The 115343-nt window shown below is 73.3% G+C and carries 95 protein-coding genes, 3 tRNA genes, 1 other RNA gene and 2 pseudogenes (2 of these 101 only partly in view); 65 read left to right on the top strand and 36 right to left on the bottom strand.

Annotated features, from left to right (window positions below; all coding sequences use genetic code 11):
* Together OOK41_RS28740 and OOK41_RS28735 are read right to left on the bottom strand one after the other, a co-directional pair.
* Positions 1 to 1284, bottom strand: partial view of an aspartate aminotransferase family protein gene (locus OOK41_RS28740; RefSeq protein ID WP_117665714.1) — the 5' portion only. 63 nt of this gene lie to the left of the window's left edge; the window shows 1284 of its 1347 coding nt (coding positions 1–1284); its start codon is at positions 1282 to 1284; its stop codon lies beyond the left edge, outside the window.
* Between the two features lie 524 nt (positions 1285 to 1808).
* Positions 1809 to 2321: an Lrp/AsnC family transcriptional regulator gene (locus OOK41_RS28735; RefSeq protein WP_117665716.1), complete on the bottom strand. Its 513-nt coding sequence runs from the start codon at positions 2319 to 2321 to the stop codon at positions 1809 to 1811.
* A 212-nt stretch (positions 2322 to 2533) separates the two neighbouring features.
* On the opposite strand from OOK41_RS28735, the gene OOK41_RS28730 reads away from it, so the two are divergent.
* The 7 genes from OOK41_RS28730 (at position 2534) to OOK41_RS28700 (ending at position 10359) form a co-directional block, all read left to right on the top strand.
* On the top strand, positions 2534 to 3718 hold the full coding sequence (locus OOK41_RS28730) for a spermidine/putrescine ABC transporter substrate-binding protein (protein ID WP_117665718.1): 1185 nt from the start codon (positions 2534 to 2536) through the stop codon (positions 3716 to 3718).
* A 5-nt stretch (positions 3719 to 3723) separates the two neighbouring features.
* Positions 3724 to 4890: an ABC transporter ATP-binding protein gene (locus tag OOK41_RS28725; protein WP_266267380.1), complete on the top strand. Its 1167-nt coding sequence runs from the start codon at positions 3724 to 3726 to the stop codon at positions 4888 to 4890.
* A complete protein-coding gene (locus tag OOK41_RS28720) occupies positions 4887 to 5801 on the top strand; it encodes an ABC transporter permease (protein ID WP_266267379.1) in 915 nt (304 codons plus the stop codon). The genes OOK41_RS28725 and OOK41_RS28720 overlap by 4 nt, the downstream gene beginning before the upstream one ends.
* Positions 5798 to 6640, top strand: a complete 843-nt coding sequence (locus tag OOK41_RS28715; RefSeq protein WP_266267378.1) for an ABC transporter permease — start codon at positions 5798 to 5800, stop codon at positions 6638 to 6640. The genes OOK41_RS28720 and OOK41_RS28715 overlap by 4 nt, the downstream gene beginning before the upstream one ends.
* Positions 6637 to 8058 carry an FAD-binding oxidoreductase gene (locus OOK41_RS28710; RefSeq protein WP_266267377.1) on the top strand — a complete coding sequence of 474 codons (1422 nt, stop codon included), beginning with the start codon at positions 6637 to 6639 and terminating at the stop codon, positions 8056 to 8058. Before OOK41_RS28715 ends, OOK41_RS28710 begins: the two co-directional genes overlap by 4 nt.
* Complete coding sequence (locus OOK41_RS28705; protein WP_117665725.1) at positions 8058 to 9260, top strand: saccharopine dehydrogenase family protein; 1203 nt, start codon at positions 8058 to 8060, stop codon at positions 9258 to 9260. Before OOK41_RS28710 ends, OOK41_RS28705 begins: the two co-directional genes overlap by 1 nt.
* A 247-nt stretch (positions 9261 to 9507) precedes the next feature.
* On the top strand, positions 9508 to 10359 hold the full coding sequence (locus OOK41_RS28700; protein ID WP_266267376.1) for a type IV toxin-antitoxin system AbiEi family antitoxin domain-containing protein: 852 nt from the start codon (positions 9508 to 9510) through the stop codon (positions 10357 to 10359).
* Between the two features lie 99 nt (positions 10360 to 10458).
* Here OOK41_RS28700 and OOK41_RS28695 read toward each other — a convergent pair whose 3' ends face one another.
* The 5 genes from OOK41_RS28695 to OOK41_RS28675 all read right to left on the bottom strand — a co-directional run bounded on the left by OOK41_RS28695 (position 10459) and on the right by OOK41_RS28675 (position 16520).
* Complete coding sequence (locus OOK41_RS28695) at positions 10459 to 10830, bottom strand: DUF779 domain-containing protein (RefSeq protein ID WP_266267375.1); 372 nt, start codon at positions 10828 to 10830, stop codon at positions 10459 to 10461.
* Positions 10830 to 12335 (bottom strand): aldehyde dehydrogenase, encoded by a 1506-nt coding sequence (gene adh, locus OOK41_RS28690; protein WP_266267374.1) that lies wholly within the window; start codon positions 12333 to 12335, stop codon positions 10830 to 10832. Before adh ends, OOK41_RS28695 begins: the two co-directional genes overlap by 1 nt.
* Positions 12336 to 12375: 40 nt before the next feature.
* Positions 12376 to 13659: a GAF domain-containing protein gene (locus OOK41_RS28685; RefSeq protein WP_266267373.1), complete on the bottom strand. Its 1284-nt coding sequence runs from the start codon at positions 13657 to 13659 to the stop codon at positions 12376 to 12378.
* Between the two features lie 89 nt (positions 13660 to 13748).
* Complete coding sequence (gabT, locus tag OOK41_RS28680; protein WP_117665735.1) at positions 13749 to 15020, bottom strand: 4-aminobutyrate--2-oxoglutarate transaminase; 1272 nt, start codon at positions 15018 to 15020, stop codon at positions 13749 to 13751.
* Positions 15021 to 15083: 63 nt separating this feature from the next.
* Positions 15084 to 16520 (bottom strand): gamma-aminobutyraldehyde dehydrogenase, encoded by a 1437-nt coding sequence (locus tag OOK41_RS28675; RefSeq protein WP_266267372.1) that lies wholly within the window; start codon positions 16518 to 16520, stop codon positions 15084 to 15086.
* 144 nt (positions 16521 to 16664) lie between these two features.
* On the opposite strand from OOK41_RS28675, the gene OOK41_RS28670 reads away from it, so the two are divergent.
* Positions 16665 to 18104 (top strand): aldehyde dehydrogenase family protein, encoded by a 1440-nt coding sequence (locus OOK41_RS28670; protein ID WP_266267371.1) that lies wholly within the window; start codon positions 16665 to 16667, stop codon positions 18102 to 18104.
* Between the two features lie 12 nt (positions 18105 to 18116).
* On the opposite strand, the gene OOK41_RS28665 is transcribed toward OOK41_RS28670, so the two are convergent.
* The gene (locus OOK41_RS28665; RefSeq protein ID WP_266267370.1) at positions 18117 to 19349 is read right to left on the bottom strand and encodes an SUKH-3 domain-containing protein; all 1233 of its coding nucleotides are present in this window, start codon (positions 19347 to 19349) and stop codon (positions 18117 to 18119) included.
* A 75-nt stretch (positions 19350 to 19424) separates the two neighbouring features.
* On the opposite strand from OOK41_RS28665, the gene OOK41_RS28660 reads away from it, so the two are divergent.
* From OOK41_RS28660 to OOK41_RS28640, 5 genes are all read left to right on the top strand, one after another.
* The gene (locus tag OOK41_RS28660; protein ID WP_266267369.1) at positions 19425 to 19844 is read left to right on the top strand and encodes a YbaB/EbfC family nucleoid-associated protein; all 420 of its coding nucleotides are present in this window, start codon (positions 19425 to 19427) and stop codon (positions 19842 to 19844) included.
* 5 nt (positions 19845 to 19849) lie between these two features.
* Positions 19850 to 20194, top strand: a complete 345-nt coding sequence (locus OOK41_RS28655; RefSeq protein ID WP_266267368.1) for a hypothetical protein — start codon at positions 19850 to 19852, stop codon at positions 20192 to 20194.
* Positions 20195 to 20210: 16 nt separating this feature from the next.
* Positions 20211 to 24452, top strand: a complete 4242-nt coding sequence (locus OOK41_RS28650; RefSeq protein ID WP_266267367.1) for a toxin glutamine deamidase domain-containing protein — start codon at positions 20211 to 20213, stop codon at positions 24450 to 24452.
* A 10-nt stretch (positions 24453 to 24462) separates the two neighbouring features.
* Positions 24463 to 24900, top strand: a complete 438-nt coding sequence (locus tag OOK41_RS28645; RefSeq protein WP_266267366.1) for a hypothetical protein — start codon at positions 24463 to 24465, stop codon at positions 24898 to 24900.
* Positions 24901 to 25097: 197 nt separating this feature from the next.
* A tRNA-His gene (locus tag OOK41_RS28640) sits at positions 25098 to 25170 on the top strand.
* Positions 25171 to 25228: 58 nt separating this feature from the next.
* On the opposite strand, the gene OOK41_RS28635 is transcribed toward OOK41_RS28640, so the two are convergent.
* Together OOK41_RS28635 and OOK41_RS28630 are read right to left on the bottom strand one after the other, a co-directional pair.
* Positions 25229 to 26527: an Ig-like domain-containing protein gene (locus OOK41_RS28635; protein WP_266267365.1), complete on the bottom strand. Its 1299-nt coding sequence runs from the start codon at positions 26525 to 26527 to the stop codon at positions 25229 to 25231.
* Between the two features lie 210 nt (positions 26528 to 26737).
* The gene (locus OOK41_RS28630; protein ID WP_117665751.1) at positions 26738 to 28009 is read right to left on the bottom strand and encodes an Ig-like domain-containing protein; all 1272 of its coding nucleotides are present in this window, start codon (positions 28007 to 28009) and stop codon (positions 26738 to 26740) included.
* Positions 28010 to 28195: 186 nt separating this feature from the next.
* On the opposite strand from OOK41_RS28630, the gene OOK41_RS28625 reads away from it, so the two are divergent.
* Positions 28196 to 28271: transfer RNA gene (locus OOK41_RS28625), tRNA-Lys, on the top strand.
* Positions 28272 to 28494: 223 nt separating this feature from the next.
* On the opposite strand, the gene OOK41_RS28620 is transcribed toward OOK41_RS28625, so the two are convergent.
* The gene (locus tag OOK41_RS28620) at positions 28495 to 29322 is read right to left on the bottom strand and encodes a DUF72 domain-containing protein (RefSeq protein WP_266268028.1); all 828 of its coding nucleotides are present in this window, start codon (positions 29320 to 29322) and stop codon (positions 28495 to 28497) included.
* Between the two features lie 274 nt (positions 29323 to 29596).
* On the opposite strand from OOK41_RS28620, the gene OOK41_RS28615 reads away from it, so the two are divergent.
* A complete protein-coding gene (locus OOK41_RS28615) occupies positions 29597 to 30109 on the top strand; it encodes a hypothetical protein (RefSeq protein WP_266267364.1) in 513 nt (170 codons plus the stop codon).
* Entirely contained in the window at positions 30085 to 34437 is a 4353-nt protein-coding gene (eccCb, locus tag OOK41_RS28610) for a type VII secretion protein EccCb (protein WP_266267363.1), read from the top strand. Before OOK41_RS28615 ends, eccCb begins: the two co-directional genes overlap by 25 nt.
* Positions 34438 to 34482: 45 nt before the next feature.
* Here eccCb and OOK41_RS28605 read toward each other — a convergent pair whose 3' ends face one another.
* Positions 34483 to 35016 carry a hypothetical protein gene (locus OOK41_RS28605; RefSeq protein WP_117665799.1) on the bottom strand — a complete coding sequence of 178 codons (534 nt, stop codon included), beginning with the start codon at positions 35014 to 35016 and terminating at the stop codon, positions 34483 to 34485.
* On the bottom strand, positions 35006 to 35341 hold the full coding sequence (locus OOK41_RS28600) for a hypothetical protein (RefSeq protein ID WP_266267362.1): 336 nt from the start codon (positions 35339 to 35341) through the stop codon (positions 35006 to 35008). Before OOK41_RS28600 ends, OOK41_RS28605 begins: the two co-directional genes overlap by 11 nt.
* Before the next feature lie 111 nt (positions 35342 to 35452).
* Between OOK41_RS28600 and OOK41_RS28595 the strand changes: the two genes are divergently transcribed.
* Entirely contained in the window at positions 35453 to 36178 is a 726-nt protein-coding gene (locus tag OOK41_RS28595; protein ID WP_266267361.1) for a Clp protease N-terminal domain-containing protein, read from the top strand.
* Between the two features lie 90 nt (positions 36179 to 36268).
* On the opposite strand, the gene OOK41_RS28590 is transcribed toward OOK41_RS28595, so the two are convergent.
* Positions 36269 to 36808, bottom strand: a complete 540-nt coding sequence (locus OOK41_RS28590; RefSeq protein WP_266267360.1) for a hypothetical protein — start codon at positions 36806 to 36808, stop codon at positions 36269 to 36271.
* Positions 36809 to 37023: 215 nt separating this feature from the next.
* On the opposite strand from OOK41_RS28590, the gene OOK41_RS28585 reads away from it, so the two are divergent.
* From OOK41_RS28585 to efeB, 11 genes are all read left to right on the top strand, one after another.
* Positions 37024 to 37692, top strand: a complete 669-nt coding sequence (locus OOK41_RS28585; RefSeq protein WP_117665807.1) for an endonuclease V — start codon at positions 37024 to 37026, stop codon at positions 37690 to 37692.
* A 227-nt stretch (positions 37693 to 37919) separates the two neighbouring features.
* Entirely contained in the window at positions 37920 to 39062 is a 1143-nt protein-coding gene (locus tag OOK41_RS28580) for a hypothetical protein (RefSeq protein ID WP_266267359.1), read from the top strand.
* A gap of 69 nt (positions 39063 to 39131) precedes the next feature.
* The gene (locus tag OOK41_RS28575; RefSeq protein WP_266267358.1) at positions 39132 to 40517 is read left to right on the top strand and encodes a phosphomannomutase/phosphoglucomutase; all 1386 of its coding nucleotides are present in this window, start codon (positions 39132 to 39134) and stop codon (positions 40515 to 40517) included.
* A 61-nt stretch (positions 40518 to 40578) separates the two neighbouring features.
* Positions 40579 to 40764, top strand: a complete 186-nt coding sequence (locus tag OOK41_RS28570) for a Trm112 family protein (protein ID WP_117665810.1) — start codon at positions 40579 to 40581, stop codon at positions 40762 to 40764.
* Positions 40761 to 41957, top strand: a complete 1197-nt coding sequence (locus tag OOK41_RS28565; RefSeq protein ID WP_117665812.1) for an SIS domain-containing protein — start codon at positions 40761 to 40763, stop codon at positions 41955 to 41957. Before OOK41_RS28570 ends, OOK41_RS28565 begins: the two co-directional genes overlap by 4 nt.
* Positions 41958 to 41982: 25 nt before the next feature.
* Positions 41983 to 43011 (top strand): cation diffusion facilitator family transporter, encoded by a 1029-nt coding sequence (locus OOK41_RS28560; protein WP_266267357.1) that lies wholly within the window; start codon positions 41983 to 41985, stop codon positions 43009 to 43011.
* 2 nt (positions 43012 to 43013) lie between these two features.
* Entirely contained in the window at positions 43014 to 44177 is a 1164-nt protein-coding gene (gene manA, locus OOK41_RS28555) for a mannose-6-phosphate isomerase, class I (protein ID WP_266267356.1), read from the top strand.
* Between the two features lie 279 nt (positions 44178 to 44456).
* Positions 44457 to 45956: an adenosylhomocysteinase gene (gene ahcY / locus OOK41_RS28550; RefSeq protein WP_266267355.1), complete on the top strand. Its 1500-nt coding sequence runs from the start codon at positions 44457 to 44459 to the stop codon at positions 45954 to 45956.
* Between the two features lie 179 nt (positions 45957 to 46135).
* Positions 46136 to 47080, top strand: a complete 945-nt coding sequence (gene efeU, locus OOK41_RS28545) for an iron uptake transporter permease EfeU (protein WP_266267354.1) — start codon at positions 46136 to 46138, stop codon at positions 47078 to 47080.
* 20 nt (positions 47081 to 47100) lie between these two features.
* Positions 47101 to 48234, top strand: a complete 1134-nt coding sequence (gene efeO / locus OOK41_RS28540; RefSeq protein WP_266267353.1) for an iron uptake system protein EfeO — start codon at positions 47101 to 47103, stop codon at positions 48232 to 48234.
* A 45-nt stretch (positions 48235 to 48279) separates the two neighbouring features.
* Entirely contained in the window at positions 48280 to 49560 is a 1281-nt protein-coding gene (efeB, locus tag OOK41_RS28535) for an iron uptake transporter deferrochelatase/peroxidase subunit (RefSeq protein ID WP_266267352.1), read from the top strand.
* Positions 49561 to 49653: 93 nt separating this feature from the next.
* On the opposite strand, the gene OOK41_RS28530 is transcribed toward efeB, so the two are convergent.
* Positions 49654 to 50604, bottom strand: coding sequence for an RDD family protein (locus OOK41_RS28530; protein ID WP_266267351.1), 951 nt, complete (start codon positions 50602 to 50604; stop codon positions 49654 to 49656).
* Positions 50605 to 50645: 41 nt separating this feature from the next.
* Here OOK41_RS28530 and OOK41_RS28525 point away from each other — a divergent pair, with 41 nt between their 5' ends.
* Positions 50646 to 51656 (top strand): stage II sporulation protein M, encoded by a 1011-nt coding sequence (locus tag OOK41_RS28525; protein WP_117665827.1) that lies wholly within the window; start codon positions 50646 to 50648, stop codon positions 51654 to 51656.
* On the opposite strand, the gene OOK41_RS28520 is transcribed toward OOK41_RS28525, so the two are convergent.
* Genes OOK41_RS28520 through OOK41_RS28500 form a run of 5 tightly spaced genes read right to left on the bottom strand, consistent with a single transcriptional unit; the run spans position 51634 to position 56882 of the window.
* On the bottom strand, positions 51634 to 52944 hold the full coding sequence (locus OOK41_RS28520; RefSeq protein ID WP_266267350.1) for a DUF58 domain-containing protein: 1311 nt from the start codon (positions 52942 to 52944) through the stop codon (positions 51634 to 51636). The two genes, OOK41_RS28525 and OOK41_RS28520, sit on opposite strands and share 23 nt — an antisense overlap.
* Complete coding sequence (locus OOK41_RS28515; protein ID WP_117665831.1) at positions 52941 to 53933, bottom strand: MoxR family ATPase; 993 nt, start codon at positions 53931 to 53933, stop codon at positions 52941 to 52943. The genes OOK41_RS28520 and OOK41_RS28515 overlap by 4 nt, the downstream gene beginning before the upstream one ends.
* On the bottom strand, positions 53930 to 55438 hold the full coding sequence (locus tag OOK41_RS28510) for a DUF4350 domain-containing protein (RefSeq protein WP_266267349.1): 1509 nt from the start codon (positions 55436 to 55438) through the stop codon (positions 53930 to 53932). The genes OOK41_RS28515 and OOK41_RS28510 overlap by 4 nt, the downstream gene beginning before the upstream one ends.
* Positions 55435 to 56034: a DUF4129 domain-containing protein gene (locus tag OOK41_RS28505; RefSeq protein WP_266267348.1), complete on the bottom strand. Its 600-nt coding sequence runs from the start codon at positions 56032 to 56034 to the stop codon at positions 55435 to 55437. Before OOK41_RS28505 ends, OOK41_RS28510 begins: the two co-directional genes overlap by 4 nt.
* Positions 56031 to 56882: a hypothetical protein gene (locus OOK41_RS28500; protein ID WP_117665833.1), complete on the bottom strand. Its 852-nt coding sequence runs from the start codon at positions 56880 to 56882 to the stop codon at positions 56031 to 56033. The genes OOK41_RS28505 and OOK41_RS28500 overlap by 4 nt, the downstream gene beginning before the upstream one ends.
* A 203-nt stretch (positions 56883 to 57085) precedes the next feature.
* On the opposite strand from OOK41_RS28500, the gene mtrA reads away from it, so the two are divergent.
* From mtrA to raiA, 5 genes are all read left to right on the top strand, one after another.
* Positions 57086 to 57775 carry an MtrAB system response regulator MtrA gene (gene mtrA, locus OOK41_RS28495; protein WP_117665835.1) on the top strand — a complete coding sequence of 230 codons (690 nt, stop codon included), beginning with the start codon at positions 57086 to 57088 and terminating at the stop codon, positions 57773 to 57775.
* Between the two features lie 13 nt (positions 57776 to 57788).
* On the top strand, positions 57789 to 59543 hold the full coding sequence (gene mtrB / locus OOK41_RS28490) for an MtrAB system histidine kinase MtrB (RefSeq protein WP_266267347.1): 1755 nt from the start codon (positions 57789 to 57791) through the stop codon (positions 59541 to 59543).
* Entirely contained in the window at positions 59540 to 61351 is a 1812-nt protein-coding gene (locus OOK41_RS28485) for an LpqB family beta-propeller domain-containing protein (protein ID WP_266267346.1), read from the top strand. The genes mtrB and OOK41_RS28485 overlap by 4 nt, the downstream gene beginning before the upstream one ends.
* A gap of 54 nt (positions 61352 to 61405) precedes the next feature.
* Positions 61406 to 62083, top strand: coding sequence for a ComF family protein (locus OOK41_RS28480; protein ID WP_266268027.1), 678 nt, complete (start codon positions 61406 to 61408; stop codon positions 62081 to 62083).
* 250 nt (positions 62084 to 62333) lie between these two features.
* Positions 62334 to 62963: a ribosome-associated translation inhibitor RaiA gene (gene raiA, locus OOK41_RS28475; RefSeq protein ID WP_117665841.1), complete on the top strand. Its 630-nt coding sequence runs from the start codon at positions 62334 to 62336 to the stop codon at positions 62961 to 62963.
* Between the two features lie 34 nt (positions 62964 to 62997).
* Here the strand turns inward: raiA and OOK41_RS28470 are convergent, their stop codons facing one another.
* Both OOK41_RS28470 and OOK41_RS28465 read right to left on the bottom strand, forming a co-directional pair.
* Positions 62998 to 64116 (bottom strand): GNAT family N-acetyltransferase, encoded by a 1119-nt coding sequence (locus OOK41_RS28470; protein ID WP_243639169.1) that lies wholly within the window; start codon positions 64114 to 64116, stop codon positions 62998 to 63000.
* Entirely contained in the window at positions 64113 to 65282 is a 1170-nt protein-coding gene (locus OOK41_RS28465) for a GNAT family N-acetyltransferase (RefSeq protein ID WP_266267345.1), read from the bottom strand. The genes OOK41_RS28470 and OOK41_RS28465 overlap by 4 nt, the downstream gene beginning before the upstream one ends.
* Before the next feature lie 160 nt (positions 65283 to 65442).
* Here OOK41_RS28465 and secA point away from each other — a divergent pair, with 160 nt between their 5' ends.
* A complete protein-coding gene (gene secA, locus OOK41_RS28460) occupies positions 65443 to 68364 on the top strand; it encodes a preprotein translocase subunit SecA (RefSeq protein ID WP_266267344.1) in 2922 nt (973 codons plus the stop codon).
* Positions 68365 to 68500: 136 nt separating this feature from the next.
* Here secA and OOK41_RS28455 read toward each other — a convergent pair whose 3' ends face one another.
* Together OOK41_RS28455 and OOK41_RS28450 are read right to left on the bottom strand one after the other, a co-directional pair.
* Positions 68501 to 69103 carry an Rv3235 family protein gene (locus OOK41_RS28455; protein ID WP_117665845.1) on the bottom strand — a complete coding sequence of 201 codons (603 nt, stop codon included), beginning with the start codon at positions 69101 to 69103 and terminating at the stop codon, positions 68501 to 68503.
* A gap of 99 nt (positions 69104 to 69202) precedes the next feature.
* Positions 69203 to 69430, bottom strand: a complete 228-nt coding sequence (locus tag OOK41_RS28450; protein WP_117665847.1) for a helix-turn-helix domain-containing protein — start codon at positions 69428 to 69430, stop codon at positions 69203 to 69205.
* 187 nt (positions 69431 to 69617) lie between these two features.
* On the opposite strand from OOK41_RS28450, the gene OOK41_RS28445 reads away from it, so the two are divergent.
* A complete protein-coding gene (locus OOK41_RS28445) occupies positions 69618 to 70127 on the top strand; it encodes a hypothetical protein (RefSeq protein ID WP_266267343.1) in 510 nt (169 codons plus the stop codon).
* Between the two features lie 36 nt (positions 70128 to 70163).
* On the opposite strand, the gene OOK41_RS28440 is transcribed toward OOK41_RS28445, so the two are convergent.
* Positions 70164 to 71255 (bottom strand): hypothetical protein, encoded by a 1092-nt coding sequence (locus OOK41_RS28440; RefSeq protein WP_266267342.1) that lies wholly within the window; start codon positions 71253 to 71255, stop codon positions 70164 to 70166.
* 429 nt (positions 71256 to 71684) lie between these two features.
* Here OOK41_RS28440 and pruA point away from each other — a divergent pair, with 429 nt between their 5' ends.
* The 8 genes from pruA (at position 71685) to OOK41_RS28400 (ending at position 79303) form a co-directional block, all read left to right on the top strand.
* The gene (gene pruA, locus OOK41_RS28435) at positions 71685 to 73313 is read left to right on the top strand and encodes an L-glutamate gamma-semialdehyde dehydrogenase (protein ID WP_266267341.1); all 1629 of its coding nucleotides are present in this window, start codon (positions 71685 to 71687) and stop codon (positions 73311 to 73313) included.
* Between the two features lie 166 nt (positions 73314 to 73479).
* Positions 73480 to 73995, top strand: a complete 516-nt coding sequence (locus OOK41_RS28430) for a PadR family transcriptional regulator (protein ID WP_117666883.1) — start codon at positions 73480 to 73482, stop codon at positions 73993 to 73995.
* Positions 73996 to 74174: 179 nt separating this feature from the next.
* Positions 74175 to 75296, top strand: coding sequence for a peptide chain release factor 2 (prfB, locus tag OOK41_RS28425; protein WP_266267340.1), 1122 nt, complete (start codon positions 74175 to 74177; stop codon positions 75294 to 75296).
* 118 nt (positions 75297 to 75414) lie between these two features.
* Positions 75415 to 76023, top strand: a complete 609-nt coding sequence (locus OOK41_RS28420; RefSeq protein ID WP_266267339.1) for a cell division ATP-binding protein FtsE — start codon at positions 75415 to 75417, stop codon at positions 76021 to 76023.
* 67 nt (positions 76024 to 76090) lie between these two features.
* Positions 76091 to 76966: a permease-like cell division protein FtsX gene (gene ftsX / locus OOK41_RS28415; protein ID WP_266267338.1), complete on the top strand. Its 876-nt coding sequence runs from the start codon at positions 76091 to 76093 to the stop codon at positions 76964 to 76966.
* 133 nt (positions 76967 to 77099) lie between these two features.
* Positions 77100 to 77579, top strand: coding sequence for an SsrA-binding protein SmpB (gene smpB, locus OOK41_RS28410; protein ID WP_091083942.1), 480 nt, complete (start codon positions 77100 to 77102; stop codon positions 77577 to 77579).
* A 106-nt stretch (positions 77580 to 77685) separates the two neighbouring features.
* Positions 77686 to 78062: a transfer-messenger RNA gene (gene ssrA, locus OOK41_RS28405) on the top strand.
* A 218-nt stretch (positions 78063 to 78280) separates the two neighbouring features.
* Complete coding sequence (locus tag OOK41_RS28400; protein ID WP_266267337.1) at positions 78281 to 79303, top strand: hypothetical protein; 1023 nt, start codon at positions 78281 to 78283, stop codon at positions 79301 to 79303.
* A gap of 13 nt (positions 79304 to 79316) precedes the next feature.
* Here OOK41_RS28400 and mdlC read toward each other — a convergent pair whose 3' ends face one another.
* The gene (gene mdlC, locus OOK41_RS28395; RefSeq protein WP_266267336.1) at positions 79317 to 80912 is read right to left on the bottom strand and encodes a benzoylformate decarboxylase; all 1596 of its coding nucleotides are present in this window, start codon (positions 80910 to 80912) and stop codon (positions 79317 to 79319) included.
* A gap of 149 nt (positions 80913 to 81061) precedes the next feature.
* On the bottom strand, positions 81062 to 81865 hold the full coding sequence (locus OOK41_RS28390) for an S-methyl-5'-thioadenosine phosphorylase (RefSeq protein ID WP_266268025.1): 804 nt from the start codon (positions 81863 to 81865) through the stop codon (positions 81062 to 81064).
* Between the two features lie 242 nt (positions 81866 to 82107).
* Between OOK41_RS28390 and OOK41_RS28385 the strand changes: the two genes are divergently transcribed.
* Both OOK41_RS28385 and OOK41_RS28380 read left to right on the top strand, forming a co-directional pair.
* Positions 82108 to 82698: a YqgE/AlgH family protein gene (locus OOK41_RS28385; protein ID WP_117666887.1), complete on the top strand. Its 591-nt coding sequence runs from the start codon at positions 82108 to 82110 to the stop codon at positions 82696 to 82698.
* Positions 82699 to 82783: 85 nt separating this feature from the next.
* A tRNA-Ala gene (locus OOK41_RS28380) sits at positions 82784 to 82856 on the top strand.
* A gap of 598 nt (positions 82857 to 83454) precedes the next feature.
* Here OOK41_RS28380 and OOK41_RS28375 read toward each other — a convergent pair.
* From OOK41_RS28375 to mgrA, 3 genes are all read right to left on the bottom strand, one after another.
* Complete coding sequence (locus OOK41_RS28375) at positions 83455 to 84576, bottom strand: hypothetical protein (RefSeq protein ID WP_266267335.1); 1122 nt, start codon at positions 84574 to 84576, stop codon at positions 83455 to 83457.
* Positions 84573 to 85061, bottom strand: coding sequence for a SigE family RNA polymerase sigma factor (locus tag OOK41_RS28370; protein ID WP_266267334.1), 489 nt, complete (start codon positions 85059 to 85061; stop codon positions 84573 to 84575). Before OOK41_RS28370 ends, OOK41_RS28375 begins: the two co-directional genes overlap by 4 nt.
* A 232-nt stretch (positions 85062 to 85293) precedes the next feature.
* Positions 85294 to 86283 (bottom strand): L-glyceraldehyde 3-phosphate reductase, encoded by a 990-nt coding sequence (gene mgrA, locus OOK41_RS28365; RefSeq protein WP_266267333.1) that lies wholly within the window; start codon positions 86281 to 86283, stop codon positions 85294 to 85296.
* 149 nt (positions 86284 to 86432) lie between these two features.
* On the opposite strand from mgrA, the gene OOK41_RS28360 reads away from it, so the two are divergent.
* From OOK41_RS28360 to OOK41_RS28340, 5 genes are all read left to right on the top strand, one after another.
* Positions 86433 to 87401 (top strand): aldo/keto reductase, encoded by a 969-nt coding sequence (locus tag OOK41_RS28360; RefSeq protein ID WP_266267332.1) that lies wholly within the window; start codon positions 86433 to 86435, stop codon positions 87399 to 87401.
* Positions 87402 to 87408: 7 nt separating this feature from the next.
* Positions 87409 to 87906, top strand: a complete 498-nt coding sequence (locus OOK41_RS28355) for a hemerythrin domain-containing protein (protein WP_266267331.1) — start codon at positions 87409 to 87411, stop codon at positions 87904 to 87906.
* 78 nt (positions 87907 to 87984) lie between these two features.
* Positions 87985 to 89430 (top strand): magnesium chelatase, encoded by a 1446-nt coding sequence (locus OOK41_RS28350; RefSeq protein WP_266267330.1) that lies wholly within the window; start codon positions 87985 to 87987, stop codon positions 89428 to 89430.
* Positions 89431 to 89433: 3 nt separating this feature from the next.
* Positions 89434 to 91386 (top strand): VWA domain-containing protein, encoded by a 1953-nt coding sequence (locus OOK41_RS28345; protein WP_266267329.1) that lies wholly within the window; start codon positions 89434 to 89436, stop codon positions 91384 to 91386.
* 639 nt (positions 91387 to 92025) lie between these two features.
* Entirely contained in the window at positions 92026 to 92511 is a 486-nt protein-coding gene (locus OOK41_RS28340; RefSeq protein ID WP_117665902.1) for a hypothetical protein, read from the top strand.
* A 44-nt stretch (positions 92512 to 92555) separates the two neighbouring features.
* Here OOK41_RS28340 and OOK41_RS28335 read toward each other — a convergent pair.
* The 3 genes and pseudogenes from OOK41_RS28335 to OOK41_RS28325 form a co-directional block, all read right to left on the bottom strand.
* Positions 92556 to 93236: pseudogene (locus tag OOK41_RS28335) on the bottom strand (GlxA family transcriptional regulator); the annotation flags it as partial.
* A gap of 146 nt (positions 93237 to 93382) precedes the next feature.
* Entirely contained in the window at positions 93383 to 94276 is an 894-nt protein-coding gene (locus OOK41_RS28330; protein WP_117673546.1) for an IS5 family transposase, read from the bottom strand.
* 115 nt (positions 94277 to 94391) lie between these two features.
* On the bottom strand, positions 94392 to 94676 hold the full coding sequence (locus OOK41_RS28325; protein ID WP_117665904.1) for a DUF427 domain-containing protein: 285 nt from the start codon (positions 94674 to 94676) through the stop codon (positions 94392 to 94394).
* A gap of 83 nt (positions 94677 to 94759) precedes the next feature.
* On the opposite strand from OOK41_RS28325, the gene OOK41_RS28320 reads away from it, so the two are divergent.
* The 11 genes and pseudogenes from OOK41_RS28320 (at position 94760) to yidD (ending at position 108294) form a co-directional block, all read left to right on the top strand.
* Positions 94760 to 96157, top strand: coding sequence for an FAD-binding oxidoreductase (locus OOK41_RS28320; protein ID WP_266267328.1), 1398 nt, complete (start codon positions 94760 to 94762; stop codon positions 96155 to 96157).
* Positions 96154 to 97497 carry a class I SAM-dependent methyltransferase gene (locus OOK41_RS28315; RefSeq protein ID WP_266267327.1) on the top strand — a complete coding sequence of 448 codons (1344 nt, stop codon included), beginning with the start codon at positions 96154 to 96156 and terminating at the stop codon, positions 97495 to 97497. The genes OOK41_RS28320 and OOK41_RS28315 overlap by 4 nt, the downstream gene beginning before the upstream one ends.
* Before the next feature lie 94 nt (positions 97498 to 97591).
* Positions 97592 to 98152: a helix-turn-helix domain-containing protein gene (locus tag OOK41_RS28310; protein ID WP_117665909.1), complete on the top strand. Its 561-nt coding sequence runs from the start codon at positions 97592 to 97594 to the stop codon at positions 98150 to 98152.
* Complete coding sequence (locus OOK41_RS28305) at positions 98145 to 98993, top strand: SRPBCC domain-containing protein (RefSeq protein ID WP_117665911.1); 849 nt, start codon at positions 98145 to 98147, stop codon at positions 98991 to 98993. The genes OOK41_RS28310 and OOK41_RS28305 overlap by 8 nt, the downstream gene beginning before the upstream one ends.
* A gap of 97 nt (positions 98994 to 99090) precedes the next feature.
* Complete coding sequence (locus tag OOK41_RS28300; RefSeq protein WP_266267326.1) at positions 99091 to 100494, top strand: MFS transporter; 1404 nt, start codon at positions 99091 to 99093, stop codon at positions 100492 to 100494.
* Positions 100491 to 101621: a hypothetical protein gene (locus OOK41_RS28295; protein ID WP_266267325.1), complete on the top strand. Its 1131-nt coding sequence runs from the start codon at positions 100491 to 100493 to the stop codon at positions 101619 to 101621. Before OOK41_RS28300 ends, OOK41_RS28295 begins: the two co-directional genes overlap by 4 nt.
* Complete coding sequence (locus OOK41_RS28290) at positions 101618 to 103165, top strand: hypothetical protein (RefSeq protein WP_243639181.1); 1548 nt, start codon at positions 101618 to 101620, stop codon at positions 103163 to 103165. The genes OOK41_RS28295 and OOK41_RS28290 overlap by 4 nt, the downstream gene beginning before the upstream one ends.
* Positions 103166 to 103383: 218 nt before the next feature.
* Complete coding sequence (locus OOK41_RS28285; RefSeq protein WP_266267324.1) at positions 103384 to 105603, top strand: bifunctional diguanylate cyclase/phosphodiesterase; 2220 nt, start codon at positions 103384 to 103386, stop codon at positions 105601 to 105603.
* Between the two features lie 17 nt (positions 105604 to 105620).
* A pseudogene (locus tag OOK41_RS28280) lies at positions 105621 to 105822 on the top strand (MerR family transcriptional regulator); the annotation flags it as partial.
* 862 nt (positions 105823 to 106684) lie between these two features.
* Positions 106685 to 107854, top strand: coding sequence for a hypothetical protein (locus OOK41_RS28275; RefSeq protein WP_266267323.1), 1170 nt, complete (start codon positions 106685 to 106687; stop codon positions 107852 to 107854).
* Positions 107855 to 107913: 59 nt separating this feature from the next.
* Positions 107914 to 108294, top strand: coding sequence for a membrane protein insertion efficiency factor YidD (gene yidD / locus OOK41_RS28270; protein ID WP_266267322.1), 381 nt, complete (start codon positions 107914 to 107916; stop codon positions 108292 to 108294).
* Positions 108295 to 108426: 132 nt separating this feature from the next.
* On the opposite strand, the gene OOK41_RS28265 is transcribed toward yidD, so the two are convergent.
* The gene (locus tag OOK41_RS28265) at positions 108427 to 109863 is read right to left on the bottom strand and encodes a radical SAM protein (protein WP_266267321.1); all 1437 of its coding nucleotides are present in this window, start codon (positions 109861 to 109863) and stop codon (positions 108427 to 108429) included.
* Positions 109864 to 110277: 414 nt separating this feature from the next.
* On the opposite strand from OOK41_RS28265, the gene OOK41_RS28260 reads away from it, so the two are divergent.
* Positions 110278 to 110763 carry a helix-turn-helix domain-containing protein gene (locus tag OOK41_RS28260; RefSeq protein WP_266267320.1) on the top strand — a complete coding sequence of 162 codons (486 nt, stop codon included), beginning with the start codon at positions 110278 to 110280 and terminating at the stop codon, positions 110761 to 110763.
* Positions 110760 to 111227 carry a PIN domain-containing protein gene (locus OOK41_RS28255; protein WP_117665926.1) on the top strand — a complete coding sequence of 156 codons (468 nt, stop codon included), beginning with the start codon at positions 110760 to 110762 and terminating at the stop codon, positions 111225 to 111227. The genes OOK41_RS28260 and OOK41_RS28255 overlap by 4 nt, the downstream gene beginning before the upstream one ends.
* Before the next feature lie 163 nt (positions 111228 to 111390).
* Here OOK41_RS28255 and OOK41_RS28250 read toward each other — a convergent pair whose 3' ends face one another.
* Positions 111391 to 113505 carry a choice-of-anchor J domain-containing protein gene (locus tag OOK41_RS28250; protein ID WP_266267319.1) on the bottom strand — a complete coding sequence of 705 codons (2115 nt, stop codon included), beginning with the start codon at positions 113503 to 113505 and terminating at the stop codon, positions 111391 to 111393.
* Between the two features lie 340 nt (positions 113506 to 113845).
* Here OOK41_RS28250 and OOK41_RS28245 point away from each other — a divergent pair, with 340 nt between their 5' ends.
* Positions 113846 to 115168, top strand: coding sequence for an AAA domain-containing protein (locus OOK41_RS28245; protein WP_266267318.1), 1323 nt, complete (start codon positions 113846 to 113848; stop codon positions 115166 to 115168).
* A 168-nt stretch (positions 115169 to 115336) separates the two neighbouring features.
* On the opposite strand, the gene OOK41_RS28240 is transcribed toward OOK41_RS28245, so the two are convergent.
* Positions 115337 to 115343, bottom strand: partial view of an aminoglycoside phosphotransferase family protein gene (locus OOK41_RS28240; protein WP_266267317.1) — the 3' end only. 902 nt of this gene lie beyond the right edge of the window; the window shows 7 of its 909 coding nt (coding positions 903–909); the start codon falls outside the window, past its right edge; its stop codon occupies positions 115337 to 115339.

The raw sequence follows: 115343 nt of genomic DNA, 5'->3' as shown, positions 1-115343 counted from the left end.
CTGCTGCTCGGCGATCAGGGGCGGGGCGAGCTGCACCACGGGGTCGCCCCGGTCGTCGGCCCGGCAGTACAGCCCGGCCTGGAACAGCGCGGTGGACAGGAAGCCGCGCAGCAGCCGCTCCGACTCCGCCTCGTCGAACGTCTCCCGGGTCGCCTTGTCCTTCACCAGTTCGATGCCGTAGAAGTATCCGTCGCCCCGCACGTCGCCGACGATCGGCAGGTCGTGCAGCTTCTCCAGGGTGGCCCGGAAGGCGTCCTCGTTGGCCCGGACGTGCCCGATCAGGTCTTCCCGGGCGAACACCTCCAGGTTGGCCAGGGCCACCGCGCAGGAGACCGGGTGGCCACCGAAGGTCACCCCGTGGGCGAACATGCCGGTCTCGGTGAGGAACGGCTCCATCAGCCGGTCGCTGGCGATCATCGCGCCGAGCGGGGCGTACCCGGAGGTGATGCCCTTGGCGGTGGTGATGATGTCCGGCTGGAATCCGTAGCGGACGGCACCGAAGTACTCGCCGAGCCGGCCCCACGAGCAGATCACCTCGTCGGAGACGAGCAGCACGTCGTACTCGTCGCAGATCTGGCGGACCCGCTCGAAGTACCCGGGCGGCGGTGGGAAGCAGCCGCCGGAGTTCTGCACCGGCTCCAGGAAGACCGCCGCGACCGTGTCCGGCCCCTCCCGCTCGATGGCCCGGCGGATCTCCTCGGCCGCCCACCGGCCGAACGCCTCGGGCGAGTCGCCGTGCTCCGGCGCCCGGTAGAAGTTGGTGTTCGGCACCTTGATGCCGCCGGGCACCAGCGGCTCGAAGTCGCTCTTGATGCCGGGCAGGCCGGTGATCGACAGCGCCCCCATCGACGTGCCGTGGTACGCGATGTACCGGCTGACCACCTTGTGCTTGTTCGGCTTCCCGGTGCGCTTGAAGTACGCCCGGGCCAGCTTCCAGGCCGCCTCGACGGCCTCCGACCCGCCGGTGGTGAAGAAGACCCGGTTCAGGTCGCCGGGGGTCAGCGAGGCGATCTTCTCGGCCAGCTCCACGGCCTTCGGGTGGGCGTACGACCAGAGCGGGAAGTAGGCCAGCTCGCCGGCCTGCTTGGCGGCGGCCTCAGCCAGCTCGGTGCGCCCGTGCCCGGCGTTGACGACGAACAGCCCGGCGAGCCCGTCCAGGTAGCGGCGGCCCTGCGAGTCCCACACGTACGCGCCCTCGCCGCGCACGATCGTCGGCACCTCGCCGGCGGAGTAGCTGGCCATCCGGGTGAAGTGCATCCAGAGGTGGTCGGTGGCGTTGGCCATGTCAGCCCCATCGGGTCTCGGGCCGGTCTGGGGTGACACCGGCCGCTCTGCCCACGGTTATCCCACAGCCCTCACGGGTAAAGCAAGTGGGATCGGTGGTGCTTGACGCCTGAGGCAACGGAATCAGCGAGGGCTGACGACAAGAACAACGGAATCCGCATCTCCGGTGGCTTCCTTGGAACTCCCGCCCGCCCATGGCTCGCCGTGTCGCTTGGGGGCGTGCCGCTCGCCGCCCCGTCGCCGGTTCCGGCCCGAGGTACTGGGGGGCTTTCGCGGGCCCTTTGGAGCTGAGCCGTCTGCGACATCACGCCCCGGCCAGGGATGCGTTGCTCTCGGCCGTCCAGCTCGGCCGCCGTCTGCACTCGTTGCCCTCGGGTTTCTTGGTCGGGGCGGGCCGATGAGGTGAGTCGTCTGCGACATCAGCTCCAAAGGCTCCCGAGTGCACATCCTCGCCAGGAATCGGGCGTGCGCAGGAAGCGGGCAGGCCACAACGCCTGACCGCCGACCGGCCGGGCAAGGGTGGCTCAGGCCGTACCCCAGCTGTAGGTCTGCTTGCGGAGCTTCAGGTACACGAAGGCCTCGGTGGCGAGCACGCCCTCGACGGCGCGCAGCCGTTGCAGGATCTCCAACAGGTGGGCGTCGTTGCGGCAGACCACCTCGGCGAGCAGGTCGAACGACCCGGCGGTGATCACCACGTAGTCGACCTCCTCGAACTCGGCGAGCCGGTCGGCCACCGCCTCCAGGTCGCCGTCGGTGCGCAGGCCGATCATGGCCTGGCGGGGGAAGCCGAGTTGGAGCGGGTCGGTGACCGCGACGATCTGCATCACCCCGGCGTCGAGCAGTCGCTGCACGCGCTGGCGTACCGCCGCCTCGGACAGGCCGACCGCCTTGCCGATCGTCGCGTACGGCCGGCGGCCGTCCTCCTGGAGCTGCTCGATGATCTGCTTGGCGACGTCGTCCAACAGAGCGTGACTGGCGCCCTCACGGACGGCGACACGTCGCCCCCCGCTGCCGCTCTCCTGCTGCCGGATGGCCATCGTCCGCTCCCCATGTCCGCTTCTCCCACGGAATCGTAGTGCCCCCGGTGCGATCTGGCGTAATTCGTGGCGCAGGGCTATCGCGGCAACGGAATCCCTTGTGAGGCAGGTCGGCTCATGTCAGGATCAGTCGTCCATCGCCTGAAGACCCTCCCGCCGCCGGGCCACCCCCTGTCCCGCCCGCCGGCGATGACCCCCCTAGGAGTCGTCACATGCGAACTCCCCTCCGGCCCCTCACCCGGCGTGGTCTGCTCACCGGCACCCTCGGATCTGCCGCGATGCTCGCCACGGCGGGTGCGCTCGCCGGCTGCGGCACCAAGGGCGCCCAGCAGACCGAGGCCGGCTGCGTCAGCGAAGACCTCTCCGGCACGGAGAAGAAGCTGGCGTTCTCGAACTGGCCGCAGTACATGGACGTCGACGACAAGGACGAGTCGAAGCGGCCCAGCCTGGACGCGTTCGTCGCCTCCAGCGGTGTCCAGGTGACGTACACCGAGGACATCAACGACAACAACGAGTTCTTCGGCAAGGTGCAGAACCAGCTCGCCGCCTGCCAGGGCACCGATCGGGACCTCATCGTGCTGACCGACTGGATGGCCGCCCGGATGATCCGGCTCGGCTGGATCCAGAAGCTCGACCCGGCCAAGATCCCCAACGTGGCGGCCAACCTGCTGCCGTCGCTGCTCAACCGCCCGCTCGACCCGGAGAACCGGATCTCCATCCCGTGGCAGTCCGGCCTCGCCGGCCTCGCCTACAACGGCGGCGTCACCAAGGAGATCCGCACGGTCGACGAACTGCTGACCCGCCCCGACCTCAAGGGCAAGGTGACCGCGCTGTCCGAGATGCGCGACACGATGGGCCTGCTGCTCCAGTCCAACGGCCACGACCCGGCGAACTTCACCACCGCCCAGTTCGACGACGCGCTGAACACGCTCAAGAAGGCCGTCGCCTCCGGGCAGATCCGCAAGTTCACCGGCAACGACTACGCGCCCGACCTGGCCAAGGGCGACATCGCCGCGTGCGTCGGCTGGTCCGGCGACATCATCCAGCTCTCCGCCGAGAACAAGAAGATCAAATTCGTGGCGCCGGACTCCGGCGTGATGCTGTTCAGCGACAACATGATGGTGCCGAACAAGGCCACCCACAAGGCAAACGCCGAAGCGCTGATCAACCACTACTACCAGCCGGCAATCGCCGCGAAGCTGGCCGCGTACGTCAACTACATCTGCCCGGTCAAGGGCGCGCAGGCCGAGATGGAGAAGATCGACCCGGAACTGGCCGCCAACCCGCTGATCTTCCCGGACGAAACACTGCTGTCGAGGTCCAAGGTGTTCATGGTCCTGGACGAGAAGCAGGAGAAGGAGTACGAGGGCAAGTACCAGCAGGTCATCGGGGCGTGACGGGGATGAGCGCGAAGACGACGGGACGCGCCGCGCCGGCCGGCGACCTGCGGCTGGTCAACCTGACCAAGAGGTTCGGCATCTTCACCGCAGTCGACGACCTCAGCCTCACCATCCCGCAGGGCTCGTTCTTCGCCCTGCTCGGGGCGTCCGGCTGCGGCAAGACCACCACCCTGCGCATGATCGCCGGCCTGGAGCAGCCGACGAGCGGGCAGGTGCTGCTCGGTGACCGGGACATCGCCCGGCTGCGCCCGTACAAGCGGCCGGTCAACACCGTGTTCCAGAGCTACGCGCTCTTCCCGCACCTCAACATCTTCGAGAACGTGGCGTTCGGGCTGCGCCGGCGCGGCATCCGCTCCGTCGACGACGAGGTCCTGCGGATGCTCGCGCTGGTGCAGCTCGACGACTTCGGGCACCGCCGCCCGGCCCAGCTCTCCGGCGGGCAGCAGCAGCGGGTCGCGCTGGCCCGGGCGCTGATCAACCAGCCGCAGGTGCTGCTGCTCGACGAGCCGCTCGGCGCGCTCGACCTGAAGCTGCGCCGGCAGATGCAGATCGAGCTGAAGCGCATCCAGACCGAGGTCGGGATCACCTTCGTGCACGTCACCCACGACCAGGAAGAGGCCATGACCATGGCCGACACGGTCGCGGTGATGAACGCCGGGAGGATCGAGCAGCTCGGCGCCCCGGCCGACATGTACGAGTACCCGGCCACCGCGTTCGTGGCGAACTTCCTCGGCCAGTCCAACCTGCTCGCCGCCGAGGCCGCGGGCGGGAGCGGGTCCGAGGTGCCGGTCACCGCGCACGGCGCCCGGTTCTCCGTGCCCGCCGACCGCGCCCGCGCCGACCGGGGCGAGGTCTACCTGGGGGTACGCCCCGAGAAGCTGCACCTGGCCGACTCCGCCGACCAGGTGCCCGCCGGCCACCAGCACGTCACCGGCGTGGTCAGCGACGCCTCCTACGTCGGAGTCAGCACCCAGTACCTGGTGCGCACCGGCTGGGGCAGCGAGCTGTCCGCGTTCGCGGCGAACAGCGGGCTCGGCGGCCGGCTGCCGGTCGGGGCGGCCGTGGTGGCGCACTGGGACCCCCGGCACGCGTTCCTGCTGCCCCGGGAGCCGGGCCAGGACGACCGCACCGCACCGCTGCTCGACGAGCCGGTGGGTGCGTCCTCGTGACGGCGCTGGCCCACGTACCCACGTCGACGGGGCAGCCGGCGGGGCCCCCGCCGCCGCCCCGGCACGGCCGGCACCGGCTGCTGCCGTACCTGCTGTTGCTTCCCGGCGCGGCCTGGCTGCTGCTGTTCTTCGCCGTGCCGCTGTTCCAGCTCGCCGCCGCGAGCCTGTACGACCCCACCGGCTCGCTCTCCACCGGGTACGCGCTGACCTGGGCTTTCGGCAACTACCCGGACGTGTTGCAGGCGTACTGGCCGCAGTTCGCCCGCTCCTTCGGCTACGCCGGGATCGCCCTGCTGCTGGCCCTGCTGATGGGCTACCCGCTGGCGTACGCGATCGCGCAGAAGGCCGGCCGGTGGAAGAACCTGCTGTTGGTCTGCGTGGTTGCCCCGATGTTCACCAGCTTCCTGGTGCGCACCCTGGCCTGGAAGACGATCCTGTCCGACAACGGCTGGCTGGTGGGGCTGCTGCGCGACGTGCACCTGCTCGGCCCCGACGGCCGGCTGCTGGCCACGCCGGTCGCGGTGGTCCTCGGGCTGACGTACAACTTCCTGCCCTTCCTGGTGCTGCCGCTGTACGCGAGCCTGGAGCGGCTCGACTACCGGCTGCTGGAGGCGGCGAGCGATTTGTACGCGAGCCCGGTGCAGATCTTCCGCAAGGTGACCCTGCCGCAATCGATGCCCGGCCTGATCGCCGGCACGCTGCTGTTCTTCATCCCGGCCACCGGCGACTACATCAACGCGGAACTGCTCGGCACCCCCAACGAGTACATGATCGGCAACGTCATCGACTCGGCGTTCCTGGTCCGGCTGGACTACCCGCAGGGCGCGGCGCTGTCGTTCGTGCTGATGGCGGCGATCCTCGCGGTGGTCTTCGGGTACCTGCGCCGGGCCGGCACGGAGGAGGTGCTGTGAAGTTCTCCCGCTGGCTGGCCGACCACTGGGTGATGGGCGCCGCCCTGCTGGTGCTCGGCTACCTGTCGCTGCCGATCCTGGTGGTCGCCGCCCTGTCCTTCAACCGCCCGTCCAGCCGCCTGTCGTACGACTTCAACGAGTTCACCCTGGAAAACTGGCGGCAGCCCTGCGCCACCTCCGACATGTGCGACGCGGTGCTGCGCAGCGTGCAGATCGGCTTCATCGCCACCGTCGTCGCCACCGTGCTCGGCACGCTGATGGCGTTCGCGCTGGTTCGGCACCGGTTCACCGGACGGTCCGGGATCAACCTGCTGATCTTCCTGCCGATGGCGACCCCCGAGCTGGTGATGGGCACCTCGCTGCTGGCCCTGTTCGTCTCCGCCGGCGTGCCGCAGGGCTTCTGGACCGTCGTCATCGCGCACGTCATGTTCTGCGTGTCGTTCGTGGTGGTGACCGTGAAGGCGCGGCTCGCCGGGATGGACCGGCGGCTGGAGGAGGCCGCGGCGGACCTGTACGCCAGCCCGTGGCAGACGTTCCGCCTGGTCACCCTGCCGCTGGTGCTCCCCGGCATCGTGGCCGCCGCGCTGCTCGCGTTCTCGCTCAGCTTCGACGACTTCATCATCACGAACTTCAACGCCGGCACCACCGTCACGTTCCCGATGTACGTCTGGGGTGCCGCCCAGCGGGGCATCCCGCCGCAGGTCAACGTCATCGGCACGGCGATGTTCGTGATCGCGCTGCTGCTCGTCGGGCTCACCTCGCTGCGCGGGCGGCGGTCCCGCCGCACCGGCCTCCCGGTCGCCCCGGCGGCCGGTCGACGGGCGAAGATCCCGACATGATCCTCCCGCATACCGACCGGGCGCTCGCCGACGCGGCGCCCGTGCCGTACTGGCTCGACCGGCCGGAACGCCCCGACCCGGTGCCCCCGCTGACCGGGCCGCATGCCGCCGACCTGCTGGTGATCGGCGGCGGGTACAGCGGGCTGTGGGCGGCCCTGCTGGCCAAGCAGGCCGAACCCGACGTCAACGTGCTGCTCGTCGAGGCCGGCACCTGCGGCTGGGCGGCGTCCGGGCGCAACGGCGGGTTCTGCGCCGCCTCGCTCACCCACGGGCTGGCCAACGGGACGGACCGGTTCCCCGGCGAGATCGCCGAGCTGGAACGCCTCGGCCGGGAGAACCTGGCCGACATCGCCGCCACCGTCGACGCGTACGGCATCGACTGCGACTTCGAGCGCACCGGCGAGCTGGCGGTGGCCGTCGAGCCGTACCAGCTCGCCGGGCTCGCCGAGGACGCGGAACTGGCCCGCCGGTACGGCCACGACGCGCGGCTGCTCGACCGCGCCGAGGTACGCGCCGAGGTCGACTCGCCGACGTACCTCGGCGGGTTGTGGGACCGCGACCGGGTGGCGATGCTCGACCCGGCGAAGCTGGCCTGGGGACTGCGCCGCGCCTGCCTCGACCTCGGCGTGCGGATCCACGAGCACACCCGGGTCACCGGCCTGCGCCGCGACGGCGCCGTCCTGCGCGCCGCCACCCTCGGCGGAGCCGGGCGGGCCCCCGGCGTGGTCCGCGCCCGGCGGGTGGTCCTCGCCACCAACGCGTTCCCGCCGCTGCTGCGCCGGCTGCGCACCTGGCTCGTCCCCGTCTACGACTACGCGCTGATGACCGAGCCGCTGACCCCGGCCCAGCGGGACGCGATCGGCTGGCGCAACCGGCAGGGGCTCGCCGACACCGGCAACCAGTTCCACTACTACCGGATCACCGGCGACGGGCGGATCCTGTTCGGCGGCTACGACGCGGTCTACCACCACGGCAACCGGGTCGCCCCCGAACTGGAGCAGCGGCCGGCCACCTTCACCGCCCTCGCCGAGCACTTCTTCACCACGTTCCCGCAGCTCGCCGACGTGCGCTTCAGCCACCGTTGGGGCGGCGTCATCGACACCTGCACCCGGTTCTGCCCGTTCTTCGGCACCGCGTACGACGGGCGGCTGGCATACGCCGCCGGCTACACCGGCCTCGGCGTCGGGGCCACCCGGTTCGGCGCGCGGGTGATGCTCGACCTGCTGGCCGGCGGGGACACCCCGCTGACCCGGCTCGACCTGGTCCGGGGCAAGCCGCTGCCGTTCCCGCCGGAGCCCGTCCGGGCCGCCGGCATCCACCTCACCCGCTGGTCGCTGGCCCGCGCCGACGCGCGCGACGGCCGGCGCAACCTCTGGCTCCGTACACTCGATCGTCTTGGTTTGGGGTTCGATACCTGATGCGCATCCTGCTCGTCGGCGCCGGCGGCGTCGGCTCCGCCGCCGTCGCCATCGCCGCCCGCCGAACATTCTTCGAGACCATGGTCGTCGCCGACGCCGACCCCGCCCGCGCCGCCCGTGCGGTCGAGGGCCACGGCCACCGCTTCGTCGCCGCGACCGTCGACGCGTCCCGCGCCGACGCCGTCGCCGCGCTGTGCCGCGAGCACCGGATCACCCACGTGCTCAACGCCGTCGACCCGCGCTTCGTAATGCCGATCTTCGACGGCGCGTACGCGGCCGGCGCCGACTACCTCGACATGGCGATGTCCCTGTCCCACCCGCACCCGAAGCGCCCGCACGCCGAGACCGGAGTGAAGCTCGGCGACGACCAGTTCGCCGCCGCCGACCGGTGGTCGGCGGCCGGCCGGCTCGCGCTGTGCGGAATCGGCGTCGAGCCCGGCCTGTCCGACGTCTTCGCCCGGTACGCCGCCGACGAACTGTTCGGCGAGATCGACGAGATCGGGGTACGCGACGGGGCGAACCTGACCGTCGACGGCTACGACTTCGCCCCGTCCTTCTCCATCTGGACGACGATCGAGGAGTGCCTGAACCCGCCGGTCATCTGGGAGCGGGACCGGGGCTGGTTCACCACCGAGCCGTTCAGCGAGCCCGAGGTGTTCCACTTCCCCGAGGGGATCGGCCCGGTCGAGTGCGTCAACGTCGAGCACGAGGAGGTGCTGCTCATCCCGCGCTGGGTCGACGCGCGGCGGGTCACCTTCAAGTACGGCCTCGGCGAGGAGTTCATCGAGGTCCTGCGCACCCTGCACAAGCTCGGCCTGGACTCCACCGAGCCGGTCACCGTGCGGGGCGTGCCGATGTCCCCGCGCGACGTGGTGGCCGCCTGCCTGCCCGACCCGGCCAGCCTGGGCGGGAAGATGCGCGGCAAGACCTGCGCCGGCACCTGGGTCCGGGGTCGTTCCCCGTCGGGCGAGCCCCGCGAGGTCTACCTCTACCACGTCGTCGACAACGAGTGGTCGATGCGCGAGTACGGCCACCAGGCCGTCGTCTGGCAGACCGCCGTCAACCCGGTCGTCGCCCTGGAACTGCTCGCCACCGGCGCGTGGTCCGGCACCGGCGTGCTCGGCCCGGAGGCGCTGCCCCCGCGCCCGTTCCTCGACCTGCTCACCGGCTACGGCTCGCCCTGGGCGATACAGGAACGATGACCCGCCACGGCCGCTCGTACCGGGGGCTGGCGGAGCGGTGACCCGCCGCCCCTCCGCGTCGATCATGGACTAGCGGTGCCCGAATGGTGATGTTTCACCGCTTATATCGGGCACCACGACTTCATGATCGGCGGGGTGGGTAGCAGGTTGGGGAGGTGGAGTGGGGGTTGTGCACAAGGGGCGGTGTTGTCCACAGGTGGGGCGGGCGGGGTGGAAGTGGGGCCGGGGCGAGCGTCACCGTGCCAGGGTGGCGGATGAACTGTTCTCGTATCGGGAGTTGTTGGGGGCGGGGCTCAGCCGGGAGGCGGTGCGCAGCCGGGTTCAGGCGGGACGGCTGCGTCGGCTAGCACGTGGCGTCTACGGGTGGGAGGGAGCGGCTGGCGAGCCGCTAGCCGCGCTGTTCCGGCGGCTCCCGTCGGATGCTGTGGTCGGGTTCCAGACGGGGGCTCAGCTACACGGTTTCGAGGCGTTGCCCACCAAATACGTGCACGTGATCGTGCCAGCCGGTTCGGTCGTACCGCAGATCCGGGGGGTGTTGGCGCACGAGGCTGTCCTTCCCGTACGCGACGTGCGCCAGGTCTGCGGGGTGCCCTGCGCGTCCGCCGCCCGGTGCGCCGTCGACCTGGCCCGCACGACCCGCCGGATGGACGCGCTTCCGCTGCTCGACCTCTGTCTGCGCGTCGGCGCCTGCCTGCCCGATGAGTTGCGCACCGAGGTGTCCAGGCACGCGCGGCTTCGCGGCGTCCGGCAGGCCCGTCAACTGGTGGATCTCGCGGATCCGCGGGCGGAGTGCCGGCAGGAAAGCCAGCTGCGACTGGTGCTCATCGACGCGGGGCTGCCGGTGCCGGAGCCGCAGCTGTGGGTGCCGGACGAGTGGGGCGTGCCGCTGTATCGGCTGGACCTCGGCTACCGGACGCGCCGGATCGGCATCGAGTACGACGGTGTCTCGCACCTGGACCGCGACCGGCTCCGCCACGATCGCTCCCGCATGAACTGGCTCTCTGCTCACGGCTGGCACATGCGCTACTTCACCGACCGAGACCTCTACCGCCGCCCCCGCCACATCGCGACGACGATCTCGGCCCTCCTCCGCCCCTGACCCCCTGCCCCCTGAGCCCCGTCGATCATGGAGTCGTGCTGCCCCGCATAACGGACATTGTTGCCATGCTGCCCACCATGACTCCATGATCGACGGGGTTCAGGGAAGGTGGGAGCGGATCAGGAATCTCACGCCGTCGGGGGCCTCCAGGCTGAAGCCGCTGCCCCGGCCCGGGACCACGTCGACCGTGAGCCTGGTGTGCCGCCACAGTTTCCACTGGGCCGCGGAGATCCAGAACTCGACCGTCTCGGGGACGCCGTCGACCACCAGCGAGGCGAGCAGCACGTCGGAGCCGCCGGTGCGGAACTCGCCCGCCGGGTAGCACATCGGGGCGCTGCCGTCGCAGCAGTCGCCGGACTGGTGGAACATCAGCGGCCCGTACCGCCCCCGCAGCGACCGGATCAGCTCGGCCGCCGCGGGGGTGAGCGAGACGGGCGACGACGTGGCGTCACCGGGGGAGCCGATCGGCATCAGAAGAAGCCGAGCTTCTTGGGGGAGTAGCTGACCAGCATGTTCTTGGTCTGCTGGTAGTGCTCCAGCATCATCTTGTGGTTCTCCCGGCCGATGCCGGACTGCTTGTACCCGCCGAACGCGGCGTGGGCAGGGTACGCGTGGTAGCAGTTCGTCCAGACCCGACCGGCCTGGATCGCGCGCCCGGCCCGGTACGCGGTGTTCATGTCCCGGGTCCAGACGCCGGCGCCGAGCCCGTACAGGGTGTCGTTGGCGATCTTCACGGCGTCGTCGAGGTCGGCGAAGGAGGTCACCGAGACCACCGGGCCGAAGATCTCCTCCTGGAAGATCCGCATCGAGTTGTCGCCCTCGAAGATGGTCGGTTCGACGTAGTAGCCGCCGGACAGCTCGCCGCCGAGGTCGGCGCGTTCCCCGCCGGTCAGCACCTTCGCGCCCTCCTGGCGGCCGATGTCCAGATAGGACAGGATCTTTTCGAGCTGGTCGTTGGACGCCTGCGCGCCGATCATCGTGTCGGTGTCGAGCGGGTGGCCCTGGCGCACCGCCCGGGTCCGGTCGACCGCCGCCGCCAGGAAGTCGGCGTAGTGGCCCTGCTGGATCAGCGCCCTCGACGGGCAGGTGCACACCTCGCCGGAGTTGAGGGCGAACATGGTGAACCCCTCAAGGGCCTTGTCCAGGAAGTCGTCGGACGTCGCGCTCACGTCGTCGAAGAAGATGTTCGGGCTCTTGCCGCCCAGCTCCAGGGTGACCGGCCTGATGTTCTCGCTGGCGTACTGCATGATCAGCCGCCCGGTGGTGGTCTCGCCGGTGAACGCCACCTTCGCCACCCGGGGCGAGGAGGCCAGCGGCTTGCCCGCCTCGACGCCGAAGCCGTTGACGACGTTGACCACGCCGGGCGGGAGCAGGTCGGCGACCAGCGAGAGCAGGTAATGGATCGACGCCGGAGTCTGCTCGGCGGGCTTGAGCACCACGGCGTTGCCGGCCGCGAGGGCCGGGGCGAGCTTCCAGACGGCCATCAGGATCGGGAAGTTCCACGGGATGATCTGTCCGACCACGCCGAGCGGTTCGTGGAAGTGATACGCGACGGTGTCGTCGTCCAGCTCACCGAGGCTGCCCTCCTGGGCCCGGATCGCCCCGGCGAAGTACCGGAAGTGGTCGATCGCGAGCGGGATGTCGGCGGCCAGGCTCTCGCGTACCGGCTTGCCGTTCTCCCAGGTCTCGGCGACCGCGAGGGACTCCAGGTTCTCCTGCATCCGGTCGGCGATCCGGTTGAGGATCAGCGCCCGCTCGGCGACCGGGGTGCGACCCCAGGCGTCGGCCGCGCCGTGGGCGGCGTCGAGGGCGCGTTCGACGTCCTCGGCGGTGCCGCGGGCGACCTCGCAGAACGGCTGGCCGGTGACCGGGGTGGGATTCTCGAAGTACTGGCCGCCGTGCGGCTTGACGTACTCGCCGCCGATGAAGTGGTCGTAGCGGGACTGCCAGTGGGTGGGCGCGTCGTAGCGCGTCATCGGTACCTCCGCCGTCGGTGGTCGGGGTGATGACGCGACGCTAGTTACGCGGACGTTGCAGCGACGTTGCGCGGCCGAGTCCGTACTCGATGCCGAGCTGGCGGGCGCGGGCCAGCGCGAGGGGCCGGCGGGGCGCGCCCGGCGGCAGCGCCCGCGCCAGGGCCTGCCAGGCGGCCAGGTCGTCGGTGCCGGCGGGCGTCGCGGTCCAGGCCGCGAGCGTCGCCGGGTCGCCGCCGGCCAGCACGGCGGCGCGCAGTTGCCCGTCGACCAGCCGGCGCAGCCGCGCGACCCCCGGCGCGTCGGAGCCGGGCAGCAACGACCCGGGGTACGCGTCGAGCGCCCCCGCCACCTCACCCCGCTCCAGCAGCTCGGTGACGGTCCGGAAGTCCGCCCGCACCCGGGTGCGCAGCCGGTACGGGCGGGAGTCGAGCAGCTCCGCCCCCAGCGCCCGGCGCAGCCGGGACAGCTCGGCGCGTAGGGTGACCGGGTGCAGCCGGTCGTCGCCGTACAGGTCGAGGCCGAGCTGCTCGCCGGTGCGTCCCTCGGGGTGGTCGAGCAGCAGCACCAGCAGCTCGCTGTGCCGGCGGCCGAGCCGGACGGTCCGCCCGCCGACGCGCAGCTCCGCCTCGTCGCGGCCCAGCGCGCGCACGGTGACGGCGTCCGGCTCGGCCGGGTGCGCGGCGGCGAGCTGTGCCTCGGCGGCCCGGGCGGTGGCCCGGACCAGGGCGAGGCTCTGCGGGTGGGCGAGGTGGTCGCCGCCGGTGATGTCGACCGCGCCGAGCAGCCGCCCCGTGGTCGGGTCGTGGATCGGGGCGGCGGCGCAGGTCCACCGCTGCACGGGCCGGCTGAAGTGCTCGGTGGCGAAGATCTGCACGCTGTGGTCGCAGGCCAGGGCGGTGCCGGGGGCGTTGGTGCCGGCGTGCGCCTCGTCCCAGCGGGCGCCGGGCACGAAGTTCATCCGCTCGGCGTGCCGGAGCACCCCGGGATGCCCCTCCACCCAGAGCAGCCGCCCGTGCGCGTCGCAGACCGCCATCAGGTGTGCGCCATCCAGGGCGATGCCACCGAGCAGGTCCCGGAACAGCGGCAGCACCCCGGCCAGCGGGTGGGCGGCCCGGTAGCTCTCCAGTGCGTCGTCGGTCAGCTCGACCGGCGGGGCGACCTCGGGGTCGACCAGCGCCGAGCGCTGCCAGGACCGGCGGACCACCTCCCGTACCCGGCGCGGCTCGGTGCCGGCGGCGAGGAACGCCTCATGGGCGGCGCCGACCTGCGCGATCCGTTCCGCCGGATCGGCGCCGAATTCCAGGGCGAGCCACGGGTCAGCCATCGGCGACCTCCTCGCGACCATCGTGACGCAGCTCACCGCCGATCGCCAACACCGGGTGCCGGCCGGGTCGCGGGCCCGTTCGGGGCCCGTCAGCCGAAGGCGGCGTCGAGGAGGTCCAGGCCCCGGGCCAGCTCCGCCTCGGAGATGACCAGCGGGGGCAGGAGGCGCAGCACGTTGCCGTACGTGCCGCAGGTCAGGGTCAGCAGGCCGGTGGCGTGGCAGGCCGCCGAGACCGCCGCCGCGGCGACCGGATCCGGGACCAGGGTGCCGGGCCGGACCAGCTCCACGGCGAGCATCGCGCCCCGGCCGCGCACCTCGGCGATCCGCGGATCGCCGGCGGCGATGGTGCACAGCCGCTCGTCCATGGTCGCCCCGATCCGGCGGGCGGTGGCGGCCAGGTCCAGCTCGTGCATGGTCTCGATCGCCGCCAGCGCCGCCGCGCAGGCGATCGGGTTGCCGCCGTACGTGCCGCCGAGGCCGCCCACGTGCACCGCGTCCATCAGGTCGGCCCGGCCGGTCACCGCCGCCAGCGGCAGGCCGCCGGCGATGCCCTTGGCCAGGGTGACCAGGTCCGGGACGACGTCCTCGTGGTCGCAGGCGAACCAGTCCCCGGTGCGGCAGAACCCGGTCTGGATCTCGTCCGCCACGAAGACCACCCCGGCCGCCGTCGCCCACTCGCGCAGTGCCGGCAGGAACCCCGGCGCCGGTACGACGAAGCCACCCTCGCCCTGGATCGGCTCGATCAGCAGCGCGGCGACGTTCTCCGCGCCGACCTGCTTCTCCACCGTCTCGATCGCCCGGGCGGCGGCCTCCGCCCCGGACAGCCCCCCGTCCCGCAGCGGGTACGACATCGGCACCCGGTAGACCTCGCCGGCGAACGGACCGAACCGGTGCTTGTACGGCATGTTCTTCGCGGTCAGCGCCATGGTCAGGTTGGTCCGGCCGTGGTACGCGTGGTCGAACACCACCACCGCCGGCCGCCCGGTGGCGTGCCGGGCGATCTTCACCGCGTTCTCCACCGCCTCGGCGCCCGAGTTGAACAGCGCCGAGCGCTTCTCGAACGTGCCGGGGGTGAGCGCGTTGAGCCGCTCGCAGACGGCCACGTACGACTCGTACGGCGCGACCATGAAGCAGGTGTGGGTGAACCGCTCGACCTGCGCCCGCACCGCCTCGACCACCCGCGGGGCGGAGTTGCCGACGTTGGTGACCGCGATGCCGGCGGCGAAGTCGATCCACTCCCGCCCGTCGACGTCGGTGATCGTGCCGCCGCTCGCCCGGTCCACGTACGCGCCGACGACGCTTCCGACGCCCCGGGCCACCGCCGCGCCGCGCCGCTTGTGCAGCTCCTCGCTCGACGCCACCGGGTCCCTCTCCGTTCGCGACTGCGGGGCTCGCAGAACCGGCTCACTCCTCGCGCTCACCGGTCAGCCCTCGATGTTGTGCATGACGTGCTTGATCCGGGTGTAGTCCTCCAGGCTGTAGACCGAGAGGTCCTTGCCGTGGCCGGAGTGCTTGAAGCCGCCGTGCGGCATCTCCGAGACGAACGGGATGTGGGTGTTCACCCAGACGCAGCCGAAGTCGAGCCGGCGGGTCATCCGCATCGCCCGGCCGTGGTCGCGCGTCCAGACCGAGGCCGCCAGGCCGTAGTCGACGCCGTTGGCCCAGCGCACCGCCTCGTCCTCGTCGGAGAAGCGCTGCACGGTGATGACCGGCCCGAACACCTCCTGCTGGATGATCTCGTCGGCCTGCCGCACGCCGGAGACCACGGTGGGGGAGTAGAAGTACCCGCGCTCGCCGACCCGGGAGCCGCCGGTCCGCACGCTGGCGTGGTCGGGGAGCCGGTCGACGAAGCCGCTGACCCGGGCGAGCTGGTTGGCGTTGTTCAGCGGGCCGTACAGCACGTCCTCGTCGTCCGGGGCGCCGGTCCTCGTGTTGCGGGCCTGCTCGGCGAGCGCGGCCACGAAGTCGTCGTGGATGCCGGGGCCGGCGAGCACCCGGGTCGCGGCCGTACAGTCCTGGCCGGCGTTGAAGTAGCCGCCCATCGCGATCGCCTCGGCCGCCGCCGCCACGTCCGCGTCGTCGAAGAGCACCACCGGGGCCTTGCCGCCCAGCTCCAGGTGGGTCCGCTTCAGGTCCGGCGCGGCAGCGGAGGCCACCTCCATGCCCGCGCGGGTAGAGCCCGTGATCGACACGAGCTGCGGGGTCGGGTGCGACACGAGGGTACGACCGGTGTCCCGGTCACCGCAGACCACGTTGAACACCCCCGGCGGGAAGAACTCGGCGGCGATCTCGGCCAGCAGCAGCGTCGACACCGGCGTGGTGTCGGACGGCTTCAGCACCACCGTGTTGCCCGCCGCGAGTGCCGGGGCGATCTTCCAGACCGCCATCATCAGCGGGTAGTTCCACGGGGTCACCTGGGCACACACGCCGATCGGCTCGCGCCGCACGTAGGAGGTGTGTCCGGGCAGGTACTCCCCGGCGGAGCGGCCCTCCAGCAGCCGGGCCGCGCCGGCGAAGAAGCGGAACTGGTCCACCGCCGGCGGCAACTCCTCCTCAGCGGTGAGCTGGCGGGGCTTGCCGGTGTTGCGCACCTCCGCGTCGACCAGGTCGGCCGCCCGCGCCTCCACCGCGTCGGCGAGCTTGAGCAGCGCCTTCTGCCGCTCGCCCGGGGTGGTGTCGCGCCACGTCTCGAACGCGGCGGAGGCCGCCCGCATGGCCGCGTCCACGTCCGCCGCGCCGGAGACCGGAGCCTGGGCGAAGACCTCACCGGTGCACGGGTCGACCAGGTCGGCATACCCGCCGTCCACCGGGTCGACGTACGCGCCGTTGACGAAGTTGCGCAGCTTCTGCTGGTCGCTCATCAGGTGTCTCCGAGGTATGGCCGGGGGTGCGGACAGCGGAGGTTATCGGAATCTGACTGCCATCTTCGCTACTGAATTCGCGGCAGACAAGGGTTTGAGCGACTGTTTCCGATGCGAGGTACCCGTGGTCTACGCTGCCGAGGTGTGGAGCCGAGAGCCTTCTTCGTCGCCGGTCGCCCCGCACACGGCGAGGGCGAGCTGACCGTCACCCACCCGTACGACGGGCGCGCGGTGGGACGTACCACCCTTGCCACGCCCGACCAGGTCGAGGCCGCCGTCGCGGCGGCGGCCGGGGTGGCGGCGGCGGCTGCCGCCCTGCCCGCGCACGCGCGCGCGGCGGCCCTGGACCACGTGTCGCGCCGGCTCGCCGAGCGGGCCGAGGAGGTCGCGGCGCTGATCACCGCCGAGAACGGCAAGCCGGTCAAGTGGGCGCGGGCCGAGGTGGGACGCGCGGTGTCGACGTTCCGCTGGGCGGCCGAGGAGGCCCGGCGGTTCTCCGGCGAACTGCAACGCCTCGACACCGACCCGACGGCCACCGGTCGGATCGCCCTGGTCCGGCGGGTGCCGAAGGGGCCGATGCTCGGCATCGCGCCATTCAACTTCCCGCTGAACCTGGTCGCGCACAAGGTCGCCCCGGCCATCGCGGTCGGCGCGCCCATCGTGGTGAAACCCGCCCCGGCCACCCCGCTGTCGGCGCTGCTGCTCGGCGAGATCCTCGCCGAGACGGAGCTGCCCGCCGGGATGTTCTCGGTGCTGCCGCTGCCCAACGAGCGCGCCGCCGAGCTGGTCGCCGACCCGAGGCTGCCGGTGGTGTCGTTCACCGGCTCCGGGCCGGTCGGCGCGGCGATCCGCCGGTCCGTGCCCGACAAGCACGTCACCCTGGAGTTGGGCGGCAACGCGGCGGCCGTGATCTGCGAGGACTGGAACACCGACGAGGACCTGACCTTCGCCGCGCACCGGATCGCCACGTTCTCCAACTACCAGGCCGGGCAGTCGTGCATCGCCGTGCAGCGGGTGTACGTGCACGAGTGGCTCTACGACGCCTTCCTGCCGAGGTTGGTCGCCTCCGTGGCGGCGCTGCGCACGGGCGACCCGTCCGACGAACTGACCGACGTCGGGCCGCTGGTGTCGGTCGAGGCCGCCGAGCGGGTCGAGGCGTGGGTCGACGAGGCGGTGGTCGCCGGGGCGACCATCGAGGTGGGCGGCCGGCGGGAGGGCGCGACCTACCCGCCGACCGTGCTGTCCGGGGTGCCGGCCGACGCGAAGGTGTGCGCCGAGGAGGTGTTCGGGCCGGTGCTCGTGGTCGCCCGGGTCGAGAACGACGCCGCCGCGTTCGCCGCCGTCAACGACTCGGCGTACGGGTTGCAGGCGGGCGTGTTCACCCACCGCCTCGACGTCGCCTTCGCCGCGCACCGCGCCCTGGAGGTGGGCGGGGTGATCGTCGGGGACGTGCCGTCGTACCGGGCCGACCAGATGCCGTACGGGGGCGTGAAGGGCAGCGGCGTCGGCCGGGAGGGCCTGCGCAGCGCGATGGACGACTACACCGATCCCCGAGTCATGGTGCTCACCGGCGTGCAGTTGTAGGGGCGCCGGCGGCTACCAGGAGCCGTCGTCGCGTACCCGGGCCGGGGCCCGGCCGAGCAGCAGGGTGGTCAGCGCGGCGTCGATGTCCTCGCCGAGGAACCACTCGCCGGCCTGGTCCAGCACGAAGACCCGCCCCCGCTCGTCGACCGCGATGATGCTCTCCTGGCCCTCCGTGCCGAGCGGGAACAGCCGGTGGCCGAGTACCGCGCTGAAGTCCGCGAGGGTGTCCGCGTTGTGAGCGACGGTGTGTGGGGTGAGGTCGAAGCGGGAGATCCATACCTGTTCGCCGGGGCCGCAGCGGGCTCCGATCAGCCCCGGATACCGGGTGATGGCCTGCACCGCAGCGGGGAATGCCACATGAACGTGGTCGGCGCCGCTGACCGCGGTGACATCTCGGACGGCGGCGGCGGCCATGAGCTCGTCGCCGATGTGCGCTGGTTCCCACCCTGCCGAGACGAGGGCGTACGCCACCTCGTCCGGGAAGCGGCCCGGGTCGGGCACCGGCGCGGCTTTCGGGTGCCAGGGTTGGCTGAAGCCCAGGTCGGACCAGGGGAGCACGTTCAGGTGCACCAGGAGTCTGGTGCACGAGTCGCACGGCCGTTCCGCAGGTCCGCCCTTGGGGTCGCCTGCCTCGCGCACCCAGAACAGCTCGAATCGGCTCCCGGCCAGCAGGTTCCGCGCCTCGTCGAGGGTGAGCGGCGCCCGGTCCTCGGCGGCGCGGCGGTGGTCGTGCTCGAGGAGGACGTCCGACACGACGATCGCCTCGGCGTGACGGTCGGCCCCCCGGACCAAGTGCCCGGGCGGCTGAGCGCCCAGGTAGTCGCCGACGAGCCGGTGGTGCCGCAGCGTCACCTCCCCCTTGGCGCCCCATGCCCGATGCATCCTGTGCTTCACGGTCAGGTGAGCGGCCGTGCCAGGGGCCGGCAGGCGGCGGATCTCGCGCAGGAGTTGGCTGGCCGGGTCGACCGTGCGCGGCGCGGGCCGCTCCGGCCGGCTGCGCCGGTACATCTCCCGCACGGCGGGGAAGGGCAGCCGGGGCCAAGTGGAGACCTCGCCGGTCTCCTTGTCCACGACGGTGGTCGGCAGGTCGCCGGGGAGGACGGTGGCAGCCAGGGTCACCGTGGACGTGATCAGGTAACCGAGGTCGAACTCCTCGACCAGGGGCGCGCACTCGTGCCCGAGGCGTTGGGAGTCCCGGTGCGCCCAGACGGTGGCGAGCTGTTCGGCCTGCTGACGGTCGATCACCCATCCGAAGTTACCGGACCCCACGGATTCCGTGGCGCCCGGTATGGTCTGCCCTACCGACGGTGACGGGGGAGGGTGACGTTGGCCGAGAGCGTGGACCGGGACGCCAACCGGGCGCTGCGGGCCCGGTTCGACGAGGTGCACAGCCAGTACCGGCAACTCCGCTCCGGACTGGACGAACTCCAGACCCGACTCGCGGAGCTCAAGGTCACCGAACGCTCCGCCGACGGGCAGGTGACCGTTGTCGCCGGCGCCCGGGGCGAACTCGTCTCGGTGGATGTCCACCCCTCCGTGTTCCAGGACCGGGACGCCAAGGCGCTGAGCCGGAAGATCAGCACGACTGTGCACCGGGCCACCGCCGCCGCGGTCGCTGCCACACAGGAGTTGGTCGCCGGCTACCTGCCGGCCGGATCGGGGTCGGTGGAGTTCCTCCGCAGCGGCGATTTCGGGGCCCTGCTGGGCCGGGTCGACTCCGTCATGCGGCGCAAGGACTGAGTGGCATGGCCGACGGGCAGCTCTGGCTGGACCCGCGCCGCGCGCGGCTCGGCGGCGCCGGCCTCACCTCGGCTGGCGAGGCGGTGACCACCCGGCGCGCGCAGGTGGGCGGCCGGATCGCGGCGGCCAGCGCGGGCCGCCCCTGGGGCCGCGACGACATCGGCGCGGCGTTCGAGAAGCAGTACCGCGGATTCGAGGAGACCCTGCTGCGGGCCTGGGCGGGCGTCGGGCGTGCCCTGGAGAACCTGGGCGAGGACGTCGTGCGGTCCGTGGACAACGAGGTGACGACGGACGCCCGGAGCGCCGGACGGCTCGACCGGATCTCCGACCAGCGGCTCGCCGGACGCTGACGACCCCGAGGACGCCGTGAGCCTGCTGCCGAGCCCGATCCCGCACCCGCTCGACTACTCGCCGTGGGAGCTGCCCGGCTGGGTCTACGAGGCCCTCGACTGGGTGATCGGCGTGGAGTGGCCGGAGGGCGACGAGCGGGCGGTCTGGGACCTCGCCGACCAGTGGTACGGCGTGGCCGAGGCCCTGGCCGGGCCGCACAGGGACGCGATCGCCGCCGCCGGCGAGGTGCGCAGCGGGTACGGCGGCCTCGGGGCGGTGGCCGAGGCGTTCGACGCCGCGTGGCGGCGGGTGGCCGACGGCGACGAGGCACCGCTGCCGGTCCTGCTGGCCGTCAGCGGCGACCTCGGCCGGCTGGTCGAGGAGTGCGGCTGCGACATCGAGGGGGCGAAGCTCGAGGTCTGGATCGAGCTGGGCATCCTCGTCATCGAGCTGCTTTCGTTGGCCGTGGCGACGGTGCTCACCGCGGGCGCCGCCTCACCCGCCGCCGGAGCCGCGATCACCGCGAGCCGGTTCGTCGTGCAGCAGATATTCAAGCGGCTGATGGCCCAGCTGGCCCGCAAGACTCTTAAGCGGGGCCTCAAGGAGGCCGGTGAGCGCGCCGCCAAGCAGGTGGCCGAGGGCGGCGTGCGGGGGCTGGCCCGCAAGGCGGCGCTCGGTGGGCTGGCGGAGGCGGCCGAGGAGTCCGGGGTCACGCTCGCCACGCAGGCGTACCAGAACACGACCGGCCGCCGGCACGGCCTGGACCTGGCGGACGCGGGAATGTCCGCCCTCGGCGGCCTGGCGGGCGGGGCGGTGGCGCCGCTGGCCGGTCTCGGGCGGCACACGACCGGGCGGGCGGCGCGGGTCGGCGAGCACTTCGGCCGGGAGATGACCGGTGAGGTGATCGCCGAACAGGCGGCCAGCCTGGCCACCGGCCAGGGCCCGGTGTCTCTGGAGGAAGCCGCGCGGGCGGCGGCGTCGGGCGCCACCGGATCGGCCACCGGACAGACCGACGCGGCGCTGCGCCACCGGCTCGACGGTCGGATGGCGGCCCTCGCCGGGGCGTCCTTCGCCCCGGTCGACCTCGGGGACCCGCTTCCCCTGGTCCAAGCCGTTGACGGTGGTCTGTTGTCCCATTCCGGCTCGGACGGTCCCCCCGTCCCGGCCGTGGTCCCGTCCGGCGATCTCCGGGTGCAGCTCGCTGGTGACGTCGCGGGGAACGGGGCAGGTACATCCTCCGCCGGTGCCACGGCGGTCGAGGCCAGGGTGGCGGGAGCCGCCCAGGATCCCGCTTCGGCCCGTCACGGGGCGGACGCCGGGCAGCCGCTGTTCCCGCCGTCATCCGTCGCGTCTACGGACGTGCAGGCCGCGTCGGCGCCAGCGGTGCTGGCGGAGGGGAACGCTGGGGGCGTGGCGCCGTCGCAGCCCGCCGGGAGCGCGACGGACGGGCCGCCAGCGGTCCGCGCGGCGGCCGACCCGACGCTGTCGTCCGTGACCCCCGTCGATGTCGCTTCCTCCGAGACGCGGGGAGCGACCCCAGGCCTGCCAACCACCAGCGGGGGCACCGCCGCCGACGGGGCCGGTCCTCACGCCGGGCCGCCGCCGAGCACATCACCGGCCGTGCACACGCCGCCCGTCGCCGGCGGGAGCGGCGGCACCCCGGCCAGGCCGGTGGACGTCGCGCACCCGCTGGCAGGGTCGGTCACCGCAGGCCCGGGCCGGGCCAGCGGACCGCAACCGAGGTCCCCCGAGTGGTACGCCGCCAAGCGGGAAGCCGACCGTGGGGCCGCCGACCGGCGCCGCTACAGCGAGCGTTTCCAGCAGCATCGGGCCCTGCACGAGGACAACCGCCGGAACGAGGAGGCCCGTCAACTGCGGGACCGGGCCGCCTTCCTGGAGCGCCGTGCCAGCGAATACGCCTCCTATGCGGTGCGGCTGGAACGCCAGGGCAAGGGCTACCTCGCGACGTCGTGGCAGAACCTGGCGACGGTGGACGTGCGGGCGAGCTACGGGGCGCGGGACCTGGGCGAGGCGGTGCTGGCTGGAACGGTGGTCCCGGAGTACGTCGAGGTCACCAATCCCCTCGACTTCTACTCGATCAACACCGACGACCCCTCGCTCGTCCTGCCCACCGTGGAGGCCGGCGGTCCCTCGGCGTTGACCGGTGACGACGACCCGCCGCCGATCGACCGGTCCCGCCGCTACGGGCAGTGGGGCGGGCTGCGCCCGCCATTGGCGCTGCATCATTCAGACCTCGAACAGGCTGTGCCCCGGGACGCAGGTGGGCAGGTCCTACGGACCGCCGACCCCCGGCAGGGCAGCTGGTTCCGGCTGGCCAACGATGGTGGCCCGGCCGCCGACCCCACCCGGGGCATCAACTGCCTGGACTGCACCCTCTCCCTCTACGAGACGTGGATGCATGGTCGTCCTCGGGTCTCGGCACCCCGCACCTTCGACGGGTACGCCGCCGGGGACGTCAACCGGCCCCTCGGTGGTGAGATCGACGGCCCTGGGCGGGTGGAAGACGCCACCGGGGGACGCTTCCAGCAACTTGCCGAGCCCGCCGATGACGCATCGCCGGACGACGCCTGGAGCACAGTCAACCGGGGGTTCGGCACCCTGGAGGGCCAGTTGCGGGCGGGCGGCCACGGCAGCTACGCGTTCCTCATCACCTCGTACGAGGGGGGTGGGTCGCACGCCTGGGTGGCGCTCAACCAGCACGGGAGCGTGCTCTACCTGGACCCGCAGAGCGGTGCCGTCTCGGACCTGCCCCTGTACACGCACAGCGGATTGCCGGCCCCGTTCAACGTGAGGGGGATCGACGCCCTGGTCCTCGGCCCGGACGGTCGAGCGATGCCGCTGGCGGGGGCCGGGCCGGGGAGGTTCAGCCAGCGGCCCGATGAGCAGCCCTCGCCGGTGGACAGGGCGCGGGAGCGGCAGCCCGGTTCCGATGACCCGTCGGACGACGATCTGTACGTCAACCGGATGCATTTGCTTGAAGGCCCGGGGTCGGGCGACCCGGGGTCTCCGGAGCCCGTGGGCCCCGGGCTCCAAGGGGATCAACCTGCTGCGGGACCAGAGGAGGAGCATTCCGCCGCAGAGAGGGTCGTCCGGCAGTCCCGTGTGGCGGCTCGTGTGCAGATGGAGTCGGACAGGATCACACCGACGGACATCGTCGCGGCCAGCTCCGACCTCGACCAGATCCTTGCTGCTGGTGTCACACCGGCCGAGCTCGCCGACCAACTGGACGGGCCGACGCTGTGTCGACTCGTTCCACACCTTGACGAGGTTGCCGCGCAGGACGTGGCAAGGCTCTTCGGGGACCATCGGGTCCGGCAGATGCTTGAGGACACCTGGAAGTCACCGCCGGGTGGGCCGCTGTTCGCCGAGACATTGGTGAAGCAGTTGGCGGCCAAGCCCAGCCTGGCGCGGATGATCCAGGCAACGCCGGAACTGGCCGACTCGTTGACTGCGCGTCCGATGACGCTGCACCACCTCGCAAGCCATGACAGTGCGATTGCGGTGCTGGAATCCGTTGCGGATGCGATCGATGAGGATGCTTCGATTTCAAAGGCTCCACAAATCACTCCGGAGCCACAACCGACACCCCTGACTCCTCGTCAGCGGGAAATTAGTGCGAGCGTCAATCTCGAATATGGCGATATTGCTCAGCCGGGTTTCGATCAAGGGCGACGCGCAGATGCGGCATACCGATCCTCGTACCTTGATGGCCTCTATGAGGCTGCGGCAGTTGCGCAGAAAGAATTGGTGGCGCTGGCAACGGGTCTTGCATATGACGGCGGCCGAGAGGTCGGTCATGCCGGTTGGCGGGCTGAGCCCAAGAGGAGGCAGCGTGCGGAGGACAAGATAAAGAAGTATGAGGGAGACGCCTCCCAGTTGCTCGACCTAGCTGGAGCGAAGGTCGAGTTCGACTCACTCGATCACGTGTACGCGGCTCTCGAGCGATTGCGTGATCACCCGGCGGTTCGGATCGTCAGGTACGATGACCGCTTCCAGGTCCCGCAGAAGAGTGGGTACCGCGACGTCCAGCTGATTCTCAGGATGTCAAACGGGCACCTGGCCGAGCTTCGGCTGCATCTGGCGGCCCTGGACAAGGTGGCGGTTTGGGAACATTCTCTCTATGAGGTGAAGCGAGACCTGGAGTCTCTGGCACGCCGAGACGGCCGGGAGTTGACAATCCGAGAGCGGGCGATGGTTGACGGTATTCTGGCGCGCCAGCGGCAACTGTTCTGGAACGCGCTGAAGTCGGCCCTGTAGGGAATGTCAAATGAATGCCAAGTCTGATCTGGTTCTACCATCCTATTATCGTTACTATGCTTCGCCCGTCAAGATCGTGACTTCAGTTGACGGCGGCGCCCAAGTGTGGCGTGTGTCTATAGACACTGGCGGTTGGCTCCAGGAAAACGATCTTTTCGAGGAGATAGTCTTCGCCGTTGGCGGCGAGGTGTTCACGATTTCACCCGATCGGTTCGTGCAGGAGGTCGAAGCGTACCGGGGCCGCTATCTGTCGGGGCAGGGACCGATCTTCGCTCTGTACGAGACCGTCAAGGCGATCGTCGATGCAGGGGCGCGGCAGGGCCGCCGGCTTACGGAGCGGGAGGCGGCGCTGGTGCGGGGCATCAGGCGGAAGACCTTCGTCATGTTCGAAGAGCAGTTGCAACGGGAGGGCGATCCCGGCGCGGACCCGACCATCGCTGCCCTCTAGTGCGGCAGGCACTCGCCCTTCTGGCATCCCGGCGGGACCGAACCTATCTCGTGGTCCCCGATGCGGCCGTTCACGCCAAGATCTACTGGCGTCCGGGGTCGTGCGCCCGCGGGATGTGAACCCGGTGGACGTGGGTGGCGGGGGTGTGGCTATTATTAGTCCGCACGCCGCCCGGCTCAGCCGGCGCGGGGAGCATGGTGGCTGTAGCTCAGTTGGCAGAGCACCGGGTTGTGGTCCCGGTTGTCGTGGGTTCAATTCCCATCAGTCACCCGTCACACGAAGGCCCCCTCCGCTCGGAGGGGGCCTTCGTCGTGTCCGGGGCTGTCGGTCAGGTGGTCGGCTCGGCGCTGGGGGTCTCGGTGGTGTCGTCGGGGGTGGCCTCGGCGCTCGGGGAGGCGGCGGCGTCTGGGTCGTACGGCAGGGCACTGCCCTTGACGTACTCGGCCCAACTCATGTTCCAGTCGGTCCAGCCGTTGCCGTTGGCGAGCTTGCGCTCGGTGCCCTTGACGGTGATCGGGTCGCCGACCCGGGTGTTGGCGAACAGCCAGGCGCCGTCCTTCATCGAGACGTTCACGCAGCCGTGTGAGACGTTGACGCTGCCCTGCTGCCCCTCCGACCAGGGGGCGGCGTGGATGAACTCACCGCCCCAGGTGAGCCGCTGGGCGTAGTCGATCTTCGTGCGGTAGCCCTCCTCGGGGCCCAACTCCTCGAAGGTGTCGAAGACCGTCTTGCGTAGCTTCTCGATGACGACCATGGTGCCGCTGGAGGACGGGGTGCTCTTCTTGCCCAGACTGACCAGTACCGTCTTGGTCACCTTTCCGTCCTTGGTGACCGTCATCCGCTTGGTCTTGTTGTCGACCGTCATGATCACTGCCGGGCCGGTCTTGATGTCGACCGCCAGGTCGGCCCGGCCGTACCAGCCGTCGCCGAGGGGGAGGCCGCCGGCCTGGATCCGGTACGAGATGGCAGTGCCGGCCTTCCAGAACTCCTTTGGCCGGTACCGGATCTCGGTGGGGCTGACCCAGTGCCAGATCCCCTCCTGGGCGGGCGTGGAGGTCACCGTCATCCGGCGTTGGACGTCGTCGCGGTAGTCCTGCGGGACGGCCCGGCTGAACTTCACGATGAGCGGCATGCCGACGCCGACGACCTGGCCGTCGCCGAGGAAGCTGCTGATCCGGACCTGCTTGCTCGGCTTCGCCATCGTGGTGAAGGTGCTGGTCGTCTGCGCCGGCTTGCCGTCGTCCCCGGTGGCGGTGACGGTCGCGGTGTAGGTCTCGCCGTACTTCAGGGCGCCCTTCGGCAGCCAGTTCCCGCCGTCGGCGGCGAGGTTGCCCTCGACGGCCCCGCCGGCGGAGTCCTTCAGCTCGACGGTGGTGTCCTTCGCGTCCTTGGCGGTGAAGGCGATGCCGGTGGACGCCGGCACGTTCTTGGCGTCGGCCGCGGGCTCGGTGATGGTGGCGGACGCCTTCGGTGCGCTCTCCCCACCGCCCTGCCAGGCCGGCGACTTGCCCTCGCCGCTGTCGTTCGTGCAGGCGGAGGTGAGTGCCAGTACGGCGGCGAGCAGCCCCGCCGCGAACATCCGGCGGCGGCCGTCCCGCCGGGTCAGCTGGTCCTGGGTCGCGCGCATGATTCCCTCACTGTCGTGGTGCCCCGGTTGCCCATCGTCTCTCACTGACGCACGGGAACACGTACCCGTTGCGGGGGGTGAAGAGAAACACGCGGACCATCATGTCCGAATGCTGATAAAACACCGGTTTTTGCGAGCACTGTTCCTAAACGGCGGGAGGGCGGGGGTACCCGAAGTCGGGTGCCCCGCCCTCCCGCGGCGGTCGTCGTGTCAGGCCAGGGCCGGGCCGGCGCCGCCCTCCGGCACGGGCAGCGCGCTGCCCTTGACGAACTCGGCCCAGCTCATGCTCCAGGCCGTCCAGCCGTTGCCGGGGGTGAGCTTGCGCTCGGTGCCCTTGATGGTGATCGGGTCACCGACCTTGGTCTGCGAGAAGAGCCACTTCGCCTGCGCCATCGAGACGTTCACGCAGCCGTGCGACACGTTCTGCCGCCCCTGCACGTGCTCGGACCACGGCGCGGCGTGGATGTACTCGCCGCCCCAGGTCAGCCGCTGGGCGAAGTCGATCTCCGTGACGTAGCGGTTGGCCGGGTTGGGATCGTCCCGGGTGTCGAAGACCGTCGACTCCTTCTTCTCCATGACGACCATGGTGCCGCTGGAGGACGGGGTGCTCTTCTTGCCCAGGCTGACCGGGATCGTGCGGACGACCTGGCCGTCCTCGTAGACGGTCATCTTCTTGGTGGCGTTGTCGACCTTCATGACGAACGACCGGCCGATCTTGGCGGTGGCGCTCCGGTCGACGTTGCCGTACTTGCCGTTGCTCAGCGGGATGCCGGCCAGCGCGATCCGTACCGTGATCGTGGTGCCGGGCTTCCAGTACTCCGGAGCCCGGTAGTACGCCTGCGTGCCGTTGGAGACCCAGTGCCACGCACCCGGCTGCGGCGGGTCGGTGCGCACGAACATCCGTTTCTGCACCGCCTTCCGGTCCTTGGCCGGGATGCCCGGGTGGAACTCGGCGACCACCGGCATTCCGACGCCGTACGTCTTGTCGCTGAACAGGTAGAGCCCGGAGGTGATCGTCGACTTCGGCTTGGCCATCGTGGTGAAGGTGCTGGTGCCCTGTCGGGTCTGGCCCCCCTCGCCGGCGGCCGTGACCACGGCCGTGTAGCGGGTGCCGTACTTCAGGGCGCTGTTCGGCACCCACGACGAGCCGTCGACGCGCCAGCGGCCCGCGACCTTGTCGCCGTTGGCGGCGGTCAGGGCGACATCGGTGACCTTGCCGCCCTCGGGGATATCCGCGGAGATCTCGGCGCTGACCGGCCTGTTCTTGGCCCCGTCCGCCGGGCTGACCGTGAGCGGCGGGCCGGAGCTGGTGCCCGGCTCCGCCGGGGCGGTCCCCGATTCCGCAGCGACGCTGCTGCCGACGGAGGGGGCACCGTCGACGAACTCCGCCTTCTTCTGGTCGTCCCCGCACCCGGTCAGTGCCAGCGACGCCATCAGGCTCAGGGCGCCCACCTTCGCCCCGGCCCGCGCGAACCTGCCCATTCCCACCCCTGTCTCGCGTACCTGGCGGACATCGTGCCGCATGGGGGCCAGGATGTGCCGCCTGTACGTCATTGGAGCGCGAGATTTAGCGGGTTATGTCCGGTAAGCGTGCCCGAAGGGGGGAGCCGGGTATCGGATTGGAACGCGCTTCGGACGTCGTGCTAATGTTCTCCCCGTTGCCAACGAGCGCCGCTAGCTCAACTGGCAGAGCAGCGGACTCTTAATCCGCGGGTTCGGGGTTCGAGTCCCTGGCGGCGCACCAGCAATAACCTGCGCGTTCTCTCTACCAGAGAGGGCGCGCAGCTTCTTTTCGGCCCGCCGGTCCCGGTTGCCCGTGGAGTGCCCCGTTCCTCCTGCGCCACCTTGACGGCTGCGGCTCTGTCCTTTTCTCTACCGTGCCACCGCCGCTGGGAGACATGTGAAGCGCCTGCTCTGCCACCGTCGACAGCGCCCCGCGCGGGGCGGTCGGCGGCGACCGGCAGCGATCAGAAGAGAGTCAGGGGCTCGACCGGTATCGGCTGGGGCAGCGGATCCAGTTCGGGCACGCGCGCCCGGACGTCGTCGTGGAAGCGGCGGGCGAGCACGGGCGCGTCGGCGTTGTCCGGCGTGTGGATGAACATGGTGGGTGAGCGACCCTCGCGCAGCCACTCGACGGCGACGTCGATCCAGTGCTGCCAGCCCTCGATCGTCTGCGCGGCGGCGTCGCGGCCCAGGTACCGGACGATCGGCCGGTCGGTGAGCGCGAGCGACCGGAGCGGCATGCGCGGCTTCCTGGTCCACGCTTCCCGCTCCGCGTCGCTGGTCGGCGGGCTGCGGAAGAACGCGGTGGTGTCGAACGGGATCCACTCGGCACCTGCGGTCGTGAGCGCGTCCTCCAGAAGCCGCGTCGAGCGGGGGTCGTCGAAGAACGCGGGGTGACGAACCTCCACGGCGTACCGGTGGGACTCGGGGAGCCGGCGCAGGAAGCGGGCGAGCGCGGGGACGTCGGTGGGGGCGAACGATCCCGGCAGTTGGATCCAGAGGGCGTGGGCCCGCGGTCCGAGTGGCTCGATCGCGTCCAGGAAGCCCCGGACCGCCTCGTCGACGTCGGTGAGCCGGCGTTCGTGCGTGATGAGCTTGGGCAGCTTGAGTACGAACCGGAAGTCGGGGTCGGTCTGCTGCCCCCACGACGTCACGGTCTCCCTGGCCGGGGTCGCGTAGAACGTCGTGTTCCCCTCGACCGCGCTGCACCAACCGGCGTAGTGACGCAGGCGCTCGTGCGGTGCAAGGGGATGCGCCAGGAGCCGGCCCTGCCATGACTTGTGGGTCCACATCGCGCAGCCCACGTGAAGACGCATGATGCCGAACCCTCCCACAGCTGGACCGCACCCCGGGGCGGTCTGCCCGAGTTCACCCGCCCGCTCGCCGGCCGCACCGGACACCGTATACGGCCGTGCGGTGGTGGCGACCGCATCGCCCGCGCAGCGGCACTGAGCCGCCGGAGCCGGCACCGGGTCGTGTGGTGGCCGCGTGGGCGCCGCGCCGGTGGGGCGGCTGCGTTGGCCCGGGTGGTGTTGAATGTAGACACTCGTCGTCCGGGAGGTGCGCGTGTCCGAGCTTTCCCTGCTGGTGGAGCCTGCGGCGGCCGTTTCCGCCGAACGGGTCGACGAGTTGGCCCACGGGCTCGCGGAGGATCTACGGACCGTGCGGGGGCTGCGGGTCGCGCACGCCCAGTCCCCGGTCACCACCCACGGCAAGTCCCAGCAGGCCTGGGAGCTGGGCATGTTGGTGGTCGGCGGCGTCTTCTCCGCGACCACGATGCGGACGATCGCGCTGATCGCGGTGGCCTACGCCGACCGGGCGAAGGCGCGTTCCATCCGGCTGCGCCGGGGCGACGGCGAGCTGGTGATCAGCGGGTCGACGAAGGTCGACGAGGCACTGGTGACGCAACTGGCCGCGTTGCTGGGCGCGGACCCCGGCGCCGGGGCGTCCGCCGCCGTGCTGCCCCCGGGGCCCACGGACGGCGCCGCCGCGCTGCCCCCGGGTCCGCCGACGGCGCCGGTGCCGCCCGGGGCGGGTCACCCCGGGGCTGACCGGTGGGACAGCGACGGGCCCTGCTGATCGCCAACGACCGCTACATCGACGAGTCGCTGAGCAACCTGTTCTCGCCCCGCCAGGAGGCGCGGGACCTGCTGAGCCTGCTGGCCGACCCCGACGTGGGCGCCTTCGACCACACCGAACTGCTGGAGAACGAGTCGAAGAGCACCATCGAGCGGGCCCTCGAGGCGATGCTGCGGGCCGCCGGCCCGGAGGATCTCGTCCTGCTCTACTTCTCCGGCCACGGTCTGCGCAGCGGCAAGAAGGGCCGGCTCTACCTGGCCGTGGCCAACACCGAACGGGACCGCCTGCTGTCGACGTCCGTGTCCGCGTCCCTCATCCGGGAACTGCTGGACGAGTCCGACGCGGCCAGCTCCGTGCTCCTGCTCGACTGCTGCTACAGCGGGGCGTTCGAGGGGCACGGCCTGAAGACCGTCGACGACCTGGCCATCGACGGCGAGCTGCACGCGGGCAACGGCCGGTACGTCATCACCGCCACCAACTCGGTGGAGCGGGCCGACGACGGCCGGCCGGCGTCCGAGACGTCGCCGGGGCGCCGCTCGGCCTTCACCGAGACGGTCATCCAGGGGCTGAGCACCGGCGCCGCCGACCTGACCGGCCAGGGCCGGATCACCCCCGACGACCTGGCCCGGTACGTGCGGATGGAGCTGCCCCGGCGGACCACCACCCAGTCGCCGTGCCAGTTCGGGCAGGTCAGCGACGATATCCACATCGCGCTGTCCCGGGACGGGCAGCACCGCCAGTGGCCGCGACGCGACCAGCGGGCCCTCCGGCTCGGTGACCTGCTCGGTGCGCTGGAACCCACCGACGACGTGAAGCTCTGCGCGGTCGACTGGCGGCGGCGCGGGCTGCTGCGGGTGCCGGTCGGCCAGGCCCACCGGGTCGACCAGCCCGCCGGGGAGCCGGTCTGGCTCGACCTCGCCTCCGCCGAGGGGCACCTCCTCGTGGTCGGGCGCACCGGTACCGGCAAGACGTCCCTGCTGCGGACCGTCATCGGCGGGCTCGCGCTCACCCACACCCACGACGAGGTGGCGTTCTACTGCCTGGAGTCCGGGGGGAACCTGCTCGGGGCGATGAGCAGGCTGCCGCACGTCCGCGAGGTCCTCGGTGACGACCAGGTCGCCGAGGTCGCCAAGCTGCTGGACGACCTGGAACAGGAGGTGCTGGGCCGCAAGCAGTTGTTCCGCCGGCACGGGCTGGAGTCGCCGTCGAGCCTGCGGGCCAGCCGGGCCACCCTCGGCGCCGGCCCGCACCCGGACGTCTTCCTGGTGGTGGATCGCTGGCAGGACTTCGCCACCCTGCTGCCCGACTTCACCGCGCGGGTGGTCGACCTGGCCAACAAGGGCCTGGGGTACGGCGTGCACGTCGCCGTGGTCGAGCGGAGCTGGCGGGTGATCCCCGAGGAACTGCTCGAACTTCCCCAGGCCCGGATCGAGACCCGGCTGTCCCAGCCGCAGGAGTCGCGGATCAACCCCGACCAGGCGGCCCGGCTGCCGATGAACCTGCCGGGCTGGGCCCTGCACGGCCGGCGTACCTTCCGCATCGCCCTGCCCGACCTGGCCCCCGGCGGCGCCGAACCCGCCGCCGCGCTCGGCGGCGCGGGCCCGGAGGGCGTGGCCGCGATGGTGGCGCTGATCGCCGAGGCGTGGGCCGGTGCGGAGCCGGGTGTCCGGTCGGGCGGGTCCACCCCGGACGGCCGGCGGCAGCCCGGGGAACGGCCGGACGACCTGCTGACCACCCTCGGCCTCCCGGACTACCGCGCGCTGTCCGCCTACGCCGGGGGCGACGCGCCGTTGGGCGCGGAGCACCTGCGGGTGCCGATCGGCGTCGACCCGGCCGGCGCGCCGGTGCTGCTCGACCTCAAGGAGGCGGCCCGGGGCGGGATGGGGCCGCACGGGCTGCTGATCGGGGCCACCGGCTCCGGCAAGAGCGAGTTGCTGCGGACCATCGTGGTGGCGCTCGCGGCCCGGCACTCCTCGGCCCGGCTCAACCTCGTCCTGATCGACTTCAAGGGCGGGGCGACCTTCGCGGCGCTGAGCGAGCTGCCGCACGTCAGCGCCGTGATCACCAATCTCGCCGACGACCTCTCGCTGGTCGACCGGATGGCCGACGCGCTCTCCGGGGAGGTGCAGCGCCGGCAGGAGTTGCTGCGCGCCGCCGGCTGCGGTAGCTGGTGGGACTACGAGCAGGCCCGGGCGGCCGGGCGGCCGTTGCGGGAGTTGCCGGTGCTGCTGGTCGTCTGCGACGAGTTCTCCGAGCTGCTGACCGCCCGGCCCGACTTCATCGACGTCTTCGTGCAGATCGGGCGGCTCGGCCGGTCGCTGGGCATCCACCTGCTGCTGGCCAGCCAGCGGCTGGAGGAGGGCCGGCTGCGCGGGCTCGACATCCACCTGTCGTACCGGATCGGGCTGCGGACGTTCTCCGCGATGGAGAGCCGGGCGGTGCTGGGCAACTCCGACGCGTACGAGCTGCCGAACGCGCCGGGGCACGGCTACCTGAAGTCGGACAGCACCACCATGACCCGGTTCCGGGCCACGTACGTCTCGGGCCCGCTCGGTGCCCGCGACCGCGACGGCGAGCCGCTGCCCATGGAGCTCGCCGGGCGGGACGTCACGAGCATCCTGGTGGCCCGGCTCCGGGAGGTCGGGCCGCCCGCGCACCAGGTCTGGCTGCCGCCGCTGGCCGAGTCGCCGGGCGTCGGCGAGCTGCTGGGGCCGCTGGCTGTCGACCCGGAGCACGGCCTGCGGCCCGTCGAACGGGATCACCGGGCCCCGCTCACCGTCCCCGTCGGTGTCGTCGACAACCCCCGGGAGCAGCGCCGCGACCCGCTGGTGGTCGAGCTCTCCGCCGCCGGCGGCAACGTCGTGGTGGTCGGCGCGCCGCTGTCCGGCAAGAGCACCCTGCTGCGGACGCTGGTCGCCGCCCTGGCGCTCACCCACACCCCGCGCGAGGTGCAGTTCTTCTGCCTCGACCTGGGCGGCGCCCTGGGTGGCCTCACGGGGCTGCCGCACCTGTCCGGGATCGCCGGCCGGCGGGACGCCGAGACGGTCCGCCGGACGGTGGCCGAGGTGGAGGGCGTCCTGGAGGCGCGGGAGACGCTGTTCCGGTCGCACGGGCTCGCCATGGCCGGCTACCGGCGGCGGCGCGCGGGCGGCGAGTTCGCCGACGACCCGTACGGCGACGTGTTCCTCGTGGTCGACGACTGGCACACCCTGCGCCAGGAGTACGAGGAACTGGAGGCCGTGGTGACCCGGATGGCGGAGCGCGGGCTGGGGTTCGGGGTGCACGTGGTGCTCAGCGCCGGCCGGTGGATGGACCTCCGGCCCGTGTTGCGGGACCTGCTCGGGACCCGGCTGGAACTGCGGCTCGGCGACCCGACCGACTCCTACCTCGACCGCCGGGCGGCGGCCCAGGTGCCCGTCAACTCGCCCGGCCGGGGCTTGTCCCCGGACCGGCTCCAGTCGCTCGCCGCGCTGCCCCGCGTCGACGGCCGGCGGGACGTCGAGGACCTCGCCGACGCCACGGCCGAGCTGGTGGAACGGGTCGCCGGGGCGTGGCCCGGCCCGCCGGCGCCGCAGGTGCGGTTGCTGCCACGTGAGCTGCCGGTGGCCGAGTTGGAGCGGGTGGTCGGCCCGGTGGCGGCCGGGTTGCCGATCGGGCTGGACGAAGCGACCCTCGCCCCGGTCCTGCTCGACCTGGAGACCGAGCCGCACCTGGTCGTCTTCGGCGACCCGGAGTGCGGCAAGACCAACCTGCTCCGGCTCATCGTCCGGCAGCTCGTCGCGCGGCAGACCCCGGAACAGGCCCGGGTGGTCGTCGCCGACTACCGGCGCGGGCTGCTCGACGCCGTCGAGAGCGAGCACCTGCTCGAGTTCGCCCCGTCCAACCAGGTGTTCGCCCAGTCGCTGGAATCGATCTCCACCGCCCTGCGCAACCGGCTGCCGGGCGGTGACGTCACCCCCGCCCAGCTACGCGACCGGAGCTGGTGGCGGGGGCCGGACCTCTACCTCGTGGTCGACGACTACGACCTGGTCGCCTCGGCCGGCAACAACCCGCTCACCGCCCTGGTCGAGCTGCTGCCCCAGGCCAGGGACATCGGCCTGCACCTGATCGTCGCCCGGCGGATGGGTGGCGCCGCCCGGGCGCTCTACGACCCGGTGCTGCAACGCCTGCGGGAACTGAGCTCGCCCGGCCTGATGATGTCGGGCAGCCCGGAGGAGGGGCAGATCCTGGGTACCCTGCGACCCCGCCCGCTGCCACCCGGGCGGGGGATCCTGGTCCGGCGCAAGCAGGGCCGCCAGCTGGTCCAGACTGCGCTCGCCCGGCCCTGAATCCCGGCCCGCGCCCACCGGCGCGCGGGTCGAGGGGAGCCGGGGTCAGCGCGGCGGCGAGACGGTGGCGATCAGGTCGGCGGCCCGCGACTCCACCGCGTCGAGGCGGGCCAGCGCCGTCACGACGGTGGCCGAGAGGCGACGGGCGAGCGCCCGTACCGCCATGGTCGGCACGGCGGTGGTCGGCGAGGTGACCGTGCCGTCCGGCGCGACGACCAGCCCGGCGCGGTGCGCCTGCGCGACGGCCTCCCGCACCGTCCGGCGGGCCAGCGTCCAGCCGTCGGCGCGGGCGGCCAACGCCTCCGCGACGATCCGGTACGTCTCGTGGGCCTCCTCCAGGCGGTGGACCAGCCGGCGCAGCCGCTCGTCGCACTCGTCCCGGCCCTCGCCCGCGCGCCAGTGCTCGGGCAGGGCTCGCTGCACCTGGCTGAGCTCCTCCGCCGCGGCCCGCGCCGTGCGGGCAGCCTCCCACCACCGCGCGTCCCCGCCGGCCTCCGCCGGGGGCCGGTCGCCGGTCAGCCACTGCCAGCGGCGGTCGGCATCGGTGCTGGCCGGTGCCGCCGGCCCGCTACCGGTCATCGGGTCGGTCCCGGGCCAGCGCGGCGAACTGCTCCGCCACGATCTCGTCGATGGCGGTCACCGAGCCCGCCACGACCCGCATCAGGTCGGCGACCTGTCGCGTCTCGGCGGCGAGCTGGCGCAGCCCGGCGGCGACTGCTTCCCCGGGCTCGGCCGGTGACCCGCCGGCCGCCGGGGGGCGCCCGGCCGCGCGGCCGGGGGTGGTGGGCCCGTCCCCGGTGGCCGGTGGCGCGGCGGCGGCGAGATCGTCGGCCACCAGCCCGACGATCTCCGCCAGCCGGGCGAGGCCAGCCTCGTCCACGTCGAGCGAGGTGTACCTGCGCACGGCGTCCTCCCGTCACGGCCCGCGGCCAGTCTAGCGGTGGAGGACCGGCCCGGCACTGCCTGCGTCAACTTGAGGTTGACGATGGGGGCGCCGTCAACCTAGAGTTGACGCATGACGAATCCTGTCCAGATGACCACTTCGATCCGGCTCGACGACCTCATCGCGGCGATCAAGAAGGCCCACACCGACGCCCTCGACCAGCTCTCCGGGGCGGTCGTGGTGGCCGACCACCTCGGCGACGTCGCCGACCACCTGATCGGCCACTTCGTCGACCAGGCCCGCCGTTCGGGCGCGTCCTGGACCGAGATCGGCCGCAGCATGGGGGTGAGCAAGCAGGCGGCACAGAAGAGGTTCGTGCCGAGGGCGTCCACCGAGCCGTCGACCCTCGACCCCAACCGCGGGTTCGGCAACTTCACGCCGCGGGCCCGCAACGTGGTGATGGCCGGCCAGGAGGCCGCCCGCGCCGCCGGCAACGCCGAGATCCGCCCCGAGCACCTGGTGCTCGGGCTGCTCAGCGAGCCCGACGGCCTGGGCGCGCGGGCAATCGTCGCCCAGGGCGTACCGCTGGAGCGGGTGCGGGAGGCCGCGACCGTGACCCTGCCGGCTCCGGCCAGGGCGGTGCCCGACCTGATCCCGTACGACAGCGGTGCCAAAAAGGCACTCGAACTCACCATGCGGGAGGCGCTGCGGCTCGGCCACCAGCACGTCGGCACCGAGCACGTCCTGCTGGGCCTGCTGGAACTGGAGAACGGCGCCGGCGTGCTCACCGGCCTCGGCGTGGACGGGGCCGCCGTCGAGGCCACCGTCGCCGAGGCTCTCGCCGCCGCGCAGGAGTAGGAAGGGCCCCTCCCGCGCCCTCGGGGCGGGGGAGGGGCCCTGCGCGCCGCCGCCCGCCGTCCTGACGACCGGCGGGCGGGGGCAGGTGCCTCAGGAGGCCGTAGGCGCCGTGGTGGTCGCGGCGGGGAAGTCGTAGCGGAGCGCGTGCTCGGGGTCGGCCGGGTCGACCTGCCGGATACCGGCGTCGGCGAGCCGCTTGTTGACCTCGTCGAGCTGCTCGCGGACCAGCCGGGCCTCCTCCTCGGTGACCCGGCCCCGGTGCGGCCTGCCGGCGTACTCGATGGTGCCGTAGTCCGGCTTGTCGGCGGCCTTGCGGGCCTTGGGCGGGCGGACCCGCTCGGCGGTCTTCAGCAGTTGGGCCATCGGCACGTCGGTGGCCATCGCGTCGAACTCGCTGGCGGTCAGCACCACCCGGCGGGGCTCGCCGCCGCCGTGGCGGTCGTGGATCTCCACCACCGCGACGTCCAGCGCGGCGTCGTCGATGCTCTCCACCTCGGCCGTGGTGGCGTCGAGCTGCACGGGGCCGGCGACCAGGTCGGGGTGCTCCAGCACCACGACGCGGACCACCTCGTCGTCCGGCCGCAGAACGGTGCCGCTGAAGTCGGAGACGTGGATCGTCTTCTTGCCCATGCGCTGAGCTTCTCCTGTCGATGACCGGAATTTCGGACCAGAAGAAGTTACCCGACAGGTGTGCGAAAACCCGGGCTGGGCCGGGCCGGGTGTGTCGCCGCCCGGCGTTGGCCGTTGCGCCCTCGGGAACGGTGGGCCAGGCTCGCCCCATGACCGACACGTCGACCGGTTGTGGCCTCGACCGGCCCCAACCCGGTGAGGACCGAAGGGGAGCGGTGACCGGTTCCCGGCCGCGCACCGAGGCCGAGGCGCTCGCCGTACAGGACCGGTTGCGCCCCCTCGCCGACCTGGTCGGGCCGGGTCCCACCGCGCCCGCGACGGTGGCCGGCCTGGACGTCGCGTACGCCGAGAGCGGCGACCGGCTCGCGGCGGCCGTCACCGTGCTGGATGCCCGGACGCTGGCCGTGGTGGACCGGGCGGTCGGCGTGGGGCGGCCCGCCTTTGCCTACGTCCCGGGGCTGTTCGCCTTCCGGGAACTGCCCGCGCTGCTGGACGCGCTGGAGAAGCTGACCGTCCGCCCGGAGCTGCTGGTCTGCGACGGGCACGGGCTGGCCCACCCGCGCCGGTTCGGGCTCGCCTGCCACCTGGGCGTGGTCACCGGGCTGCCGGCGATCGGGGTGGGCAAGACGCCGCTGGTCGGCGAGTGGGAGCCGCCGGCCGTCGGGCGGGGCGCCTGGTCGCCCCTGCGTGACGGCGGGGAGGTGGTGGGCCGGGTGCTGCGCACCCGGGACGGGGTGAAACCGGTCTTCGTCAGCGTCGGGCACCGGATGGGCCTGGACAACGCCTGCGCCCGGGTGCTCGCGCTCACGCCGAGGTACCGGCTGCCGGAGACCACCCGCACCGCCGACCGGCTCTGCCGCGAGGCGCTGGCCGCCGCCCGCTGACGGCCCGCCGCCTGCCCGGCCCGGTCCGGGGCGCCCCGCCCGCCGCCGTCCGGCGCGCCCCGACCTCCGCCGGCCCGCCGCCAGCCCCTACGGCGTCGCTCGGGCGGCTGTCGGCGCCGGGTTCCGTAACGCGGAGCACATGCGGAGCGCTCGACGAACGACCGGGTCCCGCACCCGGTAGTAACCTGACCCGCGGACCCCACCCGGGGAGGAACGGCGAGGTGATCATGGCGGTACGTCGGCAGGCGACGCGGCTCGCGACGGTCTGCGTGATGCTGGGCGGCCTCGTGGCCGTCGGAGCGACGCCGGCGCTGGCCGACGGCGACTCGGTGCGGGTGCGCTCGACCGACAGCTTCCGGCCGGGCGGCTCACCGGGGGCGGTCAACGTCGAGGTGCGCAAGCGCACCGAGGGCTGCGTGCTCGTCCGCACCGGGCTGGGGCTGCGGCTCGACGGCCTCGCCGGGGACCATGCCGCCGTCCAGGTGGCCATGGCCGGCCGGTGGTGGCCGGTGTCGGTCTCCGGCGGCGGGGGCGCGGTGACCGCGAGCCAGGTGACGCCGGCGAACCCCACGCTGTGCAAGGGCAAGAGCCTCACGGTGCGCTACCGCGTGGCGTTCCGGGCGGGCACGCCGGGCGGCCGGCTGGAACTGGCCGGTGCGGCGACCAACGCGGTCGGCCGCGCCCTCGGCCGGGACGCCACCACGGCCCGGGTGGTCGGGGAGAAGAAGAGCCCGAGCCCGTCACCCACCCCGACGCGTAAGCCGTCGCCGCGCCCGACCGTCGCGCCGGCCGAGGCGGTGGACGCCGACGGCCCGACCCTGGCCGCGGTCGCCGGCCGGGCCGGCTCGGCCACCCCGGTCGCCGCCGAGGAGAACTCCGGCGGCCTGTCGGTGTTCATGCTCTTCGGCGTCGGCCTGGTCGTGGTGGGCATCGGCCTGATCGTGCTGCTGGTGCGCCGGTCCCGAGCCGACAAGGAGCCGGCCGACCCCCCGGGCGCGTACCCGCCGGTGCCGGTGCCGCGCAACCCGGGCGGCACCACGTACCGCTCCGGAGGCGGGGCGGCGGCCCCGCCCGCGCCACCCGCCGGCGGGGTGTACGGGCGGCCGGCCGCGCCCCCGTCCGGCGGGGTGTACGGCGCCCGCCCCGGCCCGCCCGCCGCCGGACCGGTCAGCGGCGGCGGGGTCTACGGCGGCGGTACGACGTACCCGGCCGCTGGCGTTCCGCCCCGGCAGCCCGGCCAGCCCGAGGCGCCGGGGCAGGGTGGGGCACCCGGTCCGGGTGGGGCGCCGGCGCCGCGCGGACCGGGCGAGCCGCCCGCGCCCGCCGGTGGGGGCGACGCGACGACGATCATGCCCCGCCTCCCCGGCTGAGGCGGGGGAACAGGGGCCGCTCCGATACGCTCGGGTTCGTTGAGGACCTGCGGCCAAGGAGCGGAACCCGTGTCTGATCTGTCCCGGATCGTGAAGGCGTACGACGTCCGGGGGACGGTGCCGGACGAGTGGGACGAGCGGGCGGCCGAGGCGCTCGGCGTCGCCTTCGGTCAGGTGCTCGCCGCCGCCGAGGAGCCCGGCGACGCGGTGGTGATCGCGCACGACATGCGGGCCACCGGCCCGGCCCTGGCCGAGGCGTTCGCCACCGGCGTCCGGGCGCAGGGGCGGTCGGTGATCGAGCTGGGGCTCGCCTCCACCGACATGCTCTACTACGCCTCCGGCATCCTCGGCCTGCCCGGGGCCATGTTCACGGCCAGTCACAACCCGGCCAAGTACAACGGCATCAAGATGTGCCGCTCGGGTGCCCGCCCCATCGGGCAGGACAGCGGCCTGGCCGAGATCCGGGACCGGGCGCAGGCGCTGCTCGACTCCGGCGCCGCGCGTCCGGCCGAGGCGCCGCCGCGGGCGACCGAGCGGCGCGACCTGCGCCCGGAGTACGCGGCCCACCTGCGTGGGCTGGTCGACCTCTCCGGCATCCGGCCGCTGAGGGTCGTGGTCGACGCCGGCAACGGGATGGGCGGTTGGACGGTGCCCAGCGTGCTCGGCGACGCCGTGCTGCCGGCGCTGCCGCTGGAGATCGTGCCGCTCTACTTCGAGCTGGACGGCACGTTCCCCAACCACGAGGCCAACCCGCTGGACCCGGCGAACCTGGTCGACCTCCAGCGGGCCGTCCGCGAGCACCGCGCCGACCTGGGACTGGCCTTCGACGGCGACGCCGACCGGTGCTTCGTCATCGACGAGCGTGGCGAGCCGGTCTCCCCGTCGGCGATCACCGCCCTGGTGGCGGTCCGCGAGCTGGCCCGGCACCCCGGGTCCACGGTGATCCACAACCCGATCACCTCCCGGGCGGTGCCGGAGATCATCGCCGAGCACGGCGGCAAGCCGGTGGTGACCCGGGTCGGGCACTCCTTCATCAAGGCCGAGATGGCCCGCACCAACGCCGTCTTCGGCGGCGAGCACTCCGCCCACTACTACTTCCGGGACTTCTGGTTCGCCGACACCGGCATGCTGGCCGCCATGCACGCCCTCGCCGCGCTCGGCGAGCAGGACCTGCCGCTGTCCGAGCTGGCCCGGGAGTACGAGCGGTACGTCGCCTCCGGCGAGATCAACTCCACGGTGGCCGACCAGGCGGCGAGAGTGGCCGAGGTGCGCGCCGCGTACCCGGAGGCGACCGCCGACGAGCTGGACGGGCTCACCCTGAGCTTTCCCGACGGCGCCTGGTTCAACCTGCGCGCCAGCAACACCGAGCCGCTGCTGCGGCTGAACGTCGAGGCACCGACCGAGGAACGGATGATCTCGCTCCGCGACGAGGTGCTCGACCGGGTTCGCCGATAAGATCGCCTGCGCCGGTCGGCACCGCCGACCGCCGCCCCGCACCCGTGGAAGGAGCCGCACCGTGGCCCTGGACCCGCAGTTGCTCGAGATCCTCGCCTGTCCGGACACACACCACGCCCCGCTTGACTACGACGCCGGAGCGCAGACGCTGACCTGCACCGAGTGCGGCCGGATCTTCGAGGTGCGCGACGACGTGCCGGTGCTGCTGCTCGACGAGGCGCGCGGCGGACCCGCGCAGCAGCCGTGATGGAGGGAACGGCCGGAGTCAGCGGCCGACGCGACGCCGACGAGTCCCTCCTGGACGACGCGGACGGCCTCGCCGAGCACGACCCGGGCGGCATGCTCCGGTTCACCGCCTCCGCCGGGGCGCAGGTCCGGGAGTCCGCCGCCCTGGCGGCCGAGGCGAACCTGACCGCGCTCGCCGACGACGGACGCCCCCGGGCGGTCGTCATCGCCGGCATCGGCACGGCCGGGCGCACCGGGGACGTGCTGGCCACGGTCGCCGGGCCGCGCTGCCCGGTCCCGGTCATCCCGCACCGCAGCGCCGGCGTGCCCGGTTGGGTGGGCGCCGCCGACGTGGTGATCGCGGTCAGCGCCTCCGGCCGCAGCCCCGAGGCGCTCGGCGCCGCCGAGGCCGCGCACCGCCGGGGTGCCCGGCTGGTCGCCGTCGGCGCCCCCGACTCGCGGTTGCAGTCGGTGGCCGAGCGGGCCCGCGCGCCGTTCATCCCGGTGCCCCGCCGCGCACCGGCCCGGGCCAGCCTCTGGGCGCTCACCGTGCCGGTCCTGCTCGCCGCCCGTACGCTCGGGCTCGTGAAGGTCAACGAGGCGGATCTGGCCGAGACGGCGGCGCGGCTCGACGCGGACGCCGACCGGTGCCGTCCCACGGCCGAGTCGTTCGTCAACCCCGCGAAGTCGCTGGCCCTCGGCCTGGCCGGGTCGATCCCCATCGTCTGGGGCTCGTCGCCGCTGGCCACCGTGGCGGCCCGCCGGTTCGGCGACACCCTGTCGGCCAACGCCCGCTACCCCGTGGTCAGCGGGGCGCTCGGCGAGGCCGGCCGGGGCCGGGTCGGTCTGCTCGACGGCGTGTTCGGCGGCCTTGCCGAGGGGGAGCGGGACATCTTCGCCGACCGGGAGGAGGCCGAGGTCGAGGGCACCCGGCTGCGGCTGGTGCTGCTGCGCGACGGCGGCCTCAACGCCGAGGACGACACCGACGAGCCGTTGGCGGTCGAGGAGCGCCGGGCCGACGCCGTGCAGACCCTCGCCGAGCGGCGTGGGGTGCGCTGCGACGTGGTGACCGCCGAGGGCGGCTCCGCGCTGGAGCGGCTCGCCTCGCTGGTGGCGGTGCCGGACTTCGCCTCCGTCTACCTGGCCCTGGCACACGGACTGGACCCGATGGCGGTTCCGGCCATCACAGAAATGAAGGAGCTGGCGAACCAGTGAGTACGTGCGGCATCGAGGCGGAGAGATGAGCGCCAACGGCGGTACCAAGGCGATCGTCGCGGCCCTGCTGGCCAACGTCGGCATCGCGATCACGAAGTTCATCGCGTTCCTGTTGACCAACTCCTCGTCGATGCTGGCCGAGTCGATCCACTCGGTGGCCGACTCCGGCAACCAGGGCCTGCTGCTGCTCGGCGGCCGGCGGGCCAAGCGCGCCGCCACCCCCGAGCACCCCTTCGGGTACGGCCGGGAGCGCTACATCTACGCGTTCATCGTGTCGATCGTGCTGTTCAGCCTCGGCGGTCTGTTCGCGTTGTACGAGGCGTGGCACAAGGCGGCCGACCCGCACCCGATCAAGAGCTGGCACTGGGTGCCGGTCGTCGTGCTGGTCTCGGCCATCGTGATGGAGAGCTTCTCCTTCCGGACCGCGATCAAGGAGTCCAACCACATCCGGGGCAGCCAGTCCTGGGTGCACTTCATCCGCCGGGCCAAGGCCCCGGAGCTGCCGGTGGTGCTGCTGGAGGATCTCGGCGCGCTGGTCGGTCTGGTGTTCGCGCTGTTCGGCGTGGGGATGACCCTGATCACCGGCGACGGCAGGTGGGACGCGGCCGGCACCGCCATGATCGGCATCCTGCTGGTGGCCATCGCGATCGTCCTGGCGATCGAGACCAAGAGCCTGCTGCTCGGCGAGGGCGCCGAGCCGAAGGACCTGGCCGCGATCGAGCAGGCCGTCACCGGCGGCCCCGAGGTCGAGCGGATCATCCACATGAAGACGCTGTACCTGGGCCCGGAGGAGCTGCTGGTGGCCGCGAAGATCGCGGTCCCGGCGTGCGAGAGCGCCGAGGACCTGGCCCGGGGGATCAACGCCGTCGAGGCGCGGATCCGCGGGGCCGTCCCGATCGCCCGGGTGATCTATCTGGAGCCGGACATCTGGTCGGCCGCCGCCGAGCGGGCGGGCACCGGCGCCGCGGCGCCGACGGCCGTTCCGGACCAGGGGCCCGCCCCCGTACCGTACGCGGCGGAGCCCGCAGCCGGCGAGTCCCGCGCTGGGAGCTGAGCATGGAGCCGTTGTACGGGTCGATTCGGGACTACGCCTGGGGTTCCCGCTCGGCGATCGCCGAGTTGCAGGGCCGCCCGGTGCCCAGCGCCGGGCCGGAGGCCGAGCTGTGGCTGGGCGCCCACCCGGGCGCACCGGCCACGGTGCGGCGCGACGGCGCGGCGGCGAGCCTGGTCGACCTGCTGGCCGCCGAGCCGGGGCGCTGGCTCGGCGACCGGGTGGTCGAGCGGTTCGGCCCCCGGCTGCCGTTCCTGCTCAAGGTGCTCGCCGCGGACGGTCCGCTGAGCCTGCAGGCCCATCCGGACCCGGAGCAGGCCCGCGCCGGGTACGCGGCTGACGCGGCGCGCCCGGCGGCCGAGCGCAACTACGCCGACCCGCACCACAAGCCGGAGTTGCTGGTCGCGCTCTCGCCGTTCGAGGCGCTCTGCGGGTTCCGCGACCCGGCGGAGTCGGCCGCGGCGCTGGCCGCGTTCGGCGTACCGGCGCTGGAGCCGGTGGTGGCGGCGCTGCGTGGCGGCCCAGCGGGGCTGCGGGAGGCCGTCCGGCTGCTGCTGAGCTGGCCGGCGGCGCGGCGGGCCGCCCTGGTGTCGGACGTGCTGGCGGCGCAGGCCGCCGGGCCGGACGCGGAGTTGGCCCGGGCGCTGGCCGCCGACTACCCGGCCGATCCCGGCGTGCTGGTGGCGCTGCTGCTCCACCACGTCTGGCTCGCCCCCGGGGAGGCGATCTGGATGCCGGCCGGCAACCTGCACGCCTACCTGCGAGGCACCGGCGTGGAGATCATGGCGGCCAGCGACAACGTGCTGCGCGGCGGGCTGACCCCGAAGCGGGTGGACGTCGACGAGCTGCTGCGGGTGCTCCGCTTCGAGGTGCTCGACGACCCGGTGGTGGCCCCGGAGCCGGTGTCGGCCGGGGTGGTCCGCTGGCCGGTGCCCGTCGACGACTTCGCGCTGCACCGGGTGCGGCTGGCCGCCGACACCCCGCCGGTCCGGCTCGCGGTGCCGGGCCCCCGGGTGGTGCTCTGCCGGGCCGGGAAGCTGTTGGTCGACGACGGCCGGGGCGGCGTCGTCCTCGCGCCGGGGCAGGCCGCGATCGGCCCGGCCGACGCCGGTCCGCTCGTCCTCGACGGCGAGGGCGAGGCGTACGTGGCCACCGCCGGGCTCGACTGATCCGTCGCCCGTTCCGGGGCGGGTCGCCTCGGCCATCCGACACATATCCGAAATTCCCGGAATAGCTTGACGCGAGTCTGGCGCAGTGTGACTCTATGGGTACGCAGCGTTATCGCGACGAAGGTCCGAGAGCGCGCGGGGAACCAAACCGGGGGGATGCGCGGGGCGGCCGGACAGTGGGCGGAGAGTCCGTTCACGACCGACCGCCCCGTGCGCTGTCCGCCACCGCGCGTAAGGTGGAGGGTCGCGCAGCACTTCGTTCGTTCGACAGGAGCTTCCATGACCAGCACCCTCCCGGCGGCCCCCAGCGGCACGCCGTCCGAGGTCCGGCCGAGCACCCTCGCCGAGGGCGACTACAAGGTGGCGGATCTGTCGCTCGCCGAGTTCGGACGCAAGGAGATCCAGCTCGCCGAGCACGAGATGCCGGGCCTGATGGCGATCCGCCGCGAGTTTGCGCAGGCGCAGCCCCTCGCCGGGGCGCGGATCACCGGCTCGCTGCACATGACCATCCAGACCGCCGTGTTGATCGAGACCCTGGTGGCGCTCGGCGCGCAGGTCCGCTGGGCGTCGTGCAACATCTTCTCCACCCAGGACCACGCCGCCGCCGCGATCGTCGTCGGCCCGGACGGCACCCCCGAGGCTCCGGCCGGCGTCCCGGTCTACGCCTGGAAGGGCGAGAGCCTGGAGGAGTACTGGTGGTGCACCGAGCAGGTGCTGGCCTGGCCGGACGGCCAGGGCCCCAACATGATCCTCGACGACGGCGGTGACGCGACCCTGCTCGTGCACAAGGGCGTCGAGTTCGAGAAGTCCGGCGTCGTCCCGCCGGTCGAGTCCGCCGACTCCGAGGAGTACGCGGTCATCCTGAAGACGCTGCACCGCAGCCTCGCCGAGGACGGCCAGCGCTGGACCCGGATCGCCGCCGGCATCAAGGGCGTGACCGAGGAGACCACCACCGGCGTGCACCGGCTCTACGAGATGCACCGCGCCGGCACCCTGCTCTTCCCGGCCATCAACGTCAACGACTCGGTGACCAAGAGCAAGTTCGACAACAAGTACGGCTGCCGCCACTCGCTGATCGACGGCATCAACCGGGCCACCGACGTGCTGATCGGCGGCAAGATGGCCGTCGTGCTCGGCTACGGCGACGTGGGCAAGGGCTGCGCCGAGTCGCTGCGCGGCCAGGGCGCCCGGGTCGTGGTGACCGAGGTCGACCCGATCTGCGCCCTCCAGGCGGCGATGGACGGCTACCAGGTCTCCACCCTGGACGACGTGGTCGGGCAGGCGGACATCTTCATCACCGCCACCGGCTGCTTCGACGTCATCACCAACGAGCACATGGCCCGGATGAAGCACCAGGCCATCGTCGGCAACATCGGCCACTTCGACAACGAGATCGACATGGCCGGCCTGGCCAAGCGCTCCGACGTCGAGCGGGTGAACATCAAGCCGCAGGTCGACCTGTGGAAGTTCGCCGACGGGCACGCGATCATCGTGCTCTCCGAGGGCCGGCTGCTGAACCTGGGCAACGCCACCGGGCACCCGAGCTTTGTGATGTCGAACTCGTTCGCCAACCAGACGATCGCCCAGATCGAGCTGTTCACCAAGACCGAGGAGTACCCGGTCGGCGTCTACGTGCTGCCCAAGCACCTGGACGAGAAGGTCGCCCGGCTGCACCTGGCCGCGCTCGGCGCGAAGCTGAGCACGCTGACCAAGGAGCAGGCCGCCTACCTGGGCGTCTCGCCGGAGGGCCCGTTCAAGCCGGAGCACTACCGCTACTGATCCGCACGACAGGGACCGGGCCCGCCGCGGCGGCCCGGTCCCTTCGCGTACCGGGCCCGCGGGCGACCGCGCCGCGGACGGGTGATGTCGCCATGAACGACTTGACGAGGTCACGGAACAGGAGGAAGGTATGGCTGCCCTAAGTTAGCTGAGGCATACCTGACGATCACGGAGCCCTGATGTTCGCCACCTACCTGATCGGCCTGCGGGAGGGCCTGGAAGCGACCCTGGTGGTCAGCATCCTGGTCGCCTTCCTCGTGAAGTCGCAGCGTCGGGACCGGCTCCCCCAGGTGTGGGCGGGCGTCGGCCTCGCGGTGGCCCTCTCGGTGCTCTTCGGCTGGCTGATCGAGTACACCTCGACCTCGCTGCTGGCCCGCTCCGAGGACCGGGAGCTGTTCGAGGCGGTCACCTCGGTCGCGGCCGTCGTCTTCGTCACCTGGATGATCTTCTGGATGCGCCGGGCCGCCCGGACGATCGCCGGCGAGCTGCGCGGCCGGTTGAGCGAGGCGCTCGCGGTCGGCTCCGTCGCGGTGGCCGGGATGGCCTTCCTCGCGGTGATCCGGGAGGGCCTGGAGACCGCCCTCATCTTCTACTCCGCCGCCCAGGGCGCGGCCGGGGACAGCGGGCCGCTGCTGGCCCTGATCGGCGGCATCGCCAGCGCGGTGGCCATCGGCGTGGGCCTCTACTTCAGCGCTCTGAAGATCAACCTGTCCACGTTCTTCACCTGGACCGGCGCCCTGCTGATCCTGGTCGCCGCCGGCATCCTCAAGTACGGCGTGCACGACTTCCAGGAGGCCGGCGTGCTGCCCGGCCTGAACGACCTGGCCTTCGACATCACCTCGGTCCTCGACCCGACCACCTGGTACGCGGCCCTGCTCGCCGGGATGTTCAACATCACCCCCGCGCCGAGCGTGCTGGAGACGGCCGCCTGGGTCGCGTACGCCCTGCCGGTGCTGCTGCTCTTCCTGCGCCGCCCCGCCGCCCTGGCCCGAACCGCCGCGAACGCCGCCGAGCGGCCCGCGCACACCGAGCCGGCCGCGTCCCCCGGCCCGGCGGTCCACACCGGCACCGGCTCTTCCACCACCAGCGGAACCGGGCCGGCGACCGCGTCGCCGCGCGCCTGACCTCACGAGGAGAACCCCCGATGCGTATCACCCGCTTCATGGCGCTCGCCGCGGCCGGAGTGCTGGCCACCACCGGCGTCGCCGCCTGTGGCGGCACGGAGAAGGACGCCGAGGCCGGCGACGGGGGCCCGATCGCCGTCAAGGCGACCGACACCGCCTGTGAGGTCGGCCGGACCGAGCTGCCCGCCGGCCAGACCTCCTTCAAGGTGACCAACTCCGGTGCCAAGGTCACCGAGTTCTACGTCTACGCGGCCGGGGACCGGGTGATGGGCGAGGTGGAGAACATCGCCCCCGGGCTGAGCCGCGAGCTGCGCGTCGAGCTGCCCGCCGGGACGTACGAGACGGCCTGCAAGCCCGGGATGATCGGCAAGGGCATCCGGGGAGCGCTGAAGGTCAGCGGCACGGCCGCGACCGTCGCCCCCGACGCCGCGCTGGCCGAGGCCACCGCGAGCTACCAGCGGTACGTCAACAGCCAGACCGCCGCCCTGCTGACCAGGACCGAGGAGTTCGTGGCCGCGGTCAAGGCCGGCGACGTGGCGAAGGCCAAGGCGCTGTACCCGGTGGCCCGCACCTACTGGGAGCGGATCGAGCCGGTCGCCGAGAGCTTCGGCGACCTCGACCCGAAGATCGACGGCCGCGAGGAGGTCGTCGAGGAGGGCATGGAGTTCACCGGCTTCCACCGCATCGAGAAGGACCTGTGGACCACCGGCGACATCAGTAAGGACGGCCCGATCGCGGACCAGCTCCTCACCGACGTCAAGGCGATCGTGGCCAAGGCCAACGCCGAGAAGCTCACCCCGCTCCAGCTCGCCAACGGCGCGAAGGCGCTGCTCGACGAGGTCGCCAGCGGCAAGATCACCGGCGAGGAGGAGCGCTACTCGCACACCGACCTCTGGGACTTCAACGCCAACCTGGAGGGCTCGAAGGCCGCGATCGCGGCGCTCCGCCCGGCCCTGGAGCAGCGCTCCCCGGAGCTGGTCGCCCAGCTCGACAAGGAGTTCGCCAACGTGGAGGCGGCGCTCGGCAAGCACCGCGACGGCGACGGCTGGAAGCTGCACACCGCGCTGGGCAAGGCCGAGCTGAAGGAACTGTCGGACAGCATCAACGCGCTGGCCGAGCCGATCAGCAAGGTCGCCGCGGTCGTCGCCCGATGACCGGCCGCCCGGGTGGGCGCAGCGAGAGCACGGGAGGGTGACGGCATGAGCGGGAACCGGGTGTCCCGGCGGCGGGCGATCACGATCGCCGGCGCCGGGGTCGCCGGGGTGGCCGGCGTCGCCGCCGGGGCCGGCGCGTTGGTCCGGGGCGGGGGCGAGCAGGCCGCCGCCGACCAGGGCGCGGCGGCCGGCGCGGTGCCGTTCCACGGCGAGCACCAGGCGGGCATCACCACCCCGGCCCAGGACCGGCTGCACTTCGTCGCGTTCGACGTCGTCACCAAGGACCGGGACCGGCTCGTCGCGCTGCTCCAGGAGTGGACGGCCGCCGCCGCCCGGATGACCACCGGGAAGGACGCCGGGGTGATCGGCGCGGTCGGCGGCGTCCCCGAGGCCCCGCCGGACGACACCGGCGAGGCCCTCGGGCTGCCCCCGTCGCAGCTCACCCTCACCATCGGCTTCGGCCCGACGCTGTTCCGCGACGCCCAGGGCCGGGACCGGTTCGGCATCGCCGACCGGCGGCCCGCCGCGCTGGCCGAGCTGCCGCACTTCGCCGGCGACGCGCTCCGGCCGGAGCTGTCCGGCGGGGACCTCTGCGTCCAGGCCTGCGCCAACGACCCCCAGGTGGCGGTGCACGCCATCCGGAACCTGGCCCGGATCGGGATGGGCGTGGTGAGCGTCCGGTGGTCGCAGCTCGGCTTCGGGCGCACCTCGTCGACCTCCCGGGGGCAGGCCACCCCGCGCAACCTGTTCGGCTTCAAGGACGGCACCGCCAACCTCAAGGCCGAGGACGCCGGGCTGCTGCGCGAGCAGCTCTGGGCCCAGCCGGGCGACGGGCCGGACTGGATGACCGGCGGGTCGTACCTGGTCACCCGCAAGATCCGGATGCTGGTCGAGACCTGGGACCGCAGCTCCCTGGTCGAGCAGGAGCAGATCGTCGGCCGCACCAAGGGCAGCGGCGCGCCGCTGGGCAGGGGCGACGAGTTCGACGAGCCCGACCTCGCCGCGAAGGGCGACGACGGCCAGCCGCTGATCGCCGAGACCGCGCACGTCCGGCTCGCCCACCCGAGCCAGCACGACGGCGCGCGCCTGCTGCGCCGGGGCTACAACTTCGTGGACGGCTCGGACGGACTGGGCCGGCTCGACGCCGGGCTGTTCTTCATCGCCTACCAGCGGGACCCGCGCAGGCAGTTCGTGCCGATCCAGACCCGGCTGGCCCGCAACGACGCGATGAACGAGTACCTGCGGCACGTCTCCAGCGGCATCTTCGCCTGCCCGCCCGGGGTACGCGACGGCGGCGACCACTGGGGCCGCACGCTCTTCGGCTGAGCCGCCCGGCCGGCACCGGCACCGGCGACGGCGACCGGCCGGCGTCGGCGCGGCGTCGGGCCCACCGGACCGCGCGGGCCGCGTACCGGCGGGTCAGTCGCCGGGCCCGGTGACCGGGACGGCCGCGCGCAGCCCACCCCCGGCCGGTGCCGGGGCCAGCTCCGGCCACAGTGTCGCGGCGCGGGCCCGGGCCCGGTGCAGCCGGTGGGTCGCCCGGCGGTGCCGCTCGGCCAGCACCGTGGCCAGGCACATCCCCACCGGTACGCCGGCCGGCGGCGGCGGGGTCGTCACGGCGGCCACCTCCGTCCAGAGCGCCCCGGCCAGCCGGGACCGGGCCGGCTCGGCGAACCGGTGCTCCCGGGTGACGTACTGCCGGACGGCCAGCGCGAGGTCGTCGTCGAGCCGGGTGAGGTCCAGCGCGTACGCCCAGCCGGCCAGCGCCGGGGTCAGCAACGGGGCGGGCCGCCAGGCTGCGGCGACTCGGGTGTGCACCACCATCGTGCCGGCCACCAGGTCGCCGAGCCGCCGGCCGCGTCGGTCGGTGAGCATCACCGCCACGCTCGCCACCCAGCTCAGCAGGGGCAGCACCAGGCCGGGCCACTCCACGGCCACCCCGACCAGCGCCCGGGTCAGCGACTGCCGCAGCCCCACCGGCCCGCCGTCGGCCCGGACCACCCGCAGCCCGACGACCAGCTTGCCGGGCGTACGGCCGCCGGCGAACCGCTCCCACAGCGTCGGGTAGCCGACCAGCACCAGGACCGCCCCGACGGTCTGCAACGCGCCGCTCAGCGCGGCGTCCGCGAGCCCGGCGGGAAGCGCGGCGACCGCCGCCGACAGGCAGACCACCAGGAACACCGCGATCCCGGCCTGCGCCACCAGGTCGAGCAGCAGCGCCAGCACCCGGGAGCCGATCCGGGCGGCCCGGACGTCCAGCGCCACGGCCTCGCCGCTGACCAGGTCGGCGTCGGCGCCGGACGGGCCGGTGACCGCCGGGCCGGCGACCGCTGGGCCGGCGGCGACCGGTGCCGGTGGTTGCGCGCTCACCAGCACAGTGAACACTATGGTCGCCGGACGGGGGAGGGCCTGTGGATCTCGACGCGTACGTGGGCGAGCACCGGGGCGAGTGGCGGCGGCTGGCGGAGCTGTCCGGCCGGCGGCGGCTCTCCGCCGCCGAGGCCGACGAGCTGGTGGCGCTCTACCAGCGGGCCGCCACCCACCTGTCGGTGCTGCGCAGCCGTTCGCCCGAACCGGGGCTCGTCGCCGAGCTGTCCCAGCTCGTCCTGCGGGCCCGGGGCCGGATCACCGGCCGGCCCCGTCCGTCGTGGGCCGCCGTCGGGCGGTTCCTGCTGGTCGGCTTCCCCGGGGCGGTCTACCGGGCCTGGCCGTGGTGGTGCGCGGTGGCGACCGCCTTCAGCCTGCTCAGCGGCTTCCTCATCTGGTACGTCGCCGGGCACCCGGACACCGCCGCCGCGTTCGTCGGCGAGGAGGCCGCCGCCGAGTTGGTCCGTTCCGGGTTCGCCGGCTACTACACCGAGTTCTCCGCGCCGACCTTCGCCTTCCACCTGTGGACGCACAACGCCTGGCTGGCCGCCCAGTGCCTCGCCGCCGGGGTGCTGGTCGTGCCGGTGCTCTGGCTGCTCTGGCAGAACGCGCTCAACCTCGGGGTGGTCGGTGGGGTGATGGTCTCCTACGGCCGGGCCGACGTGTTCTTCGGCCTGATCACCCCGCACGGTCTGCTGGAGCTCACCGGGGTCTTCGTGGCCGCCGGGGTCGGCCTGCGCACCGCGTGGGCGTGGATCGCGCCGCCGCCCCGGCTGACTCGGGGCCGGGCGGTGGCCGAGGCCGGCCGTTCCGCCGTTTTGGTCGCACTGGGCCTGGTCGGCGTGTTCGCGGTCTCCGCCGGCCTGGAGGCGTTCGTCACCCCCGCCCCGCTGCCGGCCGCGCTCCGCGTCGGCGCCGGCGCGACGGTCTGGCTCGCCTTCCTGGCGTACGTCGTCCTGCTCGGCCGGCGCGCGGCCGGCGGGAGCCGGGTCCGGCCGGGTACCGCCGGGTCCACGGTCGACGCCCCCGGGCTCAGAGCCGGCCGAGGGACTTGAGGCGGAGGTAGGCGTCGGCCACCGCGGGGGCCAGCCGGTCCGCCGGGGCGTCCAGCACCGTGACGCCGTGCCGGCTCAGGACGGCGCGCAGGCGGTCCCGTTCGGCCAGGGCGCGCCAGGCCGCCGCGGCGGCGTACGCGTCGGCGGGCCGGCCCGGCACGGCGGCGGTGAGCGCCGTGAGCACGGGGTCGTGGGCCGCGGCGACGATCACCTGGTGCCGGGCGGCCAGCCGGGGCAGCACCGGCAGCAGCCCCTCGCCGAGCGCCCCGGCCTCCAGCGCGGTGAACAGCACCACCAGGCTGCGCCTCCGCTCCCGGCGCAGCACCTCGCCGGCGATCAGCGCGAAGTCGGTCTCCACCAGCGCCGGCTGGAGCGGGGCGACCGCGTCCACCAGCCGGGCCAGCAGCGCCGGCCGGCCCGCGCCCCTCACCGCGGCCCGGACCACGGCGTCGGCCGCGATCAGGTCCACCCGGTCGCCGGCGCGAGCGGCCAGCGCGGTGAGCAGCAGCGCGGCGTCGAGGAAGGTGTCCAGCCGGGGCTCGTCGCCGATCCGCGCCGCCGAGGTCCGCCCGGTGTCGAGGACGCAGACCAGCCGCCGGTCCCGCTCCGGGCGCCAGGTGCGCACCAGCACGTCGGAGCGGCGGGCGCTGGCCCGCCAGTCGATCGAGCGGACGTCGTCGCCGACGACGTACTCGCGCAGCGCGTCGAACTCGGTGCCCTCGCCCCGGCCCCGGGTCACCTGGGTGCCGTCGATCACCCGGAGCCGGGCCAGCTTCTCCGGCAGGTGCCGGCGGGAGTCGAAGCGGGGCAGCACCCGCAGCGTCCACGCCGGGGTGGCGGGGTGCCCGGCGCGCTGCCGGAACGCCAGCCGCAGCGGCCCGTACGAGCGGACGGTCAGCGCGACCGCCGGCCGGTCCCCGCGCCGCGACGGGGTGAGCCGGGTCGGCAGGTCGACGCTCGTCCCCGGGGCCACCCGGACCACCCGCCCCGGCGGCACGTCCGGCCGCGCTCCGGCCGACGGCACCCACTCGTCCCGGACCCGGGCGCGCAGCGTACGGGGCGAGGCGTTGGCCAGCCGCAGGGTGACGGTCGCGGTGCCGCCGAGCCGGACCCGCCGGTCCCCGCCCCGGTCGGCCGCGACCCCGGCCGGCGGCGCGGCCAGCGCCCAGTCGACGGCGGCCAGCGCCAGCACGGCCACGGTCATCAGCGCCACCCCGACGAACGGCGCCGGCCACAGCGGCAGGGTGACCGCGCCCGCCGCCAGCAGCGCCGCCGCCCGCCAGGTCATCGGGGCGTCGGCACGGTGGCCAGCACCGTGTCCAGCACCGCGTCCACCCCGACCCCCTCCAACTCCACCTCCGGGCGCAGCCGCAGCCGGTGCCGCAGGGTGGGGCGGGCGACGGCCTTCACGTCGTCGGGCGTGACGTGGTCCCGACCGGCCAGCCAGGCCCACGCCTTCGCGGTGCCGAGCAGGGCGGTCGCGCCCCGGGGGGAGGCGCCCAGCTCCAGCGCCGGCACAGCCCGGGTGCCCCGGCACAGGTCCACGACGTAGCCGAGCACCGGGTCGGCCACGTGCACCCGGCCGACCGCCGCCCGGGCGGCGGCCAGGTCGTCGGCGGTGGCCACCGGACGTACGCCGGCGGCGGCCAGGTCGCGCGGGTCGAACCCGGCGTGGTGGGCCCGGAGCACCCCCAGCTCCTCGTCCCGGCTGGGCAGCGGCACGGTGAGCTTGAGCAGGAACCGGTCGAGCTGCGCCTCCGGCAGCGGGTAGGTGCCCTCGTGCTCGACGGGGTTCTGGGTGGCGGCCACGATGAACGGGTCGGGCAGCGCCCGCCGCTCGCCCTCCACCGAGACCTGCCGCTCCTCCATCACCTCCAGCAGGGCGGACTGGGTCTTCGGCGGGGTCCGGTTGATCTCGTCGGCGAGCAGCAGGTTGGTGAAGACCGGCCCCTCGCGGAAGGTGAACGCGGCGGTGCGCGGGTCGAAGATCAGCGACCCGGTGACGTCGCCGGGCATCAGGTCCGGGGTGAACTGCACCCGCTTGCTGGTCAGGTCGAGGGCGGCGGCGACGGTCCGGACCAGCAGCGTCTTGGCCACCCCCGGCACCCCCTCCAGCAGCACGTGCCCCCGGCAGAGCAGGGCGAGCACCAGGCCGGTGACCACCCCGTCCTGCCCGACGACCGCCTTGGCCACCTCGGCGCGCAGCCGGTGCAGGGCGGCGCGGGCGTCGTCCGGGCCGGCGGTCGGCGGCTCGGTGGTTCCGGCGGGTCGGGTCACCGGGGGTCCTCCTTCGGCGGGGCGGGGCGGGGGCGGGGGACGGCCGCCGGCCGGTCGGGGCCGGGCGGGTCGGCCGGTGGGCCGGCGTCGGCCGGGCCCGGTGGGCGTCCACCGGCGTGCGCCGGCGGGTGCCCGTGCGGTCCGGCGTCCGCCGGGGCCGGGTCGGGCGTTCCCGCGACGGTTCGGGTCAGCCGGTCCAGCGAGCGGGCCAGGTCCAGCAGCTCGCGGTCGCTGCTCGGCTCGTCGCCGTACAGCAGGTCGTGGACCTGTGCGGCGGTGCCGCCGGCCCGCGCGGCGACGGCGGCGGCCACCGCGTCGGCGGGCGGGTCGGCGGGCAGGTTGAGCCGGGGCAGCAGCCGGGCCAGTGCGGCGGCGCGCAGCGTGTCGGCGGCCGGGCCCCGAGCGCGGGCCCGTTGGTAGAGCCGGGCCCGGCCGAGCACCGTCTCGGCCGAGCGGACGGCCACCGGCAGCGGCTCGGACACCGGGGGGCCGAGCCGGCGGGCCCGCCAGAGCACCAGCAGCAGCGCGGCCAGGGCGAGCTGTGCCAGCAGGGCCCAGAACCAGGCGGGGAAGGCCGCCCAGAGCGGGTTGGGCGGGGACGGGCCGTCGGCGGCGGCGCCCTCGTCGCCACGGTCCTCGCCGGGCGTGCCCGGTTCGTCGTCGCCGGTCCCGCCGCCGGGGCCCTCGGGATTGGCCGGCCGGCTCGGCCCGTCGGTGCCGCCGGGGTCCGGTGGCGGCGGGGCGGGGCCGTCCAGGTCGAGCCAGACCACCCGGCCGGTCGTGCCGAGCAGGCCGGTGGCCAGCTCCCGGTTGCCCCGTTCGCCGATCCGGTCGTTGCGGAACGGGTCGCTGGCCCCGATCACCACGGTCTCGGTCGCCCAGGGCACCCGGGCCAGCCCGGCGGCGTAGCAGCGGTCCACGGTCGCCCCGGACCGGTCGGGCGGGACGGCGTAGCGCTGCCGCTCGGCGGCGGCGACCCCGGCGCGGGCCACCTCGGGCAGCGCGCAGGGCCGCCCGTCGGCGTCGGGGCCGACCGCCCGGGTGGCCCACCGCCGGCCGGCGGGGACCAGGGGCAGGCCGGTGGCCTCCAGCACCTGCCGGGGCGGGTCGACCAGCACGAGCCGGATCCGGCCGGGCAGGTCGCGCAGCGCGCCGAGGGTGTCCGGATGCAGCAGCCCCGGCGCGGGCACGAAGAGCGTCGCCCGCCCGGCGGTGGCCAGCACCGCCCGCAGCGGGTCGGTCTCCCGCTGCACGACGACGCCCCGGTCGCGCAGCGCGGCGGCGAGCCGGCTGCCGCCGTCCGCGTCGGTGGCGACCGGGGAGAGGAAGCCCGGCTCGGTGGGGTCGGGCTGGTCCACGGCATGGGTGAGCACGGTGATCGTGATCAGCAGCGCGGCCAGTCCCAGCGGGATCGCCAGCCGGTGCCAGCGGCGCGGTGCGGCGGCGGATGCCGGTGGGGCGGGCGCCGCGTCGGCGGGCCCGGCGCGGTACGGCGCGGCGGTCATGCCCGCTCACCGCCCCGCGGGGCCGGAGCCGTCAGGACAAGGTGCAGGTCCGCGGCCAACTCCCGCATCCGGTGGTCGTGCTCGGCGGCGGCCGGGCGCTGGGCGTACCAGAGGTCGGAGAAGATCCCGGCCGCGGCGGCGAGCGGCGGGCCGACCGGGGGCCGGCGCGCCGTGGCGGCTGCGGTCAGCTCCGCGACCGTCATCCCCGGGCGCTGCTCCACCACCCGCCGGGCCACCAGTTCGCCGAGCATGCCGCGCAGCCGCTCCCGGACCGCCTCGGCGTAGCGGCCCTGCGCCGCCAGCCGGTCGGCCAGGGGACCGGCGTCCGCCGGGGCGGCGTCCGGTGCGGGCACCGGCGCTCCGGCGGTGGCCGGCCCGGTGCCCCGGCGCCGGCGGACCCGGGGCGGCCGGGACCGGCGGCGCCGGGGCAACCGGAGCCGGAGTCGGGGCAGCCGGCGGGGCACCCAGGCCGGGTGGTGGTACCAGCCGAGCGCGGCCAGCCCGGCGGTCAGCAGCAGGAGCAGCGCGGCCAGCGGCAGCGGCAGGTGGTCGCCCAGCGCGGCCGTGGTCTCGGTCCACCACCGGCTCAGGCTCACCGGTCGGCCGCCAGCAGCGCCGGCTCGCCGTGGCCCGCCGGGGCCCGGGAGAGCCGGATGTCCAGCCCCTCGGTGCGGATCCGGCCCTCCAGGTGCAGGACCGCGTCGAGGCAGGCCAGCGCCGGGTAGGCGACGCCGTTCACGCCGGCCCAGATCGCGCCGGACACCGGCACCGCCCAGGCCGGGTCGGTGAGGTCCACGAGGCCCAGCTCGCGTAGCCCGTAGAAGACGCCCAGGCCCAGCCCGACCCGGACGATCCACCAGGCCAGGTAGCCGAGGAGGCGGACGGCGGCGGCCCGGCAGCCGGCGCGCAGCGCGAGGACGGCCGCGCGCAGCGGTGCCCGGGCGGCGGCGACCCGGTCCACGACCAGCGCCGACGCGACCGAACCCAGCAGCGCCCAGGCGACCACCCAGCCCGGCCCGAGCAGGGCCGCCACGAGCACTACCGCGCCGACCCCGGCGGCCAGCAGCGCGGTCGCCCACGGCCGGGCGCCGGCGGGCCGGAGCAGCTCGCCAGGGCCGGCGGTACGGCCCAGCAGCGCCGCCCCGGCGGCCCGGGCGGCCGGGTTGCCGAGCAGCAGGACGATCACCGCCTCGGTGGCCGCTCCCACCGCCAGCAGCCCCCAGGACGGGACGAGGTGTCCGAGCTGGAACGCGAAGCCGGGTGGCCGGGCCCCGGCGGCGACCCGCAGCGGGTGCAGCAGGAACTGCTCGGCGGCGGCGAGGACGAGCGCGGCCGGGATCAGCACCCGGGCGTGCCGGCGCAGCAGCAGGACGGCGGAGTCGAGCAGCTCCCCGACGGTCAGCGGCCGGCGCGGGAGCACGGCGGTCGGGCCGACGTCTGGCACGCGTACTCCCCGGGGACGGCTGGCGATGGCCGGGGCTCGGCGGCACCGGCACCGGTCATGGTGACACGAGCCCGCGCGCTGGACGTGCGGTGGACGGCCAACCGGCAGTACCGTGCCGGGTGACGCCGATCCCGGCGACCCGCCGCCGCTGTCAAGGTGACGCCGGTCCCACCGAGACGAAGGGGGATGGAAGTATAAATCCCATGAGAGCCCGGGTACTGGTGGTCGACGACGACCCCGCGCTCGCCGAGATGCTCGGCATCGTCCTGCGCAGCGAGGGCTTCCTGCCCTCGTTCGTCGCCGACGGGGAACGGGCGCTGGCCGCGTTCCGGGAGAACCGGCCCGACATCGTCCTGCTCGACCTGATGCTGCCCGGAATGAGCGGTATCGACGTGGCCCGGGCGATCCGCGGCGAGTCCGGCGTGCCGATCGTGATGCTCACGGCCAAGAGCGACACCGTCGACGTGGTGCTCGGGCTGGAGTCCGGCGCCGACGACTACGTGGTGAAGCCGTTCAAGCCCAAGGAACTGGTGGCCCGGATGCGGGCCCGGCTGCGCCGGGGTGAGGACGTGGCGCCGGAGATGCTGACCATCGGGCCGCCCGGCAACCAGATCAGCATCGACGTGCCGGCGCACACCGTCAGCCGCAACGGCGAGGAGGTGAAGCTGACGCCGCTGGAGTTCGACCTGCTGGTCGCGCTCGCCCGCAAGCCGCGTCAGGTGTTCACCCGGGAGGTGCTGCTGGAGCAGGTCTGGGGATACCGGCACGCCGCCGACACCCGGCTGGTCAACGTGCACGTGCAGCGGCTACGGGCCAAGATCGAGCCGGACCCGGAGCGACCGGAAATCATCCTCACCGTCCGGGGCGTGGGCTACAAGGCCGGCACCGGATAGCCTTGGTCGCACTGTGACCACCTCCCCGACGTCCGGTCCCGCACCCACGGTCACCCGCCGGCCACGCGCCGGGCGGGAGCTGTGGCGCGTGCTGGCCGGGCGGGTGGCCCGGCTGGCGGGCGCCCTGCACCACGCCTGGCGCCGCTCGTTGCAGGTCCGGGTGGTGACCATCACGCTGGTCACCTCCAGCCTGCTCGTCGGCGGGTTCGCGTACCTGATCGCCGACAAGATCACCAACATCCTGGTGGAGAACGCCGAGACCGACGTCCGGCTCCGGCTCAACAGCGGCAGCGACTACGCGGCGAAGCAGTTCAGCCTCTACAGCCAGGCGCAGGAGGCCCAGCTCCAGGACACCATCGACGGCACGGTCAACTACCTGGCCGGCGGGGACCCGCAGCAGACCAGCGGGGTGGTGGTCGGGATCATCGCCGACGAGTACACCGGCATCATCGAGCCGCGCTTCTCCCCGGACGTGGAGGTCGGCCCGCTGATCAGCCGGGAGCTGCGGGCCACGGTCGCCGGGGGCAACATCGCCAGCCAGATCCGCACCGGCCGGCTGGCCGCCGGCCCCACGAAGTACCTGGTGTACGGCTCGCCGGTGCCGACCCGCTTCGGCCAGGTGGAGTTGTACTACCTGGTGCCGCTGACCCGCCAGGCCGCCACGGCGGCGGACGCCCGGGCCACCGTGGTGGCCACCGGGGCGGCGCTGGTGCTCCTGCTCGGCCTGCTCGCCGCCCTGGTCACCCGGCTGGTGGTGACGCCGGTGCGGGTGGCCGCCCGGACGGCCCAGCGGCTCTCCGCCGGCCTGCTCGACCAGCGGATGGTGGTCAACGGGGAGGACGACCTGGCCCTGCTGGCCGCGTCGTTCAACCAGATGGCCACCAACCTGCAACGGCAGATCCTCCGGCTGGAGGAGATGTCCCGGTTGCAGCGCCGCTTCACCTCCGACGTCTCCCACGAGCTGCGCACCCCGCTGACCACGGTCCGGATGGCCGCCGACCTGATCTTCGCCGAGCGGGACGAGTTCGACCCGGCGGTGGCCCGCAGCGCCGAGCTGCTCCAGGCCGAGCTGGACCGGTTCGAGGAGCTGCTCACCGACCTGCTGGAGATCAGCCGCTTCGACGCCGGGTTCGCCATGCTGGACGCCGAGCCGACCGACCTGGTGCCGGTGGTGCACCGGGTCGCCGACCGGCTGGCCGGGCTGGCCGAGCGGGTCGGGGTGGCCATCGAGCTGGACGTGCCCGAAGCCCCGGTGATCGCCGAGGTGGACCCGCGCCGGGTCGAGCGGGTGCTGCGCAACCTGGTCGGCAACGCCGTCGAGCACGGCGAGGCCAAGCCCGTCCTGATCACGCTCGGGCACGACCAGACGGCGGTCGCGATCACCGTGCGGGACCACGGTGTGGGGCTCAAGCCGGGCGAGGAGAAGCTGGTCTTCAACCGGTTCTGGCGGGCCGACCCGTCCCGGGCCCGACAGACCGGGGGCACCGGTCTCGGCCTGTCCATCAGCCTGGAGGACGCCCGACTGCACGGCGGCTGGCTGGAGGCGTGGGGCGCGCCGGGCCAGGGCGCCCAGTTCCGGCTCACCCTGCCGGCCCGGGCCGGCGACCGGCTGACCACGTCCCCGCTGCGGCTGGTCCCCGGCGACGCGGCCCTGCCGTTCGGCGGCCCCCGGGACGGCGGGCTGCTCGCCATCGGCCCCGGCACCGGGGGCGCGCTGGCCGTCGGTCCAGCCCCGGCGACCGGCGACCGCGCGGAGGTGGGGTCGTGACGCCGCGCCGGGGGCTCGCCGGGTCCCTCGCGGGGCTGCTCCTGCTCGCCGGGATCGCCGGCTGCGGCATCCCCGAGGAGTCCGAGGTCAGGGTCGACGGGCAGGTGACCGCCGCCCGGTCCGGCTCGTCGAGTTACCGCCGGGACGAGCCGCCGGGCCCCACGGCCAGCGGCACCGACCGCAGTGCCTTCGTCACGAACTTCCTCTCCGCCGCCGCCGGTGAGGCGGACCGGGCCTACTACCGGGTCAAGCAGTTCGTCGCCCCGGACGGGCGCAGCCGGATCCAGGAGAAGCAGCCCAGCGAGGTGGCTCTCACCGTGGTGCGACTGCGCGAGACGCCGGTGATCACCGAGACCACCGACGGCATCAAGGTCACCCTCCGGGTGCAGCAGATCGGCCTGCTACGCGCCGACGGCACGCTGGTGCCGCCGGTGGCCACCGACACCGAGTACCGGTTCAAGCTGAGCGCCGCCCAGGAGGACAAGCCGGACGCCGGCTGGTTCGTCAAGGACCCCCCGCCGAACGTGCTGCTGCTCAGCGACGACGCGCTGCGGCAGTACTACCAGACCCACACCGTCTACTTCTGGAACACCGACCGCACCCGGCTGGTGCCCGACCAGCGCTACCTGCCCTTGGCCGTGCCCGACGAGCGGCGGGTCACCGAGGTGGTGAAGTGGCTGACGGCCGGGCCGTCGGAGTGGCTGGGGTCGGGGACGAGCCGGCTGCCGGACGGCACCCGCCTGATCAACAACGCGACCGAGTCGGACGGGCAGTGGGAGGTCAACCTCGACATGCCCGTCGACGCGGACGACAAGCGGATCGAGCAGCTCATCGACCAGCTCGCCTGGTCGCTGCCGGAGTTGGACGGCCAACTGGAGCTGAAGATCCACAACCAGTCCCGGAAGAAGGTGCCCGACCTCGCCGCGCACCGCCGGGCGAATCCGGCGTACCCGATCACCGACGACCCGCAGCGGTTCTGCGTCTACGACGGGGCGGTCCACCCGCTCGCCCTCGCCGGTGAGGCGAGCGGCCAGGTGCCGGTCGCGGCGGCGTACAACAAGGGCGTCGTGTCGGCCGGGTTCAGCCGCTCCGGCGACGCGGTGCTGGCGGCCCTGGTGACGACCGGGGCGGACCAGCGGCAGCGGCTCACGGTCGGTGCCGGTGCGGTGCCGGTGAGCATCTTCCAGCGCAGCCCCCAGTCGTACGCCTCCATGGGGCGGCCGGTCTGGCTGCGTTCGCTCGACCCGGAACGCCCGCAGGGGCTGGTGGTGGCCGACGGCCGGCTCTACCGCTTCGACGGGAACGCCCAGTTGCGGGTGGTGCCGCTGACCGTCGAGGGCGGGGTGACGGCGGTGGCCGCCTCGCTGGACGGGCACCGGATCGCGGCGATCGTCGGAGGCGGCCTGTACGTCGCGGCGGTCAACCTGAACGGCGGTGTGGTCTCCGTGGGCCCGGCCCGCCGGCTGGTCACCTCGCTGACCGATCTCTCCGCGGTCGACTGGGCGACGGAGAACAGCTTGGACCTGGCCGGGTCGGTGGGACGGCCGGCGGTCTACCAGATCAGCGTGGACGGTGCCCTGGAAACGGCGCTGCGCAACGACGTCGGTGCCCGGGTGACCCACCTGTCGACGTACCCGCTGAACCCGGTGGTGCCGTTCTCCAGCGGGAACCTGATGTACGAGGCGAACGGGGTGGCGTACCGGAACAACCCGTTCGACACCATCAAGCGGGACCAGGTGCTGGAGGTGACCCCGCCGCCGGCCGGGGTGCGGGCCGGCAACCCGACCGCCCCGTTCTTCCTCTACTGAGTGGGCGCGGTGGGCGGCGTGCTCGGCGGGCTCTGGGCGGACCTCACCGACCTGGTGCTGCCGGTGGAGTGCGCCGGCTGCCGGGACCGCCCGGCGGCCGTCCGGCGCGGGTTCTGCCCCCGCTGCCAGGCGGCGCTGGAGGAACTGGGCCCCCGCCCCGTACGCCCCACCCCCGCCCCGGCCGGCCTGCCGCCCTGCGTCGCCCTCGGCCCGTACGCCGGGCCGTTGCGGGAGGCGCTGCTGGCGTACAAGGAGCGTGGCCGGCACGGGCTGGCCCGGCCGCTGGGCGGCCTGCTCGCTGAGGTGGTGGCCGACGCGGTGGGCGGGCCGCGGCCGGTGCTGCTGGCCCCGGTGCCGGACACGGCGGCGGCGGCCCGCGCCCGGTACGGCGACCACCTGGGCCGGCTGGCCCGGCACGCGGCCGTCCGGCTGCGCCGGGCCGGGTGGCCGGTGCGGGTGGTCCGGCCGCTGCGGGCGCTGCCCCGGCCGGACTCGGCCACCCTGGACCGCGCCGGTCGCGCCCGGGCGGCGGAGTCGGCGTTTCGGCCCCGCGCCGGGACGGCCGTGCCCCGGTCCCGCGCCGGCGCGCCGGCGCCGGTGGTCGTGCTGCTCGACGACATCGTCACCACCGGGGTCACCCTGGCCGCCGCAGCCCGGGGGCTGCGCGCCGCCGGCCTGGCACCGCAGGCCGCCGCGGTGCTCGCCGCGACCCAGAAACGGCGTCGCCGATAACGTTTCGTGTTTGTGATTCACCCGACAGTGTCCGTCCTGTGAAAATTCTGAGCCTTTCCGCGGCGGGGGGTGACTGGCGGACGAACAGGGGTTAGCGTTTTCGTGTCGGGGGTAGGAAGGCATTCCCACCCGCCCCCGGCGGTGAGAGGAGGCGGAGCCGCACTGACCCGGCCGACGCCGTACGGACTGCCCAGGGGGCGAGCCGGCCGGGGATTTCCGAATCGAAGGCCGTCCGAACAAGGGAGGTCACGTGGACATCGTGGTCAAGGGCCGCAACGTCGAGGTTCCCGATCATTACCGGGTGCACGTAGCCGAAAAGCTCGCGAAGATCGAACGCTACGACCACAAACTGATTCGTGTGGACGTCGAGTTGTTCCACGAGCGCAATCCGCGCCAGTCCGATCATTGCCAGCGTGTCGAGATAACGTGCGTTTCCCGTGGTCCGGTGATTAGGGCCGAGGCCTGCACGAACGATTTCTACAGCGCGCTCGACACCGCGATCGCCAAGCTGGACACCCGGCTGCGCCGGGCGGCGGACCGCCGCCGGGTGCACCGGGGCCGGCACGCGCCGATCTCCGTCGCGGCGGCCACGGCCGACCTGCCGGTCGCCGACCTCGGGGCCCCGGTCGCGGCCCTCGACGGCGCACGGTCGGCCACCGCCGTCGCCGAGCGGGTCGAGGAGGAGCACGAGGACCAGCCCTGGCACATCGCCCGGGCGAAGGTCCACCCCGCCGAGCCGATGACGGTCGACGACGCGCTGTTCCAGATGGAACTGGTCGGGCACGACTTCTACCTGTTCCACGACAAGGAGTCCGGCCGCCCCAGCGTCGTCTACCGCAGGCACGCCTACGACTACGGCATCATCTCCCTCGACACCTGACCCCGCCCGGCCGTTCCCCGCTGGCCCGCACGGGTCAGCGGGGAAGCTCGGCGGCGAGCAGGGCGTAGACGACCGAGTCGACCCGGGTGCCGTCCGGGCCGGGCAGCCGGCCGCGCATCAGGCCCTCGCGGGAGAAGCCGACCTTTTCCAGCACCCGCTGCGAGGCCACGTTCTCCGGGCGGGTGCCCGCCCAGATCCGCGAGATCCCGACCTCGTCGAACGCCCAGCCGGCGACGAGGCGCGCCGCCCGGGTGGCCAGGCCCCGGCCCCGTCCGGCCGGCAGCATGCTGTAGCCGATCATGGCCTGCCCGGTCATCGGCTCGTCGTAGTACAGGGCGCATCCGCCGACCAGTTCGCCGGTCGCCGCGTCCAGGATGACCAGGTCGGCGGAGACCCCGGCCAGCCAGCGGCTCTCCGCGAGCCGGCAGCGCCGTTCGATCTCGGCGAGCGACGGCGGCTCCGGCGGCACCCGGTTGGCGACCACCTCGGGCCGGCGGTGCAGCCGGTACATCCCCGCCACGTCGTCCCCGCCGACCGGGCGCAGGGCCACCACGCCGTCGGTGAGCCGGCCGTCGGGCAGGTCGGGCAGGGTCCGGGCCACGGGGCCGGGCGGGTCGTCGGCCAGCCGCACCCAGCAGACCAGGTCGTGCCGGCCGCCGCCACGGGTGGGGTGTGCCGCGCGGCGTACCCCCTCGTGCCGGAAGCCGGCGGCGAGCGCGACCCGCTGGCTGGCCGTGTTCTCCGGGTGGGTGAGTAGTTCCAGCCGGGTGGTGCCGTGCGCGAACGCCGCCGCGGCCAGCGCCCTGGTCGCGGCGGTGGCCACCCCGTGCCCGCGCGCCCACGGCGCGACCCAGTAGCCGATTTCCGCCTGTCCCCGCAGCGCGACCGGGTTGCTCAGGCCGATGCCGCCGAGCAGCCGGTCGGTCGCCGGGTCCGCGACCGCGTACGCGGCCCCGCCGGTGGCCCGGGTCGCCGGGGCGCCCTCGGCGACCCACCACCGGGCGTCCGCCTCGGTGTACGGGCCGGGCAGGCCGGAGATGAACCGCTGGGTCAGCGGGTCGGCGCAGGCCGCCGCCGTGTCCGCGACGTCGTCCGCGCGGAACGGCCGCAGCCGGACCCGCTCGGCCTCGACGGTGTCGGGCAGCGCCGTCACGCCAGGTCCCCGGGGAGCAGCGAGCCGACCCAGGCGTCGCCCCGGGCGCCGTCGCGGACGGTCAGCGCCGCCCGCACCACGCCCTCGACGGTGAAGCCGGCCTTCTCGGCCACCCGGCGGGAGGCGGTGTTGCCGACCAGTGCCCGCCACTCGACCCGGGCCAGGCCGAGGGTGGTGAAGCCCCAGGCGGTCAGGGCGGCGGTCGCGGCCGGCATGTACCCCCGGCCCCGGGCGTGCGGCGCGGTCATGAAGCCGACCGTGCCCGCCGCCGGGTCGCCGGCGAGGATCCGCAGGTCGATCGAGCCGGCGTACCGGTCGTCGCCGTCGGCGACGGTGAAGTACGCGCCGGTGCCGCGCGCCCAGGCCGTGTCGGCCGTGTCGTGCTTGAACCTCTCGGCGTGCGCCCGGTCGTACGGGGCCGGCACGGTGGTCCACTCGACCGTGTGCGGGTCCCGGCAGGTCTCGGCGACCGCGTCCAGGTCGCGTTCCTCGATCGGCCGCAGCCGCAGTTCCTCGGCCCCGACGGTGGCGAACAGGGTGGGCTGCGCCCGGCCGAAGACGGCGGCCCGGCGGGCGTCCAGGGTCTGCGGGCCGGCCGGGCCGGGGGCGCCCGGCGCGGGCAGCTCGCCGGGGAGCAGGGAGCCGATCCAGCCCTCCCGCCGGCCGTCGGGCGACGGGTGGGCCAGCCGCAGCTCGCCCTCGATCCGGAAGCCGGCGCGCAGCGCGGCCAGCCGGGACGCGTGGTTGCCGATCTCGGCCTGCCAGATCAGCCGGCGCAGTCCGGGCGCGTCGAACGCCCACCGGGCGACCACCCGGGTGGCCCGGGCGGCGACGCCCCGGCCCCGGGCCCAGGGGGCCACCCAGTAGCCGATCTCACCGGTGTCGGTCGCCTGGTGCAGCGACACCAGGCCGCAGGAGGCCAACAGTTCCCCGGTGCCGGCGTCGCAGACGGCGAACGGGGCGCCCGTGCCGTCGCGCCAGGCCGCCGCGCTGAGTTCGGTGACGAACCCGCGGGCATGTTCGGGCAGGTACGGGCGCGGTACGGTGGTCCAGCGCTGGATGTCCGGATCCTGGCAGGCCCGGTGCACGGCGTCCGCGTCGGTCGCCCGCCAGGGCCGCAACAGCAGACCGTCCTCGGTGAGTTCCACGGGTTCCACCCGATCCATCGTGCCGGATCGTTCGCGCTGGGCGTAACCGGATATCCCGCCGCCGGCCCGCGGTCCGAGCGTTATGTCGGGTTCGGCCGATCGGACCGCCGCCACCAGTGACCATCAGGCCGACGGAGCGCCTACGATGGGTCGAGACTGTCTAGGGGAGCGTTGATCCGTGTCGATTCTGGAAAAGGTCCTCCGCGCGGGCGAGGGCCGCATGGTGCGCCGGCTGAAGGCCATCGCCGCCGCCGTCAACTCGATCGAGGACGACTACGTCAACCTCACCGACGACGAGCTGCGGGGCCTCACCGACCAGTACCGGGAGCGGCTCGCCGACGGGGAGACCCTCGACGACCTGCTGCCGGAGGCGTTCGCCACGGTGCGCGAGGCGGCAGCCCGGGTGCTCGGCCAGCGGCCGTACGACGTCCAGGTGATGGGTGGCGCGGCGCTGCACTTCGGCAACATCGCCGAGATGAAGACCGGTGAGGGCAAGACGCTGACCTCGGTCATGGCGGTCTACCTCAACGCGCTGTCCGGCAAGGGCGTGCACGTGGTCACGGTGAACGACTACCTGGCCCAGCGTGACGCCGCCTGGATGGGCCAGGTGCACGAGTTCCTCGGCCTCACCGTCGGCGTGGTCCTGCCCAACCGGCCGGCCAGCGAGCACCGCGCCGCGTACGAGTGCGACATCACCTACGGCACCAACAACGAGTTCGGCTTCGACTACCTGCGCGACAACATGGCCTGGTCGAAGGACGAGCTGGTCCAGCGCGGGCACAACTTCGCCGTGGTCGACGAGGTCGACTCGATCCTGATCGACGAGGCCCGGACGCCGCTGATCATCTCCGGCCCGGCCGAGCACTCGGCCCGCTGGTACGGCGAGTTCTCCGGCGTGGTGGCCCGGCTCCAGCCCGGCAAGGACGGCGAGGGCGACTACGAGGTCGACTACGCCAAGCGCACCATCGCGGTGACCGAGCGCGGCGTGGCGAAGGTGGAGGACCGGCTCGGCATCGACAACCTCTACGAGTCGGTGAACACCCCCCTCGTCGGCTACCTGAACAACGCCATCAAGGCCAAGGAGCTGTACAAGCGCGACAAGGACTACATCGTCAGCGACGGCGAGGTCCTGATCGTCGACGAGTTCACCGGCCGCATCCTGCACGGGCGCCGTTACAACGAGGGCATGCACCAGGCGATCGAGGCCAAGGAGGGGGTGGAGATCAAGCAGGAGAACCAGACCCTGGCCACCATCACCCTCCAGAACTACTTCCGCCTCTACGAGAAGCTCTCCGGCATGACCGGCACCGCCCAGACCGAGGCGGGCGAGTTCAACAAGGTCTACAAGGTCGGCGTGGTGACCATCCCGACCCACCGGCCGATGGTCCGGCAGGACCGGGCCGACGTCATCTACAAGACCGAGAAGGCCAAGTTCAACGCGGTCATCGAGGACATCGCCGAGCGGCACCAGGCCGGTCAGCCGGTGCTGGTCGGCACCGTCTCGGTGGAGAACTCCGAGATCATCTCCCAGCTGCTGCGCCGCCGGGGCATCCCGCACTCCGTGCTGAACGCCAAGTTCCACGCCAAGGAGGCGGAGATCGTCGCCCAGGCCGGGCGCAAGGGCGCGGTCACCGTGGCCACCAACATGGCCGGCCGGGGCACCGACATCCTGCTCGGCGGCAACGCCGAGTTCCTCGCCGCCAACGAGCTGCGCCAGCGCGGCCTCGACCCGGCGGAGAACGAGGAGGAGTACGCCAAGGCCATGGAGGAGGTCCTGCCCAAGTGGAAGCAGGCCTGCGAGGCCGAGGCGGAGGAGGTCGCCGGCGCCGGCGGGCTCTACGTGCTGGGCACCGAGCGGCACGAGTCCCGGCGGATCGACAACCAGCTGCGCGGTCGGGCCGGCCGGCAGGGTGACCCGGGGGAGTCCCGCTTCTACCTGTCCCTACAGGACGAGCTGATGAAGCGGTTCCGGGCCGGCGCTGTCGAGGCGGTGATGGACCGCTTCAACATCCCGGAGGACGTGCCCATCGAGTCGAAGATGGTCACCCGCCAGATCAAGAGCGCCCAGGCCCAGATCGAGGGCCAGAACGCCGAGATCCGCAAGAACGTCCTGAAGTACGACGAGGTGCTCAACAAGCAGCGCCAGGTCATCTACGCCGAGCGGCTGCGGGTGCTCAACGGCGAGGACCTCTCCGACCAGGTCCGCAACATGATCGACGACGTGGTCGGCGCCTACGTGGTCGGCGCCACCAGCGACGGCTACGCCGAGGACTGGGACCTCGAACAGCTCTGGTCCAACCTCAAGCAGCTCTACCCGGTCGGCGTGACCCTGGACGAGCTGGAGGAGGAGATCGGCTCCCGGGCCGGCTTCGACCAGGACTTCCTGCTCGCCCGCCTCAAGGAGGACGCGAACGCCGCCTACGACCGGCGTGAGGAGCAGCTCGGCGAGGAGGGCACCCGCGAGCTGGAGCGGATGGTGCTGCTCCAGGTCATCGACCGCAAGTGGCGCGAGCACCTCTACGAGATGGACTACCTCCAGGAGGGCATCAGCCTGCGGGCGTACGCCCAGCGCGACCCGGTGGTGGAATACCAGCGCGAGGGCTTCGACATGTTCGCCACCATGATGGAGGGCATCAAGGAGGAGACGGTCGGTTTCCTCTACAACCTGGAGGTCCAGGTTCAGCAGGCCGAGGCCGAGGCTGAGGCCGAGGAGGTGCAGCTGCTGGAGAAGCCGGTGGAGATCCGGGCCAAGGGCCTGGGCCGCGCCCCCCAGCAGCAGGGCCTGCAGTACTCCGCGCCGACCATCGACGGTGAGGCCGGTGCCGGGGCGGTCGCCGTGGAGCGGCCCGAGGAGCAGGCCCCGCCGGTCCGCGCGGCCCGTTCCGAGCGGGCGGCCCGGCCGGCGGCCCCGCCGGCCCCCGAGGCCCAGCGCCGCCCGGCCGCCTTCGGCGGGAGCGGGCAGGCCGTGGCGGCCGGCTCCGCCCGGGACACGGTCCCGGCCCGGGGAGAGGCCGGCGGTCCGTCGCGTAACGCGCCCTGCCCGTGCGGCTCCGGCCGCAAGTACAAGCGCTGCCACGGCGCCGCCAACGGCGGCAACTGACCTGTCCGGATGCCGCCGACGGCGGCACCCGTCCCAGCAGCGAGCACGCAAGGGGCCCCGGCGACGGCCGGGGCCCCTTGCCGTCCCCGCCGGCCGGGTCGAGCTGCTCCCGGCCCCTGGGGCGGGTCTGGGGCGGTCAGACGAGTTGGAGCGCGGTGCAGAGCCAGCGACCGCGCCGGTGTTCCAGGCGCAGCGCCATCGCCCAGGTGCGCCCGGCGGCGCTGCCCAGGACGGCGGCGGCCTCCACGGCAGCGGGACGGGGTTCGCAGACCCGCAGCCGGCGCAGCCGTACGGTCGGGCGGGTGGCGCGGCGACGGACCGGGCCGGTGCGCGCCGCCGCCCTGGTCAGCTCGTGCACCACGGCCGCCGAGCAGGCCGGCTCGCTCATCGGGCGGATCTGCCCGAGCGGCCGGTACCCGTTGAGGATCTCCAGGCAGGTGGTGACGAAGCGCTGGGCGGCCCGGGTGGCCTCCGGCGTGGCCGTGACCAGCGCGGCGGGTGGCGGGGCCGACGGAGTGGCCCGCCCGGGACCGCCAGGGGTGGGGCGGGGGTCGTGCGGGCGCCCGCCGGGGCGGGCCGGGGCGCGGCGGTGCGCCTCGAACAGGTCGAGGGCCAGTTGGGCGGCGACCGGGCGGGGCCAGCCCTCGGCCGGCTCCTCGGTGAACGGCGGGTCGAGCGGGGGTGCCGGCCGCACCCGGACCGGCGGGCGGACGGGACCGGGACGACGGGACTCAATCATCGCAACCCCCGATGCTTGCGTTTACCTTCGTTTGCCTCCGACAGCTTCGATTCTCGGGCAGACGACGTCCAGGGTCAATGCCGCTCGGTGCGGTGGACGCTACTCGGTGTCGCGATCGGTCAGCGGGTTGTCCCGGACCCACTCGGCGGTCTCGGCGTACTTGCGCTGGATGTACTCCTCCAGGCGGGCGCGCTCGACCCGCCACTGCCCCCGTCCGCCGATCTTGATCGCGGGCAGCTCACCGCCGCGCACCATGTGGTAGACCTGCGAATCCGACACGTTGAGCTCGGCGGCCACGTCGGAGAGCAGCAGGAACCTCGGCTCCACGGAAACTCCCGGGGTTGGCGTCGTTTGCCTCAGTTTGCCATCTCCTGCCGACAGCGCCGTCGACCCGGACCCGCGCGGCAACCTTCCGCAACGCGGGTGCGGGGTGTATGACGGTCACGGCGTACGGCATGATCGGCGCCCGGGGCCGGCGCGTGCCGGTCGGGAGGCGGAGCGGGGGAGACGACCGGTGACCGAGGAGCTTGTCCGGGTGTACGTGCCGGCGATCGTGCCGATGCTGGCCCGCCTCCCCGAGCAGGGGCTGCCCGAGACCGACGCCCACGCGGTGACCCCCGCCCTGCGCGAGTGGTACGCCGAGGGCGACGAGGAGGAACTGGAGTACGTCGCGTTCACCCGGGCCGCCCAGGACGCGCTGCTGCTGCTCCGGGACGACCCGGCCGCGCCCCGCCGGCGCGTGGTGGTCTCCGTCGACGTCCCCGCCTCGGCACTGCGGCGCACCGACGACGTGCTCGGCTCCAGCGCCGTCCGGCTGGTCCGGCCGGTGCCGGTGACGGCGGTCGCCGCGCTGCACGTCGACGGCGACGACGCGCGCGACGACGTGGCCGCCGCCGCGTCCGTGGCCGCCGAGGCGCTGGCCGGCGACCCGGACGCCCAGTTCACCGTCGACGGCGCCGAGGACCACGAGCTGGAGTGGTACGACGTCAGCGAGTTGGACCAGCTGCTGCGCGCCGCGTCCTGAGGCCGCCCCCCTCGTGCCCCGTGCCGCCGCACCCGGTCAGCGGCCGGCCACCGCCTCCGCCGCCTCGTCGTCGGCCGCCTCCCCGGCGGTGTCGTCGCCTGGCGCGGGGCCCAGCGTCCGGCCGAAGGCGATCAGCGCGGTGAGCGCGCCGACGAAGAGCACCCAGATCCCGTTGTCGATCCGGGAGGTGCCCAGCGAGGTCTGGGCGACCGCGTCCGCCTCGCTCAGCGCGCTGGCCAGGTCGAGCAGGGACCGCCCGCCGACCCGGATGATGACCTCGGCGAGCAGCAGGAGCAGGCCGGGACCGGCCCCGGCGAGCAGGTAGCCGGGCCAGCGGGGGGCCGGCGAGGCCGGGTCGCGCCGCTCGGCGCGCCGCCGGGCCCAGGTGAGGTACCCGAAGGCGAGCAGCCCCGCCAGCAGGCCGGCGAGCAGGGACTCCGACCGGGACACCCACTTTGCGGCGCCGAACATCGACTCCTGGGTGTCGCCCGCGCCGAAGAGGTCGAACAGCGGGTCCCGGGCCCGGCTGAACGCCACGACGAACACCAGCGCGCCGAGCGCGGCGGCGATGATCGCGCCGGACACCCGGGCGTTGCCGGCACCGGCAACGGCGCCGCCGATGATCGCCGCAGCGGCGGTGGTGCCGGCGATGACGTTGGTGGTCGCGTTGTCGAAGTAGGTCAGGTTGATCACCACCGCCGCCGCGAGCCCGACCAGCAGGCCGGTGCCGACCGCGACGGCGAAGCGCGGGGTGACCCGCTCGGAACCCCGCCGGGCCAGCAGGTTCGTCACCGCCAGGGCGACCGACGCGCCGGCCACCAGCGCGGCCGAGATGACCCCGGGCAGCGCGAACGCGGAGAGGCTGATCGCGGTGAGCCCCGCCTCGGCGGAGGTGATCGCCGCCCGGGTGGACCAGAGCATCGCCGCCAGCCAGCCCACGGCCAGCAGCGCCAGCACGACCGCCCCCGGGGCACGCGCCGGGGGCGTACCCCCGTCGGCCGGTGCCGGCTCGACGGGCGAGGCCGGGTCGGCGGCGCCGTCGTCGCCTGGCTCGTCGGATCCGGCCGGTGCGCCCTGCACCGGCTGGTCCGGCTCCGCGGCGGTGGAGCTGCCGGGCTGGTTGCTCATCGTCTCCCCTTCGACGGACGCCCGGACCCGGCCGACTCTGCCGGCGCGTGGGTGGGCCTGGTCACCGGCCATCCAGGGTACGCGCCACCCGGCCGCCGGCCGCCCGCCCGTCCGTTGCCCCCACCCGCCGGCCCCGTACCCCGGGGCGGCGGCGGGTGAGGAATCGTAGGGGTGGCGGGGGTTGGGCCAGGGATTCGCCGGGTGTGGGGCGGATCGGGCGGTGATTCGCAGGGCGGGGCGCGGAGCGCGAAGCGCGCCAGGTCGGACGGGTGGCGCCGGGGTGGGGCGGAACCGGGGATGCCGCATGGGAGAATCGGCGCAGGTCCCGCCGCCGCGACCGGTGCAGCCCGCGGCGTACGGCGTCCGGCCGCCCGGCCGGTGTCCGCGGGTCCGATTTCGCCACCGCTGCCGAGATCGCCAGGAGCCCCGATGGACGCCGTGTTCTCCGTACCCGAGCCGCGTAACGAGCCGGTCCGCGCCTACGAGCCGGGCAGCACCGACCGGGAGCGGCTCCAACGACGCCTGGCCGAGCTGGCCGGCGAGCGCCTCGACCTGCCGATGACCATCGCCGGCGAGCAGCGGATGGCCGGCGGCGAGCCGATCGACGTGGTGCAGCCGCACCGGCACGCGCACGTGCTGGGCGTCACCGGCCACGCCACCCACGACGACGCGCGCGCCGCCGTCAGGGCCGCCAAGGACGCCGCTCCGATGTGGCGGGCGCTGCCGTTCGAGGAGCGCGCGGCGATCTTCCTGCGCGCCGCCGAGCTGCTCTCCGGCCCGTGGCGGGACACCCTCAACGCCGCCACCATGCTCGGCCAGTCGAAGACCGCCGTCCAGGCCGAGATCGACGCGGCCTGTGAGCTGATCGACTTCCTCCGGTTCAACGTGCACTTCGCCCGGGGCCTGCTGGCGGAGCAGCCGCTCTCCTCCCCGGGGGTGTGGAACCGCTTCGACCACCGCCCCCTGGAGGGCTTCGTCTACGCGGTCACCCCGTTCAACTTCACCGCGATCGCCGGCAACCTGCCCTCGGCCCCGGCGCTGCTCGGCAACACGGTGGTCTGGAAGCCGGGCCCGACCCAGCAGTTCGCCGCGCACTTCACCATGCGGCTGTTCGAGGCGGCCGGCCTGCCGCCCGGCGTGATCAACATGGTCACCGGGCGGGGCGAGGAGGTCTCCGACGTGGTGCTGGCCGACCCGGACCTGGCCGGCATCCACTTCACCGGCTCGACCAAGGTCTTCCAGCAACTGTGGCGGACCGTCGGCGACAACATCCACCGCTACCGGGGCTACCCCCGGCTGGTCGGCGAGACCGGCGGCAAGGACTTCGTGGTCGCGCACGCCAGCGCCGACGTGGACGCGCTGCACACCGCGCTGATCCGCGGCGCGTACGAGTACCAGGGCCAGAAGTGCTCGGCCGCATCCCGGGCGTACGTGCCGCGGTCGCTCTGGGACGCCGGGCTGCGCGACCGGCTGGCCGCCACCGCCGACTCGCTGACCTACGGCGACGTCACCGACTTCACCAACTTCGGCGGCGCGGTGATCGACGCCCGGGCGTTCGACCGGCACACCGCCGCCCTGGAGCTGATCTCCGGCGACGACTCCTGCACCGTGCTGGCCGGCGGCACCGCCGACGACTCGGTCGGGTGGTTCGTCCGGCCGACCCTGTTCGAGTGCGCCGACGCCGCACATGAGACGTTCACCACCGAGTACTTCGGCCCGATCCTCGGCGTGCACGTCTTCGACGACGCCCGCTTCGACGAGGTCGTCGCCCAGGCCGAGTCGATCGCCCCGTACGCGCTGACCGGGTCGATCTTCGCCACCGACCGCCGGGTGGTCGACGCGGTGGCCGAGCGGATGCGGTACGCGGCCGGCAACTTCTACATCAACGACAAGCCGACCGGAGCGGTGGTCGGGCAGCAGCCGTTCGGCGGCGCCCGGGCCAGCGGCACCAACGACAAGGCCGGCTCCTGGCACAACCTGGTCCGCTGGACGTCCCCCCGGACGATCAAGGAGACCTTCGTCCCACCGACCGACCACACCTACCCCCACATGGGCTGACGCACCCCGCGAGGGCTCCCGGCGCGTCGCGGGGGCCCTCGCCGTGCGCACCGTGACCGACCCTCAACGGACTGTCGCCGGCCGACAGTGCACATAGGAAACCCTCCCGGGTGGCGAAACTGGCAAATCCTGGACGCCGGGTCGGCAAAGTGGCAGCGTAATGGGCATGGCGGATTCCGGAGTGAACCCTACTGCGGCGGCCCTCCTCGGGCTGCTCCACGAGGGTCCCATGACAGGCGGCCAGTTGATGGCCGCCGCCGAGCGCAAGCTCGCCCCGTACTGGTCGATGACCCGCAGCCAGGTCTACCGTGAGCTTCCGGTGCTGGCCGAGCGCGGTCTGGTGCGGCTGGGCAAGCCCGGGCCGCGATCCAGCCAGCCGTACGCGATCACCGCGTCCGGAAAGCGGACGTTCTCCCGCTGGCTGGCCGAGGAACCGGGGCGGGACACGATCCGCAACCCGATCGCCCTGCGGATCGCCTTCGGCGGCCTGCACTCGGCCACCCAACTGCGCAACCTCCAGGCCTCCGCCAACGAATACCACAGCGAGGCCCTGGCCCGGGTGCGGGAGCAGGTGAAGAACGCCAAGAAGGAGGGCGACTCGTACGACGCCAGCGCGCTGGAGTTCGCCGTCGCCTACCACAAGGCCGCCCTGTCCTGGCTGAAGTCCGCCCCCGTCGGCTGACCCCGCCCGTCGGCCCGCCACCCCGCCACCGGGCCGCAGCCGGGTCGTCCCCCGGGACGGCGCTCGCCCGTGACCAGCGGGGCCGACAGGCCCACGCCGCCCGGTCGGGCGGACACTTTTCGCCCGTCACCGCGGGGCTCGCAAGCCGACCTCCCGCGCTCGCAGTAGGCTTGTCTGTCGTGACCGCTGCCGATTACGCCGAACAGCTCAAGGACCTCGACGCCACCCTGCGCAACATCGAGGCCGTGCTCAACCTCGACCGGCTGCACGAGGACAAGGCCCGGCTCGAGGAGCAGGCCTCCGCGCCGGACCTGTGGGACGACCAAGCCAAGGCGCAGCAGGTGACCTCCCAGCTCTCGTACGTCAACGGCGAGATCAGCAAGCTGGGCAGCCTGCGCTCCCGGCTCGACGACGCCCGCGTGCTGCTGGAGCTGGCCGAGGCCGAGGACGACTCCGGGGTGCTCACCGAGGTGGAGACCGAGATCGGCGGGCTCACCAAGGCCATCCAGGACATGGAGGTCCGCACCCTGCTCTCCGGCGAGTACGACTCGCGGGAGGCGCTGGTGGCGATCCGGGCCGGGGCCGGCGGCGTGGACGCGGCCGACTTCGCCGAGATGCTGCTGCGGATGTACCTGCGCTGGGCCGAGCGGCACGGCTACCCCACCGAGGTCTACGAGACCTCGTACGCCGAGGAGGCGGGCCTGAAGTCCGCGACCTTCGCGGTCAAGGTCCCGTACGCCTACGGCACCCTCAGCGTGGAGTCCGGCACCCACCGCCTCGTGCGGATCAGCCCCTTCGACAACCAGGGCCGCAGGCAGACCAGCTTCGCCGGCGTCGAGGTGCTGCCGGTGACCGAGCAGACCGACCACATCGACATCCCCGAGAACGAGATGCGGATCGACGTCTACCGGTCCTCCGGCCCGGGCGGGCAGAGCGTCAACACCACCGACTCGGCGGTGCGGATCACCCACGTCCCCACCGGCATCGTGGTCACCTGCCAGAACGAGAAGTCCCAGCTCCAGAACAAGGCGTCCGCGCTGCGGGTGCTCCAGTCCCGGCTGCTGGAGCGCAAGCGGCAGGAGGAGCAGGCCAAGCTGGAGGGCCTGAAGACCGACGCCGCCGGCTCGTGGGGCGACCAGATGCGCTCGTACGTCCTGCACCCGTATCAGATGGTGAAGGATCTCCGAACCGAGCAGGAGACCGGCAATCCGAGCGCGGTCTTCGACGGCGAGTTGGACAGCTTCATCGAAGCCGGTATCCGTTGGCGCAAGCAGCGCCAGCTTGCCGGCGACGCAGCGTGATCGCTCGCGGGCGGAGCGCGTCGTCGATCTACCCTTAACCGGATGTTTCGATGACGCGCCTCGCATCGGCGGGGCGCGGGGCTTGGTTCATCGGTTACACCGCGTAGACTCACCACCCGTGATTCAGCTTGAGCAAGTGACGAAGACGTACCCGAAGGCGTCCCGGCCTTCGCTCGACAACGTGTCCGTCTCGATCGAGAAGGGCGAGTTCGTCTTCTTCATCGGTCCATCAGGCTCCGGCAAGTCCACCTCGATGCGCTCCTGGAAGCGACCGCACTTCCGGCGTTCGATCGGCTGCGTCTTCCAGGACTTCCGGCTGCTGCCGAACCGCACCGCGTACGAGAACGTGGCCTTCGCCCTCGAGGTGATCGGCAAGACCAAGGCAGTCGCCCGCCGGGTCGTTCCCGAGGTGCTGGAGCTGGTCGGGCTCGGTGGCAAGGAGCACCGCTACCCGCACGAGCTCTCCGGTGGTGAGCAGCAGCGGGTCGCCGTCGCCCGGGCGTTCGTGAACCGCCCGCTGATCCTGCTCGCGGACGAGCCGACCGGAAACCTGGACCCGGACACGTCGATCGAGATCATGCGCCTGCTGGACCGGATCAACCGCACCGGCACGACCGTCGTGATGGTCACCCACGACTCCAACATCGTGAACCAGATGCGGCGTCGGGTCATCGAGATCGAGAGCGGTCGCATCGTGCGCGACCAGGCCCGCGGCGTCTACGGGTGAGCCGGCGATCCACCCCTGTGCAGTCTGACGACGATCACCTCACGCCGGAGACCCGGAGGAATTCCCGATGCGCTTGAAATACGTCCTGTCCGAGGTACTGGTCGGACTGTGGCGCAACGTGACAATGACCATCGCGATGATCATCACGATGGCCGTGTCGTTGACCATGCTCGGCGCCAGCGGCTTGATGTACAGCCAGGTGAACGACATGAAGGACCTCTACTACAAGAACATCGAGGTCTCGATCTTCCTGACCAAGGAGGCCAACGAGCAGCAGCGCGCCGACCTGCACACCAAGCTGAAGAGCGATCCTCTGGTCAAGGAGGTCATCTTCGTCGACAAGGCCGAGGCGTACAAGCGCTTCCAGGAGATGTTCCAGGACGCGCCCGACCTGCTGAGCGCGGTCAAGGCGGACAGTCTGCCCGAGTCGTTCCGGCTCAAGCTGGTCAACCCCGAGCAGTATCGGGAGATCTACAACCAGTACAAGGACACCGAGGGCGTCGACGAGATCGTCGACCAGAGCCAGCTCCTGGACAAGATCTTCAAGATCCTCACCTCGATCCAGAACATCGCCCTGGCGGCCGCGGCGGTGATGGCCATCGCCGCGTTGCTGCTGGTCGCGAACACGATCCAGGTCGCGGCGTACAGCAAGCGGCGTGAGGTCGCGGTCATGAAGCTGGTCGGCGCGTCCAACTGGTTCATCCAGGCGCCGTTCGTGCTGGAGGCCGTGGTCGCCGGACTGATCGGCTCGTTGCTCGCCCTGATAGCCCTGATCGCGGCGAAGTACCTGCTGTTCGACGGCGCGCTCAGCGACCTTCAAGGGCTGCTCTCCCCGGTCACCTGGGGCGACATCCTCGTCGTTTTCCCGATCATGGCCGGCGTGGGCGGTCTGGTCAGCGCCATCACCGCCTGGGTGACCCTCCGGTTCTACCTGCGGGTCTAGTCACCCCGGGGCCCGTCCGGCGTGGCAGGGCCCTCCGGCGCGGAATAATCCGCGCCGGAGGGTCCTTGTCGTTCGGGTAGCATGATCTCCGCTTCCGGCCCGGCCGGGAGCCACACGAGGGGAGGTGGCGCCGATGCCACGGGAGAAGGGGCGCAAGGTCGTCGCCTCCAACAAGAAGGCGCGCCACGACTACGCCATCCTCGACACGTACGAGGCGGGCATGGCGCTGACCGGCACCGAGGTCAAGTCGCTGCGGGCCGGGCGGGCGTCGCTGGTCGACGCGTTCGCCCAGGAGCGCGACGGCGAGCTCTACCTGCACGGCATGCACATCCCGGAGTACACCCAGGGCACCTGGACCAACCACGAGCCCCGGCGCACCCGCAAGCTGCTGCTCAAGCGGCTGGAGATCGACCGGCTGATCGGCAAGACCCGCGAGGGCGGCCTGACCATGGTCCCGTTGCAGGTCTACTTCTCCGACGGCTGGGCCAAGGTGGAGATCGCCCTGGCCAAGGGCAAGAAGTCGTACGACAAGCGGCAGGACCTCGCCAAGCGGGACGCGGACCGGGAGATCGCCCGGGTCGTGGGCCGGCGCGGCAAGGGGATGGACGACTGATTCGTCCCGTTCGTCCGCTCCGGCACGCCGGAGCGGGCCTCGGGATGAAACCGGTTGCGGAAGGCGTTACGCTTGTGTGGTGCCGCCGACAGGGGCGGCCCGTCGAGGGGGTGACTGGTTTCGACTTCGTACGCAGCGACAGGGGAAGCGAGCCGAGGAAGCCGACGTCGTCTCGAGAATCGGTCGTCGGAAACCAATAAGCGCCAAGAACAATCGCGCTGACTTCGCTCTCGCCGCCTGAGGCGAGTAGCTAAGTCTGTCGGCCTGGGAACGCCTTCGTCCCAGTCAGCCGGCATCAGCTAGAGGGCTGGCCAATCGGACCCGGTCGCGGGGTCCGTGCGGCGAGATCAATCAGCGACTGGGCCCGTCACACCAACTCGCTCGCATGAGCGGTGGGGCCGAGTAGAGGCATAGCGAGCTGCGCTCGGAGAAGCCCTGACAAACCGGCGAAGGACCCGGGTTCGATTCCCGGCACCTCCACCACCTCACCTGTGCGCCCCGATCCACCGGACCGGGGCGCACAGTCGTGTCCGGCCCCTTGGCGGCGTCTGCTGGAAACGGCGGGCGGACGCGGCGGGTCGTCCGCTGGTCCCGACAGAGGATCATGAGGCCGCTGCGGCCGGCGGGACCGGCGGGACCGGTGCGGAGGCCGGGAACCGGGGCCGGGGGAACCGGGGCCGGCGCGGGCGCGTCGAACGGGCATGCGTCGCGTTCTCGCCCTGGTGGGCCTGCCCCTGATCGTCATCGCGGCCGGGTGCGCCCCGGCCGGGTCGGAGCCGGGCGGCGGCGCCGACGACCGGTGGGAGCCGTTCCACCAGCGGGCCGTCGAGGTGGCCGAGGCGTGGCGGCCCGGGACCGCCTGGACGGCCGGGTACGTGCTGCTCCAGGAGCCGACCGTGCTGCTCGGCGATCCCGACTTCACCCCCGAGACCGAGCAGGCGTTCCGCAACGGCTGGTACCGGGAGCAGATCGCGGTGCCGACCGACGAGCCGGGCAATACCGCCATCCGCTTCCCCGACGCGACGCTGAGCGTGCCGCTGGTCAGTGCCGCGACGGCGTACCGGCAGCTCGACCAGGGCGACCCGCCGCCGTGCGAGGGACGGCCGCGGCAGCCGACGCCCGAGAAGCGCCCGGGCTTCCGGCCCAAGCCCGAGTCCACGTCCGGCCCCGTCATTGAGCCCGGCCCGGACGGTCCGACCCGCGATCTGCGCCCGACCGTCGAGCCGGGGCCGGACGGCCCGGTCAGCAACGCGCCGTCGACCGCCTGCCTGCCGCTGACCGTCACCGCCGTGCGGCTCGGCACCGCGCCGGTGCACACCAGCCGGGGCAAGGCCCACGTTCCCGCCTGGGTGTTCACCGTGGCGGAGCTGAGGGCCCTGGTGGCCCGGCTCGCCGTCGATCCCGGCGCGGTCACCGCCGTGCCCCGGGGCGTCGCGCCCATCCGCCCGGCGCCCGAGGGCGTGGTCGGCGCGGAGAGCCTCCAGGCCGTCGACGGGGCCCGGCTGACCTGGCGGATCGGCGTCGGCGCGTGCGACACCGGCGCCACCCCGCTGGTGCAGGAACGCGACGACGTGGTGGTGGTCGGCGGCGGCGTCACCCCGGCCACCGGCATCTGCACGGACCAGCTTCTGGTCAAGCCGGTCACCGCCACGCTGAAGGCGCCGCTCGGCGACCGCCCGGTGCTCGACGTGGCCACCGGCGCACCGCTGGTCGTCCGCCCCTGAGCCGGCCCGGTGCTCAGAGCAGCCGCGGCACGGTGGTGCTGATCGGCACGGGCAGCACGGTGGGCCGGTGCGCGGCGCGCGCCGCGCGCAGCGCGTCGCCCAACCGCTCGGGCTCCTCGACCACGGTGGCGGCGCAGCCGTAGCCCCGGGCCACCGCGCCGATGTCCAGGCCCGGCAGGTCGAGGCCGGGCACCCCGGGGGTGTGCTTCAGTTCGGCGAACGACTTGAGGATCGCGTACTGCTGGTTGACCGGGACCACGACGGTGAGCGGCAGGCGCAGCCGTGCGGCCGTCCACAGGGCCTGCACCGAGTAGTGGAACGAGCCGTCCCCGATCACGGCGACCACCGGGCGGTCCCGCCCGGTGTCCCGCTCGGCCAGCGCGATCCCGACGGCCGCGGGCAGCCCGAAACCGAGGCCGCCGCTGGCCATGGTGAAGTACGACGCGGGGCGGGTGACCGGTAGCCGGCGGCGCAGCGCGGCCAGGTTGGACGGTGACTCCTGCACCAGCACCCCGTCGGGTGGCCAGTGCCGGGCCAGGGCGGCGAAGAGGCCGTCCGGGCTCAGCGGCGGGCCCGGGTCGGGCGGCTCCGGGGCGGGCCGGGGCGGCGGGGGCGGGCGCTCGGCCGCCGGGATCAGGTCGACCAGGGCGGCCAGCGCCAGGCCCGGATCGCCGAGCAGGCTGTCCCCGACCGGGGCGCGGGCGGTCTCCTCCGGGTCGTCGGTGACGTGCAGCAGCCGGGTGCCGGCGGGCAGGTAGTCCCCGGGCACGTGCGGGTAGTACCGGAACACCGGCGCGCCGACCACCAGCACCGTGTCGTGCCCGCGCAGCGCCTCGGCCAGCGGCCCGATCGCGTACGGCAGCACGCCCCGGTAGTACGGGTGGTCCTCGGGGAACGCGGCCCGTTCCGGGGCCGGTGCGGACCAGACCGGGACGGCCAGCCGCTCGGCCAGCGCGACCGCCGCCGGCCATGCGCCGGCCCGGTCGACCGCCCCGCCCAGGACGAGCACCGGGGAGCGGCTGGCGGCCACCGTGGCGGCGAACTCCCGCAGCCGGGACGGGTCCGGGGCGTACCGGCTGGCCACGCTGCGCACCTCGGGCGCCCCGGACGCCGGCTGCTGCCAGTCGTCCAGCGGCAGGGAGAGGAAGACCGGCCCGGCCGGCGGCTGCACCGCCGTGGCGTACGCCCGCATGAACGCCGCCGGGATGTCCTGCGCGCGGGGCGGCTCGTAGCTCCACTTGACGTACGGCTGGGTCAGCTCGGCCGCCCGGGGGCTGGTCAGCCGGGGCTCGATCAGCAGCATCTCCCGGGTCTGCTGGCCGGCGGTGACGATCAGCGGTGTCTTGTTGTGCCAGGCGGTGACCAGGTTGCCCATGCCGTTTCCGGTGCCCGGGGCGGTGTGCAGGTTGACGTGCGCGGGGCGGCCGGTGGCCTGGGCGTACCCGTCGGCCATCCCGACCGCGGACGCCTCGTGCAGGGCGTGCACGTAGCGGAAGTCGGCGGGGAAGTCCTGCAGGAACGGCTCCTCGGTGGAGCCGGGGTTGCCGAAGACGGTGGTCAGGCCCAGCGCCCGGAGCAGGTCGTACGTCGTCTCGCGGACCGTTGCCATCGGTGGGCCTCCGTGTCGCGGCGCGGGCTGCCTCCTCGCCGGAGACGACGCGGCGATCGGGCCCCCGACCTGCCGAATCTATCTGGAACAGGCTCACCTATCGGGCGATTCGCCCCAGTCCGCAGTGATCGCCGTCACGTCGGCCCGCGTCAGGGGAGCGCGAAGGGCAGCTTGATCCCGTCCAGCGCCCGCCCGCACGGGCAGTTTCGTGCGGCCGGCAGGGCGGCGACCGCGTCCAGCAGCACCCCGCGCAGCCGGTCGGTGTTCTCGCCGAAGACCCGGAAGACCTCCTCCTGGGTCACCGACTCGCCGCCCTCCACCCCCGCGTCCAGGTCGGTGACCAGGGCGATCGGGGTGTAACAGAGGGCCAGTTCCCGGGCCAGCACCGCCTCCGGGTGACCGGTCATGTTGACCACCGCCCCGCCGATCGCGGTGAACCAGCGCGACTCCGCCCGGGTGGAGAACCGGGGCCCCTCCACCACCACCATCGTGCCGCCGTCGACCGCCGACACCCCCCGACCGGCCGCCGCGTCGAGCAGCGTCCGGCGGCCCACCGGGCAGTACGGGTCGGCGAAGGTGACGTGCACCGCGCCCCGGTCGTAGTACGTCTGGACCCGGCCGTTGGTGCGGTCGACGAGTTGGTCCGGCACCACGAAGCTGCCCGGTCCCAGCTCGGGGCGCAGCCCGCCGACCGCGCACGGGGCGAGCACCTGGCGTACCCCGAGCGACCGCAGCGCCCACAGGTTCGCCCGGTACGGGATCAGGTGCGGCGGGTGCCGGTGGTCGCGCCCGTGGCGGGGCAGGAACGCCACCCGCCGGCCGCCCACCTCGGCGACCGTCACCGCGTCCGACGGCTCCCCGTACGGCGTCTCGACCCGGTGCTCGGTGGCGCCCTCCAGGAGGGCGTAGAGCCCCGAGCCGCCGATCACCGCGATGTCCGCCGTCGACCCCATCGTCGCCCCCTCCGGTCCCAGTCGATCACCCACCGGTCAGACCTTAGCCACCGCCCCGACCGCAAGCTATGGTGCCAGGCATGGCGTTGACAGCACGGATGAGCGCGGAGTCCCGTGCCGATCGGGTGTGGCCGGCCAGTTCCCCGGTCGGCCCCGGCGTCGGTGCCGTCCGGGCCGGGCGCGGTGCCTGTCTCCGGGGCGACGCCCCCCGTCCCCCGGCGCGTGGCTGACGGATGTCCGACATGCAGGGAGAAGACCAGGCGATCGGCGGGCGTGCGATGGAGTCGATGACCGGACGGCTGCTGGTCGCGACCCCGACGCTCAAGGACCCGAACTTCGACCGGACGGTGGTGCTGCTCGTCGCGCACGAGCCGGGCGGGGCGCTGGGCGTGGTGCTCAACCGGGCCACCGAGGTCCCGGTCGCCGACGTCCTCGGCGACTGGAGCGCCCTGGCCCGGGACCCGGCGGTGCTGTTCGAGGGCGGGCCGGTGCAGCCCGACTCGGCGATCTGCCTGGCCCGGATGCGCAACCCGGTCAAGCGGCTGCGCGGCTTCCACCAGGTCTCCGGCGCCGTCGGCACGATCGACCTCTCCGCCGACCCGGAGCGGATGCGGGAGAGCATCGGCAGCATCCGGGTCTTCGCCGGCTACTCCGGCTGGGGGGCGGGCCAACTGGAGCAGGAGATCGAGGACGGCTCCTGGTTCGTCCTCGACGCGCTGCCCGGGGACGCCTTCGTCGACCGCCCGGACGACCTGTGGCCGATGGTGCTGCGCCGGCAGGGCGGGATGATGGCGGCGGTCGCCCACTTCCCGCCGGACGTCGCGCTGAACTGACCCGCGAGTGGGGCCCGCGAGATGACCATGACGGCCGGCGTGTGTATAGTTCTCTCCGTGCCCGGGCAACCGGGAGCGAAGACAAGGGGCCGTGGCGCAGCTGGTAGCGCACCACACTGGCAGTGTGGGGGTCAGGGGTTCGAGTCCCCTCGGCTCCACCTTGAAGCAAATGATCAAGGGCTTGTTCGCCAATCACGGCGAGCAAGCCCTTGATCATTTGACCCTCATTTGACCCCGGGCGGGACCCATGACCCGGCACGGCCAATCATGTGATGGCCGCCACTCCCCATGTCGTGCGGGGATGTTCACCGACCGTTCCGGTCCGCTGTTCGTCCGGCGTACCGGCGACTGGCGGGTGCACTACACCGAGTTCGACCGCAGTGGCAGGGGGTCGATACCCCGCAGCCTTTGCGGGCGCTGCCGACGCTGTTCCTGCTCAGCATTCTGACCGTGCTGGTGTTCGGACCCGACCCCGCCCGAGGCCGCCCCTGGTGTCCCGCCGACTCACCACCACCGCACCCGACCGGCCGCGAACCGCGGGACCGGTGGTACGTCGGCCTGCTCATCGGGATAGCGACATCGATCGCGGCGAGCGTCGGGCCCAGCGACCGGATTAGCGCGTTCGACCCATATATCGACGCCCGGCACCGATGGCGTTCGCGCCGCCCCGGGTCCGCCCTCCGACCGGCCCGGGGCTTGCCCGGTGGGCGCCCGGTCGGAGGGCCGATGCCCCTCATCGGTGCGTAACGGGCCGGCTCATCCCATCCAGCGGATGCCCTCGGCGATCCGGAGCAACTCGCCCGTCGGCGGCGCCGAGGGCACGGTCGGAAGAATGGGCTCGGGCTTGTTCAACTTGCCCGTCGGCGGCGCCGAGGGCGCGGTCGGAAGAACCGGCTCGGGCCCGTTCAAAAACACGGACAACCGGCCGCCGTGGAAGCCGTCGACGATTACCATTCTGCCCCGGTTCACCAGGTACGTCGGCAGGCCCTGCACATCCCGGTCCGCGCGCTCGCCCAGTTCTCTCCCCGTCGGCTCCGACCCTGCCGGGTCCCAACGGATCGAGTACCCGACGCCGTAGTCGATCGTGGGCCGGTCGGTGGGGATCCCATCCTCGGTTGCTCCCTGGGCCGGCTTCCGGTCGAGCACCCGGCCGGAGCCCTCCCGGTAGATGAGGCCGGACGCGGTGCCGCCGAGGGCCGCCACGAAGCGCTGCCCTCGCGGCAGGTAGGTCGGCGCGAACGGGACGCGCACCGTCCCGGCCACGGTCTCGCCGATGCCCTCGGCGATCCGCTTCGCCGTCTCGCCCAGCTTCTCCGTACGCGGACCGCCGGGCTGTCCGACGCCGTACTCGAAGTTGACCCAGCGGCCCGAGGGAAGCGGGAACAGCACGAGGGCACGGGTGTCCCGGACCGCCATCCTGCCGGTGCGGCCGTTGACCACCATCGGCTCCCAGCCCTTCCTGGACAGGGGAGGCTGCCACCCGGAGTAGTCCACGTCGACCCGTAGGTAGGGGCCGCCATCTATCGGGTAGAGCACGCCCTGGTCACCCGGCCCACACGTTCGCGACGGCGCGGACAACCCCGTCGGCAGCCAGCCGAAGCTCAGCCGGCACGGCTGCGGCTGGACGGGCCCGGCGGCTGCGGCGGCGTCGACCCGGTCGGTCGCCGGCGTCGCCCCGACCGGCGGGATCGGAAGCCGTTGGACCAGGAACCCGCCGCCGGCCAGCACCAGTACGGCCGCGCCGGCCGCTCCCGCCACCGCGAACCGCCGACGGCGGCGGCTCCGCCGCACCCCGGCCCGGATACCGGCCAGAACCTCCGTGGGGTCTGGAGAGTGGCGCTCCCCCTCGGCCAGCGCCCGGTTCAGTCGAGTACTCATCGGCTCTCCTCCAGTTCGAGTTCCAATCTGAGGGCGGCGAACGCGCGGGCCCGGTAGACCCGTACCGATCCGACGGCACACTGGAGGACCTCGGCGATCTCCGGGTCGGAAAGGTCCTCGTAGTAGCGCAGCACCAGCACCGCCCGCTGCCGTTCCGGCAGCGCGGCGAGCCGGGCCCACAGGTCGTCGCGCTCGGCGTGCCCGACGGCGTGGTCGGGGCCGTGTTCGACCGGGGCCCGCCGGGCCTCGAACAGGGCTGCCCGTCGGGCCTTCCGCCGGTGCCAGGACAGGTACTCGGTGAGCACCATCCGGCGCAGGTAGAGGTCCGGCCGGTCCATCCGGCTGATCCGGCCCCAGCGGGCGTGCGCGCGGATCAGCGCGTCCTGCACCACGTCCTGAGCCAGGTCCCGATCCCCGGCCAGCACCGCCGCGTACCGCAGCAGGGCCGGCAACCGGGCACCGATCACCTCGTCGAAGCTCTCCATCCGTCCACCTCCGGTGGGGAAACGTCACGAGGCGTGCGGGAGGTGACACCGGTGGCGGTCGAACCTCTTCACTACATCGCTTCAGGGCCGGGGCTTACGACCGGGGACTACCCGGTCAGCGCCGCCCGAGTGGAACCCGGTGCCGGAGGAGGGTTACGACCTCGCCGTACTGAAGGCGTTCTTTCGCGGGTTGCCATCGTGGACATCCACTGACGAGGTCATGTGGTGCGGCTCAGTCGAGGTGGCCGTCGATCTCGGCCAGTTCCTCGGCGGTGAAGTCGAGGTTGTCCAGCGCCGCCACGTTCGCCTCCAACTGGGGGACGCTGCTCGCGCCGATGATCAGGCTGGTCATTCGCGGGTCGCGCAGCGCCCAGGCGAGCGCAAGCTGGGCCAGCGACTGGCCGCGCCGCTCGGCGATCGCGCCGAGCGCCCGGACGGTGGTCATCTTCTTCTCGTCGAGGTCGCTCTCGTTGAGGAAGACGCTGGTGCGCACCCGGGAGTCGGCGGGGATGCCGCCCAGGTAGCGGTCGGTGAGCAGGCCCTGGGCGAGCGGGCTGTACGCGATGCAGCCCGCGCCGACCCGCTCCAGCGTGTCCAGCAGGCCGTCGTCCTCCGTCCAGCGATTGAGCATCGAGTACGACGGCTGGTTGATCAGCAGCGGCGTGCCCAGCTCGCGCAGGATCGCGGCGGCCCGCTCGGTCTGCTCCGAGTCGTAGTTGGAGACGCCCACGTAGAGCGCCTTGCCGGAGCGGACGATCGCGTCGAGCGCGCCCATCGTCTCCTCCAGCGGGGTGTCCGGGTCGAACCGGTGCGAGTAGAAGACGTCGACGTACTCCAGCCCGAGGCGGCGCAGCGACTGGTCCAGCGAGGAGACCAGGTACTTGCGGGAGCCCCACTCGCCGTACGGGCCGGGCCACATCAGGTATCCGGCCTTGCTGGAGACGACCAGCTCGTCCCGGTACGCCCTGAGGTCGGTGGCGAGCAGCCGGCCGAAGTTCTCCTCGGCGGCGCCCGGCGGCGGGCCGTAGTTGTTGGCCAGATCGAAGTGGGTGACCCCGAGGTCGAAGGCGCGGCGGACGATGTCCCGCTGCCGCTCGAACGGTCGGTCCGGGCCGAAGTTGTGCCACAGCCCGAGCGAGACGGCGGGCAGCCGCAGCCCGCTGCGCCCGGCGCGCCGGTAGGGCATGGACTGGTAGCGCTCGTCGGCGGCAAGGTAGGTCACGCCACCGACCCTATCGCCGCCCCGCGCCCGGGAGGCTCGCGCCCGCAGGAGGGTCGTCGGCGCGAACCTCCTGGCCGGCGGCGAGGAAGGGTGACTTTCTGTGTGGAATGTGCTGATAAGGTGCCCCTCCTTTCGCGTAGTTTCGGGGGATGCGCTTCGTCCAGCTCGGCACTCCCAAGCCCATCTCCAAGATCGGCCTCGGCACCTGGCAGTTCGGCTCGAAGGAGTGGGGCTACGGGCCCGACTACGAGCGCCGGGCCGCCGACATCGTCCGGCGGGCGCTGGACCTCGGGGTCACCCTGTTCGACACCGCCGAGGTGTACGGCTTCGGCCGCAGCGAGCGGATCCTCGGCGCGGCTCTCGGCGACGACCGGGACAGGGTCGTGGTGGCCAGCAAGGTCTTCCCGCTGCTGCCGGTCGCCCCGGTGGTGCAGCAGCGGGCGGTCGCCTCGGCGGCCCGGCTCGGCGTCCGGAGCATCGACCTGTACCAGGTGCACCAGGCCAATCCGGTGGTCGCCGACACCACCACCATGCGGGGCATGCGGGCGTTGCAGGACGTCGGCCTGGTCGCCGAGGTCGGGGTGAGCAACTACAACCTGCGCCGCTGGCGGTTCGCCGAGGCCGCGCTCGGCCGGCGGGTGCTCAGCAACCAGGTCCGCTACAGCATGGTCGACCGCAGGCCCGAGGAGGACCTGCTGCCGTACGCGAAGCAGGCCGGCCGGATCGTCATCGCGTACAGCCCGCTCGCCCAGGGCTTCCTGTCCGGCCGGTACGACGCGCGGAACCCCCCGGGCGGGGCGGTGCGCCGGGCCAACCCGTACTTCCTGCCGGAGAACCTGGAGCGCGGCGCCGCGCTGATCGGCGCGCTGCGCGAGGTGGCCGACGCGCACGACGCCACGCCCAGCCAGATCGCCCTGGCCTACCTGCTGCGCCACCCCAACGTGGTGGCCATCCCCGGAGCGTCGAGCGTGGAACAGGTGGAGCGCAACGCCGCCGCCGCCGAGATCGACCTAACCGACGACGAGTACGCGGCGCTGGCCGCCGCCGCCCGCGCCTTCCGCCCGGTCACCGGCCTCGCGGCGGTGCCGAAGCTGATCCGCGCCCGGGCGGGGCGGTGAGCCGGCCGTGGACGACGTCACCGCGCTGATCCTCGACGACCATGCCGCCTTCCGACGCGGCTTCGCCCGGCTCGACGACACCCGGGACCCCGCGGAACTGCTGGCGATCTGGGACGCGCTCGCCCTGCACCTGGACATCCACGCCGAGGCCGAGGAGGCGATCCTCTACCCGCACCTGGTCCGGCACGGCGACGACGGCGAGGACGAGACCGTCGACGCCATTGGCGACCACAACAAGATCCGCGACGCGGTCGCCGAGTCGCGGCGGCACCCGGTCGGCTCGGACGAGTGGTGGGCGGCGGTGTGGACGGCCCGCCGGGAGAACAGCGAGCACCTCGCCGAGGAGGAGGACGGGGCGCTGCCGGACTTCCGCCGGCACACCGGCGTCGAGCTGCGCGCCGAGTTGGGCGCCCGCTGGCTGACCTTCTACGGCCAGCACCCCAACGGCCGCAACCTGCGCTTCGCCGACAAGGACCCGCACGGGTACGTCGACGACCACCGCTGAACGCACCCGTCGCCGGTGGGCTGCCCCGTCCGGGTGACGGGGCGGGTCGGCGGGCCGTGCCGCGCTAGCCTTGGTCGGGTGACTGAGCCCAACCAGGTTCTCCCGGTCCCGCCCGCCGACCTGCCCGCCACCCTGGGCGAGCTGCGGGCCGCCGGGCACCGACACCGCACGGTCAAGCAGGAACTCCGAGACAACCTCCTCGCCCGGATGCGCACCGGCGGGGACCGCTTCCCCGGAATCGTCGGGTACGACGAAACGGTACTGCCCGAGGTCGAGCGGGCGCTGCTCGCCGGCCACGACATGGTGCTGCTCGGCGAACGCGGCCAGGGCAAGACCCGGCTGATCCGCTCGCTGGCGGCGTTGCTCGACGAGTGGACCCCCGTCATCGCCGGCTCGGTGCTCAACGAGCACCCGATGCGCCCGCTCACCCCCGCCTCCCGCGCCCTGGCCGAGTCCGCCGGCGACGACCTGCCGGTCGCCTGGCTGCACCGCTCGCTGCGCTACGGCGAGAAGCTCGCCACCCCGGACACCAGCGTCGGCGACCTGATCGGCGACGTGGACCCGATCCGAATCGCCCAGGGCCGCACCCTCGGCGACCCGGAGACGATCCACTTCGGGCTGGTGCCCCGCACCAACCGAGGCATCTTCGCCATCAACGAGCTGCCCGACCTGGCCGAACGGATCCAGGTGGCGCTGCTCAACGTGTTGGAGGAGCGGGACATCCAGATCCGGGGCTACCAGCTACGGCTGCCGCTGGACCTGTTCCTGGTGGCCAGCGCCAACCCGGAGGACTACACCAACCGGGGCCGGATCATCACCCCGCTCCGGGACCGGTTCGGCGCCGAGGTCCACACCCACTACCCGCTGGAGCTGGAACTGGAGTTGGCGCTGATCCGGCAGGAGGCCGACCCGGTCGGCGAGGTGCCGGAGCACGTGCTGGAGGTGCTCGCCCGGTTCGCCCGCGCAGTCCGCGAGTCGCCGTCGGTCGACCAGCGCTCCGGCGTCTCCGCCCGGTTCGCCATCGCCGCCGCCGAGACGGTGGCCGCCGCCGCGCTGCGCCGCTCCGGCCTGCTCGCCGCCGGCTCCGATCAGGCGTCCGAGGCGCCGGTGGCCCGGATCGGCGACGCCGTGTCGGTGACCTCGACGCTGCGCGGCAAGGTCGAGTTCGAGAGCGGCGAGGAGGGGCGGGAGATCGAGGTCCTGGAACATCTGCTGTGTACCGCCACCGACGACACGTTCCGGGCCCGGCTGGCCGGGTTGGACCTGTCCGGCTTTACCGCGCTGGTGGACGACGGCCGGGTGGTCGAGACCGGCGAGCTGGTCTCCTCGGCCGAGCTGCTGCGTCAGGTCGGCACCGTGCCGGGGCTGGCCAAGGCCCTCGACCGGCTCGGGATGGGCGACGCGCCGACCCCGGAGCAGGCGGCGGCCGGCATCGAGTTCGTCCTGGAGGGGCTGCACCTGGCCCGCCGGCTCGGCAAGGACGTCACCGACAGCGGGCGCACCGTCTACGGCAGCCGGGGCTGAGCCGTGGCCGGCAACCGGTTCCGGTACGGGCAGTGGCGCGGCGGGCCCGACCCGCTCGCCCCGCCGTACGACGTGCGGGCCGCCGTCGACGCGGTCGGCGCGGAGGTGCTGGCCGGCGGCAGCCTGCGCGAGGCACTGCGCGACCTGCTGCGGCGCGGCCTCCACGGCCGAAACGGCCTGGACGACCTGGCCGCCCGGGCCCGGCGGCTGCGCCGGGAGGCGCTGCGCCGGGGCGACCTGGACGGCGCGGTGACCCGGGCCCGGGCGCTGCTCGACCAGGCCCTCGCCGCCGAGCGGGACGAGCTGCGCGGGCGCACCGACGAGGCGGCGCGGTTCGCCGAGGCGGTGCTGGACAACCTGCCCCGATCCACCGCCCGCGCCGTGCAGGAGTTGTCCGGGTACGAGTGGGCCAGTGCCGAGGCCCGGCAGGCGTACCAGCAGATCCTCGACGGGCTGCGCGGCGACGTGCTGGAGCAGCGCTTCGTCGGGCTGCGGGACGCGACGCGGGCCGCCGCCGACCCGGCCGTACAGCGGCAGCTCGCCGAGATGATGCGCGACCTGAACGACCTGCTGGCCCGGCACGCCCGGTCGGAGGACACCACCGACGCGTTCGCCGAGTTCATGCGGCGGCACGGCGAGTTCTTCCCGGAGCGGCCGAAGGACGTCGACGAGCTGGTCGACGTGCTGGCCCGGCGCGCGGCGGTGGGCGAACGGCTGATGCGGTCCCTGTCGGACCGGCAGCGCGAGGAACTGGCCGGCCTGATGCGCCAGTCCCTCGGTGGCCGGCTGGCCGGCGAGCTGGCGGCGCTGGACGCGAACCTGCGGGCGCTGCGCCCCGACCTGAACTGGAACCGGGGCGAACGGGTCCGCGGCGAGCAGCCGCTCGGGTACGGCGAGGCGGCCGACGCGCTCGGCGAGATCGCCGAGCTGGACGAGCTGCTGGACGCCCTCGACCAGGACCAGCCCGGGGCCACCCTGGACGACGTGGACGTCGACGCGGTGTCCCGGACCCTGGGCCGGGACGCCGCCGACGGCGTGCGCCGGCTGCGGGAGCTGGAGCGGGAGCTGCGCCGGCAGGGCTGGGTGACCCGGGACTCCGACGGGCTGACGCTGAGCCCGAAGGCGCTGCGCCGGCTCGCAGGCACCGCCCTGCGCCGGGTCTTCGCGGACCTGACCGCCGGGCCGCGCGGCCAGCACGACCTGCGCTCGGCGGGCGCGGCCGGCGAGGTCAGCGGGGCGTCGCGGCCATGGGAGTACGGCGACGAGCAGCCGCTCGACGTGGTGCGCACCCTGAGCCGGGCGGTCCGCCGGGCCGGGCCGGCCGTGCCCGTGCAGCTCGCGCCCGCGGACTTCGAGGTGGTGGAGACCGAGCGCCGGGCGTCGGCGGCGGTGGCGCTCTGCGTGGACCTGTCGTACTCGATGATCTCGCAGGGGCGGTGGGGGCCGATGAAGCAGACGGCGCTGGCGCTGTCCCACCTAATGGCGACCCGGTTCCCGCAGGACGCGTTGCAGATCGTCGGCTTCGGCCGGGAGGCCGCGCCGCTCACCCGGGCGGAGTTGGCGGCGGTGGAGCCGGACCTCCAGCAGGGCACGAACCTCCAGCACGCGCTGCGGCTGGCCGGCCGGCACCTGCGCCGCCATCCAGGCGCGGAGCCGGTGGTCCTGGTGGTCACCGACGGCGAGCCGACCGCCCACCTCGACCCCGACGACGGTGTGGCGTACTTCAACTGGCCGCCGCTGCCGGCGACGATCGAGGCGACGATTCGCGAGGTGGACCGGCTGACCCGGGCTGGGGCCACGCTCAACCTGTTCATGCTCGGCGACGACCCGGGCCTGTGCCGCTTCGTCGACGCGGTGGCCCGCCGCTCCCGGGGCCGGATGTTCACCCCGGACCTCGACGACCTCGGCGAGTACGTGGTCAGCGACTACCTCCGCGCCCGCCGGGGTCGCCGCTGACGCCGACCTCCGGGGCGGCAGGACCACCCGGCAGGACCACCCGGCAGGGCCACCCGACAGGGCCACCCGGCAGGACCACCCGGCAGGGGCCATCCGACAGGGCCACCCCGCGCCCGGCGGTCGCCCTACCAGGGTGCCGAGGGACCAGGCCCCGCCGGCGATCAGCACCAGCGGGCGGCGCAGGTGACCTCGTGGGTCCTTTGGAGCTGATGTCGCAGACGACTCACGGCCCTGCCGCACCAGCCCGGTCCTTCCCCCGTCCCGTGCGCCCGGTGTCGCGCCTTGTCTCGGGTGTCCGGTGTCGCGCCTTGTCTCGCGTGCCCGGGTGTCGTGCCTCGTCCCGCGTGTCCGGTGTCGCGGTCACGGCACACGCGTCCGGTGTCGCGCCGCGCCTTGTCCCGCGTGTCCGGTGTCGCGGTCACGGCACGCGCGTCCGGTGCCGCGTCTCGGCACGTGCGCCCGGCACCCCGGTCCGTATGCGCGGCCGGGATGGATCGGCTGGGCGGGGCGCGGGGCCGATGTCGTGAACGACTCAGCTCCAAAGGACCCGCAAGAGCACCGCGGCAGCCGGTCCCGTCCGGGTGAACCGGGGACGGTAGCCCGCCGGCGTCCGCCCGGCACCGGGGTTGACTGGGGGTCGTGGACAGCACGGGGTTGCGGCGGGCGTACGACGAGGTGCTCACCGAGGTGGACGCGGGCGGGTTCGAACCGCCGGGCGGCAGGGAGCTGAGCGCCGAGCAGATCGTGGCGCACCTGGCCGCCAACGACGAGCTGCTGGGCGAGGCCACCGAGGCGGTGCTGGCCGGGTCACCGTTCGCGTACTACGACCTGGAGACCGTGCACCGGCCGCAGCTCGACGCGCTGGTCGCCGAGTACGGTGGGCTGGCCGGGCTGGCCACCCTGCTCCGGGCCACCAGCCAGAAGCTCTGCGCGCTGGTGGACCGGCTGGGCCCGGCCGCGGCGCAGACGCCGGTCGATACCCGCCTGCACGAGGACATCGACCTGCGGGTCGACGAGACGCTGCCCTGGAGCCGGACCCTCGACCTGCACACCCGGGTGCACCTGCCCAAGCACCTCGCCCAGCTCCGCGCCCTGCGCCCGGAGCTGCACGCCCACCGCGGCTGACGACCGCGACGCCGCCCGCAAGCGGCGGGGGGCTAGACGCGCGGCCGGAAGGCGCGGCGGTACGCCGACGGGGAGACGCCGACGCGTTCGTGCAGGCGCTGGCGGAGGGCGGCGGCGGTGCCGAAGCCGGACCGGCGGGCCACCGCCTCGACGCTCAGGTCGGTCGTCTCCAGCAACAGCCGGGCGTGGTCGGTGCGCTGCTGGAGGAGCCACCGGGCCGGGCTGAGCCCGGTCTCCGAGCGGAAGTGCCGGGTGAAGGTGCGCACGTTCATCCGGGCGTGCGCGGCCAGCTCGCGCAGGGCCACCGGCTCGTCCAGCCGCTGCCGGGCCCACTCCCGGGTGGCGGCGGTTCCCGTGTCCGGGTTCCGGGGCACCGGCCGCTCGATGTACTGGGCCTGCCCGCCGTCGCGCCACGGCGGCACCACGCACCGCCGGGCCGCCCGGTTGGCCACCTCGCTGCCGTGGTCGGTGCGTACGACGTGCAGGCACAGGTCGATCCCGGCGGCGACCCCGGCCGAGGTCAGCACGTCGCCGCAGTCGATGAACAGCACCTCCGGGTCCAGCTCGACCCCCGGGTGCAGCCGGCGGAACTGGTCCGCGTACGCCCAGTGGGTGGTGGCCCGCAGCCCGTCCAGCAGCCCGGCGGCGGCGAGCAGGAACGCGCCCGTGCAGATCGACATGATCCGGGCACCCCGGGCGTGGGCGGCGCGTAGCGCCGCCGCCACGGGCGCTGTCGATCGCCGCCGCCGGGCTCTCCCTGCTGCTGCGGCGGCGGGGAGCCGCCGGGCCGCCGCCCGTGGCCGGGGCGCCGGCGACCCGGCCACCGGCCTGGAGCTACCGGGGTTGACCGCTAGGCCGTGTTTGGTAAGGGTCATAGCCATTGGTTGATCGCGGCGATGGTGATGGTGGCTTCGTAACGGACGGCGAGTTTGTCGTACCTGGTGGCCATGGCGCGGTGTTGTTTGAGCTGGTTGATGCCGCACTCGACGGCGTGACGCTGCCGGTAGACGACCGGATCGAACGCGGGCGGTCGGCCGCCTTTGGATCCCTTGGCCTTACGGTGGGCGTCCTGGTCGGCTTTGCTCGGGATGCACGCCTTGATCCCGCGAGCGCGGAGGTGACCACGGTTGCCTTTGCTGGTGTACGCCTTGTCAGCGAGGACCTGGTCCGGGCGAGTCCGCGGCCGGCCACCGCCGACCCGCTTCACGCGGATCTTGCGCAGGACCGGGATGAACTGCGGGCTGTCACCGCGCTGCCCGCCGGTGATCACCATTGCCAGGGGTTTGCGGCCCTGCTCGCACGCCAGATGCGTCTTGGTGGTCAGCCCGCCCCGGGACCGGCCCAGCCCATGATCGGCGGGTTCGGTCCGCAGCCCGCCCGGCGGTTCCTTCTGCAGGTGGCCGTCGCGGCGGGCGCCGGCCGCGTGCTGGTGCGCTCGGCTGACCGTCGAGTCGACGCTCACTGTCCAGTCGATTCTCCCGGCGGCGTCGGCGTCAGTTTGCAACTCGGCCAGGATCTTCGCCCAGGTGCCGTCGCGCTGCCAGCGCCGGAACCAGTCGTACAGGGTCTGCCAGGGTGGGTACGCTCCGGGCACGTCGCGCCACGGGGTTCCCGTGCGCACTCGCCACCGGATCCCGTCGATGATCTGCCGTTTGGTCCACTTGGGCGGTCGTCCCTTGCCCGAGCTGGCAGGCAGAGCGGGCTCCAGCACCGCCCACTGCGCGTCGGTGAGATCGTGCCGCCTCGTCGCCGCTACGCTGGGCACGAGGTCTCCGGTCGGTCTTCGGTTTGCTTGGTCGCTAACCGATCTACCGGAGACCTCAACCTTTATCGATCACCGCCACGCCGAAACCTCACGCCGACCCCTTACCAAACACGGCCTAGTCGAGGACCGTGACGTCCTTCCAGAACGCCACCCGGTCGCGCACCATCTCGGCATCCGGCTTCGGCTCCGGGTAGTACCAGACCGCGTCGGCGCTGGTCCGCCCGTCGTGCTCCAGTGTGTAGTAGGAGGCGGTGCCCTTCCAGGGGCAGAAGGTGTGCGTCGACGACTCCCGGACCAGGTCGTCGCGCAGGGCGGTGCGCGGGAAGTAGTGGTTGCCCTCGACCACCACCGTGTCGTCGCTCTCGGCGATCACCAGGTCGTTCCAGACGGCTCGCGGCATGCCTCCACCGTATGCCCCGTGACGTGGGAAAGGCCACCGTGGACGTCCCACCGGATCGAGCCCGTCGCGCGTACAGTGATCTCATGTGCGCTGTCCGTGTGGATCATGGAGTTGACCACGGCGGAGCGGTGGATCTGCTGCGGCGGTCGTACGCCGCGGTGCCCGCCGGTGAGACCGTTCGACTGGCCAAACGCACCTCGAACCTGTTCCGCCCGAGGTCGGCACCGAGCGCCCCCGGGCTGGACGTCAGCGGCCTCGGCGGGGTGATCGGGGTCGACCCCGAGGCGCGTACCGCCGACGTGCAGGGCATGTGCACCTACGAGCGGCTGGTCGACGCCACCCTGGCGCACGGGCTGATGCCGCTGGTGGTGCCGCAGTTGCGGACCATCACCCTGGGCGGCGCGGTGACCGGCCTCGGCATCGAGTCCACCTCGTTCCGGCACGGCCTGCCGCACGAGTCCGTCCTGGAGATGGACGTGCTCACCGGCGCGGGCGAGATCGTCGCCGCCCGCCCCGACGGGGAACACGCCGACCTCTTCGCCGCCTTCCCCAACTCGCTGGGCAGCCTCGGCTACGCCACCCGGCTGCGCATCGAACTCGCGCCCGTGCGCCGGTACGTGGCCCTGCGCAACGTCCGCTTCACCGACCTGACCGCGCTGACCGAGGCCGTCGGCGAGATCACCGCCACCCGGTCCTGGGCCGGGGAGCCGGTGGACGCGATGGACGGGGTGATGTTCAGCCCCGGCGAGGCGTACCTGGTGCTGGTGGCCTTCACCGACGACGCGCCGCGGGTCAGCGACTACACCGGCCAGGACATCTACTACCGCTCGCTGCGCCGGCTCACCCGCGACTGGCTGAGCACCTACGACTACCTCTGGCGCTGGGACACCGACTGGTTCTGGTGCTCGGCGGCGTTCGGGGTGCAGCACCCGGTCGTCCGGCGGGTCTGGCCGGCCCGCTGGCGGCGCAGCGACGTCTACCACCGCCTCGTCCGGCTGGAGCACCGGCACCAGGTCGCCGCGCGCATCGACCGGCTGCGCGGCCAGCCCGCCCGGGAGCGGGTGGTGCAGGACGTGGAGATCCCGCTGGAGGGCACCGCCGACTTCCTGCGCTGGTTCGCCCGCGAGGTGCGGATGTCCCCGGTCTGGCTCTGCCCGCTGCGGCTGCGCGATCCGGCCGGCCCCGGATCGGCCCGGGCCTGGCCGCTATATCCGCTGCATCCCGGCCAGAACTACGTCAACATCGGCTTCTGGGGAACCGTGCCGATCTCCGGGGGCGCCGCCGACGGCGACGTCAACCGGCTGATCGAGCGCGCGGTGTCCGACGCGGGCGGCCACAAGTCGCTCTACTCGGACGCGTACTACGACCGCGAGGCGTTCGACCGGCTCTACGGCGGCGACACCTGGCGCGCGGTGAAGGACCGTTACGACCCGGACCACCGGCTCACCGGACTTTACGAGAAGGCGGTAGCACGAAGATGAGCCTGACCGATCGAGAACAGGGGGCGGCGAGCGTCCCGTCCACCCCGCCGACGGGCGGCCTGCGCCCGGCCCCGACCGTGGCCGACGTGATCCGCGCCGTCACGGCCGGCCCCCTTCCGGTGCGGATCACCGGGTACGACGGCAGCGCCGTCGGCCCGGCCGACGCCGGGATCACCCTCTCCATCCGCTCGCAGCGGGGGCTGTCGTACCTGCTGACCGCCCCGGGCGACCTGGGCATGGCGCGGGCCTACGTCAGCGGCGACCTGGCGCTGAGCGGGGTTCACCTGGGCGACCCGTACGAGGCGCTGCGGGTGCTCAAGGACGAGCTGCGGATCCGCCCGCCGGCGCTGGCCGACGGGCTGGCCCTGGTGCGCGGGCTGGGCTGGGAGCGGCTGATGCCGCCGCCGCCCCCGCCCCAGGAGGCCGCGCCGCGCTGGAAGCGGGTGGTGAACGGGCTGCGCCACTCCCGGTCCCGGGACAGCACCGCCATCTCGCACCACTACGACGTCTCGAACGCCTTCTACGAGAAGGTGCTCGGCTCCTCGATGACGTACACCTGCGCGGTGTTCCGCGACCCCGACGACACGCTGGAGCAGGCCCAGGCCGCCAAGTACGACCTGGTCGCCGGGAAGCTCGCGCTCAAGCCGGGGATGCGGCTGCTCGACGTGGGCTGCGGCTGGGGCGGCATGGTCCGGCACGCGGCCCGCGAGTACGGGGTCAAGGCGCTGGGGGTGACCCTGTCGAGGGCGCAGGCGCAGTGGGCGCAGGCGGCGATCGAGCGGGAGGGGCTGACCGACCTCGCCGAGGTGCGGCATCTGGACTACCGGGACGCGCCGCGCGAGCAGTTCGACGCGGTCTCCTCGATCGGCCTGACCGAGCACATCGGAGTGCGCAACTACCCGGTCTACTTCGGCGCCCTGCGGGACCGGCTGCGGCCCGGGGGCCGGCTGCTCAACCACTGCATCACCCGCGCCGACAACCGGGCCCCGCACCGCTCCGGCGCGTTCATCGACCGGTACGTCTTTCCCGACGGCGAGCTGGCCGGCCCTGGCCGGCTGATCGGCGAGATCCACGACGCCGGGCTGGAGGTGCACCACGAGGAGAACCTGCGCCAGCACTACGCGCTGACCCTGGCGGGGTGGTGCCGCAACCTGGTGGCGAACTGGGACGAGTGCGTGGCCGAGGTCGGTGAGGGCACCGCCCGGGTGTGGGGCCTGTACATGGCCGGGTCGCGGCTGGCGTTCGAGCGCAACGAGATCCAGCTGCACCAGGTCCTCGCCACCCGCAACGGCCCGGCCGGGGTGAACGGCTACCCGCTGCGCCCGGACTGGACCGCCTGACCCACCGCACGATCGAAAGGGGCGGCCGTCCTCGGCCGCCCCTTTCGTCGAACCGATTGACAAACAGATTTTGTACGTACAAACTGATTTTGCCATGAGAGACGTCCTGTACCTCGAAGAGATGTCGCAGGCCGAGACCCTGCTCAAGCCGCAGCGGGTCGAGGTGCTGCGGCAGCTCGCCGACCCGGGCACCTGCACCGAGGTCGCCAACCGGCTGGGGCAGACCCCGCAGCGGGTCTACTACCACGTCAAGCAGCTCGTCGCGGCCGGCCTGGCCGAGCAGGTGGCCGAGCGCAGGGTGCGCGGCATCAGCGAGGGCATCTACCAGGCCGTCGCCCGGTCCTACTGGCTCTCGCCCCGGCTCGTCGGCCGGATCGGCGGGCTGCGTCGGGCCCGCGACGAGCTGAGCCTCGGCCACCTGCTCGACCTCATGGAGGAGGTCCAGGCGGACGTGGCCGCCCTGGACCGGGCCGCCCCCGAGCTGCCCTCGATCGGGGTCGCCGGGGAGATCCGGGTGCCGGCCGAGCGCCGGCAGGAATTCCTCGCCGACCTGCGCACCACCCTGCAAGACCTGTTCACCCGCTACGGGGGCGCCGAGGGGGACGCCTTCAAGCTCGCCGTGGCCTGCTATCCCAAGGGAGAAGACCGTGACTGAACCGATGATCCTGCGCGCCCGGCTCGCCGCGCCCGTGGCGGCCGTCCACCGCGCCCTCACCGACCCGGCCGAGCTGCGCGTCTGGCTGGCCGAGCACGCCGAGGTGGAACTGCCTGACCGGTACGCGTTCTGGGGGCGGTACACGCCGGAGGGCGATGCCCCGCACCAGCGGCTACTGCACGTCGACGAGCGTGTACTGCGCTTCGCCTGGCTGCTCGACGGGGTGGAGACCACCACCGAGATCGCGCTGGAGCCGGAGGGGGAGTCGACGATCCTCACCCTGCGGCAGAGCCACTTCGACTTCGCCGAGGCGATGAGTGGCAGCTCGATCCGGGGCGTGCTCCAGACGTACTGGTCGCTGGCGATCGCGAACCTGGCGGCCCGGCTGGAGGGCCGCGCGCTGCTGCCGCGCACCGACTTCACCTCCGCCGACCTGCGCGGCGAACTGCTCATCGCCGCCCCGCTGTCGAAGGTGTACGAGTCGCTGACCGACTCGGCGCAGGCCAGCGCCTGGTTCGGGTACCCGATCGGCATCGAGCCCTGGGTCGGCGGCCGGTACGCCATGGGCGGCTTCGAGACCGGGTACGCGGCGAAGGTGGTCGACCTGGACCCGGGCCGGCGGATGTCGGTCGACTGGGGCCCGACCGGCGTCACCACCTGGGAGCTGGCCGAGTCCCAGGGGAAGACCAAGCTCACCTTCGTGCAGAGCGGCTTCGACGAGCAGAACCCGCCGTACGCGGCGTGGAGCGGGACGGTCTCCGGCTTCGGCGAGCTGGTCCGGTACCACGAGATGTCCGACTGGCAGCCGATCTGGCTCCCGGAGCCCACCCCGGTCGCCTGACCGGCCGGGCCCCCCGTCACCGCGCCCCGGCGGGCGGGGGGCCCGCCCCGACACCGGCGGCACTACGCTGGGACGGCCGCGACGAACGGGGAGAATCGTGCGCAACCATCCGGCCGTCGTGCTGGTAGCCGTGCTGCTGTCCACCGTGTCGTTACCCATCTCGCTGACCGGTGCCTCGGTCGCGCTGCCGGAGATCGGCCGCGACCTCGACGCCGGGCTGGCCGGGGTGCAGTGGGTGGTCAACGGCTACAACGCCACCTTCGCCAGCTTCATGCTCGCCACCGGCGCGCTCGCCGACCTGTTCGGCCGCCGCCGGGTCTACGCCACCGGCCTGGTGATCTTCGCCGTCACCGGGCTGGCCGGCGCGGCGGCCGGGAACATCGTGCTGCTCGACGCCGTCCGGGCGCTCGCCGGCATCGGGGCCGCCGCCGCCGCGACCAGCGCCTCCGCCCTGCTCGCGGACACGTTCCAGGGCCCGGCGCGGGCCCGCGCGTTCAGCCTGTTCGGCACGGCCCTCGGCGTCGGCCTCGCGTTCGGCCCGTCGATCGCCGGGCTGCTGATCGAGGCGTTCGGCTGGCGGGCGGTGTTCGCCTTCCCGGCGCTGGCCACCTGCGCGGTGCTCGCCCTGGTCCCGCTGCTGCCGGAGTCCCGGCCGCCGCGCGCCGGCCGGCTCGACTGGCCGGGCACCGTGTCGTTCACCGCCGCGCTGCTGCTGCTCATCTTCGGCTTCGTGCAGGGGCCGGAGTTCGGCTGGTCCGCCCCGGTGATCGTGGCCGCCTTCGTGGCGGCGGTGGCCCTGCTGGCCCTCTTCACCCGGGTGGAGCGCCGCCGCGCCGAGCCCATGTTCGACCTGGCCCTGCTGGCCAGCCCCCGGTTCGTCGGCATCTGCCTGGCGGCGGCCACCATCGTGTCGGTCATGGTGCCGCTGCTCGTCTACCTACCGTCCTACCTGACCACTGTGGTCGGGCTGAGCCCGGGCGCGGCCGGCGGGACGCTGATCCTGCTCACCGCGCCGACCCTGGTGCTGCCGCTGCTCGGCGGCGCGTTGACCCGGGTGGTGCCGGCCCCGGCGGTGATCGTGGCATCGGTGGCCGTGGTGGCGTTCGGCGCCGCCTGGGCCACGGTGCTCGCCCCGGACAGCAGCGCCGCGACGCTGGCCGGGCCGCTGCTGACGATGGGGGTGGGCGGCGGGCTCTCCATCGGGTTGCTCGACGCCATCGCGATCGGCAGCGTCGCGCCCGACCGGGCGGCGACCGGCGCCGGGATGATCAACACCGCCCGGCTGGCCAGCGAGACGGTCGCCATCGCGGTGGTCGGCGCGGTGCTGGCCAGCACCACCGCCGGTCGGCTCGCCGACCCGGGCTTCACCGGCGGCCTGCGTACCGTGCTCTGGGTGATGGCCGGGGCGGCGCTGGCCGCCACCGCCACGGTCGCCGTGCTGGTGCGGCGCGGCGCGGCCCGCGCCGAACCGGCGGAGAGGGCCTATCGTGGCGTGTCGTGACGAGCACCGCGCAGCGACTGGCCGAGATCCGGGGCGACGTCCCACCGCGCCGGCACAACGCCCGAACGATCGCCGCCCTGACCGGCAACCCCGGCTGCGCCCGCCGGGCCGTGCTGGACAGCGCGGGGGTGGACAAGCCGAAGCTGGCCGAGCGGGTCGGCTTCCCGGCCCGGTTCGGCCAGTCCCGGTTCGCGATCACCCGGGGCAACGCGTTCGAGGCACAGGTCAAGGCCGACGGCGGGGCCGAGCTGCTGCGGCTGGTCGCCGAGCGGCTCGGCGTCGACCCGGGCGGCCCGGCGACCTGGACCGACCTCGGCGCCGACGACCGGCCCGGCCAACCCGGCCAACCCGGCCAACCTGACCGGTCCGCGCGGTCCCGGGCCGCGCTGGCCGCCGCCGCGCCGACCGGCGCGGGCGACGACCCGGCCGCCCTGTTCGACCACCCGCTGCTCGGCCTGGACGTCGCCGGCCAGCGGGTGCACCTGGAGCCGGACCTGGTCGCCGCCCGGCTCGCCGGCCGGTTCCACGTGGTCGAGGTCAAGTCGTTCCCGGTGATCGACGGTCAGGCCGACCCGGGCAAGGTGGCCGCCGCCGCGATCCAGTCCGCCGTCTACGTGCTGGCCCTGCGCGAGCTGCTCGCCGCCGAGGGGCACGACCCGGAGCTGGTCTCCTCGGACGTGCTGCTGGTCTGCCCGCGCGACTTCGCCAACCAGCCGGTGGCCAGTCTCGTCGACGTGCGCAAGCAGTTGCTGGTGCTGCGCCGGCAGCTCGACCGGATGGCCCGGATCGACGACCTGCTGGCCGAGGTGCCGGCCGGCTTCACCGCCGATCCCGCGGCCGACCCGGCCGACCTGCGCCGGTCCCTGCTGTCGGTGCCGGCCCGCTACGCGCCGGAGTGCCTGGCCGCGTGCGAGCTGGCGTACTTCTGCCGGCACGCCACCCGCGCCGAGACGGCGACGCTGGGCCGGCCGGTCCGCGAGGCGCTCGGCGGGGTGGCGACCGTGGCGGAGGCGCTCGCGCTGGCCGCCGGGGAGCACGCCGGCGAGCCGGAACAGGCGGAGGCCGCCGCGCTGCTGCGGGCCGCGGCCCGGCTGCGCGCCGACGCCCTGGCCGGGCAGACCGCATGAGTACGCTGCGCGCGCTCGCCAAGGCCCAGGCGCTCGCCGCCGGGGTGGCCCAGCCGGTGGCCACCGTCCGGCACCTGCACCTGTCGCCCCGGCCGCTGGTGCTGGTGTCGCTGGCCATGGCCGGCGAGGCCAACGCACCCCTCGCGGCGCTGGTCGGCGCCGCCCCGGACGATGCCCGGCTGCTGATCGTGCCGCAGCCCCGCAACCGGGACCAGCGCTTCGCGTTCGCCGCCGAGCTGGCCGGGATCGTGCTGCCCTACCTGGACTCCTTCCGGGGAGTGTCCGAGGCCGTCGCGGTGGACCGGGGCAGGGACGTCCGGCACCGGTACGTCGACGCGCCGCAACTGCTGGTGCCGAACCCGGCCGGGGTGACGTTCCTGCGGCTGTTCGGCCGCTCCACCCGGTTCCGCCGGCCCGACGGCGAGTACCCGGTGCACCCGGCGGTGCCGCTGCTCGGGCGCTGGCTGACCTTCTTCGCCGAGCGGGCCGAGCACCCCGGCTCGTCAGCGCTGTTGGCGATGACCGAGGCGCTGACCCTGCACTGGGCGACCGGGCAGAGCGCGGTGGAGGACCTGCACCTGCCGGCGGTGCTCGGCTGGCTCGACCCGCCGCCGGGGCTGGACGGCGCGCGGGCGGCGGCGCGGGCCGAGGACCCGGCGTGCTGCCCACCCGCCGGCCCGGCCACCGACCCGGAGTTCGACAACCGGGTGCTCGCCCCGGCCGTCGCCGCGTACGCCGACGCGGCCGACGACGAGGCCGCCCGGCGGTCCGCGTACGCGGAGCTGGAGCGGGTCCTGCGCGGCCAGCTCACGCCCACCTGGGAGCTGATGTGGCGCGGCGTGGGGCTGCTCGCCGCGCTGCCGCCCGGCGCTCGGGTCGAGGGGCGCTGGGCCGGCGACCGGGACGCCTTCACCGCGCACGCCGAGCACGTCGACGCCGGCGGCGGGCCGCAGCCGCGCCGGGACGGGGCGGTGGCCGCAGCCGTACGCCTGCACCGGCTGGAGCGGGCCGGCACCTCCTACGCGGTCCAGCGCGCCTACGACGACCCGCTGGTGATGGCCGAGCACCGGCTGACCGGGGAGGCGTTCGTCGGGGACGTGACGTTGGCCGACCCGAGGCGGGTGGACGACACCGGGAAACGGCCGGTGCTGCGGCCCCGCATCCAGGTGGTCACCACCGAGCCGGTGGCGGTGCCGGTGGGCGCGACGCTGTACTCGCCGGCCCGGCCGGGCCAGAAGGCGAAGGTGGTCTTCCTGACCCCGGCGGCCGACGGCAAGACCGAGGTGGTGCTGGAGCTCTCCGGCGGGATGGGCCGAGGGCTCACGGCCCCGCCGGGAACCGTGCCGGAGGTGGGGGAGCGGCTCTGCCTCACCACCCTGTCGGACGCGTTCCTGCCGGCGGGCGCGTTCCCGGCTCCCGAGGAGACCCCGTGGACCCACGGCGGCCCCCCGGCCGCCGCCCCCGCCCCGGCGGATCCCGTTCCGGCTGGCCACGCTCCGGTCGGTCCCGGCTCCGACGGCGACCCTTCGGAGGAGTGGGCCTGACCACCTCCACCCCGGACCGGCGCCGGACGGCCCGGACGGCCCTGGCGGCCCGCCCGGCGGCTGGCTACTCTTTCGTCGTTCGCCGTCAACGACCGGTCCTCACCGTCGAGGTGCGCGAAGGAGAGGAAGCCGGAGCGACCACTGTGCTGCCCCACGACGCGCCTCACCCCCGCACGACCCCCGCCGGGGTGCACCGGCCCGGTCGGGCCGGACTCGTCGTGGCCGCGATCGTCCTGCTCACCGAGGCGGTCTGGCTGGTCGCCCGCCTGCCCGGCACGGCCCTGGTCAGCGACCTCGGCGCGGTCGCCGTGGCGGGCTGGGCCGGGTACGCGTGCGTCGCCGCGGCCCGCCGGCACCCCGCGCCGCTGCGCCGGTTCTGGGCGCTGCTCGCGGCCACCATGGGCCTCGCCGCGCTCGGCCGGACAGTGTGGACGGTGCAGCGGCTCGGCGGGGACGGCCTGCCGCACACCCCGCTGATCGGGTCGCTGTTCACCCTCGGCATCGTCACCGGCACCGCCGCGCTGCTCTGCTCCTTCGCCGCCCCGCGCAGCGCCGTCGGGCGGGCCCGGACGGTGCTGGACGGCGTCATCGTCGGGCTAGCCCTCATCCCGATCGGCTGGGTGGTGGTGTTCCGCGACATCGCCGCCGCCGACCTCGCCGACCCGCTGCGCACCTTCGGGCTGCTCTACCCGATGCTCGACCTGATGCAGTTGACCATCCTGGTCGCGGTGGCCGGCCCAGCCCGGCCGATGTGGCGCCCGCTGACCCTGATCGGGGCCAGCCTCGCCACCCGGGCGGTCGCCGACGCCGCGTACGTCTCGCTCGTCGCGCACGGCGGCTACGCCCCCGGCCACCCGATCGACGTCTGCTGGCCGCTGAGCTATCTGTTGATCGGTGCCGCCAGCCGGTACCCGCTGCCCCCGGCCTCCGACGACGCCGAGGAGCCCACCGAGTCGCCGCTGCCGCCCTGGTGGCGGGTCGCCCTGCCGTACCTGCCGGTGGGTGGGGCGGTCGTGGCGGTGATGCTGGCCCGGCGGCCCACCGGGCAGACCCCGCACCTGGTCTTCGTCGGCATGATGGCGTTGCTCGGCGTCCTGGCGCTGCGGCAGGGGCTGGCCGCCAACGAGAACCTCCGGCTGGTCGCCCGGCTGCGCCGGCTCGCCTACATCGACCAGCTCACCGGCCTGCCGAACCGGCTGATGTTCACCCGCCGGCTGCGCCGGGCACTGCGCGACGAGGCCCCGGTCGCCGTGCTGCTGCTGGACCTGGACGGCTTCAAGCAGGTCAACGACCGGTTCGGGCACAGCGCCGGTGACAGCTTGCTGACCAGTATCGCCGGCCGGATGGCGCGGGCCGTGGCCGACGACGGGAGCATCGCCCGCCTCGGCGGCGACGAGTTCGCCGTCCTCCTCGACGGCGACCGGCAGGTCCGGCCGGAGCGGGTGGCCGAGCGGCTGCTCGCCGCCCTGCAACCCTCCGCCGGGGAGGAGGAGGCGGGCGTGCACCCCTCGGCCAGCATCGGCATCGCCGAGTACGGCCCGCAGCACGCCTCCCACACCGACCTGCTCCGCGACGCCGACATCGCCATGTACGCCGCCAAGGCGGGCGGCAAGTCCGCGTACCGCACCTGCACCCCTGCCCTGCGGGAGGCGACGGTGAGTCGGGCCGAGCTGATCGCCGACCTGCGCCGCGCCGTCGACGAGGAGCAACTGCACCTGGAGTACCAGCCGATCGTCGACCTGGCCACCGGCGAGGTGCGCAGCGCCGAGGCGCTGGTGCGCTGGCGGCACCCCCGGCTGGGGCTGCTCACCCCGGCGCGGTTCCTGCCGCTGGCCGAGGAGACCGGGCTGATCCTGCCGATCGACCGGTGGGTGATCCACGAGGCGTGCCGGGCCGCCGCCACCTGGCGGGACCGCGCCCCCGAGGCGACCGTCGCGGTGAACATCGCCGCCGCGCACCTGCGCCGGCCGGACCTGATCGCCACCGTCACCGCGGCCACCGCCGGTGCCGGCCTGGCACCCCGCGCGCTGACCCTGGAGCTGACCGAGTCGGCGCTGATCGACGGCAGCGACACGGTGCTGGACCGGCTGCGCCAGCTCCGCGAGCTGGGCATCCGGATCGCGATCGACGACTTCGGCACCGGCTACTCGTCGTTGAGCTACCTGCACCACATCCCGGCCACGGAGCTGAAGATCGACCGGTCGTTCGTGGCCCGGCTCGGCGAGGACGCCCGCGCTTATGCGACGGTGGAGATGGTGACCCGGTTGGCCGGGGCGTTCGACCTGACCGTGGTCGCCGAGGGGGTGGAGACCGACGGGCAGCACGCGGCGGTCACCGCGATCGGCTGCGTCCACGGCCAGGGCTGGCGGTACGGCCGCCCCACCAACCTCGCCGACCTGCGCTCCGCCTTCACCCCGTTGCCGCAGAGTCAGGGTTGACCCTCACGCTGCGGCAGATCCTCGACGACCCGCACGCCCGGCCCGGCGGCGCACCTGCGCCGGCAGCACGACCTGCTCACCGGGCGGATCGGGAAGCTCCAGGACATGGTCGCGGCGATCGAGCTCGCGATGGAGGCGAGAAGGATGAACCTCAGACTGACCCCGCAGGAGCGGTTCGAGGTCTTCGGTGACTTCGACCCCGACATGCACGCCGAGGAACATGGCCGACGAGCAGTTCACCGCATACTTCGAGAAACATCCGCCCCGGGATGGCCACCTACGTAAGCGAGGCGATCCACGCCAACGCGATCACCCGGGCCTGATCCGTCACCCGCCCTGGCCAGCACCGGGCCTGGCAAGCACCGGGCCTGACAAGCACCGGGCCTGGCCAGCACCGGGCCTGACCGGCGAGCGTCGTGCCGGCGGGGCTGGGCCGGCCGGGGCAGGCACACCTTCGCGGGCCCTTTGGAGCTGAGTCGTCTGCGACATCACGGCCGGGGTGTTGGTGGGAGGGGTGGAACCGCGCCGATGGCCGATCCCGGTGATGCGTTTGGAACATCAGCTCCAAAGGGCACCGGTGGGGCAATGGCGGGGACAGGATCGGGGCGGATCCCGGATCGGGGCGGGGACCGGGATCCGGCCCGGTCCCCGCCGACCGCGACCGCGACCCGGTCTCCGCGACACCGACACTCGGCCCGACTACCGGCCCGACACTCGGCCCGACTACCGGCCCGACACTCGGCCCGACTACCGGCCCGACACTCGGCCCGACTACCGGCCCGACAACCGGCCCCGACAGGCGGGCGCTGATCCGGGCCGGTCACGGGTCCCCCTTCGCGTCGGTGCTGCCGGCGCGGCGTCGCGACCCGGCTGGGCTGCCATTTACCCAGCGGCCCACCGATCCACACGGCACCGCCGAGCACCACCGGCGGAACGTGAATCGGTGCGGTGTCATCCGCTTCTTGTCGGTTCTTGTCCACCGATCAGGTGATTCGCCCGCTTCTACGGGGCCGTCCCGCCGGTCGGCACCGTTGATCCGGATGACACCCCGGCTGGTGGCTCGCGCGGCGAAGGAGTCGGCGTGGCGAAGACTGATTCGACGGGTTCCACGTGGCGGTACCGCTGGGCGTACCGGCAGAACGAACGACGACGGCGGACGTACCGCGACGCCGAGCAGGCGTGGCGGCGGCGCGCGGAGGAGCTGCGGCGGCTGCGCGCGGCGGCGGTCGACTTCGGCCGGCGCGCGACGGCGGGCGCCGGCCTGCCCCTCGCACTCGCCCCCGGCGAGCGGGTCCACTGGGCGCTGCCCGCCGCGCAACTGGTCGAGCTGCGGCACACCGCCGTGCTGCCCGCTCCCGACCTCGGCGTCGATCCGGACCAGCCGTCGCTGCACCAGCGGCGCCCCGACGGGGTCAAGGTCACCGACGCAGGGATCGCCGTGGTCACCGACCGCCGGCTGGTCCTGCTCGGCGGGCGCGGCCGGCGCGACTGGGCGTACGGGAGGATGACCGGGCTGGCCCACGACCCGGCGGCGCCGGTGACGCTGATCCAGGTCCTGGACCGGCGGCGCACCTCCGGGCTGCTGCTGCCCGCCGAGGCCGCCGCCGAGTTCCGGTTCACCCTCACCCTGGCCTTCGCCGACGCCATCGAGCAGCGGGGGGCCGTGCTCGCCCAGCTCGACGAGCTGATCGCCGAGCACGACCAGACCCGGCCGTTCCGCCCGGCCATCGCCACCCCCGGCCAGGCGCGGCTCACCGCCCGGCTGCCGGGCGGCCGGCGTACCGTCGCGGTGGCCGCCGCCGCGGTGCTGCTGGTGCCCGCGGTGCTCCTGGAGTCCGACCCCCCGGTGCGGCCCGGCTCGGATGTCGCCGCCGCCGCGACCGCCGCCCTCACCCCCACCCCGGCCCCGGCCCCGACCCCGACCCGGGCGCCGACGGCGCGCCCGACCTCCCGCGCCGCTGCCGTCGGCCGGGCGGCCCTCGAACAGCCCCGGCGCGGCACCGGGTCACCCACCCCGGAACGCGACGGGCTCTGCGGCGCCCCGGCCAACCCGTTCGGGTACGACTACTGCGGCGGCTCCCGCATCCGCAAGCCGGACGTGCGGGTGTGCGACTACTTCGACTGCGGGCAGGACTTCTGGGCCGGGAAGGGTTATCTGGTGCAGTGCCGCGACGGCGCGTTCAGCCTCACCGGCGGTCGTGCCGACGCGTGCGCCACCCACGACGGCCTGCGCCGCACCGTCTGGACCTGAGCCCGCCGTCCCGGGCCGCCGGGGTGCGGGGGTGGCGCGGGTGTCGCATCATCAGCGGCGTGATCAATCTGAAGCGGGACCACCACCGCAAGAAGAAGCGGCGCGGCGACAACTCCTGCTCCGACTGCGACTGCGACTGCGACGGTCCGGACTGCTGCGACTTCGGGCTCTTCTCGTTCATGCTCACCCTCGGCTCGGTGGCCGCCGGGGCCACCCGGGCGCCGGTCGTCGACCGGGCCGGCCGGGCCGCCATCCTCGGCTACCGGCGCTGGCTGTCGCACCGCTGGCCGGGCCAGTGCCGCTACACCCCGACGTGCAGCGCGTACGGGCTGACCGCCGTCGAGCGGTACGGGCTGGCCGTGGGCGGGCGGATGGCCGCCGAGCGGTTGCGCCGCTGCAAGCCCGCCGTGCCCCCGGGCACCCACGACCCGGTCCGCTGACCGCCCGTTTCCTGCGTCCAGCCCGGCTCCGGCCGTTCCGGCGGCCGGAGCCGGCGTGCTTTGTGTCGAGGCGAGGCGAGGCTAGGGCCGGGCTGCGACAGTTCCGTCTTCGCCGAGCCGACGCACTGGCGGTCACCGGCCGAACAGTCGCTCGTGCTGGGCCCGGGCCAGCTCCACCAGCCGGCGCCGCACGTGCGGTAACCCGACCTCCCCGAACTGGAGGTCCACGGCGCTGTGGTCCAGTAGTCGCGCCGGGTCGTACCGGCCCGTCGCCAGCAACCGGTGCCACGCCGGCGTGCCGGGGTAGGGCCGGAACTCGAAGACGCTCGCCCGGAAGGAGCCGGGCGCGTTCTCGGTCAGATCCCACAGCTCGTGTACGTACCGGACGGTCTCCTCCAGCTCGGCGCGCGTCTCGGTGGGCAGGCCGAGGATGAAGTACCCCTTGACGTTGATGCCCCGGCGGGTGAGCCGGCGGACCACGTCCCGGGTCAGCTCGGGCCTGATCCGTTTCCCGATGTGGCCGAGAACCCGCTCGCTGCCGGACTCGATGCCGAGGGCGACCTCCCGGCAGCCGTTCGCGGCGATCGTCTCCAGCAGGGCGTCGTCGGTGCGGGCGAGGATGTTGATCCGGCCGGTGGCGTCCCAGGCGTACCGGCTGCCGACGTCGGCTGAGGTGAAGGCGGCCATGCAGCGCCGGATGAACCGCTCGTGGCCGAGGAAGAAGTCGTCGACGAACCGGAACGCCCGCACGCCGTACTGGATGTTGAGTTCGTCCATCTCGGCGATGATGTTGTCCGGCTCCCGGGTGCGGACGGTGACGTCCGGGTTGGCGCTGACGGCCGCGCCGCAGAACGAACAGTCGTACGGGGAGCCGCGGGCGCCCACCATCGCCGCCTCCCACGGCCCCTCGTCCGGCCGGTACGGGTCGTCGGCGAAGAACCGCCGGTCGACGAACGGCAGCGAGTTGATGTCCGGCGCCAGGTGCCAGCCTGTCCCCGCCTCGCCGCCCGTGACCGGCGTACCCAGGATCGGGTCCCGCCACAGCACGCCCGGAAGCCGTACCCGCTGGCGGTGGTCGTTCAGCAGCTCGGCGACCCGGGTCTCGGCCTCGCCGACGATCAGCGCCTCCAGGCGGGCGAACCGCGAGTCCGCGATGACCGCCTCCGGCATCGCCTTCGCCTGGTGACCACCGACCATGACCTGGATCGCGGGGTCGAGGCCGGCGGCGATCCGGGCGCTCAGCTCGTACGTCGGTGCCAGCAGGTTGAATCCCACCCAGCGGGGCGCGGCCTCGTTGACGAGGCTCTGGATCCGGTCGATGCCGAGGCCGAGGGACTCCCCGTCGAGCACGCCCACGCTGAAGCCCTGCACCGTGGCGTAGGTGGCGAGGTAGCCCATGCCGAGCACCGGCAGCGTGAAGTCGTTGACCCGGGGACGGAGCGTGTAGTCGCGCAGCGGCGCGTTGACCAGCAGCAGGTCGAGCGGCGTGCCCGGCTCGACGCCGAGGATGGGCTGTTCAGACGGCCCCGGCCTGCCGGCCGCCGATGCCACTGTCGGTGAAGTCGTCATCGCCCAGGGTTAACACACGCTGTGGAGATGGGAAAATATGAATGTCCGTCTTATCGGATAGTGCAACCCCCCTCCCTGAACCGTTTCGACCGGGTGCGGAAGAACGATCAGGCGGCGATCGTCCGGGCGGCGGAGTGGACGTCAGCCGGCAGCGGGTGAGCCAGCTCCCAGACGATCCGCATCGGCCGGTCCCCGGTGTGCTCCCGGTACGCCATCGGCCCCGCGTACAGGTAGGCGCCTCGACCGGCCGGGCAACGCGGCGTCGGCGGCCGACATCGCTGGCTGGCTGGGGCGGTGCGAGGTCCGCTGGCAGGAGACGGAAGCGCCTGACCTGCCCGGTTCCCTACTCGCTATCGTTTTTTTCGTCTTGGCGGGTATGGTGGGGTGGGTTCGAGGCGTCCGGAGGGTGATGTTGTGACCGTGGTGCCGGCAGGCGGCGTGGAGCCCAACGGCGAGGAACTCAGGCGTTTTGCCCGGCGATTCCTTCGAGGGCGGCGATTGCAGCTGATCATCGATGGGTCGGAGCCGGTGGACGTGCCGGCTGTGGTGGGCGAGGCGCTGGCTGAGGTTGTCTCGATCCTGGGCCGCGGGCGACCGGTGCGGGTGATGCAGGAAAACGTCGAGCTCTCTACCGGAGAGGCTGCCGCGATCCTCGGAGTGACGAGGCCGACCGTGGTCAAGCTGATGAACGACGGCCTGTTGCAATACACCCGCCCCAACTCCAGTCGCCGGGTTGCCCTGCACGACGTGCTGGCCTACAGGGAGCAGCGATCGAAGGCCCGGCGCGAGGCGCTGGACGAGCTCACCGGGGACGCGATCGACATGGGCGTCTACGACGAGGCGATGCGGCGTGGGCGCGAGCCGTCGGACGATCAGCCGGGGCGTGACGACCGCCGATGATCGTAGCCGTGCTGGATGCGTGCGTTCTCGTGCCCAGTGTCCTCGCCGACACCCTGCTCCGTTGCGCCGAGCAGGATCTGTATCGCCCGGTCTGGTCCGAGGCGATCCTCAACGAGGTGCGTCGGAACCTGCCGACTTCGGTTCGCGGCGCAAAAGCCGAACGTCGGATCGAGGTCATGCGTGAGCACTTCCCGGAGGCGATCGTCACCGCCAACCTCCGCGATTTTCCCGACCACGCGCTCGCGCCGTATGCCATCGAAGCGCTGCACCCCGACGATTTCCTCTGCGCCCTGCTGGACGCCGCCCCGGATCGGATTGCGGAGGTCATCATGCAGCAAGCGGAGGCCACCGGAAGGGGTGGGCGGCCGAGACTGGACATCGACGACATTCTCGCCGGCCTGGCCGGATGCCGGGTCACCCGGTTTGCCCACCGGGTTTCCGTGAAGCTGACACCTGAGCGGTAGCGAATCGGTGTGGCGGCTGGTACCTCTATTGACCAGCCAGGTTCACCATGCGGTCGGACGCCGGAAGGTTCGAGCGGGCGCTGTGATGGTGGTCCCCGATAGGGGTGCCCGGGCACCTGCCACCAGATCGGCGACAGGTGCCCGGGGGTTGTGCTGGGTCAGGTCAGGCGGTGCCGCCCGGCTGGACCACTCCGTTGACCGTCAGCGTGTACGGCGCGTACTGGTTGACCTGCTCGGTCGGCTCGTCGTAGGCGACCACGGCGACGACCTTCGGGAACGGGCTGAGCAGGGCGAGCTGCGCCCGGTTCAGCGTCAGGCCCGACCGGCCGTCGAACTCGAACTGCGCGGCGACCGAGTGCTGCTCGTCGATGCCGATCAGGCGCAGGTTCCAGTTGTTGACGGTGATCGGCTTGATCTCCGTCGGCGAGTCGAACGGGGTGAGGCTGCTGCCGTCGCTGACCGCCGTGCCGCCGACGGTGATGTCGTCGAGCAGCAGACCGCCCTCGTTGACGCCGCCGTCGCTGACGTAGCGGAAGCCGAGCAGGATCGTCTTGCCGGCGTACGCGGACAGGTCGAACGAGTGCGCCTCGAACCCGTCGGTCGTCCCGTTGAGCGCCGGACCGAACGGCCCGTCGACCGTCTTGTCACCCGGGATGGCGGTGTAGGTCGCGCCCCCGTCGGTGGAGACGGTGACGTAACCGTAGTCGAAGCCGAACTCCGCGCCGTACTTGGCGGCGAAGCGCAGCGTCGGGTCGGCGGTCGGCACGGCGACCGACGTGACCGCCCCGGCGTCGATGTTGTTGCCGTTCCCGGACCACAGGACCGGGTTGCCGGAGCGGTCCGGGTCGTTCGACACGACGGTCCACGCCAGCGGCAGCGGCGGCAGCGTCTTGGCGGCCTGGAACGACAGCGAACGCAGGTCACGGCCCCGCAGGAGCTGCCCGTCGGCCTTCTGCAACGGTACGAAGTCGGCCCCGTTCGGCGCCGCCCCCGGGGTGGCGTTGGCGGCCGGGTTGGCCAGGTTGACCGTGGAGCGCAGGCTCGGCGTGGTCACCCGGCTCTTCGGTACGCCGAGCATGACCCCGTGCTGCGAGTCACCGACGATCTTGTCGACCAGCGTCATCGTCTGGTAGTCGTGGATGACCTGGTACATCTTGCTGACGCCCTTGGCCTTCAGCGCCGCGTCCAGGCTGGCCAGCCCCTGCCGCTCACCGTCGTTGTGCAGCCGGGAGATGATGTCCGTGCCGTACCGGTCGTACAGGAACTGCATGAACGAGTACGCGTTGCCGTAGTCGGCGAGCACCGCGTTCGGGTTCGGGCTCTCGCCCCAGAGGGTGAGCGAGTTCTCCGGGCCGCCGCAGTCCCGCGGGTTGACGTTGTACGGCGTCTGCACCGTGCCGAAGCCCTGGTAGCAGTAGAGGTGGCTGTCGGCTCCCCGGTCGAAGACGGTCGTCGTGGTGTCGACGTAGCCGGTCAGCGTCTGGGCGAAGTCGGACAGGCCCTCGTTGATCCAGTTCCCCTCGAAGGGGTCGGTGTAGTAGTGCGCCAGGTGCTGCCACTCGTGGGCGAAGGTGCCCTCGTAGCTGAAGGGACGGGCCGGGCGGCTGGTGCACAGGTCGTTGGTGGGCTCGTTCGGCGGGTTCGCGCCGGTGCGGTGGGCCCAGTCGAACGCGTCGACGGTCATGACGTTGCGGTCGAACAGCTCGTTGAACTGGGCCGAGAAGAAGCCGGCGATGTAGGTCGGGTTGGCCGGGAACCCGTAGTAGTTGTCGTCCCGGACGTTGTCGACCAGGGTGACCGTCTTGTTGCCGCCGCCGGTGTAGTCGCCGCCGTTGCCGTTGGCGTCCGGTCCGAGCAGGGCGTTGGTGCCGTCACGGTCCGGCGGCGTGCTGAACGCGGCCGTCTCCTTCGGGTACATGTTGGTGTCGAACTCGTGGACGAAGCTCGCCACCTGCTCGTCGGTGATCTGCGTCGACGAGGGGATCTGGGTTCGGCAGTCGCCGGCCGGGAAGGCGATGTCGTTGGCGACCCACACCTCGACGTTGTTGCCAACGCCCCGCAGCGTGTAGTCCTTGCGGTAGAGCTGGCCCTGGAGGTCGTCCATGCCGAGCCACTGCCGGACCGTACCGACCGGCGGCGTCGCCGCGGCGGACGTGGTCTTCGAACGCGACTGCGTGCGCGGCTGGTACCGGGCCGGCGTCTCGACCTTGCGGCCGTCCAGCGTGAAGTCCTTGCGGGTGAGCTCCCGGGTGTCGCTGGGCTGAGCCTGCTTCGCCACGGGCTGCTCGGGCGCGGCCGTCGCGGCTGACGCGGGAAGGACGCCCATAAGTGGTAAGACGAGTGTGATGGCTGCTGCACCGGCGATGCGGCTGCGTGCCATGGGCCCCCCTTTGGGTGATGTGAATCCGGTTGACGGGGTCGCCGTCGAAATCCACCGGGATAACATCCATGTTCGTACTGGCAATGATTGCCTTTGGCAATCGTCCTACCGCACGATCCGTCTCCACCGGGCCGGCCCTCCTCCCTTGTGGACGCCGCGTGCCCCTACCGGAGCCGTGGGTACGGCCGTGTCGGTGCCGGCGGGTAGGGTGCGCAGCACCTGGTGGGAGGGGAGATCGATGCTCGGGCTGGAGGTGCCGCCCGCCGTCGAGGCGGAGCGCGTCATCACGGCCGTGCTGGCCGACCTGCGCTCCGGCGACCACCGGGGCGTGGTGGTCGACTCGCCGCCCGGGGCCGGTAAGTCGACCCTGGTGGTCCGCGCCGCCGTCGAGCTGGCCGCCGCCGGTGAGCCGTTGATCATCATCGCGCAGACCAACGAGCAGGTCGACGACCTCGTCGACCGGCTCGCCCGCAAGGCCCCGGAGCTGCGGATCGGGCGGCTCTCGGCCACCGAGTACAAGCCGACCGACCGGGTGAAGGGCCACGACACGGTCCGGGTCGCCGCGAAGGTCGCCGACCTCGGCGAGCCGGCCGTCATCATCGGTACGGCCGCCAAGTGGGCGATGGTCAGCGACGGCTCCTGGCCGTGGGCGATCGTGGACGAGGCGTACCAGATGCGGTCGGACGCCCTGTTGCGGGTGGCCGGCAGGTTCGAGCGGGCCCTGTTCGTGGGGGATCCCGGGCAGCTCGACCCGTTCTCGACGGTCGAGACCGCGCGGTGGACGGGGCTGACCTGGGATCCGATGCAGTCCGCGGTGGCGGTGCTGCTGCGGCACAACCCGGAGCTGCCGGTGCACCGGCTGCCGGTGTCCTGGCGGCTGCCCGCGTCGGCGGCGCCGGTGGTCGCGGCGGCGTTCTACCCGTTCACCGGGTTCCGTGCCGGCACCGGCACCGACGACCGGGCGCTCGCGTTGACCGAGGCGGGGCCGGGGGACGCCGTCGACGCGGCGGTGGAGCTGGCGGCGGCGACGGGCTGGGCACTGTACGAGCTGCCGGAACGGCACACCCTGCGCACCGACGCCGAGGCGGTCGCGGCCTGCGCCGCGCTCGCGCTGCGGGTGTTGCGGCGGGGAGCGGTCGCCGTCTCCGAGCACGCGCCGGCCGGCGCACCGGTCACCGCCGACCGGATCGCCGTCGGGGCCGCGCACCGCGACCAGGTCGCGGCCATCCGCGCGCACCTCGGCGCGGCCGGGGCGGGCATCACGGTGGACACCGCCAACCGGCTCCAGGGCCGCGAGTACGACGTGACGATCGTGCTGCACCCGCTGTCCGGGCGGCGGGACGCGACGGCGTTCCACCTGGAGTCGGGGCGGCTGTGCGTGCTCACGTCCCGGCACCGGCACGCGTGCGTCGTGGTGGCACGGGCGGGGATCGCGGAGCTGCTGGACGCCCACCCGTCGTCCGAGCCGGTGCACCTCGACGTCCCGGTCAAGTTCCCCGACGGCTGGCAGGCCCACCAGCATCTGCTGGCCAGGCTGGCCGACCCGATGTGCCCGATCTGACCGGGGACTTTCGTCGCTGAGTTCGGCGCCGCGACACACGAGGTCAGCTTCAAGCGTCGGATGCCTTGGGTTCCATAGCATCGATGCTATGGCCTGGGGTGGCGTGGAGCTTGAGCCCGAAGTCCGAGACTGGCTGGACTCTGGGGTCGTGCCCATGACGGTTGTTTCTCAGCAG

Origin of the sequence: Micromonospora sp. NBC_01655 (assembly GCF_026339755.1) — a bacterium.
Classification (GTDB): domain Bacteria; phylum Actinomycetota; class Actinomycetes; order Mycobacteriales; family Micromonosporaceae; genus Micromonospora.
This window is presented reverse-complemented; position numbering and strand designations above follow the sequence as displayed.

What these genes read in the sequence shown, in the direction of transcription:
- OOK41_RS28375 (WP_266267335.1), bottom strand. Translation starts at nt 84,576, where the DNA reads ATGAGTACTCGACTGAACCGGGCGCTGGCCGAGGGGGAGCGCCACTCT.
- OOK41_RS28705 (WP_117665725.1), top strand. Translation starts at nt 8,058, where the DNA reads ATGCGCATCCTGCTCGTCGGCGCCGGCGGCGTCGGCTCCGCCGCCGTC.
- OOK41_RS28710 (WP_266267377.1), top strand. Translation starts at nt 6,637, where the DNA reads ATGATCCTCCCGCATACCGACCGGGCGCTCGCCGACGCGGCGCCCGTG.
- OOK41_RS28315 (WP_266267327.1), top strand. Translation starts at nt 96,154, where the DNA reads ATGAGCCTGACCGATCGAGAACAGGGGGCGGCGAGCGTCCCGTCCACC.
- OOK41_RS28580 (WP_266267359.1), top strand. Translation starts at nt 37,920, where the DNA reads ATGGCGGTACGTCGGCAGGCGACGCGGCTCGCGACGGTCTGCGTGATG.
- OOK41_RS28730 (WP_117665718.1), top strand. Translation starts at nt 2,534, where the DNA reads ATGCGAACTCCCCTCCGGCCCCTCACCCGGCGTGGTCTGCTCACCGGC.
- OOK41_RS28685 (WP_266267373.1), bottom strand. Translation starts at nt 13,659, where the DNA reads ATGGCTGACCCGTGGCTCGCCCTGGAATTCGGCGCCGATCCGGCGGAA.
- OOK41_RS28645 (WP_266267366.1), top strand. Translation starts at nt 24,463, where the DNA reads ATGAATGCCAAGTCTGATCTGGTTCTACCATCCTATTATCGTTACTAT.
- OOK41_RS28290 (WP_243639181.1), top strand. Translation starts at nt 101,618, where the DNA reads ATGAGTACGCTGCGCGCGCTCGCCAAGGCCCAGGCGCTCGCCGCCGGG.
- OOK41_RS28595 (WP_266267361.1), top strand. Translation starts at nt 35,453, where the DNA reads ATGACGAATCCTGTCCAGATGACCACTTCGATCCGGCTCGACGACCTC.
- mdlC (WP_266267336.1), bottom strand. Translation starts at nt 80,912, where the DNA reads ATGGCAACGGTCCGCGAGACGACGTACGACCTGCTCCGGGCGCTGGGC.
- OOK41_RS28245 (WP_266267318.1), top strand. Translation starts at nt 113,846, where the DNA reads ATGCTCGGGCTGGAGGTGCCGCCCGCCGTCGAGGCGGAGCGCGTCATC.
- OOK41_RS28385 (WP_117666887.1), top strand. Translation starts at nt 82,108, where the DNA reads ATGCAGGGAGAAGACCAGGCGATCGGCGGGCGTGCGATGGAGTCGATG.
- OOK41_RS28455 (WP_117665845.1), bottom strand. Translation starts at nt 69,103, where the DNA reads ATGATTGAGTCCCGTCGTCCCGGTCCCGTCCGCCCGCCGGTCCGGGTG.
- OOK41_RS28400 (WP_266267337.1), top strand. Translation starts at nt 78,281, where the DNA reads ATGCGTCGCGTTCTCGCCCTGGTGGGCCTGCCCCTGATCGTCATCGCG.
- ftsX (WP_266267338.1), top strand. Translation starts at nt 76,091, where the DNA reads ATGCGCTTGAAATACGTCCTGTCCGAGGTACTGGTCGGACTGTGGCGC.
- OOK41_RS28590 (WP_266267360.1), bottom strand. Translation starts at nt 36,808, where the DNA reads ATGGGCAAGAAGACGATCCACGTCTCCGACTTCAGCGGCACCGTTCTG.
- OOK41_RS28675 (WP_266267372.1), bottom strand. Translation starts at nt 16,520, where the DNA reads ATGAGCGACCAGCAGAAGCTGCGCAACTTCGTCAACGGCGCGTACGTC.
- OOK41_RS28630 (WP_117665751.1), bottom strand. Translation starts at nt 28,009, where the DNA reads ATGGGCAGGTTCGCGCGGGCCGGGGCGAAGGTGGGCGCCCTGAGCCTG.
- efeU (WP_266267354.1), top strand. Translation starts at nt 46,136, where the DNA reads ATGTTCGCCACCTACCTGATCGGCCTGCGGGAGGGCCTGGAAGCGACC.
- OOK41_RS28510 (WP_266267349.1), bottom strand. Translation starts at nt 55,438, where the DNA reads ATGACCGCCGCGCCGTACCGCGCCGGGCCCGCCGACGCGGCGCCCGCC.
- OOK41_RS28320 (WP_266267328.1), top strand. Translation starts at nt 94,760, where the DNA reads ATGTGCGCTGTCCGTGTGGATCATGGAGTTGACCACGGCGGAGCGGTG.
- OOK41_RS28620 (WP_266268028.1), bottom strand. Translation starts at nt 29,322, where the DNA reads ATGTGGACCCACAAGTCATGGCAGGGCCGGCTCCTGGCGCATCCCCTT.
- OOK41_RS28255 (WP_117665926.1), top strand. Translation starts at nt 110,760, where the DNA reads ATGATCGTAGCCGTGCTGGATGCGTGCGTTCTCGTGCCCAGTGTCCTC.
- adh (WP_266267374.1), bottom strand. Translation starts at nt 12,335, where the DNA reads ATGACGCGCTACGACGCGCCCACCCACTGGCAGTCCCGCTACGACCAC.
- OOK41_RS28655 (WP_266267368.1), top strand. Translation starts at nt 19,850, where the DNA reads ATGGCCGACGGGCAGCTCTGGCTGGACCCGCGCCGCGCGCGGCTCGGC.
- OOK41_RS28725 (WP_266267380.1), top strand. Translation starts at nt 3,724, where the DNA reads ATGAGCGCGAAGACGACGGGACGCGCCGCGCCGGCCGGCGACCTGCGG.
- manA (WP_266267356.1), top strand. Translation starts at nt 43,014, where the DNA reads ATGGAGCCGTTGTACGGGTCGATTCGGGACTACGCCTGGGGTTCCCGC.
- OOK41_RS28735 (WP_117665716.1), bottom strand. Translation starts at nt 2,321, where the DNA reads ATGGCCATCCGGCAGCAGGAGAGCGGCAGCGGGGGGCGACGTGTCGCC.
- OOK41_RS28310 (WP_117665909.1), top strand. Translation starts at nt 97,592, where the DNA reads ATGAGAGACGTCCTGTACCTCGAAGAGATGTCGCAGGCCGAGACCCTG.
- OOK41_RS28325 (WP_117665904.1), bottom strand. Translation starts at nt 94,676, where the DNA reads ATGCCGCGAGCCGTCTGGAACGACCTGGTGATCGCCGAGAGCGACGAC.
- ahcY (WP_266267355.1), top strand. Translation starts at nt 44,457, where the DNA reads ATGACCAGCACCCTCCCGGCGGCCCCCAGCGGCACGCCGTCCGAGGTC.
- pruA (WP_266267341.1), top strand. Translation starts at nt 71,685, where the DNA reads ATGGACGCCGTGTTCTCCGTACCCGAGCCGCGTAACGAGCCGGTCCGC.
- smpB (WP_091083942.1), top strand. Translation starts at nt 77,100, where the DNA reads ATGCCACGGGAGAAGGGGCGCAAGGTCGTCGCCTCCAACAAGAAGGCG.
- OOK41_RS28520 (WP_266267350.1), bottom strand. Translation starts at nt 52,944, where the DNA reads ATGACCTGGCGGGCGGCGGCGCTGCTGGCGGCGGGCGCGGTCACCCTG.
- OOK41_RS28560 (WP_266267357.1), top strand. Translation starts at nt 41,983, where the DNA reads ATGAGCGCCAACGGCGGTACCAAGGCGATCGTCGCGGCCCTGCTGGCC.
- OOK41_RS28390 (WP_266268025.1), bottom strand. Translation starts at nt 81,865, where the DNA reads ATGGGGTCGACGGCGGACATCGCGGTGATCGGCGGCTCGGGGCTCTAC.
- mtrA (WP_117665835.1), top strand. Translation starts at nt 57,086, where the DNA reads ATGAGAGCCCGGGTACTGGTGGTCGACGACGACCCCGCGCTCGCCGAG.
- OOK41_RS28265 (WP_266267321.1), bottom strand. Translation starts at nt 109,863, where the DNA reads ATGACGACTTCACCGACAGTGGCATCGGCGGCCGGCAGGCCGGGGCCG.
- OOK41_RS28360 (WP_266267332.1), top strand. Translation starts at nt 86,433, where the DNA reads ATGCGCTTCGTCCAGCTCGGCACTCCCAAGCCCATCTCCAAGATCGGC.
- OOK41_RS28695 (WP_266267375.1), bottom strand. Translation starts at nt 10,830, where the DNA reads ATGCCGATCGGCTCCCCCGGTGACGCCACGTCGTCGCCCGTCTCGCTC.
- OOK41_RS28440 (WP_266267342.1), bottom strand. Translation starts at nt 71,255, where the DNA reads ATGAGCAACCAGCCCGGCAGCTCCACCGCCGCGGAGCCGGACCAGCCG.
- OOK41_RS28605 (WP_117665799.1), bottom strand. Translation starts at nt 35,016, where the DNA reads ATGACCGGTAGCGGGCCGGCGGCACCGGCCAGCACCGATGCCGACCGC.
- efeO (WP_266267353.1), top strand. Translation starts at nt 47,101, where the DNA reads ATGCGTATCACCCGCTTCATGGCGCTCGCCGCGGCCGGAGTGCTGGCC.
- OOK41_RS28635 (WP_266267365.1), bottom strand. Translation starts at nt 26,527, where the DNA reads ATGCGCGCGACCCAGGACCAGCTGACCCGGCGGGACGGCCGCCGCCGG.
- OOK41_RS28370 (WP_266267334.1), bottom strand. Translation starts at nt 85,061, where the DNA reads ATGGAGAGCTTCGACGAGGTGATCGGTGCCCGGTTGCCGGCCCTGCTG.
- OOK41_RS28465 (WP_266267345.1), bottom strand. Translation starts at nt 65,282, where the DNA reads ATGGATCGGGTGGAACCCGTGGAACTCACCGAGGACGGTCTGCTGTTG.
- efeB (WP_266267352.1), top strand. Translation starts at nt 48,280, where the DNA reads ATGAGCGGGAACCGGGTGTCCCGGCGGCGGGCGATCACGATCGCCGGC.
- OOK41_RS28430 (WP_117666883.1), top strand. Translation starts at nt 73,480, where the DNA reads ATGGCGGATTCCGGAGTGAACCCTACTGCGGCGGCCCTCCTCGGGCTG.